General features: G+C 57.4%; 102 protein-coding genes, 3 tRNA genes and 1 pseudogene (2 of these 106 cut by a window edge). 65 read left to right on the plus strand and 41 right to left on the minus strand.

What is annotated here, in order from left to right; translation table 11 throughout:
* Window positions 1-1,075: the 5' portion of a FecR family protein gene (locus tag Q8N00_05915; protein MDP2382322.1), read on the minus strand. The gene continues 140 nt to the left of window position 1, outside the view; 1,075 of the gene's 1,215 nt are visible here — the first part of the coding sequence; the start codon lies at window positions 1,073-1,075; its stop codon lies beyond the left edge, outside the window.
* A gap of 264 nt (window positions 1,076-1,339) precedes the next feature.
* Window positions 1,340-2,932, minus strand: a complete 1,593-nt coding sequence (locus Q8N00_05920) for a tetratricopeptide repeat protein (protein MDP2382323.1) — start codon at window positions 2,930-2,932, stop codon at window positions 1,340-1,342.
* 240 nt (window positions 2,933-3,172) lie between these two features.
* Here Q8N00_05920 and Q8N00_05925 point away from each other — a divergent pair, with 240 nt between their 5' ends.
* From Q8N00_05925 to Q8N00_05935, 3 genes are all read left to right on the plus strand, one after another.
* On the plus strand, window positions 3,173-3,961 hold the full coding sequence (locus tag Q8N00_05925) for a 3',5'-cyclic-nucleotide phosphodiesterase (protein ID MDP2382324.1): 789 nt from the start codon (window positions 3,173-3,175) through the stop codon (window positions 3,959-3,961).
* Window positions 3,962-4,395: 434 nt separating this feature from the next.
* Window positions 4,396-7,077: a glucosidase gene (locus Q8N00_05930; protein MDP2382325.1), complete on the plus strand. Its 2,682-nt coding sequence runs from the start codon at window positions 4,396-4,398 to the stop codon at window positions 7,075-7,077.
* A gap of 101 nt (window positions 7,078-7,178) precedes the next feature.
* The gene (locus tag Q8N00_05935; protein ID MDP2382326.1) at window positions 7,179-9,161 is read left to right on the plus strand and encodes an amylo-alpha-1,6-glucosidase; all 1,983 of its coding nucleotides are present in this window, start codon (window positions 7,179-7,181) and stop codon (window positions 9,159-9,161) included.
* A gap of 235 nt (window positions 9,162-9,396) precedes the next feature.
* Here the strand turns inward: Q8N00_05935 and Q8N00_05940 are convergent, their stop codons facing one another.
* The 3 genes from Q8N00_05940 to Q8N00_05950 form a co-directional block, all read right to left on the minus strand.
* Entirely contained in the window at window positions 9,397-9,606 is a 210-nt protein-coding gene (locus tag Q8N00_05940) for a hypothetical protein (GenBank protein ID MDP2382327.1), read from the minus strand.
* 206 nt (window positions 9,607-9,812) lie between these two features.
* Window positions 9,813-9,992, minus strand: a complete 180-nt coding sequence (locus Q8N00_05945) for a hypothetical protein (protein MDP2382328.1) — start codon at window positions 9,990-9,992, stop codon at window positions 9,813-9,815.
* A 391-nt stretch (window positions 9,993-10,383) separates the two neighbouring features.
* Window positions 10,384-10,731, minus strand: a complete 348-nt coding sequence (locus Q8N00_05950; protein MDP2382329.1) for a hypothetical protein — start codon at window positions 10,729-10,731, stop codon at window positions 10,384-10,386.
* 148 nt (window positions 10,732-10,879) lie between these two features.
* Between Q8N00_05950 and Q8N00_05955 the strand changes: the two genes are divergently transcribed.
* From Q8N00_05955 to Q8N00_05965, 3 genes are all read left to right on the plus strand, one after another.
* The gene (locus Q8N00_05955) at window positions 10,880-11,095 is read left to right on the plus strand and encodes a hypothetical protein (GenBank protein MDP2382330.1); all 216 of its coding nucleotides are present in this window, start codon (window positions 10,880-10,882) and stop codon (window positions 11,093-11,095) included.
* 306 nt (window positions 11,096-11,401) lie between these two features.
* Window positions 11,402-12,094, plus strand: a complete 693-nt coding sequence (locus Q8N00_05960; protein ID MDP2382331.1) for a MarR family transcriptional regulator — start codon at window positions 11,402-11,404, stop codon at window positions 12,092-12,094.
* Window positions 12,095-12,175: 81 nt separating this feature from the next.
* The gene (locus Q8N00_05965; protein ID MDP2382332.1) at window positions 12,176-12,388 is read left to right on the plus strand and encodes a hypothetical protein; all 213 of its coding nucleotides are present in this window, start codon (window positions 12,176-12,178) and stop codon (window positions 12,386-12,388) included.
* A 66-nt stretch (window positions 12,389-12,454) separates the two neighbouring features.
* On the opposite strand, the gene Q8N00_05970 is transcribed toward Q8N00_05965, so the two are convergent.
* Both Q8N00_05970 and Q8N00_05975 read right to left on the minus strand, forming a co-directional pair.
* Window positions 12,455-13,012 carry a hypothetical protein gene (locus tag Q8N00_05970; GenBank protein MDP2382333.1) on the minus strand — a complete coding sequence of 186 codons (558 nt, stop codon included), beginning with the start codon at window positions 13,010-13,012 and terminating at the stop codon, window positions 12,455-12,457.
* Window positions 13,009-13,497, minus strand: a complete 489-nt coding sequence (locus Q8N00_05975; protein ID MDP2382334.1) for a hypothetical protein — start codon at window positions 13,495-13,497, stop codon at window positions 13,009-13,011. Before Q8N00_05975 ends, Q8N00_05970 begins: the two co-directional genes overlap by 4 nt.
* Before the next feature lie 170 nt (window positions 13,498-13,667).
* Between Q8N00_05975 and Q8N00_05980 the strand changes: the two genes are divergently transcribed.
* The 3 genes from Q8N00_05980 (at window position 13,668) to Q8N00_05990 (ending at window position 15,335) form a co-directional block, all read left to right on the plus strand.
* A tRNA-Glu gene (locus tag Q8N00_05980) sits at window positions 13,668-13,745 on the plus strand.
* A gap of 137 nt (window positions 13,746-13,882) precedes the next feature.
* On the plus strand, window positions 13,883-14,740 hold the full coding sequence (locus tag Q8N00_05985; GenBank protein MDP2382335.1) for a formylglycine-generating enzyme family protein: 858 nt from the start codon (window positions 13,883-13,885) through the stop codon (window positions 14,738-14,740).
* A 115-nt stretch (window positions 14,741-14,855) separates the two neighbouring features.
* Window positions 14,856-15,335: a hypothetical protein gene (locus tag Q8N00_05990; protein ID MDP2382336.1), complete on the plus strand. Its 480-nt coding sequence runs from the start codon at window positions 14,856-14,858 to the stop codon at window positions 15,333-15,335.
* A gap of 39 nt (window positions 15,336-15,374) precedes the next feature.
* Here Q8N00_05990 and Q8N00_05995 read toward each other — a convergent pair whose 3' ends face one another.
* From Q8N00_05995 to bioF, 3 genes are all read right to left on the minus strand, one after another.
* A complete protein-coding gene (locus tag Q8N00_05995; protein MDP2382337.1) occupies window positions 15,375-16,550 on the minus strand; it encodes a PilT/PilU family type 4a pilus ATPase in 1,176 nt (391 codons plus the stop codon).
* A gap of 30 nt (window positions 16,551-16,580) precedes the next feature.
* Window positions 16,581-17,639 carry a type IV pilus twitching motility protein PilT gene (locus tag Q8N00_06000; GenBank protein ID MDP2382338.1) on the minus strand — a complete coding sequence of 353 codons (1,059 nt, stop codon included), beginning with the start codon at window positions 17,637-17,639 and terminating at the stop codon, window positions 16,581-16,583.
* 137 nt (window positions 17,640-17,776) lie between these two features.
* Window positions 17,777-18,937 (minus strand): 8-amino-7-oxononanoate synthase, encoded by a 1,161-nt coding sequence (bioF, locus tag Q8N00_06005; protein MDP2382339.1) that lies wholly within the window; start codon window positions 18,935-18,937, stop codon window positions 17,777-17,779.
* Window positions 18,938-19,064: 127 nt separating this feature from the next.
* Between bioF and Q8N00_06010 the strand changes: the two genes are divergently transcribed.
* A complete protein-coding gene (locus Q8N00_06010; protein MDP2382340.1) occupies window positions 19,065-19,871 on the plus strand; it encodes a tetratricopeptide repeat protein in 807 nt (268 codons plus the stop codon).
* 194 nt (window positions 19,872-20,065) lie between these two features.
* Here the strand turns inward: Q8N00_06010 and Q8N00_06015 are convergent, their stop codons facing one another.
* The gene (locus tag Q8N00_06015) at window positions 20,066-21,430 is read right to left on the minus strand and encodes a transglycosylase SLT domain-containing protein (GenBank protein MDP2382341.1); all 1,365 of its coding nucleotides are present in this window, start codon (window positions 21,428-21,430) and stop codon (window positions 20,066-20,068) included.
* 303 nt (window positions 21,431-21,733) lie between these two features.
* Between Q8N00_06015 and Q8N00_06020 the strand changes: the two genes are divergently transcribed.
* The 11 genes from Q8N00_06020 to Q8N00_06070 all read left to right on the plus strand — a co-directional run bounded on the left by Q8N00_06020 (window position 21,734) and on the right by Q8N00_06070 (window position 35,595).
* Window positions 21,734-22,873: an alanine--glyoxylate aminotransferase family protein gene (locus tag Q8N00_06020; GenBank protein MDP2382342.1), complete on the plus strand. Its 1,140-nt coding sequence runs from the start codon at window positions 21,734-21,736 to the stop codon at window positions 22,871-22,873.
* 43 nt (window positions 22,874-22,916) lie between these two features.
* Window positions 22,917-24,500 carry a phosphoglycerate dehydrogenase gene (gene serA / locus Q8N00_06025; protein ID MDP2382343.1) on the plus strand — a complete coding sequence of 528 codons (1,584 nt, stop codon included), beginning with the start codon at window positions 22,917-22,919 and terminating at the stop codon, window positions 24,498-24,500.
* A 27-nt stretch (window positions 24,501-24,527) separates the two neighbouring features.
* Window positions 24,528-25,934, plus strand: a complete 1,407-nt coding sequence (hisZ, locus tag Q8N00_06030) for an ATP phosphoribosyltransferase regulatory subunit (protein ID MDP2382344.1) — start codon at window positions 24,528-24,530, stop codon at window positions 25,932-25,934.
* The gene (gene dnaB, locus Q8N00_06035; protein MDP2382345.1) at window positions 25,931-27,286 is read left to right on the plus strand and encodes a replicative DNA helicase; all 1,356 of its coding nucleotides are present in this window, start codon (window positions 25,931-25,933) and stop codon (window positions 27,284-27,286) included. Before hisZ ends, dnaB begins: the two co-directional genes overlap by 4 nt.
* 136 nt (window positions 27,287-27,422) lie before the next feature.
* Entirely contained in the window at window positions 27,423-29,276 is a 1,854-nt protein-coding gene (locus Q8N00_06040) for a tetratricopeptide repeat protein (protein MDP2382346.1), read from the plus strand.
* Between the two features lie 478 nt (window positions 29,277-29,754).
* Entirely contained in the window at window positions 29,755-30,351 is a 597-nt protein-coding gene (locus Q8N00_06045) for a prepilin-type N-terminal cleavage/methylation domain-containing protein (protein ID MDP2382347.1), read from the plus strand.
* A 91-nt stretch (window positions 30,352-30,442) separates the two neighbouring features.
* Entirely contained in the window at window positions 30,443-31,405 is a 963-nt protein-coding gene (locus tag Q8N00_06050) for a hypothetical protein (protein MDP2382348.1), read from the plus strand.
* Window positions 31,406-31,408: 3 nt separating this feature from the next.
* A complete protein-coding gene (locus Q8N00_06055) occupies window positions 31,409-32,374 on the plus strand; it encodes an ABC transporter ATP-binding protein (protein ID MDP2382349.1) in 966 nt (321 codons plus the stop codon).
* Window positions 32,371-33,132 (plus strand): ABC transporter permease subunit, encoded by a 762-nt coding sequence (locus tag Q8N00_06060; protein MDP2382350.1) that lies wholly within the window; start codon window positions 32,371-32,373, stop codon window positions 33,130-33,132. The genes Q8N00_06055 and Q8N00_06060 overlap by 4 nt, the downstream gene beginning before the upstream one ends.
* A gap of 125 nt (window positions 33,133-33,257) precedes the next feature.
* A complete protein-coding gene (locus tag Q8N00_06065; GenBank protein MDP2382351.1) occupies window positions 33,258-34,376 on the plus strand; it encodes a DegT/DnrJ/EryC1/StrS family aminotransferase in 1,119 nt (372 codons plus the stop codon).
* 217 nt (window positions 34,377-34,593) lie between these two features.
* Window positions 34,594-35,595, plus strand: coding sequence for a serine protease (locus tag Q8N00_06070; GenBank protein MDP2382352.1), 1,002 nt, complete (start codon window positions 34,594-34,596; stop codon window positions 35,593-35,595).
* Between the two features lie 126 nt (window positions 35,596-35,721).
* Here the strand turns inward: Q8N00_06070 and ilvD are convergent, their stop codons facing one another.
* The 6 genes from ilvD to Q8N00_06100 all read right to left on the minus strand — a co-directional run bounded on the left by ilvD (window position 35,722) and on the right by Q8N00_06100 (window position 41,392).
* Window positions 35,722-37,395, minus strand: coding sequence for a dihydroxy-acid dehydratase (ilvD, locus tag Q8N00_06075; GenBank protein ID MDP2382353.1), 1,674 nt, complete (start codon window positions 37,393-37,395; stop codon window positions 35,722-35,724).
* A 7-nt stretch (window positions 37,396-37,402) separates the two neighbouring features.
* Window positions 37,403-37,741: a PepSY domain-containing protein gene (locus Q8N00_06080; protein ID MDP2382354.1), complete on the minus strand. Its 339-nt coding sequence runs from the start codon at window positions 37,739-37,741 to the stop codon at window positions 37,403-37,405.
* Window positions 37,742-37,927: 186 nt separating this feature from the next.
* Entirely contained in the window at window positions 37,928-38,548 is a 621-nt protein-coding gene (locus Q8N00_06085) for a periplasmic heavy metal sensor (protein ID MDP2382355.1), read from the minus strand.
* Window positions 38,549-38,599: 51 nt separating this feature from the next.
* Window positions 38,600-39,235 (minus strand): MarC family protein, encoded by a 636-nt coding sequence (locus Q8N00_06090; protein MDP2382356.1) that lies wholly within the window; start codon window positions 39,233-39,235, stop codon window positions 38,600-38,602.
* Window positions 39,232-40,260 carry a DnaJ C-terminal domain-containing protein gene (locus tag Q8N00_06095; protein MDP2382357.1) on the minus strand — a complete coding sequence of 343 codons (1,029 nt, stop codon included), beginning with the start codon at window positions 40,258-40,260 and terminating at the stop codon, window positions 39,232-39,234. The genes Q8N00_06090 and Q8N00_06095 overlap by 4 nt, the downstream gene beginning before the upstream one ends.
* A 193-nt stretch (window positions 40,261-40,453) precedes the next feature.
* The gene (locus Q8N00_06100; GenBank protein MDP2382358.1) at window positions 40,454-41,392 is read right to left on the minus strand and encodes an ATP-binding protein; all 939 of its coding nucleotides are present in this window, start codon (window positions 41,390-41,392) and stop codon (window positions 40,454-40,456) included.
* Between the two features lie 385 nt (window positions 41,393-41,777).
* Here Q8N00_06100 and Q8N00_06105 point away from each other — a divergent pair, with 385 nt between their 5' ends.
* From Q8N00_06105 to Q8N00_06115, 3 genes are all read left to right on the plus strand, one after another.
* A complete protein-coding gene (locus Q8N00_06105; GenBank protein MDP2382359.1) occupies window positions 41,778-44,432 on the plus strand; it encodes an IPT/TIG domain-containing protein in 2,655 nt (884 codons plus the stop codon).
* The gene (locus tag Q8N00_06110) at window positions 44,429-48,172 is read left to right on the plus strand and encodes an RHS repeat-associated core domain-containing protein (GenBank protein ID MDP2382360.1); all 3,744 of its coding nucleotides are present in this window, start codon (window positions 44,429-44,431) and stop codon (window positions 48,170-48,172) included. Before Q8N00_06105 ends, Q8N00_06110 begins: the two co-directional genes overlap by 4 nt.
* 651 nt (window positions 48,173-48,823) lie before the next feature.
* The gene (locus Q8N00_06115; GenBank protein MDP2382361.1) at window positions 48,824-49,660 is read left to right on the plus strand and encodes a transposase; all 837 of its coding nucleotides are present in this window, start codon (window positions 48,824-48,826) and stop codon (window positions 49,658-49,660) included.
* 76 nt (window positions 49,661-49,736) lie between these two features.
* Here the strand turns inward: Q8N00_06115 and Q8N00_06120 are convergent, their stop codons facing one another.
* The 5 genes from Q8N00_06120 to Q8N00_06140 form a co-directional block, all read right to left on the minus strand.
* Window positions 49,737-50,084, minus strand: coding sequence for a type II toxin-antitoxin system PemK/MazF family toxin (locus Q8N00_06120; protein MDP2382362.1), 348 nt, complete (start codon window positions 50,082-50,084; stop codon window positions 49,737-49,739).
* A complete protein-coding gene (locus tag Q8N00_06125; protein ID MDP2382363.1) occupies window positions 50,062-50,268 on the minus strand; it encodes a toxin-antitoxin system, antitoxin component, Xre family protein in 207 nt (68 codons plus the stop codon). The genes Q8N00_06120 and Q8N00_06125 overlap by 23 nt, the downstream gene beginning before the upstream one ends.
* 257 nt (window positions 50,269-50,525) lie before the next feature.
* Window positions 50,526-50,726 (minus strand): thiamine biosynthesis protein ThiS, encoded by a 201-nt coding sequence (locus Q8N00_06130; protein MDP2382364.1) that lies wholly within the window; start codon window positions 50,724-50,726, stop codon window positions 50,526-50,528.
* A 110-nt stretch (window positions 50,727-50,836) separates the two neighbouring features.
* Entirely contained in the window at window positions 50,837-51,841 is a 1,005-nt protein-coding gene (galT, locus tag Q8N00_06135; GenBank protein MDP2382365.1) for a galactose-1-phosphate uridylyltransferase, read from the minus strand.
* Between the two features lie 97 nt (window positions 51,842-51,938).
* Window positions 51,939-54,140 (minus strand): glycoside hydrolase family 57 protein, encoded by a 2,202-nt coding sequence (locus tag Q8N00_06140; protein ID MDP2382366.1) that lies wholly within the window; start codon window positions 54,138-54,140, stop codon window positions 51,939-51,941.
* Between the two features lie 262 nt (window positions 54,141-54,402).
* Here Q8N00_06140 and Q8N00_06145 point away from each other — a divergent pair, with 262 nt between their 5' ends.
* The 5 genes from Q8N00_06145 to Q8N00_06165 all read left to right on the plus strand — a co-directional run bounded on the left by Q8N00_06145 (window position 54,403) and on the right by Q8N00_06165 (window position 59,011).
* Entirely contained in the window at window positions 54,403-54,804 is a 402-nt protein-coding gene (locus Q8N00_06145) for a VanZ family protein (GenBank protein ID MDP2382367.1), read from the plus strand.
* Between the two features lie 285 nt (window positions 54,805-55,089).
* Window positions 55,090-55,305, plus strand: coding sequence for a hypothetical protein (locus Q8N00_06150; protein MDP2382368.1), 216 nt, complete (start codon window positions 55,090-55,092; stop codon window positions 55,303-55,305).
* Between the two features lie 482 nt (window positions 55,306-55,787).
* Window positions 55,788-56,945, plus strand: a complete 1,158-nt coding sequence (locus Q8N00_06155) for a Fic family protein (protein ID MDP2382369.1) — start codon at window positions 55,788-55,790, stop codon at window positions 56,943-56,945.
* Between the two features lie 122 nt (window positions 56,946-57,067).
* Entirely contained in the window at window positions 57,068-58,171 is a 1,104-nt protein-coding gene (locus Q8N00_06160) for a phosphotransferase (protein ID MDP2382370.1), read from the plus strand.
* 99 nt (window positions 58,172-58,270) lie between these two features.
* Window positions 58,271-59,011 carry an NDP-sugar synthase gene (locus Q8N00_06165; GenBank protein MDP2382371.1) on the plus strand — a complete coding sequence of 247 codons (741 nt, stop codon included), beginning with the start codon at window positions 58,271-58,273 and terminating at the stop codon, window positions 59,009-59,011.
* Between the two features lie 197 nt (window positions 59,012-59,208).
* Here the strand turns inward: Q8N00_06165 and Q8N00_06170 are convergent, their stop codons facing one another.
* From Q8N00_06170 to Q8N00_06180, 3 genes are all read right to left on the minus strand, one after another.
* Window positions 59,209-60,579, minus strand: coding sequence for a sigma-54 dependent transcriptional regulator (locus Q8N00_06170; GenBank protein ID MDP2382372.1), 1,371 nt, complete (start codon window positions 60,577-60,579; stop codon window positions 59,209-59,211).
* Between the two features lie 92 nt (window positions 60,580-60,671).
* Entirely contained in the window at window positions 60,672-61,994 is a 1,323-nt protein-coding gene (locus tag Q8N00_06175) for a DUF1015 domain-containing protein (GenBank protein MDP2382373.1), read from the minus strand.
* A gap of 123 nt (window positions 61,995-62,117) precedes the next feature.
* Window positions 62,118-63,086, minus strand: coding sequence for a polyprenyl synthetase family protein (locus tag Q8N00_06180; GenBank protein ID MDP2382374.1), 969 nt, complete (start codon window positions 63,084-63,086; stop codon window positions 62,118-62,120).
* Between the two features lie 281 nt (window positions 63,087-63,367).
* On the opposite strand from Q8N00_06180, the gene gltB reads away from it, so the two are divergent.
* From gltB to Q8N00_06225, 9 genes and pseudogenes are all read left to right on the plus strand, one after another.
* Window positions 63,368-67,885, plus strand: a complete 4,518-nt coding sequence (gene gltB / locus Q8N00_06185) for a glutamate synthase large subunit (GenBank protein ID MDP2382375.1) — start codon at window positions 63,368-63,370, stop codon at window positions 67,883-67,885.
* Window positions 67,886-67,987: 102 nt separating this feature from the next.
* Window positions 67,988-69,421, plus strand: coding sequence for a glutamate synthase subunit beta (locus tag Q8N00_06190; protein MDP2382376.1), 1,434 nt, complete (start codon window positions 67,988-67,990; stop codon window positions 69,419-69,421).
* 222 nt (window positions 69,422-69,643) lie between these two features.
* Entirely contained in the window at window positions 69,644-70,405 is a 762-nt protein-coding gene (locus Q8N00_06195; GenBank protein MDP2382377.1) for an FRG domain-containing protein, read from the plus strand.
* 314 nt (window positions 70,406-70,719) lie between these two features.
* On the plus strand, window positions 70,720-71,649 hold the full coding sequence (locus Q8N00_06200; protein MDP2382378.1) for a hypothetical protein: 930 nt from the start codon (window positions 70,720-70,722) through the stop codon (window positions 71,647-71,649).
* Window positions 71,650-72,200: 551 nt separating this feature from the next.
* A pseudogene (locus tag Q8N00_06205) lies at window positions 72,201-72,344 on the plus strand (integron integrase).
* Window positions 72,345-72,417: 73 nt separating this feature from the next.
* On the plus strand, window positions 72,418-72,690 hold the full coding sequence (locus Q8N00_06210) for a hypothetical protein (GenBank protein MDP2382379.1): 273 nt from the start codon (window positions 72,418-72,420) through the stop codon (window positions 72,688-72,690).
* A 633-nt stretch (window positions 72,691-73,323) separates the two neighbouring features.
* Window positions 73,324-73,527, plus strand: coding sequence for a type II toxin-antitoxin system VapB family antitoxin (locus Q8N00_06215; protein MDP2382380.1), 204 nt, complete (start codon window positions 73,324-73,326; stop codon window positions 73,525-73,527).
* Window positions 73,524-73,961: a DUF5069 domain-containing protein gene (locus tag Q8N00_06220; GenBank protein MDP2382381.1), complete on the plus strand. Its 438-nt coding sequence runs from the start codon at window positions 73,524-73,526 to the stop codon at window positions 73,959-73,961. The genes Q8N00_06215 and Q8N00_06220 overlap by 4 nt, the downstream gene beginning before the upstream one ends.
* A gap of 472 nt (window positions 73,962-74,433) precedes the next feature.
* Window positions 74,434-74,730, plus strand: a complete 297-nt coding sequence (locus tag Q8N00_06225) for a signal peptidase (GenBank protein ID MDP2382382.1) — start codon at window positions 74,434-74,436, stop codon at window positions 74,728-74,730.
* A gap of 419 nt (window positions 74,731-75,149) precedes the next feature.
* On the opposite strand, the gene Q8N00_06230 is transcribed toward Q8N00_06225, so the two are convergent.
* The 9 genes from Q8N00_06230 to Q8N00_06270 all read right to left on the minus strand — a co-directional run bounded on the left by Q8N00_06230 (window position 75,150) and on the right by Q8N00_06270 (window position 81,799).
* A complete protein-coding gene (locus Q8N00_06230; protein MDP2382383.1) occupies window positions 75,150-75,518 on the minus strand; it encodes a PilZ domain-containing protein in 369 nt (122 codons plus the stop codon).
* A 139-nt stretch (window positions 75,519-75,657) separates the two neighbouring features.
* Window positions 75,658-76,290, minus strand: coding sequence for a hypothetical protein (locus Q8N00_06235; protein ID MDP2382384.1), 633 nt, complete (start codon window positions 76,288-76,290; stop codon window positions 75,658-75,660).
* 128 nt (window positions 76,291-76,418) lie between these two features.
* Window positions 76,419-76,769, minus strand: a complete 351-nt coding sequence (locus Q8N00_06240) for a hypothetical protein (GenBank protein MDP2382385.1) — start codon at window positions 76,767-76,769, stop codon at window positions 76,419-76,421.
* Between the two features lie 243 nt (window positions 76,770-77,012).
* On the minus strand, window positions 77,013-77,390 hold the full coding sequence (locus tag Q8N00_06245; GenBank protein MDP2382386.1) for a hypothetical protein: 378 nt from the start codon (window positions 77,388-77,390) through the stop codon (window positions 77,013-77,015).
* Window positions 77,391-77,503: 113 nt separating this feature from the next.
* Window positions 77,504-77,668 carry a hypothetical protein gene (locus tag Q8N00_06250; GenBank protein ID MDP2382387.1) on the minus strand — a complete coding sequence of 55 codons (165 nt, stop codon included), beginning with the start codon at window positions 77,666-77,668 and terminating at the stop codon, window positions 77,504-77,506.
* A gap of 161 nt (window positions 77,669-77,829) precedes the next feature.
* On the minus strand, window positions 77,830-78,498 hold the full coding sequence (locus Q8N00_06255; GenBank protein ID MDP2382388.1) for a hypothetical protein: 669 nt from the start codon (window positions 78,496-78,498) through the stop codon (window positions 77,830-77,832).
* A gap of 5 nt (window positions 78,499-78,503) precedes the next feature.
* Window positions 78,504-80,066, minus strand: a complete 1,563-nt coding sequence (locus Q8N00_06260; protein MDP2382389.1) for an AAA family ATPase — start codon at window positions 80,064-80,066, stop codon at window positions 78,504-78,506.
* A 63-nt stretch (window positions 80,067-80,129) separates the two neighbouring features.
* A complete protein-coding gene (locus tag Q8N00_06265) occupies window positions 80,130-81,029 on the minus strand; it encodes a formylglycine-generating enzyme family protein (protein MDP2382390.1) in 900 nt (299 codons plus the stop codon).
* Complete coding sequence (locus Q8N00_06270) at window positions 81,029-81,799, minus strand: hypothetical protein (GenBank protein MDP2382391.1); 771 nt, start codon at window positions 81,797-81,799, stop codon at window positions 81,029-81,031. The genes Q8N00_06265 and Q8N00_06270 overlap by 1 nt, the downstream gene beginning before the upstream one ends.
* A gap of 72 nt (window positions 81,800-81,871) precedes the next feature.
* On the opposite strand from Q8N00_06270, the gene Q8N00_06275 reads away from it, so the two are divergent.
* Entirely contained in the window at window positions 81,872-82,546 is a 675-nt protein-coding gene (locus tag Q8N00_06275) for a hypothetical protein (GenBank protein ID MDP2382392.1), read from the plus strand.
* A 25-nt stretch (window positions 82,547-82,571) separates the two neighbouring features.
* Window positions 82,572-83,213 (plus strand): MBL fold metallo-hydrolase, encoded by a 642-nt coding sequence (locus Q8N00_06280; protein MDP2382393.1) that lies wholly within the window; start codon window positions 82,572-82,574, stop codon window positions 83,211-83,213.
* A gap of 188 nt (window positions 83,214-83,401) precedes the next feature.
* On the opposite strand, the gene Q8N00_06285 is transcribed toward Q8N00_06280, so the two are convergent.
* Window positions 83,402-83,698, minus strand: a complete 297-nt coding sequence (locus tag Q8N00_06285; protein MDP2382394.1) for a hypothetical protein — start codon at window positions 83,696-83,698, stop codon at window positions 83,402-83,404.
* Window positions 83,699-83,720: 22 nt separating this feature from the next.
* On the opposite strand from Q8N00_06285, the gene Q8N00_06290 reads away from it, so the two are divergent.
* Window positions 83,721-84,368: a class I SAM-dependent methyltransferase gene (locus Q8N00_06290; protein ID MDP2382395.1), complete on the plus strand. Its 648-nt coding sequence runs from the start codon at window positions 83,721-83,723 to the stop codon at window positions 84,366-84,368.
* A 9-nt stretch (window positions 84,369-84,377) separates the two neighbouring features.
* Here Q8N00_06290 and Q8N00_06295 read toward each other — a convergent pair whose 3' ends face one another.
* The 4 genes from Q8N00_06295 to Q8N00_06310 are packed head-to-tail and all read right to left on the minus strand — an operon-like array spanning window position 84,378 to window position 88,533.
* Entirely contained in the window at window positions 84,378-84,797 is a 420-nt protein-coding gene (locus Q8N00_06295; protein ID MDP2382396.1) for a PEGA domain-containing protein, read from the minus strand.
* A gap of 3 nt (window positions 84,798-84,800) precedes the next feature.
* On the minus strand, window positions 84,801-85,799 hold the full coding sequence (gene trpS, locus Q8N00_06300) for a tryptophan--tRNA ligase (GenBank protein ID MDP2382397.1): 999 nt from the start codon (window positions 85,797-85,799) through the stop codon (window positions 84,801-84,803).
* Window positions 85,796-86,539, minus strand: coding sequence for a site-2 protease family protein (locus tag Q8N00_06305; protein MDP2382398.1), 744 nt, complete (start codon window positions 86,537-86,539; stop codon window positions 85,796-85,798). Before Q8N00_06305 ends, trpS begins: the two co-directional genes overlap by 4 nt.
* Before the next feature lie 14 nt (window positions 86,540-86,553).
* Window positions 86,554-88,533: a penicillin-binding protein activator gene (locus tag Q8N00_06310; GenBank protein MDP2382399.1), complete on the minus strand. Its 1,980-nt coding sequence runs from the start codon at window positions 88,531-88,533 to the stop codon at window positions 86,554-86,556.
* Window positions 88,534-88,642: 109 nt separating this feature from the next.
* On the opposite strand from Q8N00_06310, the gene xerD reads away from it, so the two are divergent.
* From xerD to Q8N00_06395, 17 genes are all read left to right on the plus strand, one after another.
* Window positions 88,643-89,578 carry a site-specific tyrosine recombinase XerD gene (gene xerD / locus Q8N00_06315; protein ID MDP2382400.1) on the plus strand — a complete coding sequence of 312 codons (936 nt, stop codon included), beginning with the start codon at window positions 88,643-88,645 and terminating at the stop codon, window positions 89,576-89,578.
* A gap of 129 nt (window positions 89,579-89,707) precedes the next feature.
* Window positions 89,708-89,783 (plus strand) — tRNA-Val (locus tag Q8N00_06320).
* 120 nt (window positions 89,784-89,903) lie between these two features.
* Window positions 89,904-89,980: transfer RNA gene (locus tag Q8N00_06325), tRNA-Asp, on the plus strand.
* Between the two features lie 76 nt (window positions 89,981-90,056).
* A complete protein-coding gene (locus Q8N00_06330) occupies window positions 90,057-90,761 on the plus strand; it encodes a MotA/TolQ/ExbB proton channel family protein (protein MDP2382401.1) in 705 nt (234 codons plus the stop codon).
* Entirely contained in the window at window positions 90,758-91,210 is a 453-nt protein-coding gene (locus tag Q8N00_06335) for a biopolymer transporter ExbD (protein ID MDP2382402.1), read from the plus strand. The genes Q8N00_06330 and Q8N00_06335 overlap by 4 nt, the downstream gene beginning before the upstream one ends.
* A 28-nt stretch (window positions 91,211-91,238) precedes the next feature.
* Complete coding sequence (locus Q8N00_06340; GenBank protein ID MDP2382403.1) at window positions 91,239-92,237, plus strand: TonB family protein; 999 nt, start codon at window positions 91,239-91,241, stop codon at window positions 92,235-92,237.
* Entirely contained in the window at window positions 92,234-93,574 is a 1,341-nt protein-coding gene (gene tolB, locus Q8N00_06345) for a Tol-Pal system beta propeller repeat protein TolB (protein MDP2382404.1), read from the plus strand. The genes Q8N00_06340 and tolB overlap by 4 nt, the downstream gene beginning before the upstream one ends.
* An 80-nt stretch (window positions 93,575-93,654) precedes the next feature.
* Window positions 93,655-94,338, plus strand: coding sequence for a peptidoglycan-associated lipoprotein Pal (gene pal / locus Q8N00_06350; protein ID MDP2382405.1), 684 nt, complete (start codon window positions 93,655-93,657; stop codon window positions 94,336-94,338).
* An 85-nt stretch (window positions 94,339-94,423) separates the two neighbouring features.
* Window positions 94,424-95,878, plus strand: coding sequence for a tol-pal system protein YbgF (gene ybgF, locus Q8N00_06355; protein ID MDP2382406.1), 1,455 nt, complete (start codon window positions 94,424-94,426; stop codon window positions 95,876-95,878).
* 5 nt (window positions 95,879-95,883) lie between these two features.
* Window positions 95,884-96,660, plus strand: a complete 777-nt coding sequence (gene ybgF / locus Q8N00_06360) for a tol-pal system protein YbgF (protein ID MDP2382407.1) — start codon at window positions 95,884-95,886, stop codon at window positions 96,658-96,660.
* 66 nt (window positions 96,661-96,726) lie between these two features.
* Complete coding sequence (gene mutL / locus Q8N00_06365) at window positions 96,727-98,559, plus strand: DNA mismatch repair endonuclease MutL (protein MDP2382408.1); 1,833 nt, start codon at window positions 96,727-96,729, stop codon at window positions 98,557-98,559.
* Window positions 98,556-99,560 carry a tRNA (adenosine(37)-N6)-dimethylallyltransferase MiaA gene (miaA, locus tag Q8N00_06370; protein MDP2382409.1) on the plus strand — a complete coding sequence of 335 codons (1,005 nt, stop codon included), beginning with the start codon at window positions 98,556-98,558 and terminating at the stop codon, window positions 99,558-99,560. The genes mutL and miaA overlap by 4 nt, the downstream gene beginning before the upstream one ends.
* The gene (gene mtnP, locus Q8N00_06375) at window positions 99,557-100,456 is read left to right on the plus strand and encodes an S-methyl-5'-thioadenosine phosphorylase (GenBank protein ID MDP2382410.1); all 900 of its coding nucleotides are present in this window, start codon (window positions 99,557-99,559) and stop codon (window positions 100,454-100,456) included. Before miaA ends, mtnP begins: the two co-directional genes overlap by 4 nt.
* Window positions 100,457-100,459: 3 nt before the next feature.
* Window positions 100,460-101,374, plus strand: a complete 915-nt coding sequence (locus Q8N00_06380; GenBank protein MDP2382411.1) for a PfkB family carbohydrate kinase — start codon at window positions 100,460-100,462, stop codon at window positions 101,372-101,374.
* A gap of 5 nt (window positions 101,375-101,379) precedes the next feature.
* Window positions 101,380-102,060: a tetratricopeptide repeat protein gene (locus tag Q8N00_06385; GenBank protein MDP2382412.1), complete on the plus strand. Its 681-nt coding sequence runs from the start codon at window positions 101,380-101,382 to the stop codon at window positions 102,058-102,060.
* Between the two features lie 10 nt (window positions 102,061-102,070).
* A complete protein-coding gene (locus Q8N00_06390; GenBank protein MDP2382413.1) occupies window positions 102,071-103,009 on the plus strand; it encodes a DUF4115 domain-containing protein in 939 nt (312 codons plus the stop codon).
* 472 nt (window positions 103,010-103,481) lie between these two features.
* Window positions 103,482-103,928: a c-type cytochrome gene (locus Q8N00_06395; protein ID MDP2382414.1), complete on the plus strand. Its 447-nt coding sequence runs from the start codon at window positions 103,482-103,484 to the stop codon at window positions 103,926-103,928.
* 217 nt (window positions 103,929-104,145) lie between these two features.
* Here the strand turns inward: Q8N00_06395 and Q8N00_06400 are convergent, their stop codons facing one another.
* The gene (locus Q8N00_06400) at window positions 104,146-106,038 is read right to left on the minus strand and encodes a hypothetical protein (GenBank protein ID MDP2382415.1); all 1,893 of its coding nucleotides are present in this window, start codon (window positions 106,036-106,038) and stop codon (window positions 104,146-104,148) included.
* 161 nt (window positions 106,039-106,199) lie between these two features.
* On the opposite strand from Q8N00_06400, the gene Q8N00_06405 reads away from it, so the two are divergent.
* Both Q8N00_06405 and Q8N00_06410 read left to right on the plus strand, forming a co-directional pair.
* Window positions 106,200-107,927: a carbamoyltransferase C-terminal domain-containing protein gene (locus tag Q8N00_06405; GenBank protein ID MDP2382416.1), complete on the plus strand. Its 1,728-nt coding sequence runs from the start codon at window positions 106,200-106,202 to the stop codon at window positions 107,925-107,927.
* On the plus strand, window positions 107,924-109,429 hold the full coding sequence (locus tag Q8N00_06410; GenBank protein ID MDP2382417.1) for a hypothetical protein: 1,506 nt from the start codon (window positions 107,924-107,926) through the stop codon (window positions 109,427-109,429). The genes Q8N00_06405 and Q8N00_06410 overlap by 4 nt, the downstream gene beginning before the upstream one ends.
* A 21-nt stretch (window positions 109,430-109,450) precedes the next feature.
* Here the strand turns inward: Q8N00_06410 and Q8N00_06415 are convergent, their stop codons facing one another.
* Complete coding sequence (locus Q8N00_06415) at window positions 109,451-110,260, minus strand: glycosyltransferase family 2 protein (protein ID MDP2382418.1); 810 nt, start codon at window positions 110,258-110,260, stop codon at window positions 109,451-109,453.
* Between the two features lie 191 nt (window positions 110,261-110,451).
* Here Q8N00_06415 and Q8N00_06420 point away from each other — a divergent pair, with 191 nt between their 5' ends.
* The 5 genes from Q8N00_06420 to Q8N00_06440 all read left to right on the plus strand — a co-directional run.
* Window positions 110,452-111,231, plus strand: coding sequence for a hypothetical protein (locus Q8N00_06420; GenBank protein ID MDP2382419.1), 780 nt, complete (start codon window positions 110,452-110,454; stop codon window positions 111,229-111,231).
* 164 nt (window positions 111,232-111,395) lie between these two features.
* Complete coding sequence (locus tag Q8N00_06425) at window positions 111,396-112,913, plus strand: Do family serine endopeptidase (GenBank protein MDP2382420.1); 1,518 nt, start codon at window positions 111,396-111,398, stop codon at window positions 112,911-112,913.
* A 70-nt stretch (window positions 112,914-112,983) separates the two neighbouring features.
* Complete coding sequence (tatC, locus tag Q8N00_06430; protein MDP2382421.1) at window positions 112,984-113,916, plus strand: twin-arginine translocase subunit TatC; 933 nt, start codon at window positions 112,984-112,986, stop codon at window positions 113,914-113,916.
* Between the two features lie 44 nt (window positions 113,917-113,960).
* Window positions 113,961-114,914, plus strand: coding sequence for an Mrp/NBP35 family ATP-binding protein (locus tag Q8N00_06435; GenBank protein MDP2382422.1), 954 nt, complete (start codon window positions 113,961-113,963; stop codon window positions 114,912-114,914).
* Window positions 114,915-114,927: 13 nt separating this feature from the next.
* Window positions 114,928-115,055: the 5' portion of a molybdopterin molybdotransferase MoeA gene (locus Q8N00_06440; protein MDP2382423.1), read on the plus strand. The gene runs 1,171 nt beyond the window's last position; 128 of the gene's 1,299 nt are visible here — the first part of the coding sequence; the start codon lies at window positions 114,928-114,930; its stop codon lies beyond the right edge, outside the window.

Here is a 115,055-nt window from a genome sequence, read left to right on the forward strand (position 1 = left end):
GAGCCACAACCGGAGCCACGACAGCCGTGACCGGCGCGACAGTCACCGTGGCTGATGCCACAGGAGCGGCAGTCACCGCCGCCGTTGCTCCTGTGCTTCCGCCTACAGTGACGCTCGCGCTGACCTGTCCGGTTCCCTGCCCCGCTGTCGTGCCCCCAGCGTCCCCGTTCAAAGACTCGTTGGAAAGACTGGCCAGGGTTGTCATGGCCTTGACCAAGTGCCCATCTACGTTAAGTGCTTGAAGGGCTTGTGCCGGCAATTCAACGAGGGGGCCTTCGCGCAGGGTTGTGAGCTCGACTGCCATCAATGCTCGGGCCAGTCCCCCGGGAACAGAAGCGAGGATCAGTTCTGCCTTCTCACGTTGGGTCGTGACGGTGCGACCGGCATCATGAGTCAGGAGGGCGCTCGAGGCAGGTCGCTGCGTATGTTTCAGGCTCGATCCGGCCTGGAGATTGTCCATTTGATTATTGAGGGGGTGGGGCGCTGGAACCGAGGGAGCCTTTCCCTCCAAAGCGACGGAAAAGTAGCCTGGATCGACGGCCACGGTTACTCCGCCCGAGGTAAAATCCACACGTCCCGTTTCTCCGATATTAATGATCCCTGACCGCCCGTTCTCTACCCACACGGTGAAATAGGTGCCTCTCGCCGCGGCGACAGCCGAGGGGGTATGGATTTCGAATCTCGACCCGTTGGCCTTGAACACCTTGCTGACGAGGGCCCGCACCTGGCCTTGCAGGAGTTTCACCACGGCCTTCCGGACGTTCTGTTCCGGGTTGTAGATGTATTCATTGATCTCGACCCGGCTACTTTCACCCACCGTGAGCATGCTGTCGTCCTGGAAAAACGCTTTGGTTCTGGACTCTTCCTTGGTCTGGATCACATCCTTAAACAGCACCTGGTCATGAAGTTTGACCGGAAGGGTTTGCCCGTTATGGGGATGCGTCACACCGACCTGCCCTGAGACTGCCATGTAGAACCCGATCCCTTCTGTGCCTAGCTCTGAAGCGAGGGCGGGGGCTGCTCCGAAGATCAGCGTGCCGGCGACGAGGCTTAACGCGAGTCGATGGGTGGTCATAATATCCTCTCTCTCTGGACCGGAAACTTAGGTCATGCGTGACATTTCTTACCCGGTGGAATGGCAGGAACCATACCCAGGCAGGTCTTTTTTGTGCGAGCTGTGACCCCTTGCCAACCTATTGAAATCACTGTGCATCCTGAGCCGTACGCTTTTGGAGCCCCGCGAAGGTATTAGTTCGTTCGTAGCGGTTCCCGTCGAGCGAGGGACATAACTTGTCACCCTCTACAACATTTTGCGTCCTGATTGTCCGGCAGCGAAGGGCTAGAAACGGCTGTTCAGGGTGAGGGAGAACACACTGCGGTTGTAGTTAAATGCCGTGAGGTTGGACTGATCGCGCGTGTAGTTGTATTCCGCGGCGACCGAGAGCCAATCGGTAATCGGCCGGCCGATCGTCGCAGTGAAGAAGAAAATATTATCGCGGCGGGCAGTGGTTCCGCCGGTGGAGAAGGAACTCGGATTATCGTAATTCTGACGGTAGTAGTCGAAGGCGAAGCTTGGTCTCAGTGTCCAGAATTCCGGTATGCCCAAACCCACGGATAGCCGGTGCGCATGGTAGGCCCAATCCGCATTGGTCTGCATGCCCACCGTTGCCGATGCGGGATGTCCGCCTCCGGTGCGATCGTTGTCGAAGGTATAGCCCAACCGGAGATGGCCGGTCCCGTTTGCGAAATAGGCATATTGTGTGACACCTGCCAGCCAGTTTTTCCCGTCCCTGAGGGAATTCCCGGCAAAGCGGTCATCTTGGAAATCCTTGTCTTGATACCTGAGCTGTATCTGGGTAAAAAGGCTATTGCTCTCGGCAATCGTGATAATTGGTTGCAGGGCATGGGCAATCAGAAACGGATCCCCACCGACCCGCACATAGTCGAAGGCATATTGGAACCTCGCCGTCACGATACCGATCTGTCGTTGCACAAACACCGAGGGCGCGTGGTCTTGGATATCGAACGCGTTCAACGTCCGGTGAAGGCTCTGATAAAAGCCGTAGGTGACCCCTGCCGTCCAGAGGGACGTTTGAATCGCCCGATATTCGCCGCGGGCATAGTATGTCGTGCGGAAGTCGTCCTTTCGCGAGATACCGGTCGATCCGCCGGGAGGTTGGATTCCAATGGGAAGCAACACGACATTGGAGTCATATTGGCCACTGATGCTCAGGTTCAGATCCCACTGTTTGGGGCCTTTCGGCACGGCGGTTCGCTGTTGCAGGATCGCGCGAGCCATGCGAGCCAGCTCGGACTCTGGTTCACCTGAGGCCATGGCGGCGTCAAACTCTTTCTGGGCCTGGTCGATTAACCCGCGTTCGTAGTAGGACATGCCTGTGTAGTAGCGGGCCGTGGGTGTGAGGTCGGGGCTGAGCGCCATTGCCCGCGAGAACAACTCAGGAGCCTGTGCGAAGGATTTCAATTCGTGCGACACCACTCCTTGGTAGAAATAGACCAGGGGATTTTGCGGATCGAGTGTCTGGACTTGTTCAAGCGACGCCATCGCTTCCTGGTACTTCCCGAGTTGAGTTTGTGTGATCGCCAGCCCCAGCCAGGCCTGCGCGCGAGTCGGCCGTCGTCTTGTCAGATTACGAAAGAGGGTTTCGGCTTCAGGATATTGTTTCAGCCGTAGGAGCGCCTGGCCCAGGTATTCGGTTGCCTCCGGATCGTCGGGCACGGCCTGCTGGGCCCGTTCAAACAGTTTGGCTGCCTTCTCATAATGTTTCCGTCCGAACTCGACGGTGCCTTTCGCCATGCTGAAATCATAAGTCTCGTTCGGCGCCTGGGCCCAGGCCGCGTAATCGGACGAGACCCAGACCGTGCAGGCCCACAACAGTCTCCACCAAATGTTGTATCCGGATCGTTGCCGCATGCTGTCGGTTTTAGTCGCAGGATATGGATGAATGATATTGATCAGATGCACGTAATAGGCAGGGTAGCAGAGGAAACGTTTGAGTCAACGAATAGCGGTAATTCTCGCAGGATAGAAGCGGGGTTTTGCGAGGCAAGTCAGGGACTTTGTGCTACTGTTTGGCGCGAGAGAATTGGCAGCGCAGGCTTGTCTGCCATACGAGGCGAGGCCGCCGATGTCTCTTTGCCGAAAGGATTCTCTGTGAAAATACGCGTGCTCGGCTGTCATGGCTCCGATCAACTGCTGCACGAAAACGGTCGTACGCTGCAGTGCCAGCCCTGCGCCTTCTTAATCAATGACACCGTGCTGTTGGACGCTGGCACCATTGGGTCACGGCTGACGCTGCCGGAACAATTGAAGATCAGCCACGTTCTGCTATCGCACCTCCACTTCGACCATATCAGGGGGCTCCCGACGCTTGCGGATAATCTCGTCGGGGAACCGGAGGCCTCACTCATTGTGGCCGGTATTCCTGAGGTGCTGGACGGCCTGGGCACCCACATCTTTAACTCTACGGTCTATCCCGATTTCTTCCGGCTTCCCAGCCCCGATCGGCCGGTGTTCGTTCCCCGCCCGTTGAAGTCGGGGGAGGAGTGGAAGGTCTGCGGTCTGAGCATTGTTCCCATCAGGGTGAACCATGTCGTTCCAACCGTGGGATTCCTGATTAGCGATGAGCGCACCACGATTGTCTATAGCGGAGATACCTACCAGACGGAGGATCTGTGGCATGCCGCGTCGTCCAAGTCGAACTTGAGCGCGGCATTTATCGAAGTCTCCTATCCGAATAATCAGGCCGCCCTCGCACAGATGGCCAAACACCTCACGCCCGAACTGATGGGAGGGGAGTTCAGGAAAATCGGCCGTCCCGACGTCCCCGTGTATGCCTACCACATGAAACCGCGATTCAGGAGTACGATCGAAGCGGAGCTGCGCGAGACCCGTATTCCAAATATTACGGTTCTTAACGAAGATCTGGAAATCAGCCTCTAGTGAGACCGGGGAATTCGTGAAGAGACCCACTGCTTAAAGTAATCAGCCTGCCCAATTTATTTCATTCGTTCAGGTAAATGTCCTCGTAGTCTCAGCGCGAACGTCGCTCACGATTTTACTCCATCAGTATTTTCACTGGTCTCCATTCTAAGGCGAGGGTCCTGGGTTCGAGACTCAGCCGGCTCACCCCACAACCCCATAACCCACGTCATCTCTCTTGTTCATTTCATTGCCAAGTCTGTAAGGGCGCACACCTGTCAGGCAGGGGCCCCTGTAGGAGCATGATCCCAACTGGAAAGCCCCTGTTCATCACAAAGGGCTCAATCGGTCTATCGCTTCTGCTTGACTGCGACAGGAGTCCGGTACTAGCTTGCCGTAAGCCTTGCCGCCGCAGGCCGACTCTAGTTGTGTGCCGTTTCTACCGAAGGAGTCCTATGGCCTCTCATTCTCGGACCGCCTCCGCTTCTTCACCACCGATCCTCGCAGAACAGCAGCGCCTCGAAGAGGATGCGAAGCGCCAGCGTCATTGGAAACGGTGGGGCCCCTATGTCAGCGAGCGGGCCTGGGGGACCGTGCGCGAGGACTACAGCCAGAACGGGACCGCCTGGGAGGCGTTTCCCCATGACCATGCCAGGTCCCGCGCCTATCGCTGGAACGAGGACGGCCTCGCCGGCATCTGCGATCGCCACCAGATGATCTGTTTTGCGATTGCCTTATGGAACGGGCGAGACCCGATTCTGAAGGAACGAGTCTTCGGTCTTACCGGCAACGAGGGCAATCACGGCGAGGACGTGAAGGAGTGCTACTTCTATCTGGACTCCACGCCGACCCATTCCTACATGAAATATCTCTATAAGTATCCGCAGGCGGCATTTCCCTATAGCCGGCTGGTCGAAGAGAATCGTTGTCGGGGGCGTCAGGATCCGGAGTTCGAACTCATCGACAGCGGTGTCTTCGACGACAACCGGTACTTCGACGTCTTTGTGGAATATGCCAAGGCGTCGCCGGAAGACTTGTGTATCCGTATCCAAGTTGTGAATCGTGGCCCCGAGCCGGCCGAACTCACGTTGCTGCCGACGATCTGGTTTCGCAACACCTGGTCCTGGGGATCGGACATTCGGCGTCCCCGGCTCAAGCAAGGAGAGCCGACGGACCAGATGAGCGTCATCGAGACGCAGCACGAATATTATGGCTTGCGCCGGTTACTCTGCGAAGGCGAACCCACTTTGCTCTTCACGGAAAATGACACCAACAGCCGCCGGCTCTACGGCGATCAAGAAGGTCCCCGGTACGTGAAGGACAGTTTTCACGATTATGTCGTGCAGGGTGAGAAGGACGCGGTCAATCCTGACCACCTGGGCACTAAAGCCGCGGCCCAATATGTACTCAGGCTTGCCCCCGGCGAGACCAGGACCATTCGTTTGCGATTGACCAACGAAGCACAGAGCCCGGGTGTCGCAACTCCGGACTTCGATGCCGTATTTACGACACGTACCCAGGAGGCGAACGAGTTCTATGACCGTCTTGCCCCGAGCCATCTGTCGGAAGACGCGCGCCTGGTGCAGCGGCAAGCCTTTGCCGGTCTGCTCTGGAGCAAACAATTTTATCACTACGATGTGAACCGATGGCTCAAGGGCGATCAGGTGGGGCAGGCACCCTCGCGTGAACGGCTGCGCGGTCGCAACTCGGACTGGACGCACCTCTATAACGCCGATGTCGTCTCGATGCCTGACAAATGGGAGTACCCCTGGTACGCGGCGTGGGATCTCGCATTTCACTGTATCCCGCTCGCGCTGGTCGACCCGACGTTCGCCAAGGAACAGCTCGTCCTCATGCTGCGCGAATGGTACATGCATCCGAACGGACAGATTCCGGCCTATGAATGGGCGCTCGGCGACGTGAATCCGCCGGTCCATGCCTGGGCGGCCTGGCGCGTTTATAAGATCGATAAGAAACGCACCGGCGTCGGGGATCGTCGCTTCTTGGAGCGCGTCTTTCACAAACTGCTGCTGAACTTTACTTGGTGGGTGAACCGGAAAGATGCCGACGGGAAGAACATCTTCCAAGGCGGCTTTCTCGGCCTCGACAACATCGGGGTGTTCGATCGGAGCGCGCCGCTGCCGACCGGTGGCCACATTGAACAGTCGGACGCCACTAGTTGGATGGGCATGTATTGCCTCAATATGCTGACGATGGCACTGGAGCTGGCGCGAGACAACCAGTCCTACGAAGACGTGGCCAGCAAGTTCTTCGAACATTTCGTCTACATCTGCCGCGCCATGAACAATATCGGCGGCGAGAAGATCGAACTGTGGGATCGTGAGGACGGCTTCTTCTACGACGTGCTGCACCTGCCGAACGGGGAAACCACACATATGAAGGTCCGTTCAATGGTCGGCCTGATCCCTCTGTTCGCGGTCGAGACGCTGGATTCCGAGCTCATCGATAGCCTTCCCCGGTTCAAACATCGCATGCAGTGGTTTATCGAAAACCGGCCGGACTTTGCGCAGCATCTCGAAACGCAGTCCTACGACGGAGGCGTGCGGCGGTTTCTGTCGCTCGTGAGTCGCGATCGGCTGAAATCCGTCTTGGGGTATCTGCTGGACGAAGAGGAGTTCCTTTCCCCTTATGGCATTCGCGCTCTCTCGCGTTATCACAAAGATCATCCCTACGTGGTCTCGGTCATGGGCCATGAACATCGCGTGGACTATGAGCCGGCGGAATCAGGGACAGGCTTGTTCGGGGGCAATTCGAATTGGCGAGGCCCGATCTGGTTCCCGGTTAACTATCTCCTGATCGAGTCGCTGCAAAAGTTTCACTACTATCTCGGCGACCAGTACCAGGTGGAGTATCCGACAGGATCTGGCCGCTATACCACGCTTTGGCAAGTGGCGGCTGAGATCTCACGCCGTTTGACTCATATCTTCCTCCGGAACGCCGAAGGGAAACGTCCCGCGTTCGGCGGTGCAACGCGATTTCAGGACGATCCGCATTGGCGCAACAATGTGTTGTTCTACGAGTACTTCCATGGAGACAACGGGGCAGGCATCGGTGCAAGCCATCAGACGGGATGGACGGGATTGGTGGCAAAGCTGATTCAGCAATCCGGGGAGTGACGAAGCCGTCAGCTATCAGCGATCAGTCGGAGAGGGAAGCGGGATTGTTCTTTCTGAGGCTGTAAACTAACGGCTGATAGCGAACAGCTGGGATTCGCAGTATGAAGGTGAACGCCCAAGATTGCCAAAATCTTGATCGAGCCTTGAGTCTCGAATGGCTCGACACGAACGGACGAGGAGGGTTTGCCTCCGGCACGGTTGCGGGGGCGAATAGGCGGCGCTATCACGCATTGTTGCTTGTGGCCCGCAAGCCGCCGAGCGAACGGTTCGTTCTGGTCAACCATCTTGAAGAATGGGTGGAGGTCAACGGTCGGACGATTCCCCTCTCGACCAATTGTTATCCTGGTGCCATCTATCCTGATGGATACAAATCATGTAGCAGTTTTACCACCGATCCCTGGCCGACCTGGACCTATGACTGTGCCGGGGCTTCAATCCAACGAGAAATTCTCTGCGTTCAGGGGCGTGATCTCGTTATCGTCCGATGGCGTCTCCAGAAAAAATCGAAATTTCCCGTCACGCTCCTCGTACGTCCGATGCTGAGCGGGCGCGACTACCATTCCACGCATCATGAAAACGCAGGACTCGACAGTCGTTTCTTGGAAAGCGACCAGACTGTAACCTGGCATCCCTATCATGATCTGCCGGCGGTGCATGCGTTCCATGCCGGAATGTACCGTCATGATCCTAGGTGGTTTCAACAGGTTCAATTCACCGTCGATCAGCAGCGCGGGCTTGATTACGAAGAAGATTGGTGGTCGCCAGGCGAGTTTGCCGATCAGCTCAAAGCCAGCGAAGACGCGACCCTGGTCTTTACCACCGAGACCGTGAACGCCCTCGATGTCGCCGCCCTGATCGATGTCGAGCGGGAGCGCCGCACCCGTCTTCAAAAATCAGCCTCCAGTCGTGATCCATTGGCACATCAACTGTGGCGCGCTGCGGAACATTATCTGTCACAAAGAGGGAACCAGCAGACGGTCATTGCCGGGTATCCCTGGTTCACTGATTGGGGGAGAGATACGTTTATCTCGTTGCCAGGCCTCTGTCTCGTCACCGGCCGAGCGGATATCGCCTGGCAAGTCATCGAATCTTTTGCTGCGCATGTCTCGGAAGGTATGGTGCCCAATCGGTTCCCGGACGTCGGTGAGCAGCCGGAGTACAACACGATCGATGCTTCGCTGTGGTTTATTCATGCGATCGATCGCTATCTTGCGGCGTCAGGAGAAGAGGCACGAGTTCGTGAGATCGCCTGGCCTGCGGTGAAAGAGATTCTCGACGGCTATCGACGAGGCACGCGCTACGGGATCAGGATGGACGAGGATGGGTTGATTGCAGGCGGAGTTTCCGGTACGCAGTTGACCTGGATGGACGCGAAGGTCGGCGACTGGGTCGTCACGCCGCGCCATGGAAAGCCAGTGGAAATCCAGGCCCTCTGGGTCCGAGCCTTGGCGGTGGGTGATACCCTTGCGCGCCGATTCGATGAAGCGGATTACGCCGATCGGTGCCGGAATGATCGCACTCGTGCGATTGTGTCATTCCGGAATCGATTCTGGTACGAGCAGGGCGGGTACCTCTACGATGTGATCGATGGGCCGGAGGGGAATGATGCGTCGCTTCGGCCCAATCAACTCTATGCCATCTCCCTCGTTGACGACCTGGTCCCGCGCGACTGTGCAGAGCAGATTCTTCGTCTCGTGGAATTGCAACTCCTGACACCGGTGGGGCTCCGTACGCTCTCGCCTGCCGATAGCCGCTATCGCCCCCGCTATGAGGGTGGTGTGCTGGAGCGAGATGGAGCCTATCATCAAGGCACGGTCTGGCCCTTCTTGCTGGGTCCCTTTGTGACTGCCTGGATGAAAATATTCGGCCAAAGCACCGCGGTACGCAACAAAGCTCGTAGTTTTCTCACGGGCCTTGAGGCCCATCTGCAGGAAGCTTGTCTAGGGCAGGTCTCAGAAATCTTCGATGCAGAGGCTCCGTACCATCCCCGAGGCTGTTTCGCCCAAGCCTGGTCGGTGGCAGAACCGCTCCGAGCGCTGATCGAAGATCTTGATGTTCAGACCGATGCTGGAAAATCGCGGTAAAACAAGTGGTTGTGCGGCAGCGTAAGGAAATGGCCTCTCCATCAACTCAGCGGAAGAAGGGGCGATCAGTGCTACGGGGGCGAGGTAGGGATGCGCCGCTCAATCCCTGATTTGTTCTTGTGAGGGGAGGTGCAGTTCGTTTCTCGAGTTCTTCTCTTTTCACCTTGGATTTGCCGTTCTCGCAGGCCGTGACCAGCTCATCCTCTTTGTTAATAGCGGTAATGATTCGCGCGCGCTAATCTGTGCGAGAACGTCGTGAACGGAAGACCAGGATCATGGCAATCAACGCCATGAACGGGCCGAAGACGAACGCTCCGGTCATCGCGGCCTCCACTGAGTTGTCATGGGTGTTGCTGGAAAGAACTTCGATGAGCAGCATCCCGCTAAACAGCCCAACGAGATACCTGCTGATGGCTGCCAACAGAGCGCGTCTAAAGGTTTTCACAGGAGTAGGCTACGGGACAGAGGATGTCGTATCAACGGTGAGGAAGTATGATCGGGCGCTGCGAATCGATCGCGATTGTGGAATGCGAGTTATCGTACCCAGGCCATAGCCAGGTGCGGTCTGAAGCGTATCCATGAACACCGGTTCGATCATTGCCGAAACCAGCAGGTGCGAGAACAACGCTCCGCTGTCTACCGGTCCGAGAATTATGCCGTGGCTTCTTCTACTTCTTTCGCGGCTATGGCGGCAAGGCTATTTCTACGGTTATTGGAGATTGTCCGATCGATGACCGCGCCGCAGTTGATACATTTCCAGGCATAAAATACCAAGAAGAAGTCTGAAAATCGTTCCAACATCATCAGGCCTGTGCACTTTGGACAATCCATTGTCGTCTCTCCTTTGGTTAGATAGGCGAACTTGTACGATGGTAAAGCAATTTGCGATCCAGGTTGGCAAGATCGCAATATCAATAACTTAGCACTGTGGTGACTACTTATACGTACAATCCTGTACGCTCTGCTGCATTTATGCTTTCAATTTTGTGCAGCAGTCGTCTTTTGGTGAGAACGAAGGTGGGATGACGTCGAAAATATGGATATGAATACGTGCAGAAGCAATCTTTACCGTCGCTCGCTCTTCAGTAAGCCACCAAGGAAGTGAGTTGTGAAATGGTTTCCGAGGGAGGATCGCGTACTCGGTGAAGTGGTCTCTGCGCCCAGCGCGCCAGGGCCTCTTTCATAGGAGGCCCTGGCGGCTTGAAGGTGTTCGGTCTCAGTGCTACTGCACTTCGACGGTGATGGTCTGGCTTGCCGAGACGAGTTTGTGATCTTTGTTGGCGCCGGTCACGGTGATCTGGTGTTTTCCTTTGCTCAGACCCTTGAATGATCCGGGAAAACCCTTCTGATATTGAGTGTCCAGGTAAACGTGGGCATGAGCGGCCTCAGAGCCCTTGGTCAACTCGTACTTCAGTTCGAAGCTATCAGAGACCTTATCTCCATCCTTGGGAGAGGTGATAACCAGCTTCGACCCGTCCTCGATCGGGGCATCTGCCGCGAAGACCGGCGCTCCGCTGAGCGCACCCACCAACGCGATGCCCAATCCCATGAATCCAATACGTCCCATCATCTGCATAACTGCCTCCTTGTGTGAACTGAGCTGAATGGCGGCTATACCTTACCACCCACTACGGACGACTTTCTTCTCCGGATGCATTTTTCTTTGTACGCGTGAGTCCCTTTCTTCGACTCCCTCCCAGCATCAAGGAGTTCTGTGAATGTGGGGGAGAGGCAATGTCGATGGTGGTAAGCAATGGATGGTGGTAACGCTTGCGCTGGGCCGTTATGCGCTGGTTTTTCGCGCGACGGATGGAGAGGGAACAGTCCAAACATCGATCGAGCAAGATCCTGCTCCGGACGGTGCGACCGGACTCCATGAGATTTCCGTGACGGTTGCCCGGAAAATATTCACGCGGTTTATTTTTCGGCGATAGGACAGGCAGTGATGTGCCTTGAGCGGGGAGGCTATTTTCTGTCTGCTGTATGATGAAATCCTCCGTCCTTTCTCCTGTTCTGGCTTGATATTCTCGGTTGGCACTCGTTACTGAAAAAGGTCTGCAGATCGGCAGTGCCGTTCAGCTCTATATCCCAGTTTGCTGGTCGAGGAGCATTCGCGGGCGCGCTCGTTTGTTCACTCCCCCGCTCTTGGTGGGGACTGGCCATTTAGAGCGGCGAATCCTTGACGTGGGGATCGCGTGGACACTACACTTTTCGAATGCTGGTATTTAAGGAGGTGCTCCATGGCTGAATTGCGCGTACTCAATAGCGGGAAGAAGTCATCATCATTGCAGGATGCGGTTGCAATGACCTCTCAGTTGGTGGCCGGTCTGGAAAAGATCGGGCTGGCGATGAAAAGCCGGACATGGCGACGTGAAGGTCGAGCAGGTCTCGGTCCATTGCAGCGGCAGGTCCTCACGCTCCTTCGATCTAAGCCTGGTCAACGTGCGACTGTGTCGACTGTCGCGAACGAGCTGGCAGTCAGGCTTCCCACTGCGTCGGAAGTTATTGCGACGCTCGAGCGAAAGCAGTTGGTCCGGCGGCGGCGAGACACGAGCGATGGACGGGTGGTGACGGCGCAATTGACGGCGAAAGGAAACCGGTCCTGCACTCCTTCTCCCGGTATGCCGGATCGGCTGGCGACGGCGACGGACACCCTTTCATCATCGGAGCAAGTGCTCCTCCTCACGTCCTTAGTGAAGGTGATTCGCAGCCTCCAGGAGCAGGGGGAGATTTCTGTCGCGCGGATGTGTATCTCCTGTCAGTATTTTCGCCCCAACCACTATGACAACGCCGATCGGCCGCATCACTGCGACTATTTGAACGCGTCGTTCGGGGATCGTTCGCTTCGTTTGGATTGCCATGAATACGAGGCGGCTCCGGTCGCGCAGGTTGATGCGGCCTGGACCAACTTTTCCCGTTCACGTATCGCCTAGCGTTTGTCTTTCGGCTGTTCGTGCGAAGGTGTTTTGTGTTGGTCAGGGAGTAGGGGAAGGATGCGTGAAGGAAGAACAGCCATGTCTGTGAAGAAAGGCTCGAACGACTCGTCTAAGGATGAATGGCTCGGGGCTGAATCCCATATGCCGAATCTCAATCGTGAGCTTCGTCGGCGTGAGCCAAGGCGAACGGGCGTTCCGCCCTTGTGGATGATCGGTGTCTTCTTCGCTGCTGGTCTCGCGGCAGGAGGTTTGGCGATGCGTCTTATCGACCGAAGGTTTCGACCCTCCTAACGGATTGCTACAACGTCACACGTGCCAGAAGTTCTGGCGCGTGCCTCCTCCTGGTTTCATCTCTCCTCAACGCAGTCCTTTTCGATACAACAGGTAATCAGCTTCGATCTGCGTGAGCAGGTCATCCAACGCGGCTTGGACAGCCTCTGCGATGGGGTCCTGATCCGAAGACGTGATCCACCGAACGCTCGATCCCATCGCTTCTTTTTCCACCAAATAGGATTTGATCGGCGGCTTGTCCGATGGGCCCAGGTCTGATTCCAAGCGGAGACGGTAGCGATAGTTGCCGCGGGATCGCATTGTTAGCCAGGCGTTGACGGTCAGGGTGAGATCGGCAGGTTTGTCGCCTGCCGAGGCAAAGGTCTGACGCGATTGGATGTAGTCGATCGTGGCGGCGCGTAAGTCTTCTGCCGGCCATTCCATCAAGGCGATGCCCGGCATATGGTCGGCTCCTTCCAAGGCGACAAAGGGGACCACGACCGAGAGGGATTGAGGGATGATGGTCGGTGACACAGCTGAGGGCGCAGGGGCCACGTGAATGCGATGGCCACAGCCCCAGCTGAACAGCAGGAGCCCGCTGAGAATATATCCTGTGGATTGGCGCCGGAGACGGTTTCTGTTCACGGGTTCGTCGTGGCGGGCGTGGGTGGATTGAGCATGTCCAAATCTTTCAAAGCGCGCAGGGCCTGTTCACGATAGGGCTGGTCTGTGGGATTCGTATAAGTATCGATCACGCGTCGATAGGTGGCGCGGGCTTGAGGGTACTGGCGCTTAATGGCGAAGTATTGGCCCAATGCGAGCCAGTTTGTAGCCGAGGCTTCATTGGCAGTTTTCATCAACGCAAACTCTCGCTCGACATGCGTCGTGCCTTGTTGAGCGGCCCGTTTCTTGACGGTGTCTCCCATCTGGCTTGCCATGGCTTCAATCTGCTCGTTGGCTCGGATCGCGGATTCTACGCGATTGGTTTTCAGGTTGTCATAAAACGTCTCAGCATGATTCTTGATCAGGTCCGCTCGTTCCTGGTAGGTATCGTGGGCGCAACTCGCAACGAGCAGGCCGCAGGCGACGAGCAGAATTGATGTACAGGGTACGAATCTTGGGCTGGTCATGAGTCATGCTCCTTGGGTCTCTACCGGGTGAAGGGTCAACGCCTTCGGCAGGGTTTATCCTACCGAATTCGGAGCGGAAACGCGACCAGCTCCCTGGCCTTCGGCTGGCTCTAGTGACACATGAGTCTGAAGTATGATAAGAATCCACTTCGTTTTGCGGATCCCGTTTCGTCCCCATCGTCTAGCCTGGCCTAGGACATTGCCCTTTCAAGGCAGTAACACGGGTTCAAATCCCGTTGGGGACACCACTTTTCTCTCCTGCTCTCTCGTTGCCGGCTCGCTGTTTCAACCCTCTCGCTCCGTTGAGTTTGCCTCCTAAGCTGGATACACTGACTGGCAGTGGCTCGGTGACCGCTTCTCGCATGTTGCCGTGATGGAGGTGGCGATGAATGGGCAACAGATGATGGTCTGGGCAGGGCTGAGCCTGCTGGCAGGGGCCCTGTGCTTTGGGGCGGCAGAGCCACAGTCTTCGAAGGGCGGGCAGACTCTTTCGTCCGAGGTCGGTCGAGGAAGGGATGGCGCTCCGATGATGCGTATCCCTGCCGGTCCCTTCACCATGGGGAGCACTGATGGTCTCCCAAACGAGCGGCCTGAACATCGCGTCACGCTGGATGCCTTCTTCATCGATCAGTATGAAGTCACGCTCAGCCTCTATCGAAGGTTTTTAGAATCAGGAAAACACGAGTCTCCTCCAACCTGGGACGATGAGGCGGCGACGACGGTGGGAGATCGGCCCGCGACGGGGATGAAATGGGAGTCAGCTGCGGCCTATTGCCGATGGACAGGGAAACGGCTTCCGACGGAGGCTGAGTGGGAGAAGGCTGCACGTGGGACCGACGGGCGCCGGTACCCCTGGGGAGACATGCAGCCCTTCGTCGATATTGCGAACTATAACCGGGGCATGTGGGTGAATGAAGCCATCACGTTGGTGGCGGTCACCAGCGGTCTTGAGGGCATGAGTGTGCGGCATGGGCTGAAAGAGGGCGGGAAGAGTCCCTTCGGTCTCTTCCATATGGCTGGGAACGCGGCAGAATGGGTGGCGGACTGGTATGAGCGCGATTACTACGAGAAGACTCCTGAGCAAAACCCAGCCGGCCCGGCCACTGGTGAAAAACGAGTGATCCGGGGTGGATCGTGGGTAGACTTGCCGGCTGCCTTACGTGTGACTGCGCGGTTTTCAGCTGAGGCAGACTATGAGGATCGGACGATCGGATTTCGCTGTGCCATGAATGTGGCGAAGTGAGTGCGGTCCGACTGGTATGGCTGGCGAAGTTCGCGATATCTAGGATGCCAGGTCTAATCAGCCACGATGTTTCATGGGATCACAACTCCGCCAGACTGTTTCTATGAACGATTCCATGCCTGAACGATTGCTTACACCTCTTATCATGATTGCGCTGGTGTTGGGGACCCTGTGGGCGCTCCACGCTATCAATTCATCTTCGGTGACGCCGGTGCTTGTCCCCTCGGTGGCGGCCCTTGTGCCGGACATGGTTCCGCTTGTCACGGGGGACGAGCCGATCGCAGAGATTTTCACCAAAGCCGGTTGCGCGGTGTGCCACACCGTCCCAGGTATTTCGGGAGCCGATGGGCGCGAGGGGCCGCCTCTCTTGTTAGGAGCCACTGGGCCTCTTCGGTTGGCCGATCCATCGTACCGGGGTCGTGCGCAGTCAGTGCATCAATATGTGATCGAGTCGGTGATCGAGCCGGGGGTGTTTGTTGTGGCGGGCTATCCAGATCACACCATGCCGACATGGTATGGCGCGAAACTGAGCGCGCTCGCGTTAGAGAAAATTGCGTCGTACCTTGAGTTGCAAGGGATACCCGCCGTACCGTAGCCGCGATGGCTCTTGCCGGATTCGTGCAGGATGGTAGGACTATCGTTTCCGTAGAGGAGTTACATTCCCCAAGGCTCCGCCTTGTATTTTAAACGCATTGTTTGACGTGTCGCTGGATTTTTTGTCGAGAAGTGCGTTCACCGCATCATCCCCTCTCAGACCTTCGATCTTGATCTTGAGCCGGAGATTGTTCGCGCTGTCGGCATTGATCAAGGCCTGTTCGAGCGAGATCCGTTCTTCCTTGTAGAGCTGGAAGAGGACGTGATCGAACGTTTGACAGCCTTCCTCCACGCCCTGCTCCATCGCCTCTTTCAGCGAATCGACTTCGGACTTCTTGATGAGGTCTTTAATGCGAGGCGTATCCAACATGATTTCCAGTGCCGGAGCCCGCTTCCCGTCGATGGACGGCACGAGCCGCTGTGAGATGATGGCGCGGAGATTCAGGGAGAGCTGGAGATAAATCTGTGCATGCCGCTCTACCGGGAAAAAGTTCATGATGCGCTCGATGGCCTGGTTCGCGTTATTCGAGTGGAGTGTGCCGATGCAGAGGTGTCCGGTTTCCGCAAAGGTGATTGCGGCTTCCATCGTTTCCGTGTCCCGGATTTCTCCGATCAGAATCACGTCCGGTGCCTGCCGCAGGGTATTCTTGAGCGCATTTTGAAAGGAAAGCGTGTCGAAGCCCACTTCACGTTGTGTAATGAGCGACCGCTTGTGATTGTGGACGAACTCGATCGGGTCTTCTACTGTGACGATATGGCCGGGATGGACGGTGTTGCGGTGGTCGATCATGGCGGCAAGGGTGGTGGATTTCCCGGAACCGGTCGCTCCGACGACGAGCACCAACCCGCGCTTTGTCATGGCGATGTCTTTGACGATCGGAGGCAGGCCCAACTGCTCGACGGTCTGAATCTCGGCCTTGATATGCCGGAAGACCAAGCCGACGTTCCCTCGTTGCCGGAAAATATTGACGCGGAAACGGCCGAGCTCTTTGTAATAGAGCGCCAGGTTCATTTCCATCTTTTCCTCGAATTCTCCGCGCTGCTGGCCGCGCATCAGCGCCAGTGCGAGGGCTTCGAGTTGTTCGTTGGTAAACGGCGGTGCGTCGGTTTGTTGTGTCGAGCCGTGGACGCGATAGGCCGGAGCTGAATCGACGGTCAGATACAGGTCTGACGCTTCCTGATCCACCATGACTTTCAAGAGACTGCGAACATCCATTGTGACCCCCGGTTCCCTCGGCTAAGTGTCTTAGGCTGCGCCGCCCATCGCGGACGTAAACAGGTTGGGATTCATACTGCGCGATTGGGCCTCACCCTTGGTGACGAGGCCACGGGTCACTAAATCAACCAGTGCCATGTCCATCGTTTGCATGCCGTCTTTCTGGCTGGCCTGCATGATCCCAGGGATCTGGTGCAACTTGCCCTCGCGAATGAGATTTCTGACCGCGGTCGTCGCGACCATAATTTCGAGGGCGGCGACACGGCCGCCAGATTTTTTCTTCAACAGAGTCTGTGTGATGACGGCTTCCAGCGCCTCGGCGATCTGGGTGCGAATCTGAGACTGTTGGTTGGGGGGGAAGGCATCGATGATGCGGTCGATGGTTTTCGGTGCACTGGACGTGTGGAGTGTGCCGAAGACCAGATGTCCCGTTTCTGCAGCAGTCAACGCGAGTTGGATGGTGTCCAGGTCGCGCATTTCACCCACGAGGATGATGTCCGGGTCTTCGCGGAGCGCGGACTTCAACGCATTGGCGAACGACAGGGTATGGACGCCCAGCTCTCGCTGGTTGACCAGGCATTTCTTGGTCTTATGGACGAACTCGATCGGATCCTCAATGGTGATGATGTGGCCTTCGAAGGTGTTGTTCAGGTAATCGACCATGGAGGCGAGCGTCGTCGATTTGCCCGATCCGGTTGGGCCAGTCACAAGGATCAACCCCTTTTCCCGATCGCAGAGCTGCCGCACGATAGGAGGCATGCCGAGTTTTTCCATCGGAATGATCTCGGTGGGGATGTTTCGGAAAACGGCGCCAAGACCACGATTCTGGACGAAAACATTGACGCGGAATCGAGCGATGTCACCCAGTTCAAAGGAAAAGTCGCACTCGCGTTTTTCCTCGAAGTTCTTCCGCTGGGTATCGCTCATCATGTCATAGATCAGTGAATGCGTTTCCTCCGTAGTCAACGGAGGATGATCGAGTTTTTTGAGGTCCCCGTTCATCCGGATCATGGGTGGTTCACCGGCGCTGATGTGACAATCCGATGCGCCCTCCTTTGCTGTGAAGGTCAGGAGTTTCGATATATCCATGAAGAGGACTCCTCGGTAAGAAAGGATAAGAATGGACAGGGCACGGGTTTGTCAGCCTCAGTACCACTTGTGTGCATGATGCCACAGGGTGATGGGAAAGCAAGGAAATAGCCGGAAGTGTCTGCCCGAATTCTCGGTCAGATCAGTCCCGCCGATTGCCCTGCGCGCTGAAAGGCTGCCAGTGCTTGATCGATGTGGCTAGAGTGGTGCTCCGAGGTCACCGTGACGCGGATACGGCTAGTGGCGTCCGGAACGGTGGGAGGTCGAATGGCCGGAGCGTAGAGGCCTTCTGCAAACAGATGCTCGGCAAAGGAGAGAGCGGTTTCAGCGCTGCCGACGAGGATCGGTATGATCGGGCTGACGCTGGGAGAGAGGGTGAATCCCATTTGTGTCAGCCCGGTGAACAGTCGTTCACGGTTCGTCCACAAGCGCGCCCGTCGCTCCGGCTCTCGTTGGATGATCCGTAAGGCTGCCGTGACGGCGGCAGCCGAACTTGGTGGCGGGGCCGTCGTAAAGATGAACGACCGGCTCGTGTTCATCAGATACTGGATTAACGTCGAGGGCCCGGCGATGTATGCGCCACTACTGCCGAAGGCCTTACCTAAGGTCCCCATCTGAAACGGGATCTGTGTATCAAGCCCGAAGTGTTCGACCGACCCTCGCCCATGCGGACCCATCACGCCTGTGCCGTGAGCATCATCGATATAGAGGTCAGCCTCATACTCCTGGGCGAGCCGGTTGAGTTCGGGCAACGGTGCGAGGTCTCCGTCCATACTGAACAGGCCGTCGGTCACAATCAGGGTGCGCCGTGGCTGGCGTCTTGCGGCCAGGAGAGACTGTAGGTGATCGGTATCGTTGTGACGATAGATGCGAAAGTCGGCTGCGCTCAGCCGGCATCCGTCGATCAGGCTGGCATGGCAGAGGCGATCGGCGAGGATCAATCCGCCTCGTCCGATCAATGCAGGGATAGTTCCGATGTTGGCCAGATAGCCAGAGCCATAGGTCAGGGCGGCCTCTGTCCCCTTGAACTGTGCCAATGCGGTGTCCAATTCTTGATGCGGTGGTAATGAGCCTGAGACCAACCGTGCGGCTCCAGATCCGGCACCAAATCGTTGCGTCGCCTCGACGGCGGCCTGAATCACCTCCGGATGCATGGCCAATCCTAAATAATCGTTCGAGGCGAAGAGCAGCATTTGGCGTCCGGCCATTTCAACGACCGGGCCGACGCCGGAATGGAGCGGCGTGAGCCGTCTGGTAAGATGTCGCGCGGCCAACTCGTCGAGCTGTTTATTAAACATAGTGTCTGAGTACCATCTGAAAACTGAGAGAAATCCACTGCCTCATTGACAAGCTTGTGACATCCTTAGTATAAGGCGCGGACAGTATTTGACGAAACGGATCTCGCCCTCTTCAACGAATCTATCCATGAGCTACCGCATTAAGGTCCCGGCAAAAGTTTTTCCGGTCGATGAAGCTCACATGTTGAGCGGGCTTGACCATACGCTGCACCGACTGCAGGACTATCGGCGCCCCTTGCTGGTCGGTTTGGGGGTGTTGGTGCTTGCGGCTGTCGTGGTTGGCGGGGTGTTCTATGTTGACCGCCAGGCCGCGCAGAAGGCTCAAGATCTTGACCGTGAGGCGATGCGCTTCTTGACCGCTCCTTCCGCCAGCGATCCTCAAAAGGCCGATCATGCGCTCAAGGAAGCGATCACGCGGTATCGGCAAGTGGTCGATCAATATCCTCGAACCCCCTCAGCCCCACTGGCGTTGTATCATTTGGGAAATACGTTGGTCCAGACCAATGAATTGAGTGCGGCCATTGAGGCCTACCAGCGCTTCTTGATGTTATACGGTTCGAATCCCTCAATGGTAGGGCTTGTACAGCAACGGTTGGCCTATGTGTATTTGCTCAAGGGAGACCGGGATTTAGCTGCTAAGGCACTGACCGCCATCTTGGAGACCCCCGGCACGCTGAATCGCGATCAGGCTTTGTTTGAGCTGGCGCGGCTGGAAGAGTCTCAGTCGCGGCCAGAAGGGGCGTTAGCCCATTATCAGGAGCTGATCAAGACCTATCCAAGTTCTCCCTTCGCCAGTGAGGCGACGATCAGGACCAAAGTCATGGATGTGAAAAAGTCCCAGGAGTCGACGTCTGCGCCATCGTCGATGGCTCCGGCTGGTGCTGCACCACAGAAGAGTTCTGCTTCTCCTTCTCCTAAGCCTGGCAAGAAGTAATCCTAGCCGACAACGTTCTACGTTGATATCTGCAACTTATCCTGAGCCTGTTGCCGTGTCACAGCTATGGGTGTCGAACTTCTCGTGAACTTACCTGAGATCGTTTTTTGTAATCTGTTAAACCGGCAGGCCGATTGCTGCCTCGGCTGGTGGTTTACTCTGCTCTGTGAGTCAGAGGGTAGGGAAGGCCGGATCTAGCGACTGATGACGAGAAAGTCACCTGGTCGAATGGTCGGGCTGGAAAGATTATTCTTCGTCTTGAGCGTCTTGAGGGGGATGCGAAACCGTTTCGATACTTTTTCCAGCGTGTCTCCCACGCGAACTTTATACCAGCGAGAGGGGCCGGCTGCGGCAAAACGCGCCTTTTCCGGGAGTTGCGGAAACTTATAGGATGGGATGCGATCAAGGAGCTGCTCCACCTTCGCTTTCATTCCCACCGGTACTTTGAGGTGGTAGGTCTCGTTGCCAGGAGGTGTCGCGTCTCGACGCAGCTCAGGATTGAGGAGCCGGAGTTCCTCATATGGAATGCCGGTTACATTGGCGATGGCGCGGAAATGGACGGTTCGAGTGATGATGGCCTCGTCAAACTCATGGGGGGCAGCGGACTCCTGCGTAAAGCCGTATCGATCAGGATTCCGGGCGATGATCGTTGCGGCCATGAACCGCGGCACGTACTCCTTCGTTTCCTTCCGAATCAATCGAGTCTTGGAAATTTCTGAAAAACTTTCGGCCTGGGCTTTGTGGAGGGCTCGCATCACCTTACCTTCTCCGGCATTGTAGGCGGCCATCGCGAGCGGCCAGGCGCCAAAGAGGTCATAGAGATCGCGGAGGTACCGTGCCGCAGCGACCGTTGACTTGATGGGGTCTCGCCGTTCGTCCACATAGTTATCGACGCGGAGCCCATAGGCCTTGGCCGTGCCCTGCATGAACTGCCAGGGGCCTGTGGCTTTGGCTCGGGAGTAGGCGTAGGGGTTGAATCCGCTCTCCACCAGCGAAAGGTAGACCAGATCGCTGGGGAGATGAAACTCCGAGAAGATTTTATCGACGAGTGGCCGATAGCGGCTGAGCCGGAGGAGCCATTGCTCGAAGCGATCATGGATGCCGGTATTGAAGTAGCGAATATGAGCCTGGACGGAGGAGTCCATGACGATCGGCATATCGTAGTCGGCATATTCCGCTGTCGCGCTTCGAGGGGCGTCTTGCGTCGGGGCCAGTTCAGCCGGAGGATTCAAGGCATCTGAAAAACGTGCGGTTGCTGGAGAGTTTCCCGCTGGGTTCAGCTGTAAGAGGTCTTCGGCCCGCGGAACGCTGCTCGTCCGTATGGAGGGAGCGTTGGTGCCTTCCGTTGCCGGGCCTACCGTATCGAGCGGGACGAGATTGCCGTCCGGGTCGTCTGCTGCTGATGCGGTCTCGTCCAGAACTGTGGACAGATCGGCTATAGCGGGTTCGGGAAGCACGGCGCTGTGCCCGTCCATCGGCAGAGAGAGGCTGAACCACATTCCAAGGAAGAGTGCAATAGGGAGGGCGGCATGTCTTAGCCTGAGCGGCGTCGTTGACATGCGTTGGCTATCAGTCTGGTATTTGAAGTTCAACATGTTCTGTAAGGGTAGACTATCGAGCGACCTCGCGCTTGTCAAGGAATTGCAAGAGGATTGGCATTCTGTTCGTGGGGATATGGTGGTCTGCGCGCTCACGTTCGCACGAAATCATGCGTGGGCATCACGTCGGAAACTGGAGGGAAGAACCGTCTGAAAACACGCGTGCCCACGTGGTTCCTTGCCTTGACAGCTTTTGGGAGGCAATGGTATCGTCCCCCCTTCCTGCGTAGGATTTTTCACGTTTTATCCGAGGAGGATCCGTCGATGCTGAAGCGGTATTTGCTAGCCCCAGGTCCCACGCCTGTGCCCCCTGAAGTGTTGTTGGCCATGGCGCGACCCATGTTCCATCACCGTGCTCCCGAGTTCGATAAGGTGTTTGCGGAAGTTCGTGATGGACTGAAGTGGCTGTTTCAAACGAAAAATAACGTGCTGATGCTGGCGGCATCCGGAACCGGAGGCATGGAAGGTTCGGTCTCGAATTTTCTTTCTCCCGGCGACAAGGCACTCACCATTAATGGCGGGAAGTTCGGAGAACGGTGGACGAAGCTCTGTAAGACGTTCGGCGCAGAGGTCACCGAGATTAAGGTGGAGTGGGGACAGGCCGTCGATCCACAGCTGGTAGCAGATGCCCTGAAGAAAGATCCTGGAATTAAAGCGGTCTATGTGCAGGCGAGTGAAACCTCGACCGGCGTGGCGCACGACATTAAGGCGCTGGCGGAAATCGTGAAGCCCTATAGCGAAACGATTCTCGTGGTGGATGCCATTACGGCCCTCGGCGTGTTCGACATCAAGACCGATGAATGGGGGATCGATGTCGTGATCACAGGGTCGCAGAAGGCGCTGATGCTCCCTCCTGGCCTGGCATTCGTGAGCGTGAGTGATAAAGCCTGGCAATTGGCGGACAAAGCGAAGAACACCGCATTCTATTTCAATTTCAAGAAAGAGCATGAGAATCAGCAGAAGAATCAGACGGCCTATACTCCGGCCGTATCTCTGATCGTCGGGTTGCAGGAAGTGTTGAAGATGATGCGAGCGGAAGGGCTCGAGGGCGTGTTCGGGCGTCAAGCCATGCTCGCGAAGGCCATGCGCGAAGGGTTAAAGGGTGCCGGGTTGGCGTTGCTTCCCAAAGATTCGCCCAGCGATGCCCTCACTGCTGTTTTAGCGCCGGAGGGCGTGGATGGTCAGGCGATCTACAAGAACCTGCGCGTGCAATACGGTATTACAGCGGCCGGTGGGCAAGACCATTTGAAGGGGAAGATCTTCCGGCTCTCCCATATGGGCTACATGGACCGTTTCGATGTCATCATGGCGGTGGCGGCTGTCGAGATGGTTCTCAAAGGTCTGGGTCATCCGGTGAAGCTTGGAAGCGGCGTGGCGAAGGCGCAAGAAATTTTGATGGCGTAGCGGGTACGTCTCGGAACTTATATATAGGGCAGGCACAATGGGCATGAAAATTCTCATCAGCGATAGTTTGTCAACGCAGGGCGTAGAGCTCCTTGAAAAGGCTGGATTCACGGTAGTCGTGAAATCCAAGATGTCAAAAGAAGAGCTATTCAAGGAGATCAAGGATGCCGATGGCTTGATCGTGCGGTCCGGGACCAAAGTGACGGCAGAACTGATTGCGGCAGCCGAGAAGTTGAAGATTGTCGGACGTGCCGGGTCGGGGCTGGATAATGTCGATACGCCGGCCGCAACGCGTCGCGGGATCGTGGTGATGAACACGCCAGGCGGCAATACTGTCACGACTGCCGAACATACGATGTCGATGATCTGGGCGATGAGCCGTCGTATCCCCCAAGCTACCGCCTCTATCAAGGCGGGCAAGTGGGAAAAAGATAAATTCATGGGCGTCGAGCTCTATAACAAAGTGCTGGGCATCGTCGGCGTGGGCCAAATCGGCAGCCATCTCACAAAACTGGCGCAGGGGATCGGCATGAGTGTCATTGCCTACGATCCCTATTTAGCTGAAGAGCGCGCGCAGAAGATGGGCGTCACCATGATGCCGCTGGACGAACTCTTCAAACGTGCCGATATTATTTCTGTGCATACGCCGCTGACCCCTGAGACCAAGGGGCTTATCAACGCGCAATCGATCTCGACGATGAAGCCGGGGGTGATGATCGTCAATTGCGCCCGTGGCGGGATTATCCATGAGGGTGATCTGTTTGATGCGTTGAAGGTCAAGCGCGTGGGGGCCGCTGCGTTCGACGTGTTTGAAGAAGAGCCGGTGAAAGCGGACCATCCGTTGTTGACGCTGGATAACTTTATCTGTACTCCGCATATCGGAGCCCAGACAGCCGAAGCGCAAGAGAATGTGGCCGTCGGCATCGCGGAACAAGTCGTCGATTATTTCACCAAAGGCATTGCCCGTGGTGCCGTCAATATTCCGTCCGTCTCACCCGAGTTGCTCCCGAGGCTTCAGCCCTACCTGGCACTAGCGGAACAGCTAGGGAAGTTGCAGACCCAGTTATGCGAAGGCGGCCTTGAACGTGTGACCGTCGAATACAGCGGGGAGGTGGCAGGCCTGTCTGTCGCCGCGCTCACGATCGCCGTGTTGAAGGGGTTGCTGAACCCGATTATGCAAGCGCCCGTGAACTATGTGAATGCGCCGATCGTGGCGAAGGAACGCGGAATTGAAGTGAAGGAAGTGAAGAGCACCGACGCGGGCGATTTCACCAGCCTGATTCGTGTGCGAGTGGAAGCCGGGAAGAAATCGCACCAGGTGGCTGGCACGCTCTATCACAAGAAAGATCCGCGCGTGGTCGAAATCGATCAGTTCAATGTCGAAGTCGTGCCGGAAGGGCACATGTTGCTGATCCTCAATGTCGACCGTCCAGGAGTGATCGGGATGGTGGGCAAGGTCCTCGGCGACAACCAGATCAACATCGTTCGGATGCAATGTGCGCTGGAGAAGAGGGGCGGGACCGCGCTGCTCATCATTGGCTCCGACGCAGTTTTCCCGAACACGGTGCTTGAGACGATCAAATCCAGCAAGGATATTCTCTCAGTCAAAGTCGCGGCTCTATCCTAACCCCGCGCGCTATCCACCAGGTCAGCTATGGTCTCCGTTCCACCGAAGCCGCGCCCCTCTTCGGGACAGGTCTCGTCGTCCCGCGAGCGTTCGCTCGTGCCCGTGGGCATGGCGACGATACTTCCCCATGCGGCGAAGCAGGTTCGCCGTCTCGAAGGACAGCTGCTCGCGCATATTAATCGGTGGGGCTATGACGAGATCATTCTTCCCACATTCGAGTACCTCGATGTCTTGGCTCCGGGGCTTGAGCCGGAACTGATCGATCACTGCTATCAATTCGTCGATCGCACGACAGGGCGCACGCTCCTTCTCCGTCCTGATGCCACGGCGCAGATCGCCAGGACGGTCGCGATGGGGCTCACGGGCGCGACGTTGCCGTTGCGGCTGTCGTACCGGACCTCTGTGTTTCGGTATGAAACAGAGCATGCCGGGCGCGGGCGCGAAATTTTCCAAGTCGGGGCTGAACTCATCGGCCTGGACGATGCCACGAGCGACAGTGAAGTGATCGGGTTGATGATCGAATGTCTCCACACGATCGGTCTACAGTCGTTCAAGGTATCGCTAGGGCATGTCGGATTTATTAAGGGGCTTCTCTCGAGATCCGGGCTGTCAGTGCAGGGGCAGAAGCTGGCTGAGCAGGCGGCTGCGCGAAAGGATTTGCCGAGACTCGAAGAGGTGCTGGCGAGTGAACGCATCTCTAAAACGGCAGCGCGTGCGATTCGGGAAGCGCCTGAGCTGTATGGCCAAGAGGAAGTCTTGGCACGGGGACGGGTTCTCGCTGCCGGCGATCCGGCATTGACCGCTCCACTCGCACGCCTAACGCAGGTGTATCAGCTGCTCTGTGCCGCGGGCCACAAAGATTCACTCCTCCTGGATCTCGGGGAGTTCAGAGGCTTCGACTATTATGACGGTGTCGTCTTCGACGTGTTCGCCGAAGGGATGGGGGCGGAGTTAGGCGGCGGCGGACGATATGACCATTTGATGGGTCGATTTGGCCGGCCATTGCCTTCAACCGGTTTTGGCTTGGACGTCGATCGGCTCTTTCGCACCGTGGCTTTTCCCGAGGAAGGCGCAGGGTCATCGCGAGTCGAGTATCTTGTCGCCGCGCCACCCAAGGCCACGCAACGTTTGATGGAGGTATCCGCACGATTGCGTCAGACAGGTGCACGAGTGGCACAGCAGACGATCAAGGGGAGCGACGCGGCGCTCGTGACTGCCGCAGTGACGGCGGGGCTGGCCCAGCAGGCTTCGGCAGTCGTCATTGTGGATGCCCCAGGCGTAGATCGTGATGATGTGCTGGTGGTCGAGTCCCTTGCCGCGCACCTGCCTGGCCGCCGAACCAGCAATCGCAGCCGTCAGTCGAAGAAAATTGGGCTTGATGATTTAGTGGCCGAGGTTCGTCGCGCTCTTCGGCAGCCCAAGAAACGATCATGAAATCCATGTCAGCCGTCGATCTCTCACAGCCTAAACTTCCTCCTCAGAATGTGGAGGCTGAGCAATCGGTCCTCGGCGCAATTCTTCTCGACAATAGTGCCATGGCCAAGGCAATGGAATTGCTGGTCGAAGAGAACTTCTACCGGACGTCGCATCGGAAGATTTACCGTGCGATGTTGGAATTGTCTGACATCGGAGAAGTGATCGATCAGATTACGTTGACGGAACGGTTGAAAGCGCTGGGGGAAATTGAGGCCGTCGGTGGCGCGGCGTATTTAGCAGAACTCGTGCAGAGCGTGGCCAGTTCGGCCAATGTTCGGTATCACTGCAAGATCGTTCGCGACAAGGCGTTGCTGCGGGAGCTGATCAATACCTCCACCGAAGTCCTCACGCGCGGGTATGAGGGCAGCTCGTCCATCGACGACCTGCTGGACTTCGCGGAGCGGTCGGTCTTCGGCATCGTCCAGGGAAAACTGGATCGGTCGTTCACCCCCATTAATTCCATTATTAAGGAAAGTCTCGACCTCGTCGATAAGCTCTCGAAGCGAAAAGAGCATGTCACGGGCGTTCCTACCGGATTTTACGATCTCGACGACATCACCGCCGGGCTCCAACCGTCAGACCTCGTGGTGATCGCGGGGCGGCCTAGTATGGGAAAGACCAGTTTGGCGTTGGGGATGGCCGTCCATGCTGCCATTCACGCGAATGCGGTGGTGGGAATTTTCAGTCTTGAAATGTCCAAGCCGCAAATCGTGTTGCGCATGTTGAGTTCAGAGGCGCGGGTCGATTCCCATGGACTCAGGACCGGCAAGCTTCAGAAAGAGGATTGGTGGCGTCTTGCAGAGGCGGCTGGTCGACTGGAACAAGCCCAGATCTACATCGACGACACCGGCGGTATTACCGTGCAGCAGATGCGGGGTAAGGCACGTCGGCTCAAGGCTGAACGGGGGCTGGATCTCTTAATCGTCGACTATCTTCAGCTGATGCAGGGGCGGAGCGATTCCGAGTCCCGCCAGCAGGAAATTTCTGACATCTCTCGCTCGCTGAAAGCCTTGGCCAAGGAGCTCAACGTGCCGGTTGTGGCGCTGTCTCAGCTCAGCCGCGCCGTGGAAGCCAGGAAGCCGCCAGTCCCGATGCTGGCTGACCTCCGCGAGAGCGGCGCGATCGAACAGGACGCCGACGTCGTGATGTTCATCTACCGTGAGGAGGTCTATGACCAGAACTCCGAACGGAAGGGCATTGCCGATATTCTCATCAGTAAACATCGGAACGGTCCGATCGGAAAAAAAGAACTCTTCTTCCACGATCGTTTTGCCAAGTTCGAAAGCCTCGATAATCGCGAAGTCGTTTGACCCGGTCCCATCCCACTCGTATAATCTTTCTGACCTACATAGGCAGAGAGGCTGAAGGTAGATAGGCTGAAGGTTTTTAGCCTTCGGTCTTCAGCCTGAGCACCTGAGCCGTTATGCTACATCCAGCAAGGGGATCGTGCAAATTTTCACGATAGGCTTCATCCTGAGTCGAACGGCGAGTAGCCGAGGCCGTTCGTTACTCAGAGGAGTGGCGGGCGCGCTGGTGCCCTTCGCACTCGTGGCCTGCGCCACAGCGCCTCACGCGCCGAAAGAACCGCTCACCACTGCCAACGTGCCCAAGGCCATGTCCTCAATCCATTCTCCCGATGCCGCAGCCTCTTTCCATTTTATGCTCGGATACCAAGCCGAACTTGCGCAAGACATGGATCGTGCCATTCAGGAATATCAGGCCGCGCTGAAGACGGATCCCAGGTCCCAGTCTGTGAACGCAAGGCTGGCCGGTCTCTACTTTTCGTTGGGCGATGTGCCCAATGCCGTTCGTTATGCGGATCAGGCCGCAGAGGGAGCAAGCCAAGACGCTCAATTGCTCACACAGATGGCCGGCATCTTAGCCAGCGCGGGGCAGGGAGAGCGGGCGGTAACCTTGCTGGATCGGGCGATCGAAGTCGACCCGACATCCGGTGACCCCTATTTTACAAAGGGCCTACTGCTCCTGAATCTGAAACGGCAGCCCGAGGCCGAGCAGGCTGTTCGAGCTGGTCTGGCACGGGTTCCCGAATCGGCAGTCGGGTATTATCATCTGGGGCGTATCCTCCTCGATGAGGGAAAAGGGGAAGAGGCGGCGGCAAGTCTGGAGCGGGCGATTACAGTCAATGCCTCATTTGAACCGGCCTATCTTGCTCTCGCGTCGATCTATGAATCACGCCAGGATCAGGAGCGAGCGGTCTCGGTGTTGCGGAAATATCTCCAGACGGTGAATCCGCGAAACCGGGATATCCGGCACCAGTTGGTGCGGCTCTATGTGGCGGCAAAGGACTTCCCGGGCGCCAGGAAAGAGTTGAGCGATTTGCTGACGGAAGATCCGTCGGATCTTGATGCCCAGCTTCGACTGGCGCTTGTGTATGGGGAAGAGAAAGAATATCCCAAGGCCATCGACCAGCTGCTCCAGATTCTCAAGGCGCGCCCGACGGAGCTCAAAATCAGAGATTACCTTGGGTTTCTCTACGAGGAGGCTAAAGATACGAAGAAGGCCATCGAGACCTATACCTTTAATGTTCAACTGGAGCCGTCCTACTTCGAAGGGCATCTGCATCTCGGCGTGTTGTTCTATCGATTGAAGCAATTTCCTGAGGCCATCACGCATTTGACCAAGGCGATTACGATCAATCCGAAGCAGCCAGAATCCCACATTGTGCTGGGATTGACCTATCTGCAGCAGGACCAGTTCGATGATGCCGTCAGGGCTCTAGAAGAAGGCATCAGCCAGAACCCCGCGAGTGCCGACTTGCACTTTAATCTCGGCACGGCCTATGACAAGCTCAATCGCTTCGAGGACGTGGTGCGCGTCATGGAGACCGCGATTAAGCTGGATCCCCATCATGCCGATGCGCTCAACTATCTGGGTTATAGCTATGCAGAGCGAGGGCTCAAGATTGAGCAAGCACTTTCCTTGACCAGGCAGGCCGTCGCGCTGAAACCGAGTAATGGGTACTATGTCGATAGCCTCGCCTGGGCTCTGTTTAAGTCCGGCTTGTTGACCGAGGCATTGACCGAGATGAAACATGCGCTTACGCTCGCTGGGAACGATCCGGTGCTCTACGAGCATCTCGGCGATATCTACGCGAAGCAACAGAACCTCTCAGAGGCCCGCGAGGCCTGGCTCCATGCGCTGGAACTTGATCCCTCCAATACGAAGCTGATGGACCGATTTCGTGACCTCGGGATGGGCGATCCCGCCAAGGAGGAACGTATCCAACAGGCTAAACGGCGTGTATCAGAGAAGATACAGAGTCAGTCACCCAACCCCTAGTCACCTATCGCCTTTCTTATTTTCTTACCGTCTCCGCTACTCTAAACGCCTCCCCATATGACGGTGCGATCCATTTGGACCAGCGATGCCACCGCTAATCAGACTTCTTAGTCTCAGAATTATCAGCTAACTCGTTGGTATCACGGGGCTATGAACTCCAGACTGTTGGAGACTCTATCTGAGCCATCCCGACATCCAAGAAGCTGCAGTGAGCTCCAGGCTCCGTACAATGGACGACAAATATTGGCAGGTCAAAGCAAAAACTGGAGTGAATTTTCCTCCCATGGTCTCTTGTATCGTAGGATGAACATCGCAACCATATGATATTTAATATAACTCAGTATTTATCTCCCTGCGCTCATCTCCGGCATCGAACCTGCTAAAGGGTAAGGCAGCAGACAAAGATGTGAATCCTGGTAAGAGAAAATCAGGGTGTGAAGGGGGAAGGTCAGTGAACCATCAACAAGGAGGCAGTACGATGTTTAAGGCATTGCGTAAACAAGAGGGTTTCACCCTCATCGAGTTGATGATCGTTGTGGCGATCATCGGAATCTTGGCGGCCATCGCCATCCCGAACTTCCTGACCTATCAGTTGAAGTCGCGGCAGTCGGAAGCCAAGGTGAACCTGGGCGCGATTAAGACATCATTGATCGCCTTTCAGGCAGAACGCGGCTGCTATCTCGGCATTCCATCACCAGCACTTGGCGTAATAGCCCCAGCTGCGGGTACCAAGACAGTTGGTGTTGCCTGGCCCTCGGCGATCCTTTATCCAGCCAGTGCGGCTGGTACGGTATTTTGTACTGGTGCTGGTGCGGTATTCGTCGGTACGTTCACCGACATCGGGTTTGTCGCATCGGGTGTTACAAACTTTAGGTATGCAACTGGAGGTTCAGCCCTTGTCGCCCCCATTGCAGCCTGTCCGGCCCCCGCGGCCGTGGCTAGCGGAGTCGCAGTGGGTACTGATATCGGGGTTCTCGCCTCTGCCACATCGAATTTGGATGGGGATGCGAATCTCTCAATCTGGGGGGCGAGTAGTGATCAAGGAGCCCAGGACTGTTCAATCGGATTCTACTAGATCCGTCTGATTCGCTCATTTTCGCCGGCCACTCTTGTGGCCGGCGAAACGCTTATTTCGCTCAAGTCTTTCTTGTATGATTCCTGCACACATGCTCTCCGCCCGCCACGATCAACGGTTCGACTGGTTGACGCCGCTACTCATCGGAGTCAGTGCCTGTCTAGCTCTCGGGGCAGTGGTTCTGCTCCAGCAGAGACTGGACCAGGTGCAAGATCGGACTTCCTCCCAAATCCAAGGTCTCGCGAGTCTTCCCAAGGGCGAGTACCTCAAACCGGCGTTGCTCGGCTATCATCACTTAGGGGCTGATTTTCTCTGGCTTAGCTTGCTGCAGGTTGCCGGGAATAAGCGAAATAGCGCAGACGAGTATGAATGGATGTATCACGCGTTGGACGTGATCACCACCCTCGATCCCCAGTATGCCTACGCCTACTATGTCGGGGGCAATATCCTCGGCGATCTCGCCAACCGCCCTGACTTAGGCAACCGGCTGCTTGGAAAAGGTGCTGACGCGAATCCTGAGGTCTGGTACATCCCCTTTCTAATCGGATACAACCATTATTTTCTGCTCGGCGATCCAGCCAAGGGGGCAGAGTACATTATGCAAGCGGCTAGTTTGCCAGGCCGCCCGGCCTATCTTCCAGGCCTCGCTACTCGCATGGCGGCGGAGGCGGGGAGTCCTGAGACGGCGCTGGCGTTTCTTGAAGCCCGTTTGCTGGAGACGCAGGACCCTCAGACGCGAGAATCCTTGGCGAGCAGGGCGAAAGAAGTTATCATCGAACGGGATCTTCGTATCCTAGAGCATGCTGTGGACATCTATTGGACGAAACATTATTCTTTTCCTGTGAGACTCACGGATCTCGTGACAGCGGGAATCCTTCCGATGCTACCAGCGGAGCCGTTTGGAGGAGACTATCGGGTGGAACCCACGACTGGCGCGATCTCTAGTTCGACTCATCCGGATCGGCTGCGCACGTTTTTTAAGCGTAAAAAACCGCTGGCCTACATTTTCCCCAAGGTAGAGCCTTCCTATAGTTTTCCTAGGACATGGGAGTGAGCCATGACGCCTAGTTCCGATCTTGTCGTACAGACAGAGCAACTGTCGAAGATCTTCCACGTGGGATTTTGGGGGAAGCGCGTTACCGCTGTGGATGGCCTCAGTCTCGAAGTCCGGCGTGGGGAAGTGTTTGGTTTTCTTGGCCCGAATGGCGCGGGGAAAACCACGACCATCAAGATGTTGATGGGGCTCATCTATCCGACGAGCGGGCGCGCGCAGCTGTTCGGGCGGGATCTGGGCGATCCGCAGACCAAGTCCAGGCTGGGCTTTCTTCCCGAGTCGCCATATTTTTACGACTACCTCACGAGCCGTGAGTTTCTTGGGTTCTACGGACATTTGTTCGGGCTGTGGGGCGCTGTTTTGAATAAGCGAATTGACGAACTCCTAGAGTTGGTCGGCATGACGCATGCGCAGAATCTCCAGCTCAGGAAGTTCTCAAAAGGCATGTTGCAGCGGATAGGGATCGCACAAGCCATGATCAACGATCCGGAGTTGGTGGTGCTGGACGAACCCATGTCCGGGCTGGACCCCATCGGGCGGAAAGAAGTCCGCGATCTGATTTTCCGTCTCAAAGAGTCCGGGAAGACGGTCATGTTCAGCTCCCACATCTTGCACGATGCCGAAGTGTTGTGCGATCGGGTCGCGATGATCCTGAAGGGGCGGCTGGTGGCCTGTGGCCGTGTGACCGATTTGTTAGATCAAGGGGCGAACCATCAAGTGGAACTGGTCGTGGATCGTCTGACCCCTGCTGGATTAGATCACCTCCGTCCGCTCGCCGATAAAGTGGTCATGCAGGGGGACCGGATGCTGGTGGTACTGAAGAGCCAGCAACAGGTGGAGGGGGCGCTGGAGATTATACGCGCGGCGAAGGCTTGTCTGGTGTCGCTCAATCCTCAGAAGGGTTCATTGGAGGACCTCTTCATTCGGGAGGTCGAAGAACATCAGAGTCCGTCGGAGCATCGCGCATGAAGATTCTGTCGATCGCGCTGAATACATTCCGGGAAAACCTGCGGGATAAGTTGCTCTATAATCTGTTGGTGTTTGCCCTGCTCATGATCGGTAGCTCGGTGCTCCTGTCACGGCTCACCTTGGGAGAGTTCCACCGGCTCATCCTGGATCTTGGGCTCGGGAGTATTAATTTCTTCGGGGTGTTGATTGCGATATTTGTCGGGATCGGACTGGTGAGCAAGGAGATTGAAAAGAAGACCATCTATACGATTGTGTCCAAGCCAGTGGCGCGTTACCAATTTCTGCTCGGGAAATATCTTGGGCTCACGATCACCCTATTCGTCAACACGGCGATTATGGCGCTGGGACTTTTGGTGGTGCTCTATGCCCAAGAGGTTCCCATCGAGGGGGTGCTCTTCAAGGCACTGGCGCTGATTTTTGTCGAGTTCATGGTGGTCACGGCGGTCGCCCTCCTGTTTTCCACGTTTACGAGCGCGACCCTGAGCGCCATCTTCACGCTGGCGCTGTATGTGATCGGACATCTCACGGCCGACCTGAAAACATTCGGGGCGAAGATGGATGGTCTCAGCCGGGGAATCCTGAACGGGATCTACTATCTCCTCCCAAACCTCGAGCGCTTCAACTTGAAGGGCCATGTCGTGCATCATCTGGAAGTCAGTGGCTCGGATCTGATGCTGATCGTCGCCTATGGAGCGGCATACACGGCGTTGCTCCTCTTCATGGCCAGCCTCATTTTTCAACGACGCGACTTCCGCTAAGCCTGCCAGCCATCGGTTCTGATTCTCCTCTTGCATTATATTAAGGAGCAAGGTATTGAAGGGGAGTGTCGCGACTGCCTTGTTGGTCCTTCGTGCGTTGAAATTCATACGGGAGTGCCGCTTCGATGAATGTGCCATTGCTTGATTTGAAAGCTCAGTTCCAGCCTCTCCGTGCTGAGATCATGGCGGAGCTAGAAACGGTCTGTGACGAGCAGGGATTTATCCTGGGGCCGCGCGTCGTGGCGTTCGAGGAATCCGTTGCCAAGTATATCGGGTCTCGTTACGCGATCGGCTGCGCCTCCGGGAGCGATGCGCTGTTGCTCTCCCTGATGGCTATGGGTGTGAAAGCCGGCGATGAGGTCATCACCGTCCCGTTCACATTTTTTGCCACGGCGGGCGCGATTTCACGATTGGGCGCGAAGCCGGTGTTTGTGGACATTCAGCCGGATACGTTCAACATCGACCCCAAGCTGATCGAGCAAGCGATCACACCTCGCACAAAAGCCATCATGCCCGTGCACCTCTTTGGGCAATGTGCGGACATGGCTGCGATCAACGAGATGGCCAAGCGGAAGAAGATCTACGTCATCGAAGATGCCTGCCAGGCCATCGGCGCCGGTCAGCAGGGGAAGCGTGCCGGGGTTCTCGGCGATACCGGTTGTTTCAGCTTCTTCCCTACAAAAAACTTAGGCGGGTTCGGCGATGGCGGTCTCATTACGACCAACGACAAGACGCTTGCCGATTCCATGTCGATGCTCCGTGTGCATGGGAGTCAGGTCCGTTACCTCCATGAGGCGATCGGCATCAATAGCCGGCTGGACGCACTCCAGGCAGCCGTGCTCCAGATCAAATTGAAGTATCTCGACCAATGGACCGAGGGGCGCCGCCGGAACGCCGAACGGTATCAGCAGTTGTTCGCCAGAACGAAACATACGGATCGAGTGACGCTGCCACCTACGGCGCCAGGAAATTTCCATGTCTATAACCAGTTTACGGTGCGAGTCCAGAAGCGCGACGAGTTGCGCACCTTCTTGAAAGAGAAGGGGGTCGGCACGGAAGTGTACTACCCGCTTCCAATGCACCTCCAACAGTGTTATCGCGATTTAGGTCATCAGAAGGGATCGTTCCCTCTCTCAGAGCAGGCGGCTGAAGAGGTGATGTCGCTTCCAATCTATGCCGAACTGACGGAAGCGCAGCAGGTTTACGTGGTTGAGATGATTGCAGAGTTCTATCGGCGCGCCTAGCAGGATGCTGAAACAGTCCACCAGCGGCGTTCTCGGCTCGCAAGAATCCTCAACGTACCCCTGAGGGTACGCCTCCGGTTCTTGCTCCGCCTGCGGCCTTGCTGGATGGACTTTTTGAGCATCCTGTGAGAACGGAGCGACATGGATAGATTGGATCTCTATCTCGTCTCGACCGTCCCGCCAGTCGCGCTTGACTACCCTGCCAGAGAAGGAGGCCATGATGAGGTCAATGACGTGGGCAGTCCTGTGCGTCGTATCTTTGATCTGGAGCCCGATGGCCATTGCCAAGGATTTATCGCCTCGAGAGATTTATGAGCAGGCGTCGCCGGCCGTGGTGATGGTGATGGGGTATGCGGATGGCGGCAGGAAGGGGAGTGGCGGAACCGGTTCGATCATTCAGGCGGACGGATTGGTCCTGACGAATGCCCATGTGGTGATCGAAGAGCAGACAGGGAAACCGTTCGCCCGCCTATCTGTTTTTCTCAAGCCGGCCAGGGTCACGGGCGATTCCAAGAGCGATCTTTCCCGGATGGTCCGCGCCAAGGTCGTGGCCTATTCGCAACCATTAGACCTGGCCCTGTTGAAGCTCGAAGGTGTGACCGAAGTGCTCCCTGTCGTCGATGTCAGTGAGTCAGGCCAGGCGAGGATCGGGGATCATGTGGTCGCGATTGGCCATCCTGAACAGGGTGGACTGTGGACACTCACCACAGGCGTGATTAGCGCCGAGGTTGATAATTTCAATGGGGTCAGGGGAAAACACGTCTTTCAAACGGAGACAGGGCTGAATCGTGGCAATTCAGGTGGTCCATTGCTCGATGGTGAGGGGCATATGGTCGGGGTGAATACGGCGATTGCTCGTGTTGCCTCTGACGGCCTTCCGATCACGAGTATTAGTTTTTCGCTGAAGTCGAGTGTGGCGACGCAATGGTTGCGGGAACAGGGCGTGGGGGGACGAGCTGGACGAGGGACGCCGCTGCCAAGCGGACAGATGCAGCCTGCGACCGACCAACCATCTGCCCCGTCGGTGCAGCCACAAACCAAACCAGTCCGGCCTCTTCAGCTTGACTTGCCGCTCAAGCAGACCATGAAGCCGGAAGTGATTCAGCCGGCACCGGTTCGTCCCTACAACCTCGATGAGTTGGTTAGCGATCGTGCGAAGGCGGAAGCCGACCTCGACAGCATGATGTCGGAGATGCGTGGACGGATGAAGGGGAGATAAGCGCGAGAGAGATCTGTGCGTAATGAGTACAGTCTGTGCGCCCGGCACGACATGCCGAACGCACAGGCTGTGAACTGATAACCTTGTACTGCTAGCCGAATAATCCAGCCGCGACCTTGTTCATTCCTACGTGGTGATCGCCCCTTCCGACGCAGAGGAGACATGCCGCGCATACTTGCCCATGACGCCTGAGGTGTAGCGTGGCGCTGGCTGTTTGACCTTCTTGAGCCTGGCCTTGATCTCTTTCTGTGAAACCTCCAGGGTCAGCGTTCGTTTGGCAATATCGAAGGCGATCATATCGCCGTTCTTCACGGCGCCGATCGGGCCGCCCTTGATGGCCTCCGGTGCGACATGGCCTGCCATCAGCCCATGTGTGGCGCCGGAGAAGCGGCCATCGGTGAGGAGCGCAACGGAATCGCCCAAACCTGCCCCGACGATGGCCGCGGTCACGCCCAGCATTTCTCTCATGCCTGGGCCACCGGACGGGCCTTCGTAGCGAATCACTACGACATCGCCCGCTTTGATTTTTCGGGATTGCACGGCGGCAAAGGCATCCTCTTCCCGATTGTAGACTTTCGCAGGGCCGCGGAATGTCATGATTGAATGTCCGGCCACCTTCAAAACGCAGCCATCTGGCGCAAGGTTCCCCTTTAAGATGACAAGCCCACCGGTTTTCTTGATGGGATTCGAGAGGGGCCGAAGCACTTGTTGGCCCGGAGTTTCCTTGGCGTCTTTGGCCTCTTCACCAATCGTTCGTCCGGTCACGGTCGGTTGGTTGGCATGCAGGATCCCGGCATCGAGCAGTCGTTTGGCGACCAAGGTGGTCCCTCCAGCTGCATACAGATCCGACGCGGTAAATCGTCCACCAGGCTTCAGGTCGGCGAGCAACGGCACCTTCCGATTGATCTTGTCGAAGTCGTCGATGCTCAACTTGATACCGGCTTCGCGTGCGATGGCGAGTAGATGCAATACGGCATTCGTCGATCCGCCGGTGGTCGCGACCGCGGCAATGGCATTCTCCAGCGATTTCCGCGTGATGATCTGCTTGGGGCGCAGGTCTCGTTTGAGCAGATCCATGACCATCACGCCGCATTCGAAGGCCACGTCGTCTTTCTTTTGATCCATGGCCGGCACGCCATTCCGTCCCATCATCGAGATGCCGAGGAACTCGAAGGCGATCGCCATGGTATTGGCCGTGAACTGGCCTCCACAGGCGCCAGGGCCAGGGCAGGCATGGTCTTCGAGATCTTTGAGCTCGGCATCGCTCATCGTGCCGGCTGCATGTTTCCCGACCGCTTCGAATACGTCTTGAATGGTCACGTCATGACCTTGGAACTGGCCCGGCATGATCGAGCCGCCGTAGAGCATCACCGAGGGCAGGTTTAGGCGAGCGAGCGCCATCACGGTGCCTGGGATGGTCTTGTCGCAGCCGGAGAGTGCCACCACGCCGTCAAAGAGGTGTCCGCGAGCCACGAGTTCGATCGAGTCGGCAATCACTTCCCGGCTGATCAGCGAAGCCTTCATCCCTTCGGTGCCCATCGAAATGCCGTCCGACACGGCGATCGTGTTGTATTCGACGGGGGTGCCGCCTGCGGCTCTGATGCCGGCCTTCACCCGCTCCGACAATCGGCGCAGGTGGAAGTTGCAGGGCATAACCTCGATCCAGGTATTGGCGACGCCGATGATCGGACGAGACAGGTCCTCATCGGTAAATCCCACGGCTTTCATCATGGCGCGGGCCGGTGCCCGATCGGGCCCGGCTAGCAAATTGCGGCTTATCAGTTTCAACTCTTTCGGCATGGCGTAACTACTTTCCTTTCTTGCCTTCTTTTTTCTTCTCGTCCTTCTTCGCTTCCGTATCGATCACGGTGCCGGTGGCGGCGTCGATGTGGACTTCCGTGACATTTCCATCCGCGCCAAGGACCTCAACTTCCCAGATGGTCTTATCATGTTTCTTTTCGAGTTCTGCTTCGACGACCGTTCCCGGCACTTTCTCAGAGGCGGTCTTGATCGCCTGCTCGATGGTCACTTTCGCATCCTTGACGAGGTCCGTGACCTTGGCGTCCTTGCCGTCAGCCCAAGCTGTGGATCCCACCGCGAACAATATCCCCACGACGCCCGCTGAGATAATTCCCAATGTTCTCATGCTGCACCTCCTTGGTGGATCACCCGGTTGCCTGCTCGTCGGCTGTTGAAACAGTCCGCCGGCTTCGTTCTCGCATCGCTCAGAGGCTCAACGTACCGAAGCGTACGCCTCGCCCCTTCGTTCGCTGCGGCCTTGCCGGACGGCCTTTTTGAACAGCCTGCACATGCGTGCCCTTCCTGCTCTGAACTACTGTACTTTCATGCTCGCTGGAGGTGCCGGATGAGCTGCATCGCCGCTCTTGTGCGGGTTGCTTTTCATGGCGCCGCCATGGGGGCTGCCGTAACCCTTGCTGTCCCCCTTATGCTGCTGCATCACCTTGTCATGCTCGGCCTTCTCCTTGGTGCGCTGCTCCGGAGTCAAGAGGGCGAGCACATCCCGTTTGGCCTTGATGGCGGTCATGCGCAAGCCGGCCTGCAGATCACCGCTCTGCTTCAACTTGGCTTCGATCGCTCCCAAATCGGACTTTTCATCCTCGGTCAAGGCCTTTAACTCGCGCTCCGCCACCTGAATATCGGCCTCGCTCTTAATGCGAGTCTTGTCCAGGTTGAGTTGCATGTCCTTGAGTTTTGCCACTTGCTCCGCCGTCAACCCGATTTCCTTTTCGTGCTTGAGCAGATGCCGGATCAGATGGCCGGTGCTGTTGTGCATCATGCCCGCGCCATGTCCCCCCATCGAACCATGTCCGCCTTCGGCATGGCCTTCCTTACCGTAGCCTGGCTCGTTAGCCCAGACCCCGTTCACCCCAACGGTGAGGGCGAAAATGGATGCGAGACCGAATGTTGCGATCGTCCCTGTGCTCCGCGTCATGAAGACCTCCTTAGGTTGAACCGATATGAAAACATGAAAAATGTCTTTTGCCTATTGCCCCAGTAACCCCTGCTCGCTTTTGAGTCCATTGAAGAGGAACTGTACCGCCAGGGCCGCCAGCACCAGCCCCATCAAGCGCGTGATAATTTTCTCAACGATCGGACTCATCCACTTCGCACTGGAGGCTCCGATGGCCAAGGTGATGTAGCTTGCCAGACCGACCAAGACAACGCAAGCCAACAACATGCCCCGTTGAGCCCAGGAGACCGCCTGCGCTTCCAGTAGAATCACGGTCGATATTGCAGCAGGGCCGGCCAACATCGGGACGGCCAGCGGCGTAATGGCAATGTCGTCTTTCGTCGTGCCTTCAGCCGTTTCGGCCGCCGTTTCCTGGACCGGAGACCGCTGTGCACGCAACATATCGAGGGCGACCAATAAGAGTACGAGTGCCCCGGCCACTTGGATGGCTGGGAGCGTGATTCCCAAGAGGGTAAAGAGCTGCTGGCCGATGAGCGCAAATCCCATCAAGATGCCGACGGCCACGAGGCAGGCGGTGCGAGCCATCTGAAGCCGGTGGCCGACCGAATCGCGTGCCGTCATGGCCAAAAATGCCGGGACCGTGGCGATGGGATCGACGATGACAAAGAGAGAGCTGAACGACAAGACTGCGTATTCCGTGAGCGTCATGGGTGCGATCGGCGGCGGGCCTGCGCGAGCAGTTCGGCTCGCGGATCCTGATGCTCGATGGCTCCAAGTTGGCCGTAGAGTGCGCGTTCCTCGTCGGTCATGGAGGGGGGCATCACGATTTGAATGGTCAGGAAGAGATCGCCATGTCCGCCGGCTGCGGCAGGGAGGCCCTTGCCCTTGAGCCTGAGTTTGCTGTCAGCCCGACTGCCAGGCGGAACTTTCATTCGAACTGGTTCCATCAAGGTCGGGGCCATCACTTCAGCGCCCAAGGCCGCTTCCCAGGGGAAGACAGGGAGGGAGACATGAATGTCGCTCCCCTGCCGGCGAAAGACGTTATCCGGAGCGATCGTCACGCGCAGGTACAAATCGCCCGATTTGCCGCCGTTGGCGCCGGCCTGTCCTTTGCCGGCCACGCGAACCCTTGTGCCATCCTGGACCCCGGCGGGGATGCGCACTTCGATGGTATTCGGTTGCAGCGTCGCGCCGTGCCCTTGGCAGGTCGGGCAGGTTCGCCCACGAAGGGCGCCGCTTCCGCGACAGGTGGTACAGGGCACGGGCTCTTGCAGGGTCATACGCTTCGTCACGCCGGTGAACACCTCGGCCAGCGTGAGCTGCACTTCCGTCTCAAGGTCTTCGCCCTGCATGGCAAAACCGCGACCAGTGCCGCCTCGCCCTCGCCCCTTGAACAGATTTTCGAAGATGTCGGAAAAACCTTCTCCGCCGGGCGCCTGGTTCTGGCCGAACCCCTGGGCTCCGGCCTGGCGGCGTGCCTGCTCATAGGCCTCGGCTTGCTCCCAGTTAGCGCCATGCTGATCGTATTTTTTGCGTTTATCCGGATCGCCCAGGACTTCATGCGCCGCGTTCAGTTCTTTGAACTTCTTCTCCATCTCGGACTTCTTTGAACCGCTGTGGAGATCGGGATGGACCTGACGGGCGAGACGGCGATAGGCTTTTTTAATGTCATCTGCTGAGGCAGATTTAGGGAGTCCGAGCACCTGGTAGTAGTCGCGTTCTGTGGTTGCCATAGTTGTCGATCGAGCGTGATGGGTGACGGGTGATGAGTGATAGGCAAGCGAAATGACCGTCTAATGAAGGAAGTCGCTATGCAGGAATGACCAACGCACCAGTCACTGATCACTCATCACTGTTTCTACAGCAGCTTACGGGGTCGATCAGGGCTTTTCAAGTACTGATGAAGGGTGCGGAGAGGTGTGTTTGTCACTGTGGGACGACGGTCTTTGCCCGCGCCATCATCTTGCAGTAGGAGCAGACTTCGGCTGTGGTGGGCTGGCTGCACGAGGTGCAGGGGTGGAGGACGGCCCGGTCCTTTTCCGTCATGGTTGTCGCCGTGGGCTGCTTCTTTTTTTGCTTCTCAAGAAATCCCCAATAGAACGTCTGTTTGGTGCCTGGCGACTCGGTTTCCAAACGGTTCAAGACCTCCTTGTACTGGAGCGTCTTGGAGCCTTTGGCCATGGGGCATTCTTCGACGATGTAGTCGATCCGGTTCAAGACCGCATAGGCGGCCAGTTCCCGTTCAGAGAGCCGGTAGAGGGGTTTCACCTTTTTGGCAAAGCCTGCCACCGAGGCCGGTAACGAGGGACCCTGCTTATCGAGGTATTCTTCCTGCCAATGCAGCACGTTGCCCAGCAGTCTGGCCGCTTCGTCGTCGAGATTATGGCCCGTAGCCATGACATCGTATTCCTGCTCGATCGCCACGCGATTGAACTGGTACCGTTTGATCGTCCCACAGGTCGAACAGGTGGGGCGATGGATGAGCATGGCCAGTTCCTTGATCCCTGCGCCGGCTTCCTGTTCGACGGTGTGGAGATGCAGCTTGGCTCCATGGGAGGCGGCAACCGCCTCGGCGAATTTTGTCACCTTCGCATGCGACTGCTCAGAATAGGCCCCGATGCCGAGATTCACATAGAGCGCATCGGCCCGATAGCCCAGCTTGAGGAGAATGTCCCAGAGCGCCAGGCTGTCCTTCCCGCCTGACACGGCGACGAGAATCCGTTCCTCTTTGCCGAACATCCATTCCGACTTGATCGCCCGCGCCACCTGATCGTGCACGAAGCCATTGAAGCAGCCTTTGCAGAAGGCCGCATTGTGGCGGGGGAGGCCGATGACCGCTTTGGTTTTACATTTTGTGCAATTCATAATTCTGGTGTGAGGAGCGTTGTAGGGTTTGTCTGGTTTATTCGGTCTGCCCAGATTGGGCCAGATCAACGAAACAATCCAGTGAATGAACGGGCGCCATGAGTTGAACGAGTTCGATCATAAGACCTGGGTTGGGAGGAATGCAAATGCCGATTGCGAGTGCCAGCAGGCAGCATTGTATGGGTGGGGTCCGTCGGTCGTGAATGGGGTCATTGTGAAATTTCGTGAAACAGAATCAGCCCTATGCGTACCACGGGGGGGGACGCATAGGGAGACGCTGGTATTTCCGTAATTTTATTCTTGCATGACTAGATAGTTCGGTTTACAAACGTTGGCATTCGCTTCGCGCGAGACAACGGACGACACCCACGAGAGGAGTGTGCGTATGGCCAGCCGAGTCCAAGACCAACCGATCGTGCCGCGGATGGGGCAATGCGTGCGTCGGTGGTTCGCCTCGATCGGCCTCGTGAGCATGGTGCTCATCTGTGGGCTGAGTCCAGCCGGCGACATCAGCTACGTGTACGACAACCTCGGGCGGCTGATGGCGGTCATCGATCCCGCCACAGATACGGCGGTCTATCAGTACGATGCCGTTGGCAACTTGACCGGCATCACGCGGCAAACGTCGGCGACCCTCGCAATCTTCCAATTCACGCCCTCCAGCGGGCCAGTTGGGACCCCTGTAACCATCTATGGTACGGGTTTCAGCGTCACGCCCGCGTCGAATACCGTGAAATTCAACGGCACCACCGCAACGGTGCTCACGGCGTCGGCCACAGTACTCACGACTGCGGTTCCGGCAGGGGCGACCACTGGCACGATCAGCGTCATGGTCGCAGGGACGACGGCCACCAGTGCCGCGGCCTTTACTGTCGGCGCCGGCGGAGCCCCCACATTGTCTAGCTTCAGTCCAACGGTAGCTGGGTATGGCGCGACCGTCACCCTTACCGGGACCAACTATGACACCACGCTGATTAACAACCGCGTGGCATTTACGGCGGCAATCGGTTCCGCCGCGACCGCGACGACGACCACGATCACGGTGCCGGTTCCGGGGAGCGCCCAAACCGGTCCGATTGCGGTGTCCACGACTCAGGGCAAGGCCACGAGCGTCCAGGAGTTCTTTGTGGCGCCTCCCGGGGTCCTGGCGACAGATATCCAATACACCGGCCGCATTACGGTGAACGGGCCGACCGCCACCGCGTCCATCCCCACGGCAAATAAGAATGGCCTGATGGTTTTCGACGGCGCTGCGGGGCAGCGCCTCAGCATCGGACTCAGCAGTGCGACGATCGCGAGTTTCTATGTGTCGGTCTATCGTCCAGACGGCGGGGCGCTGACGATACCGGTCTCCTACAACAGCAGTGGTGGCGGGCTCGACATTCCGGTCTTGCCCATGGCCGGGACCTATACGATTTTCCTGGATCCCTATTCGACCTATACCGGCAACGTGACGGTCACGCTCTCCACTGAGGTGATGGGCAACATCACTCCTGGTGGCGCCGCCGTGCCGGTTTCCATCAGCCGAGTTGGCCAGAATGCGCGGTACTTCTTTACCGGGACGGCTGGTCAAACCGTGAGTCTCAACCTCAGCAGCGTGACGATCACCACGGGCAATGTGTCCCTTATCAAACCGGATGGGAGCCTGCTCACAGGGCCCACCTCCTTTGGGACAGGCGGGGGGGTGATCGACACGCAGGTGCTGCCCACCTCCGGCACCTATGCCATCTTCGTCGATCCGTCGAGCAGCTACACCGGCAACGTGACGCTCACGCTCTACAATACAGCGGATGTCACCGGCACGATCACCATCGACGGTGCCTCGGTCGCATCCACACTCACCGTGCCAGGTCAGCGGGCCCGCTACACGTTTACGGGCACCGCCGGACAGTGGGTGAATCTGGGCTTCTCCAGCGTCAGCATGGCCACATCGACCGTCTCGCTGCTCAAGCCAGATGGCAGCACCTGGACGAGTACCACGATCTATAGTAGCGGCGGCAGCCTCGATCCCACGACCGCTCTCCCGACGACTGGAACCTATACGATTGTGGTCGATCCAACCGGTGCCTATACCGGTAGCATGACGCTGACCTTGTCGTCCGCGTTGACGGGATCGGTCACGCTTGATGGCGCGTCGGTGCCGCTGACTATCGGCCGGGTTGGTCAACAGGCGCGTTATACGTTCAGCGGGACGAGCGGCCAGTGGGTGAGTCTCGGCCTCACCTCCGTGACGATGACCACTGCCAATGTGACGCTCTTGAAGCCGGATGGCACGACACTCGCCTCCACGTCGGTCGGCACGGCTGGTGGTGGCTTGGAACCACCCGGTGCCCTGCCCTCGACCGGGACCTACACCCTCGTCGTCGATCCCTCGGGTGTGTACACGGGGAACATCACGCTCACGTTGATGTCCTATCTCACCGGTGTGCTGAATCTGGATGGAGCTGCCACGTCTGCGACCATCGCGACGGTCGGCCAAAATGCGCTCTATACGTTCAGTGGCACAGCCGGTCAATGGGTCAGTTTCGGATTCACCGGCGTGACCCTCCCCTCTGCCTTCATCTCACTCCTCAAACCGGACGGGACCTACTTGACGGGAGCTTCGATCGGCACCGGCGGCGGCAGCCTCGATCTCTCGACAGCCCTGCCGACGACGGGGATCTATACTCTCACGGTGAATCCCGCCGCGGCCTATACCGGCGTGATGACCATCACGTTGTCGTCGGAGGTGACTGGCACGGCTACCATCAATGCGGCGGCAACACCGGTTACGATTAGCCGCGCTGGTCAGAATGCGCGCTATACGTTCGCGGGTACGGCGAGCCAGCAGGTCACGGTGAGAATTACCGGCAATACTCTGGGAACCGTGACGGTGAATCTCTATACCCCGAGCGGCGGTTATCAAACCGGGACGACCCAAGCGGGAGCCAGCTTCAATCTGCCCACCGTGACTCTTGCCACGACCGGCACCTACACGATCACCCTCAATCCTTTGACGACCACCACCGGCAGTCTCAACCTACAGGTGACCAACCCATGAGATATACATCCATCGTCACATCGCTGACCCGCATTGTTGTGGTGCTCAGTCTGAGTCTTGTACCGACAGTACTCTTAGCACAAACGTTTCTACCGCCCGGTGATGTGAACGGAGTTCCTCTCAAGCCTGGCCAGTTGCTCAGCTCCGGCACTAGTGCGACAACCTATTTCATGGGGCAGGCCGCCATGATCACGCTGAATTCGAACCCGACGTATGATGCCATGACATGGTTCAAGTCATGCTGCCCAGCTGATCCGATTCCTCCAAATTGGATCACAGGATTTGGGGGATATATGGTGCAATGTCAACCGAATGGAGGAGATCGTGGGGGATTCCAGTACCGTGTTCCATTATTAGGTGGGAATGACATTGTCACCGTTGAATGGGGCACATCCTGCTCGGGGGGATGGAACCCTCAGTATGTCACCGGGTTCCATTACGCAGGCCAACCCAACGGGCCCGTGTTTCAGGCTTATCCGCCGGTGAAGTCCAAGAATCCTGGTAATGCGCTGACCTGTTCTATGGCAGGCGATCCCTGCGATACCAAGACCGGGTTGTACTATCAGCAAGATACCGACATCGAAGTCCCCGATGTCATGCCGATCAGGTTCACTCGCACCTATCGCACGGAGGATACGGCCTCTCGCGTCTTCGGAATCGGGGCGAGCCATCCCTACGATCAATACATGCTCCGCGATGATTTGTGCACTGCTACACGAGTGATCTTGCCGGATGGGGCCTACATCCACTTCACCCGCACGAGCGGCACGAACTGTCTCGACTCGGTACTCCAACACAGCACCACCCATACGGCTTTCTATGGCGCGACGCTGGCGTGGGATACCACGTTCATGCGCTATCGGTTGAAGTTCAAAGACGGCACCGAATGGCGCTTCAGCGACTACGGGTCCCTCGTGGCGATGCTGGATCGCAATGGCAATACGATCACGCTTACACGCGCGGCGGGCGGGGGGCTCGCGGGAAATCTCACCAAGATCACCTCTCCGAACGGACGGTACCTCATGTTTACCTACGACGCGAGTAACCGTATTACCCAGGTGACCGACATCCTGGGCCGCACGATCGCCTATACCTATGACGCCAGCGGTCGCCTGTGGAAAGTGACCAATTCGCTCACCGGCGTGGCCGAATACACCTACGATGCTTCACATCGGCTGCTTACCATGAAGGAACCAGGGGGGAACATCCACGTCACGAACACCTACGATGCCAATGGCCGCGTGGCCACGCAGACCCAGGCCGACGGGACCACCTATCAATTTGCCTATGCACTGGATGGAAACGGCAACGTCACGCAGACCGACGTGACCGATCCGCGCGGCTATGTGAAACGGTTTGTCTTCAACAGCTCCGGGCTCACCACCTCTATCACCGATGCCTCTGGCCAGCCCGAAGCCCAGACCACAACCTACGAATGGCAGGCGACGACGAATCTTTTACTCAGCGTGACCGATGGGTTGAACCGCAAGACGGCCTATACCTATGATGCCAAGGGCAATACCCTCACCGTGACCAAACTCGCCACGACGCCGAATGCCGTGACGACGACCATGACCTATGAGCCGGTCTTCAACCAGGTCGCCACTGTCGCCGATCCGCTCAATCACCAGACCACGTTTGCCTACGATGCCAAGGGCAATCTCACCACGATCACCAACGCGTTGAACAAGACCACCACGATCACGGTGAATGCCCAAGGTCAGCCCCTCACCATCACCGATCCTCTCAGTAACGTGACGACGTTTACCTATGAAGTGGGCGATCTGGTCAAAGTCAAAGATCCGTTGAATCGAGAAACCCAACGGATTCTGGATGCGGCGGGGCGCCCCAGGAACCTCACCAATCCGCTCGGGCAGAAGACCCTCTATACACCGGATGCTTTGGATCGCATTACGCAATTGACCGACGCGATCAATGGGAATACGGCTTTTGCCTACGACGCGAACAGCAATCTACTAACTGTCACCGATGCCAAATCCCAGAAGACGATTTACACCTACTCGAATATGAATCGGACAAGTACCCGTAAAGACCCGTTGGTGAATACCGAGACCTATACCTACGACAACAACGGGAATGTTGCCACGGTGACGGATCGGAAGAGCCAGGTCACGACGAACACCTACGATCCCTTGAATCGAAGAACCAAAGTTTTGTTCCAGGATGGGACCTCGACCAATTACACCTACGATGCGGGGAATCGGGTGACGCAGGTGCAAGAAAAAGACGCGAGCAACATTGTGACCGCGACGATCACGCGGACCTATGATGGACTCGATCGGCTGACCCAAGAAGTCACGGCGCAGGGGACGGTGAATTATGTCTACGACAACGCCTCTCGTCGAACATCCATGACCGTAGCGGGCCAAACGGCGGTGACCTATACCTACGACAATGCCAACCGATTGACCCAGGTCCAGCAGGGCACGAGCACCGTGACGATCGGGTACGATGATGCCGATCGCCGAACCAGTCTCACACTCCCTAACACCAACAGCATCACCTATGCCTACAACGCGGCGTCAGAACTCACGAGCCTCACGTACAAGCAAGGGGCGAGCGTTATCGGCGATCTGACGTACACGTACGATTTGGCTGGTAATCGGATCAAGCAGGGCGGAGCCTTTGCGAGAACGACGATCCCTCCCGCTCTGTCCACCGTCAGCTACAACGCGAACAACCAGCAGGCCACGTTCGGGACCAATGCCCTCGGCTACGATTTCAACGGCAACCTGACGAGCGTGGCCGATCCCTCAACCGCTGCCACGTATAGCTGGAATACCCGGAATCAACTGGCAGGCATCACCGCGACCGGCTTCGCCGCCTCCTTTACCTACGATTCCTTTGGCCGACGAACCGGCAAGACCATCCAGGGCGTCACGACCAATTTTGTCTACGACGGGTTGAATCCGGTACAAGAAAAGGCAGGAGCGACGGTCACGGCCAATCTGCTAACAGGACTGGGAATTGATGAGTTCTTTCAACGAACTGACGGGGTTGGAAGCCGCGCCCTGCTCACGGACGCGCTCGGCTCAACCGTTGCATTGGGGGATAGCACCGGCACATTGCAGACGCAGTACACCTATGAACCGTTTGGCTCTGCGACGACAGTTGGACAGACGAATGCGAGCAGTTATAAGTACACCGGACGAGAAGTTGATGGGACAGGGCTCTACTATTATCGAGCCAGGTATTACCACCCAAGGTTGCAGCGGTTCATTGCGGAAGATCCGATTGGGTTTGCTGGCGGGGATATCAACATCTATGGCTATGTGCAAAACGATCCAATGAGTGGCATTGATCCTTTGGGGCTTGAGACAGGAGCAGTCACCATGCAATCGTTGCTATTATCAACCTGCAACTGCCCTAATGTACCCCCTGGTCCATCCGGGGCCTCGTGTCCAGCGAACATCGGACAGGCACAACAGAGCTACAACCCGTTTTGGTTTTACAAGCAAGTCGATGATATTGGGCCGTGGGACTATAAACGACAGGGGATCCAGTACGAGAACTTTGGCAACTTTAATTATGGTGCTTCAGGGAGTGCCTTCGGATTCCCTGATCAGATCTTGTATCGAATGGCGGGGTGGGCACATCAGCGCAAGGGCTCCATGCCAGGATTGGGAGTCTGGTATGGCAGCTATCCGTATGGAGATGACCCGAAAGACCAGCAATGGATTCAGCGAGGGATACAATACTACCGGTGCAAATGTTACTAATACTTATGTCTAGTGTTCACCGCTCTGGTCAAGCGCCAGTACTTTCCTGGCTAGGATTCTTGTCTGTAATTACCATGCTGCTCTTGGGAATTGCTTTGGTTGGATGTCCCGCACGTGAAGGTCGCGAGATTGAACGCCACACATCACTGGATAAGGTCGTAGACGCAGTGGTAGTTGAGCCAAAATCGCATGCGACGGCTCCTATAATGACAGATATATACTTGGTAGCGTCAGGGAAAAATTGGAAGGACGAAATTCCAGTGATCACAGGAGACTATATAGAGGGGCTGCGAGTACAGTGGGAGCGTCCACGTTTTCTGACAATTCATTATAAGAAAGGTCGTATTCGACATTTTACCAATATTTGGTACACGAAAGACGTTCAGAATTTCGAGTACGTGATTGAACTTCGCTTAGTGCCTGAGACAGATTCTACTCTTCCTAACTAGAGTTACACGCTACCAGTAACCTCCTCTCCGCCACTGATGCCAAATTCAACAGACGGTCTACACCTATTCGAATATGAATCGGGCGAGCACGGGCAAAGATCCGCTCCTCAAGACCGAGACCTATACGTACGACAACAATGGGAATGGACTAAAAGGGGTCAGGTCTTGCAATCGAACATGGTGAGGGGGTAGCCTCCGCCACATGGCCCGTCCACTTCGCCTTGAGTTCCCTGGAGCCGTCTACCACCTCACCAGTCGGGGCAATGCCCGGCAGGACATTGTGGCGGATGACCGCGATCGAACCGACTTTCTCTCCCTGCTCGCACATGTGATCGATCGGTACGGCTGGCTCTGTCACGCCTACTGTCTGATGGACAACCACTACCATCTCCTGATTGAAACGCTTCAGCCCAATCTCTCGCTGGGCATGCGGCAGCTCAATGGCCGCTATACCCAGGCCTTCAACCGGCGACATGAACGGGTAGGGCATCTCTTTCAAGGGCGGTTCACCGCGATCTTGGTGGAAAAAGAAGCGCACTTACTGGAGCTCTGTCGCTACGTGGTCCTGAATCCGGTGCGGGCGAAGATGGTCACGCATCCCCGGCAATGGGCGTGGAGCAGTTATCGGGCGACGGTGGGGGAGACGACGGCTCCGGCTTGGCTGACGACCGATTGGGTGCTCAGTCAATTTGGCCAACGGATGGGACCTGCGCGGGAGCATTATCGGACCTTTGTGTCCGAAGGGCGGGGTGGACCGCGACCCTGGGAGCAACTGACGGGGCAGATCTATCTGGGCTCCGAGGCGTTCGTGGCGGAGCACCAGCCCAATCGGGTCATTCGCGATGTCCCCCGCAAGCAGACGCAGGCCCAGCGGCCCACATTGCGCGTCCTCTTTCAGCGAAACGACACGGAGGCGTGGCTCATTTATATGGCCTATCGACAGTATGGCTATCGATTAGCCGAGATTGCCGACCATGTGGGCGTGCATGCTGCCACGATCAGCCGGAGACTCAAGCGAGCGGAGCAGTCAATGTCATGATTGCAAGATCTCTCCCTAGGTATGTACCCATTTGGGGCCCACAGGCTCAGGTCAACGGTGTTCTCTTCACGTATGATTAACCGAGAATTGTGGTGAGGGCGTGCCGGAGGAGGGCTTGTTCGTTGGCAGTCAGCCGTCCGAGTTTCTTGAGTACGAGGGCCGGCTCGATCGTCGTGAGCACCGGTTTGAGGACGGAGGGTTTCAACAGCCCCGCGCCACGCCAGTCGTGAACCAAGACCTCACCCACGGCGTCCGGGGTAAGGGGCTGACTCGTGACGGCCATGATAATCAGATCTGGGCGCTGGCGATGATAGGCCGGGCTACTGATCACGACGGCAGGGCGGCGCTTCGTGGTGGATTGATCGGTGAAGGGGAACGGGACGAGAACGATGTCCCCGAACTCATAGCCGGTCATAGTCGGCATCGTCGGGGTTGTCCCAGACTCGTGTCAATGCGGCAGTGGCTAGTTGCCCAGCAGCCTGTGTCAGCCTGCGTTCGTCGGCCAGGCGATGCGCCAGAAAATCGACGAAGTCTTCGACTTCGGATACGCGTTCTGGCGGGAGGTTGCGCAGCTTTTCAAGAATGGTTTGTTCGTGTACGTTCGTCATGTACCTCACTCCATTTTTCTTAGCCTACACTGGCCATATGGCAGAGAGCAATGATTCTCTATCATGCGGCTCGCTGTGAGGTGGCCCCAGGCCTCCTTGTGCAGACAGCGGGACGGCGACGATCACCAGAGCCTATGACGGACTCGATCGGCTGACCCAAGAAGTCACGGCGCAGGGCATCGATGTAGGGGGCAAGCATACGGCGAATGTATGTCCAGAGACTGCAGAGGCGGAGAGAGGAAGGGTGCGTGAGCCTGTTAGTGACTACCGCCGGAAATAACGGGTCGGATTTCAACCTGATCGGCGTCGTAGAGCATTTCATCTTCAGTGACGAGGTCGTCGCCTTTGATCACGAGATGTGCCTCGACGACGAGGTTCAATTCTTTTAAGAGATCTTTGACCTTCTTGGGGCCTTTGACTTCGACGGTTCTTGCTGGATGGCTGAGTTGGACTTGCATGGGAGCATCATAGGCTGGGCGACGGGCACGAGGCAAGGGGCGAAGGGCACGCTGCGTACGATCAAGGCAAATATCCTTCAGCCCCTAGCCGTTTGCCCCGTGCCGCTCGCCTAAATAGATGCTTCGCGCAGGAATTTCGCCGATTCTTCCGGCGCCACAGGATTGATATAGAACCCCGTGCCCCATTCGAAGCCGGCCACCTGGGTCAGCTTGGGAATGATTTCGATATGCCAATGGTAGTAGTCCCCGGTCTTCTCGTGGAGAGGGGAGCTGTGCAAGATGAAGTTGTAGGAGGGGTTGGCCAGGACCTTGTTCATGCGTCGGAGTGTTTCGGAGAGAATCGGCGCGAGAAACTCAAATTGAGTTTTTTGGCTTTCTTCGAAGTAGCCGGCATGGCGCTTGGGGAGAATCCACATTTCGAAGGGAAAGCGTGGCGCAAAGGGCGTGACGCAGACGAACTCCGGATTCTCCGCCACGATGCGGTCGCCATCCGCGAGATCCTGCCGGAGAATATCGCAATAGATGCAGCGCTCCTTCTGCTCATAATGAATCCGACAGCCCTCGATTTCTTCCCGAACGCTGGTCGGGGTGATCGGCAGGGCGATGAGTTGCGAATGGCTGTGCTCCAAGGTGGCGCCGGCTGAGGCGCCGTGGTTCTTGAAAATCAGGATATAGCGCAATCGCAAGTCTTTTTTTAGATCGATCATGCGATCGCGATAGGCCCACAGGACATCCTCGATCCGCTTCGTCGGCATGTCGGCCAGGCTATCGGTGTGGCTCGGGGTCTCAATGATCACTTCATGGGCGCCGATCCCGTTCATTCGATCGTAGAGGCCAAAGCCCTCGCGGTCGAGGCCGCCTTCGACTTGGAGCGCGGGGAACTTGTTCGGCACGACACGCACGGTCCAGTTCGGGCCGTTGGGCTCCAGTGGTTGCGGGCGATAGGCCATGATTTCTTTCGGCGTCAATCGTTCTTGCCCTGGGCAAAATGGGCAGAGGGACGCCGCCAATGGTCGTGCGGCATGCACGGGAACGAAGTCGTGTGGCCGGGCATTCCGTTCCGTCGAAATAATGACCCACCGACCGACAATCGGATCACGTCGTAAATCAGGCATGTCTTCTCCTCTGAAGATAGGCGAAGGGTACGGGGCGAAGGGCGATAGGCATTAGCATTCTTTTCAGATCTCTCGCCCCTTGCCTCTGGCCGTCGGTTTATACGCGCCACAGATTCGCTTCAAACTCCGGACCTGGGACGAGAAAGGTCGCGGGCTTGTACTGTGGGTAACGTGCCACTTCCAATTGATGTTCCAGGATCAAAATGGTCATACGGAGTTCCTGTCCTGGCGTGAGCTGTAAGTCTTTGAACGGCACAGCCAGCTCGAGAATCTGCTTATGACAGATCGATGCGTAGGAGCCGATCTCCTGCCACGACCCGCCGGCCAGCTTTTGCGAGAGGATAAACTGGTCTGGCCCAGAGGGCGCGAGTGGAGAGGACAACCGATAGAGGTGCTCGGGTGTGTGCAACTGCAGCTCGACCGTGAGTCCGGCCTGCCGAGGCTGCGATTGCTCGTCCGGATCGAGCCGGAGATAGAGGTGGTCTAGGCTCCAGCCGAATTGAATGTCGGTGAGTAGGCCTTCGGCTTTCCACATCGCACCGAGCGGCGGCTGTGTCGTGATCCTCCCTGCTCCGCGCCATTCGAAAAAGTCGGTCACGCGCCCGTCGATGGAGGGGCTCAGCAACGCAAGCGGCGCGGTCACTAGATCTGTTTCCGGCATATCGCGTGGACGACAGATCGGCTGATTCAAGAGGTCAGGCGGCGTTAGTCCTGCGATCGTCCAGACGTTGCGAAGGTGGGTGCGAAAGAGCCGGTCGAACTCCTCGTTGTAGCCGGAATCGAAATCGTCCCCATACCACCAGAACCAATCGCTGCCTTCGGCGGCATAGAGTTCATCCCAGGCGGCCTGCGCCCGATCAGGGGGGAGCGTTGAGGAAATCTCGGCGAGGCGAGATCGCGTGTGGCTCACCAGATCCCATCCCCGATTATCTTCCTGATGGCCGATCCAAATCTTATAGTCCTGATTGATCCAGGAACCAGAATGGAGATGGCTGACTCGTCGAGTAGCCGGTGCGGCATCGAGCGCGGCAGAAATCGTGGCGGTGGTGGTGCGGAGTTCGTGACCATCGAGGGCGCCGGTCGAGCAGGCCTTGTAGAGGAGCGAGAGAAACTGCTCGCCTCCCTCGTGGTAATGCTCCCAGGGGTTTTCCCCGTCGAGCACGATGGCGATGGTGACCTGTTCTTGCGGTGCGTCGGTGATGATCTGACGCAGCCGGCGCAGCACATCTTCGGCGGCCATCTCGGGCGTCGTTTTGTGGTAGACGAAGCCGAAGGCATCGGAAATCTCCCGATCGCGAAACAGCATCGTGACCTCATGCCCCTCCGTTCCGACCCGGTAGGGCTGATAGAGATCCCGGCGGCGTTCCCACGGCTCCTGGGCCGCGTTGAGCGAGCGCGCGAGGATGCCTTCGTCGGTCGCAAGCCAGCGCAGACCGACCTTCGGCAACATGGGAATCAGTTCCGGGCAGACGGAGCCTTCCGACGGCCAGAGGCCTACCGGGGCTCGGCCGAATGTGGCGGTATGAAATTCGACGGCACGTCGTAGCTGCGTCTCCGCATCTTCCGGCGCATGAAATCGTGAGGGGAGTGGAAGGTCCGGCCTGGCGCGTCGGGTAAAGTCGGTATCGATGATGAGCGGCAGGATCGGATGAAAGAATGGCGTCGTCGTGAGCTCGATTTGTTCACGCTCCAGCAGTCGTCGATAGAGCGGCACGATCTCCCGGACTGCGACGAGCTGGAGGGCCAGGACCTCCTGTTTGTCCTCTTCCGTGAAGCCTCGGCCTTTCGCACGTAGAGCGGCCAGGCGCGGATAGCGACTGACGGTGCCGTAGCCGAACCAGGCGAGGTTGTGCCAGGTCTGCAAGTCCAGCAGATCCTGTGTGGAGAACTGTCGCGCCACCCGCTCCAGTTCGCGGCCTGCGACGTCCGTTCCGCGCTTCACGAGCAATTCATGGTAGCGCGGGTAGGGGCGTACCATCGTAGCCCAATTGGCGGAGAAAAAATGGCGGATGAGAAAGGCTTTTTCTTCCGGACGAAGATCCGCCGCCGGGCGTTGGGCATGTTCGAGAAAGAGGTCGCGTACGGCTCCTGATCCGACTTCTTGCAGCTGTAATAGGAGCGAGGGGGTGAAGTTGAACGTGGCCTTGATCGAGGGGAACTTCTCCAGCCCATAGGCCATGTCGTAGTAGGCCTTGGTGGCATGCAGCCGCACCCAGGGCATGCTGGCAGACCCCGCGACCGGGTCTGTGTAATAGGGCTGATGCATGTGCCAGAGAAAACAGATTCGGGCAGTCTTCATGGTCGAATGCTTTAGCAGGAGGCTGAAAACGTCCGCCAGCAGCGTTCTCGGCTCAGCGAAATCCTCAACGTACCCGTAAGGGTACGCCTCCGGTTTCGTTTCGCCTGCGGCCTTGCTGGACGGCCATTTCGAGCCTCCTGCCGGAGCGTATTCCTGTTGTTCTAAACGTGCGACCAGTTAAGTCTGGCGTGTTCTATAGTCTTTCCGCAACCCGTTCGTTATAAGTATCGCATAGGGTCGGAGACGGAGCGAGAGGAAATTCATGTGTGACGTAACTCGGCAAGATACGATGACTCAGGTGCTTTGGTATTGGTTGCCGGTGGCCCTGTATGCCGGATTGATTTTTTTTCTGTCGTCCCAGTCGCATCCGGAAGATACCTTGCCATCGTTCTTGTTCAAAGAGGTCAGTGACAAAGTCTTGCACGCGGTGGAGTATGGCATCTTGGCCGTGCTCTGCTACCGGGCCTTTCGCTGGGCAGCAGGGCCGGCTCTGGCTCGGCAGGCAGTCGTGTTAGCGATCGTGACAGCCTCGGTGTACGGCATCACGGATGAAGTACATCAAGCCTTCGTCCCTCTCCGCGAGTCCAGTTGGCAGGATTGGCTGGCCGATACCATCGGTGCGGTCATCGGGGTGATGAGCTGGCGGTCCATCGGATCGGATTGATGCGGCGGGTGAGAAAGGCTGGACGAGCGAGATCAGCAGGACGGGCCAAATAGAGAAGGCATGGAGGATTTTTCTCTCCGCATGTCCACTCGGACCCTCCTCTCCAGTTCAATCCCCAGCAAAGCAAGGGCATGAGGAGATTTTGACTGTGGCCGTCGAGCGAGGCCCGTCTGAGGGCGCGCGCTCCGGGAGCGCAGGAGCTGCCCCAAGTTGCCATTCATTTCCCAGTCTCTTCTGACGTTGAAGCGGTTGCATCTTTGCAGGAGCTAAATGAGAATGACGGCCATGAGTCAGAAACCGAACCAGTTGGTCGATCTAGCTCAGGCCGACGCGCGGCTCAAACAATGGCGCAGCCGGCACAATACCCCGGAGAAGGTGGCGGCGGCTCACCGGAAAGTCCTGCTGGAGCGGGTGAGCCAGTCCATGGCGTTCGAGAACCAGCTGGTCAGTATTGGGCGTCTCAAGGCCTTAACGTCGACTTCAAAACCCGAAGCGAGCTAGACAAATAATAGGGAGTATTTTCTCGCCGTAGTGTTCACTACTCTTCAATCCTCACCCTTGAGGGCAGGTTAGAGGGTCTTCCACTGTGCGCGTCCTCCAACGAGACCTGAACTCAACTCTTTGTCCTCACCCCATCTAGCGAGGCGGTGAGGTCTCCACTGCGGTCATCGAGCGACCACCGTTTCATCGTGGGGGCTCTGCGAGCATAGAGACCATACCAGTTGCCTCGCCATTCCCTTCTGAGTCCTCTCGCGTTGCGCGAGCATTGAAGATCATCAGGCTCCATCCCCTCCGCGCTCTGCAAGCAAGAGGGGCACCTGGACGCCCCTTCCCCATCTCTTCTTCAGGCAGAGAGTGGAGGCATTCATTGACAGGGGCAAGGTCTAATGATACTTTTCTCGCGAAGAGTATCATTGCGAGCTGAGATGAGAACGGAAGTATCATAATGAATATCGTATGAGTGTCATCGTGGAGCATGGGCAGTGAAAATTGATGATTTTACAGAGAGAAAAGGTGGGCGTCTCATCAAGACGTCGGCAGAGTATTGGGCGTTTGTTCCGCATCCGCTCCCTCCTCAGCTCACGCTGACCTGGGAATTGGTGAACCAGCTCTCCGAGGCTGATCGAGCATTGAGTGAATTAGCGGGGATTGCTCGGACCCTTCCCAATCCTCATCTCCTCATCGGTCCGTTTATCCGGCGTGAAGCGGTGCTTTCAAGCCGCATTGAAGGTACACAGGCGTCGCTGTCCGATTTGCTGTATTTCGAAGCATCGGGGGCGATCGATCCGAAATCCCCTGATGTCCAAGAGGTCTCGAACTATGTCAGGGCGATGGAGTATGGGCTGGCTCGGTTGAAGAAGTTTCCCGTCAGCCTGCGCCTCTTTAGAGAATTACACGAGCACTTGATGGCCGGCGTTCGCGGTGATCGCCTGACCCCAGGGGAATTTCGGCGCTCTCAGAACTGGATCGGTCCAGCAGGCTGTACGTTGATGGATGCGACCTATGTGCCGCCTCCCGTGGATGAGATGCATGATGCGTTGGGGCAACTTGAGCAGTATCTCCATGCGCCATCCGCATTGCCGCTTCTGATTCGGCTGGCGGGAATCCACTATCAGTTTGAGGCCATTCATCCGTTCTTGGATGGCAATGGCAGAATCGGCCGGCTGTTGATGACGCTGCTGTTGTGCAGCGAGGGCGCACTCTCTGAGCCGTTGCTCTATCTCAGCGCCTATTTTGAGCAACGCCGCGAGGACTACTATCGGCTTCTTCTCGGTGTCAGCCAAGCCGGGCGTTGGGATGACTGGATTTCCTTCTTTCTGCAAGGTGTCGCCGAGCAGTCGAAAGATGCGATCGGTCGTTCGGAGCAATTGCTCGCCTTATGGCAAACGTATCGCGCGACGCTCCAATCGGCTCGGTCGTCCGCGCTTCAGCTTCAATTAGTCGATGAACTGTTTTCATATCCCGCTATTACCATCGGCCAGGCGGCGAAGCGCTTGAACGTGACGCAACGCTCGGCTCAGTTGAACGTTGAAAAGCTGGTTCGGAAAGGCATCCTTCGGGAAGAGACCGGCAAGAAGCGGAACCGCGTGTTTATGGCTCCTGAGATCATCAAGATCATCGAAGCGTCACGAGCCGGCTGAGCCACCATCACGAGTGCCGGAGGCCTCTTTGCTGCTCGCATCGTTTCTTCGTCTTCTCTTCCCTCTCCCCTTCTCATCCATTTCGTGACAAGGTTTGGCCGCATCGGTATAATCCGCAACCTATGGCTACCACTGATCCTGCCGCGCCGAAACAACCTCTGACGTTACCGGACCGCACCCTTGTAGCTGCCACGGTCGAGACCCGACTACCCTTTCAGGGGCAATTCAAATCCCTTACGCCATTAGCGGGAGATGCCTCCAACCGCCGGTATTTCCGCATCGAGTTGACCGGGTCCGCTGCTCGTCCTGTCATCCTCATGCAGTTGGCCGAGGCGGAGGCGTTCAAGCAATCGGAAGAAGCGGTCAGCGGGGCGGCACATTCTGTTGCCGAGCTTCCGTTTCTGAACATCCTTTCCCATCTATCCAAAGCCGGTGTCTCCGTTCCACACCTCTATCATTATGATCAGGCGGCGGGGCTACTCTATCTGGAAGATTTCGGGGACCTCACCCTGTCGGACGCCTGTCGTCAGGCGGGTGCGAAGGAAGTGGAAGCGCGTTATACGCAGGCGGTCGATGCCCTCGCACAGATGCAAGCGAAGGCCACGGCACCAGCCGATTTGACCTGTCTCGCGTTCCACCGAAGCTTCGATGTGCCGCTCCTGATGTGGGAGTTCGATCATTTCCTCGAGTACGGCATCGAGGCGCAGCGGGGCACCGCGATCGAGGCCGAGTCTCGACGCACGATTCGCGGCGAGTTCGAGAAGATTGCCGAATCGTTGGCGGGGCAACCGCGCGTCTTTGTTCACCGGGATTATCACTCGCGCAACTTGATGGTCGATGGCACGCGGTTGGGCGTGATCGACTTTCAGGATGCCTTGATGGGGCCGGCAACCTACGATCTCGCTTCGTTGCTGCGCGACGCCTATATCGAACTCGACGAGGCGCTCATCGACCGGTTAATCGATCGTTTCCTCGATCGGATGGCAACAGCCGGGCAGGCTCGGATCAACCGGGAGGCCTTCCGGCGCCTGTTCGATTTTACAAGTATCCAGCGTAACCTCAAAGCAGCCGGGCGCTTCGTCTACATCGATCGCGTCAAAGGCAATCCCAAGTTTCTCGCCGACATTCCTCGAACGCTGGGCTATGTCCGGCGAAATCTCCAGAAGTATCCGGAGTTGTCCGCGCTACGCGCACAGTTAGTCCGATATGTGCCGGAGTTGCAGTGATGAGTGATGCGTAATCTGTGATACGTGATATGCGGAGGGCCACGTGATTCTCGTCGAGTCTGACCCATCACTCATCACGCATCACCGTTCACATTCGTCATGAAAGCCATGATCCTCGCAGCGGGCTTAGGCACGCGTCTGAGGCCGCTCACCAACTCGATTCCAAAGCCGCTCCTCCCCATTGCGGGAACCCCCCTGATCGTCTGGAACCTCTTGCTGCTGAAACGGCATGGGTTTCGCGATGTCGTGATCAATCTGCATCACCTCGGACCGATGATCGAGCAGGCGCTCGGTAACGGTTCCCGGTATGGGCTGCGGATCATTTACTCGCGCGAGCCGGTGATCCTGGGTACGGGGGGCGCGCTGAAGCAGGCAGAGCCGCACTTTTGCGGTGAATCGGTCTTGGTGCTCAACGCCGATACCCTCGTCGAGCTCGACCTGGGGGCGCTCTGTGCGTTTCACCAAGAGCGCAATGCCATGGCCACGTTGGTCTTGCGCGAAGATCCCGCGGCGGAAGAGTGGGGTCTTGTCGAGATGGATCAGGACCACCGGATTGTGCGGATCACGGGACGTGGACGGCCGGATCAGGTGCCGGTCCAGCCTCGTATGTTTGCGGGAATTCATGTGTTCCGTACGCGGCTGCTCCGCGAGGTGCCGAAGGGGGTGGCATCGACCATCATCGACCCCTATGTGGCGTCGATTGAGCGGGGAGATATGGTGTTGGGCTACGATTGTACCGGCTATTGGTCGGATGTCGGGACACCTGAGCGTTATGCTCAGGCTGAACAGGATGCATCGGCGGGTCGTATTACTCTTGCCTCGAGACGGCTACCCATTTAGCAGGAGGCTGCAGCCCGAAGGTCGACACTTCCAGGTCTCGCTCGGCACAACAGGAAAACATTCCAGCAGGATGCTCAAAAGGGCCGTCCAGCAAGGCCGCAGGCGAGTCGAAACCGGAGGCGTACCCTCAGGGGTACGTTGAGGATTTCGATGAGCCGAGAACGAAGCTGGCGGACGTTTTCAGCAGACTGCTGCTGCTATTCCGGCTCTTCTTTTGTCTTCTGCTGTTTGATCAAGCGGGCGAGGTAGGTGCGCTGGAGCTTGAGGCGGTCTGCGGCTTTGGTCTGATTGCCTTCCGCTTCCTTGATGGCTCGCTCGATGATGTGACGGCTATGTTCTTCCATCGACTCATGGTACGGGAGTGAGAGGTAGGGGAGGGACTCGCCCGGCGAGGTGCGGCTCATTCCATCGAATGTGAGCATGTCCGGTTCGATCGTGTCCGACTGGTTCAAGATGACGGCTCGTGCGATCGCGTTGTCCAGCTCGCGAATGTTTCCAGGCCAGCCGTAACGGCCCATAGCGTCCATGGCTGCTGGGCTGAACATCATGCCGAGACGCTTCGCCTCCTTGGCATGTCGGTTCAAGAAGAACTTGGCCAGGGCAGGCAGGTCATCGGCTCGTTCGCGGAGCGGGGGCAGGGTCAGGCTGATGACGTTGAGCCGGAAAAAGAGATCCTCGCGAAACTCACCATTTTTCACCGCCTGGCGGAGGTCCTTGTTCGTGGCGGCGATGATTCGAATATTGACCGACACGAGTTTCGTGCCGCCGACGCGATGAAACTCACGGTCCTGGAGCACGCGCAAGAGTTTGGCTTGCAGCGGGAGCGACATGTCTCCGATCTCGTCCAGGAAGATCGTGCCTCCGTCCGCCATCTCCAGCTTGCCTTTTTGCAGCCGATCCGCGCCGGTAAATGCGCCGCGTTCATGCCCGAAGAGTTCGTTTTCGAGGAGTGTTTCCGTGAGGGCCACACAGTTGATGACCACCAGCGGCATGGCCTGACGCGGACTCCATTGGTGAACGGAGCGGGCAAAGAGTTCCTTGCCGGTGCCGCTTTCCCCCAGCAGTAAGACGCTGGCATCGGAGTTGGCGGCGCGCTGAGCGGACTCCATCACGGCGCGGATCTTCGTGCTCATGCCCACAATCGAGGCGTAACGGCTGTCGACTTCGGATTTGAGACAGGCCACCTGCCGTTTGAGGGTGTTTCGCTCCAGGGCCTTGCTGATCACGATGAGGAGATGGTCTTTGTCCAGTGGCTTGGTCAGAAAATCGTAGGCGCCGGTTTTCATGGCTTCGACGGCGGCGTCGATCGAGGCATGCGCGGTCATGACGATCACCGGAAGATCTTCGGCCGGCCTGACTTTCGGGAGCTGCTTGAGGACCTCCAGGCCGGTCATGCGTGGCATATCCAGATCGAGCAGTATGAGGTGCGGCGCTTCTTGCTCCACCAGCTCGAGCGCTTCGATCCCGTCCCGTGCGATTACGGTTCCATAGTCGGAGGCCTGCAGGCGGTCCTCCAACATAGTGGCGATGTCGGGATCGTCGTCGACGATGAGGATTTTGGCTTTCATCGCGCTCCAGCGTAGGTGAAAGGCATGTGGCAATGGGCGAGTGGCAGAAAGCTTTTATCTTTTCCCTACCCCTGGCCGCTTGCCCCTCGCCTCTAGCCCTCCATCACATTGATGACCAACCCCGTCAGTGGCTTCGGGAAAAAATACGTCGATTTGTGGGGCATACGTTCGCCGGCGGTCGCGACAGCCTGTACCTCGCTGACCTTGGTGGCGTTGAGCAGCAAGGCTCCGGTTCCCGTTCCCTTCGCCACCCAATCCAAGGCTTCATGGTCATCCTTCGTGTAGAGGATGGCCTCTTGCTCTTGTTGTGTCGGACAGAGTGCCGTCACGACGAGTTGTTGGAGCAGGGACACGTCGAGCCTGGTGCGGGGAGAGGCTTGTGCGTTCGGGCGATGTGCGGCTTTCAGCGTCAAGGTGATGTAGCGGCTGTCTCCCTTCAGCGCAAGTCCGAACACCGGCATGGTGCGTCCATTGGTCCGCATCGCCTCGATAAATGCTGCGCGTGTGGCTGTTTGTGTCGCCGCAGTGAACGGAAATTCCTGCAGGTCGAACATGGCGCCTAGCAAGGTCTGCACATGGTCATAGGACGGCAGCGCGGTCGTCGTGACCCGATGGGTCGGGAGTACGGTCAAGCCAGGATCTTCGAGGGAGGTCAACAGCATCAGCACGCCGTCGAACGGCTGGAGGCCTGCCGGTGCCCCGGCCTGTTGCCGGCGGAGCTTCTGATAGTTCAATGCGGTTTCGTAGCGATGGTGGCCGTCTGCAATGAACAGCGGCTTGCTGCGGAGGGTATCGACCGCCTGTGTGAGGACGGTTGGGTCCGTCACCGCCCAGAGTTGCTGACGGAATCCTACATCGTCGCGAAAGTCGATATCAGCCGGCTTCCCTTTGACCGCCGCTTCCAGCAGCCCCAGGACCGTATTTTGAGGATCGGAGTAGAGCGACCAAATGGGGCTGAAGTTGGTCTTGCAGGCTTCGAGGAGATTCAGCCGATCGGTCTTCGCCGCCGAGCGCGTATTCTCGTGCGGGTAGATGTGGCCCGAGTCGAGCGCTTCCAGTTTGATGGTGGCGAGAAATCCCTTCAGGGTCTTCGTCGGCGAACCGGCTGGAGCATAGGGCGGCAGGTATTCGATCGTATGGTAGTAGAGGGTCGGCTGCGCATCGCGTTTGAGCGCCCCGCTCGTGAGCCAGTCGCGAAGCGTCGATGCCGCGCGAGTATATCGATTGTGAGTCGGACCGTCGCCCGGCTGATCGAGGCCGAGTTCCAGACGGATGATGTTCTGCGGATGGCGGTCGTACAGCGCCTGTTGTCCGGCTGCATCGATGATGTCGTACGGTGGCGCGACCACCTGTTTCACATCGCCAACAACCGTTGTATTGTACCTGGTGCCGTGAAACGGGATGATCGTCGACATGGCGAAGTCCTCTACTCCGTAAGTGGTTGAAGCCGTTGCGGCGCAGCGGCCAGAAGATATGGCGCCGTTCACGCTCCGCGGTGCCTCCCAATGCCTCATGGCGTGGGAACGCGGGAGGAACGGCTATCGATCGCGGGTAACCATGTAGTCGGCGGCCACCGAAAGGGCTCGCTTGGCCGTACTGTCTTCGAACTGACTGAGTTCTTGTTGAGCCGAGGCCACGTAGGTTTGTGCGCGATCCATGGCATGGGTAATCGAGCCGAACTCTTCCATGAGGCGAATCAGCCGCCCGAGGTCTCCCTCCGTCAGCGTCCTGGTTTCCATGCGGTCGATGATCATCTGCCGGTCCTGCTCGGAGCAATGATGCAGCAGATGGAGCAGCGGCAACGTGGCCTTGCCCTGGCGGAGGTCCTGTCCCAGCGTTTTGCCCAACCGTTCGCCGTTGGCCGTGTAGTCGAGCGTATCGTCGGCGACTTGAAATGCCATCCCGAGATATTGACCAAACCGGAAGAGCGCATCCTGCTGGGCCTCTGTGGCGTCGGCGAGAATAGCGCCCATGCGGCAGGAGGCGGCAATCAGGCCGGCCGTCTTGTGTTCGACCACTTTGAGATATTCCAATTCCGGCATGGCGGGGTTGCCATTGTAATAGAGCTGCAGCACTTCGCCTTCCGCCATCTTTTTGCAGGCCTCGGCGAGCACTTCGTTGATCCCCTGGCTCCGGAAGTCGACGATCTGGCAGATGGCCTTGGAATAGAGGTAGTCGCCGACGAGGATGCTGATTTGGTTGCCCCAGATTTTCCGGGCGGTTCGCTGGCCCCGGCGGATATCCGCGTCGTCGACCACATCGTCGTGGAGCAGGGTCGCGGTATGAATGAACTCCACCAGACTGCCGAGCTGATGATGGTCGCGGCCGGTATAGCCGCAGAGACGGGCAGAGAGGAGGAGTAAGAGCGGTCTGATTCGTTTTCCGCCGCTGTTGAGGATATGGGCGGCAACGGTATTGACGAGTGCAACACTGGAGTCGAGGTTCGTTCGGACCTGGCGCTCCACACTGTCCAGTTCATCGCGGTACGCCTCCCAGACGTCCGCCATGTTGTTGATACTGGAGGTGATTGGGCCTTGGGGCATGCGGCGGATGGTAGGGCAGAGGGGGAAACAAAGTCAAGCCAATCACCCCTTTGGGGGGCACGTAGAGATGGAGCAACGGCGGGAGGAGGAATCTTGACAGAAGAATCGTCCTTCTATTAAGGTGAGCGCTGTTGAGATGAACGGAATAAGCCTTGTGAGTGACGGGGTTATCCATCCCGATTGCCTCTCTGGTGTAGCCTCCGTCTAAGACTCTAACCGCCTACCTTTTTAACGAGATACGAACGATGAGCATCCCCGGGCTTCCACCGAAGCAAGGCCTCTACGACCCTGAACAGGAGAAGGACTCCTGTGGCGTCGGCTTTGTCGTCAACATCAAGGGCGAAAAATCCCATACGATTGTGCAGCAGGGGCTGCAGATTCTCGTGAACCTCAGCCATCGGGGGGCGCAAGGCTGCGATCCCTGTACGGGGGATGGCGCAGGGATCCTGCTCCAAGTTCCGCACGAATTTCTCCAGCGTGTCACCGGCGATGTGGGGGTCACGTTACCCAATGCCGGGGAATATGGCGTGGGGATGGTGTTTCTTCCGCCTCAGGTCGATGCGCGGCAACAATGTGAAGCGCTCGTCAGTACAATTATCGGCGAGGAGGGAGCCCGGCTCCTCGGGTGGCGCGATGTGCCGGTCAAGAGCGATGCGATCGGCCCCGTGGCCCGCAGCACCGAGCCGTTTATGCGGCAGGTCTTCATTGCCCGCGATGTTCTCAACGAAGGGCAGTTTGAACGGAAGCTCTATGTCATTCGCAAGCGGGTAGAAAAGGCCGTTCGTGAATCGGCGATTCAGGGGCGCGACTACTTCTACATCTCGAGCCTGTCGGCGAACACCATTGTGTACAAGGGCCTGCTGCTTCCCGAGCAGATGTCGGACTATTACCAGGACTTGAAGGATGAGCGCCTGACGAGCGCGCTGGCCCTCGTCCATTCCCGCTTCAGCACGAATACGTTCCCCACCTGGCCCCTGGCCCATCCCTATCGCTATATTTGCCATAACGGCGAGATCAATACGCTCAAGGGCAACGTGAATTGGATGCGCGCTCGGCAAGGCCGGCTCAACTCTGAATTGTTCGGCGAGGATCTGGCCAAGCTCTACCCGATCGTCTCCGAGCAGCAGAGCGACTCCGCTTGTTTGGACAATGCCGTGGAATTCCTGACCATGGGTGGCCGGTCTCTCCCGCACGTGATGATGATGTTGATTCCCGAACCCTGGGTGGCGAATCCGCAAATGGATCTCGACCGGCGCGGATTCTACGAGTATCACGCGGCGATGCAGGAGCCCTGGGACGGTCCGGCGGCAGTCTGTTTCACCGACGGGAAATTCATCGGCGCGACGCTCGATCGCAACGGCCTGCGTCCCTGCCGCTATCAAGTGACGACGGACGGCCTGGTGATCTTGGCGTCGGAAGCCGGTGTATTGCCGATGGATCCTCAGAAGATCCGGCAGAAGGGGCGCCTCATGCCGGGCCGGATGTTCATGGTGGATACGGTGAAGGGGCGCATCATCGATGACGAGGAAGTGAAGGCCGAGATCGTCAGCCGCAAGCCCTACCGGTCCTGGGTCACGCAGTATCGGATTTCGCTCGACGAGTTGCCCGATCCCAGCAATGTGCCGCAGCCGGATCACCCGACGATCCGCCAGCGTCAGCAGGCCTTCGGCTACACGGTCGAAGAGTTGAAGATGGTCATCACCCCCATGGTGGTGGAGGGGCAGGAAGCCACCTCGTCGATGGGCACGGATACGCCGTTGGCGGTGCTCTCCGAGCGGCCGCAATTGCTCTTCAAGTATTTCAAGCAGCTGTTCGCCCAGGTCACGAATCCACCGATCGACCCGATCCGTGAAGAACTGGTCATGTCGCTGACCACCAGCATCGGGCCTAAGCCGAACTTGATGGATGAAAATCCGGAGTCCTGCCGCCGCATCCGGGTCAAACAGCCGATTCTGACCAACGCCGAGCTCCAGAAGATTCGCGAGATCGCCGATCCGCATTTTAAGAGTAAAACGCTGAAGATGCTGTTCAGGGTGGCTGAGGGGCCTGAGGGACTCGGAGCTGCCGTCGACGAGCTCTGCCGACAGGCCTCCCAGGCGATTAAAGAAGGCTACAAATTTCTGATTCTGAGCGATCGCGGGGTCAACGAAGAATGGGCGCCGATTCCGAGCCTCCTGGGCATCGCCTCCGTCCACCATCACCTGGTGCGCGACTGCACGAGGACCGAAGTCGGCCTCATTGTGGAAACCGGCGAGCCCCGCGATGTGCACCATTTCGCCTGTTTGATCGGCTATGGAGCCGGGACGGTGAATCCCTATCTCCTGTTCGAATCGATTGTGGACCTGGAGCGCGATGGCTACTTCCCCGAGGGGTTGGATGCGCAGACCGCGGAAGGCAAGTTCATCAAAGCGATTAATAAAGGTCTGCTCAAGATCTTCTCGAAGATGGGCATCTCGACGGTGCAATCCTACTGCGGCGCGCAGATTTTCGAGGCCATCGGATTGAATCACGACCTCATTGGCCGCTACTTCACCGGTACGCCCTCGCGAGTGGAGGGGATCGGCATCCGCGAGGTCGGCGACGAAACATTGCGGCGGCATCGTTTGGCCTATGAACCGGCGCCGATCCGACAGTTGGATTTCGGCGGGGAAATTCACTATCGCGTCCAGGGTGAGCATCACAACTGGAATCCTGACACGATTTATAAGCTGCAGCATGCGACGAGGAGCAACGATCCGAAGACCTTCGCCGAGTTTTCTCAGCTCGTGAACGATGAGAGCAAGCGGCGTTCGAACTTGCGCGGGCTGCTCGAATTCAAGTTCCTGCCCGAGCCGATTCCGGTCGAGGAAGTGGAATCGGCAAAAGAGATCGTCAAGCGATTCACGACCGGCGCGATGTCCTTCGGCTCGATCAGCAAGGAAGCACACGAGACGCTGGCCATTGCGATGAACCGTCTGGGCGCGAAGAGCAACACCGGCGAAGGCGGCGAAGATCCCGAGCGATTCAAGCCGATGCCCAACGGGGATTCGAAGAACAGCTATATCAAGCAGGTGGCGTCCGCGCGATTCGGCGTGACGAGTCATTATCTGGTCAATGCGAAAGAACTCCAGATCAAGATGGCGCAGGGGGCCAAGCCGGGCGAGGGCGGACAGTTGCCGGGGCACAAAGTCGATGAGAACATTGCGAAGTTCCGTTATGCCACGCCTGGCGTGCAGCTCATTTCGCCGCCGCCGCACCACGACATCTATTCCATCGAGGATCTGGCGCAGCTCATTTTCGATTTGAAGAATTCCAATCCGGACGCAGCGGTGTCCGTGAAGCTTGTGTCGGAAGTGGGCGTCGGGACCATTGCGGCCGGGGTCGCCAAGGCCCATGCGGACAAGGTGCTCATCAGCGGCGATTCCGGCGGCACCGGTGCGTCGCCGCTCTCGTCCATCAAGTATGCGGGAGTGCCGTGGGAACTGGGCCTGGCCGAAACGCATCAGACCCTCGTGCTCAACGATCTCCGTGGCCGCATCCGGGTGGAGACCGACGGGCAAATGAAGACCGGACGGGACGTGGCGATCGCTACCCTGTTGGGCGCCGAGGAGTTCGGGTTTGCCACCGCGCCCTTGATCGTCGAGGGCTGCATCATGATGCGGAAATGCCACCTCAATACCTGTCCCGTCGGCATTGCGACTCAGGATCCGGCCCTGCGAAAGAAGTTTGCCGGGCAGCCTGAACATATCGTCAATTTCTTCTTCTTCATCGCCGAAGAACTGCGACAGATCATGGCCAAGCTGGGCTTCCGGACCATCAACGAGATGGTCGGGCGTGTCGATAAATTGAAGGTCCACAAGGCCGTCGACCATTGGAAGGCCAAGGGGCTCGATCTGACCCCTCTCTTGCAGGCTCCCAATGTGGGGCCGGAGGTTGCACGCTACTGTGTGCAGAAGCAGGATCACGGTCTTGCGGGCGTGCTCGACAACAAACTGATCGAGCTCTGTAAGCCAGCGCTGGAGAAGAAAGAGAAAGTTACACTCGAGCTACCGATTCGTAATGTGAATCGCACGGTCGGAACGATGCTCTCCAGCCGCGTGGCGAAACGATACGGGCTTGAGGGCCTGCCGGAAGATACCATCACGATCAAGTTCACGGGGTCTGCCGGGCAGTCGTTCGGCGCGTTCCTGTCTCGCGGGATCACGCTCATCCTCGAAGGCGAGTCCAACGACTATCTGGGTAAGGGACTCTCCGGCGGAAAGATTATTGTCTTTCCCCCGAAGCAGGCGCTGTATGTGCCGGAGGAAACGATCCTCATCGGCAATACCTCGCTCTACGGCGGGACACAGGGCGAAGCCTATTGTTACGGCATGGCGGGCGAGCGGTTTGCGGTGCGGAACAGCGGCGTCAGGGCGGTGGTCGAAGGGACCGGCGATCACGGCTGCGAGTATATGACCGGCGGGGTGGTCGTGGTCTTGGGCCGGACGGGACGCAACTTTGCGGCCGGCATGTCGGGCGGCGTGGCTTTCGTGCTGAACGAACTCGACAAGTTTCAGTCCCGCTGCAACCTCGGCATGGTGGAATTAGAGAAGGTCACGACGGCGGAAGACAAGAAGACGCTGCATGAGATGATCACGTCGCACTTTATGCATACCGGCAGCCGGAACGCGAAGCGTATTCTGGATAGCTGGGAAGCGATGCTGCCGAAGTTCGAGAAGGTGATGCCGGTCGATTACAAGCGAGTCTTGGAAGAGCGCAAGAAGAAAGCCGCCTCGATCAAGTAAGGGAACGGGGATACAGGGGTAAAGGGATAGCGGAGAGGATCAACTCTCTGCGGTTTGGTCGAAAGCTGAGTGCTGATAACCGAGAGCTGAAAGCGATAAGAAATGGGTGATCCAAAAGGTTTCATGAAATATGCCCGCGAGGGGCCCAAGCGGAAACCGGTCGAGCTGCGCGTGCTCGAGTGGAAGGAAATGTACGAGCCGCTCGCCGAGGAGAAGCTCAAGACGCAAGGCGCGCGTTGCATGGATTGCGGCGTCCCCTTCTGTCAGGGGTCGACCGGCTGTCCAGTCGTGAATCTGATTCCTGAGTGGAACGATCTCGTCTATCGTGGCCGCTGGAAAGACGCGCTCAAGGCGCTCCATACGACGAACAATTTCCCCGAGTTCACCGGCCGCCTCTGCCCGGCGCCCTGTGAAGGGGCCTGCGTGCTCGGCATCAACGAAGATCCGGTCTCGATCAGGATTCTCGAGTGGAACATCATCGACCGTGGCTTCAATGAGGGCTACGTCGAACCGGTTCTTCCCGTGGTGCAGACGGGCAAGACGGTGGCGATTGTCGGGTCAGGTCCGGCTGGTATGGCCGCGGCGCAGCAGCTCGCGCGCGCCGGCCATCGCGTCACACTCTTCGAGAAGTCCGATCGTATCGGCGGCCTGCTGCGCTACGGCATCCCCGATTTTAAAATGGAAAAGTGGGTCATCGACCGTCGGCTGGATCAGATGAAGGCCGAGGGGGTCGAGTTCAAGACCGGCGTGACCATCGGGAAAGATATCACGGGTGAGCAGTTGCGGAAGCAGTTCGACGCCGTCGGCCTCACCATGGGTGCAGAGCAGGCCCGCGAGTTACCGATTCCTGGCCGCGAACTCAAGGGTGTGCATCTCGCGATGGAGTTTTTGACCCAGCAGAACAGACGCACGTCGGGCCTTCCCATTACGGATGAGCCGATCTCGGCGAAGGGCAAGCGCGTCATTATCATTGGCGGCGGCGATACCGGCTCGGACTGTCTCGGGACTGCCCATCGGCAGGGTTGCGCCGAAGCCCATCAGTTTGAAGTGCTGCCGGAGCCTCCTCCAACCCGCGCGGGCTCGACCCCCTGGCCGCTCTGGCCGATGCAGCTTCGCACGTCGCATGCGCATGAAGAGGGCTGCGACCGGCAATGGAGCATCTCGACCACCAAGTTCACCGGCGAAAATGGCCAGGTGACGAAGCTGCACGGTAATCGCGTGAAGTTCGAGAACGGCAAGTTCACGCCGATTCCCGACAGCGACTTCACGATGGATGCGGATTTGATTCTCCTGGCGATGGGCTTCACCGGCCCGGTGAAGAACGGCCTGCTCGACAGCCTGGGCGTGAAGTACGACGCACGCGGTGCAGTGTCGGTGGACGAAGGCTTCATGACCAACCTCGACGGCGTCTTTGCCGGCGGCGATACCAAGCGCGGGGCCTCGCTCATCGTCTGGGCGATAGCCGAAGGGCGCAAGATGGCGGCAGGCATGGACAAGTATCTGCAAGCCGGCAAGTCTGCCAAAACAGGCCGCTGAAACGGCCTTCAACTGCGTTCTCGCTTCTCTTAAACCCTCAACGTACTTAAAACAGTACGCCTCGGGCTTTCGCTCGCTGCGGCCTTGTTGGAAGACCGTTTTGAGCGGCTTAAAATTAATTCAGCCTACGGGTATGAGTTGACAGCCAATTCGAACGCAAAGTAGCCTCCTCGATGTTGCAATATTCATATCCCTCTTAACCTAGGATCAGAAGAATCGGTTATGGCAGAGCAAAACATTATTTCTGATCTAGCTTCACTTGAGAAAGCCATTTTGCTGATGGAGTCAAAGTTCAGCAGTACACCAGATTTCTGGTGGCGAGGTCACTCTTTGCTGGAGTGGGATCTGGTCCCAAGCGTCTATAGGTTGGGACGAGATGTCGACGAGCATAACTACGCATGGACATTTCTCCAGTATGCGCCATCTAGGTATGAACGATGCCCGGCAGAAAAGAATTGGGCTGCATGGCTATTTCTTATGCAGCACTACGGTGTACCGACCAGACTATTGGATTGGACTAAATCTGCCCTGATAGGTCTTTATTTCGCGGTTGCAGACCCTCAACATGATGAAAAGCCAGGAGCTCTATGGGGGTTGCAGCCGAGTCTTTTGAATAAATTCCAAGCTTCTATAGATGGTCTAATTCCGGTTGACGATGATCGCGTTAGGAGACTAGCCGAGGACGCTTTTGCCCACATGATGCCGAAAAAGTCGCAGCAAATAATTGCTGTTCCTACTCAGCAACGCGACGTGAGGCATCTGGTGCAGGAGTCAATGTTTACGTTGCATGGAAGTAGTCAGCCATTAAACAAGTTTGAGATCAGTAAAGAATATCTTGTTTATTGGGAAATCCCGTCCTCTTCAAAGAGTCGATTGAGATACACTTTAGACAGGATGGGGATGAACGGTGCAAACCTGTTCCCTGATCTTGAAAACCTAGCTCGCCACGTTGGCTCCCTGGAATTCCGAAAACCCGATGTTTGAGTGAAGAGGGGACTGTCCTCTAGGTTCTACCTGTAATGGCGTGCTTGGATTGAAGGTTGTTTATCCATAGAGGTATTTATAATGATGACGCAACAAACTTATCCCCGAAGTCCCAAAGCCCTGCTCGGTGGCATTGCCCACTTGGGGCGGTTTATCGACAAGATTCGTCTGCGGCATGCAGGCTAGATTCAGGACTACAACTACATCACTGCGGGTTCGATAAGTATCTGGTCGATTTTCTACAGATCGAAGAAGATAAAAGTTCCAGGAACCATTGACCGGATCGTTGCCCGATTAGACTTCAAGGAAGCGCGATGACCAAGGTGTTCCTCTATTGTGATGAGTCTGGTGCAAAAGGTTACGCCAACCAGGACGAAACCTACCCTGGAGAGGTCGGAGTCTTCGCTGGAATCATGATTCCAGAGGAATGCATTGCCACCGTGAAGAGCACCTTTGACCAGCTTGCAGCACGCTACATGCCGACTTCTGGAAAACTTCATATCGCTGATCTTTTGACTGAACAGCAAGGGCGTATACGAAATGAATTGTTTGCAGAGATAAGACGCACCAAGTTCCCATGCTTCTGGTACGCCATTCACGTTGCGGGATTACATGCACATCACTCGGCTCAGACTGCATTGTTGAAGCGGAGCGCAGAGGAGTTCCATCTTGCGCGCGGAGGAAACGATCCACGGATCAAGCGAGGTAGTTCGCGTGAAGAACCCGCCTCCATGCATGTAGAGCTTTTTTCTGGTCTTTACTCGCATCTCGTCGCGTTCTTGGTGGAGCGTGGTCAGGAAGGCGTAGACGTCGAAATTCAAACAGATCATGTGGATACGCCGATCATGAAACGCTTTAAGGAAGTTGCAAGCGATCTGCTAAATAACGATCCACGGGTGTCGACACCTACAGGCTTTGATACCGTTGAGAAAAAAGTTGTGGGTGGTTCAGTCACGTGTTCGGTTCAATGGCCGCCAGAGCTTGACTTTTCGCCTGTAGTGAAGAGTTTGTCTATCGGGACGGTACCTCAGAGCGATGGCCTAGTGCTTGCCGCGGATGTGTTGGCTAATAGCTTGAACCATCTATTCAAGATTAGAGGCCCAGGCACTTTATACACTCCATTGAACTGCAGAGACGCGGTTGCTAATCATCCGCTCGCAGAGTATCTCAACGCATTCAGGAGTTGGGGCTCTGGTGATCTCATTGGCGACAGAATCTACCAGCATCCGAAAGCTGGTGCTTGAGCTTCTATTTTTGAACCAGTTACCGTTGTACTTCGCTTGTGAATCGGCGATGCTTATGAGCAGAAAAAGGTTCCAGTGAGCAGAAAAAGGTTCCAGGAACCATTGATTTGCCATTTGATCGGTGACCTGCGGCAACGCGGCCTCTGGTAATGAAATAACATCCAACCATCCAATTCTGAGACTGCTTCGAGGCGGACGCTGTAAAGAGGCGTTTGAGTGACAATGAAATCATGAGAGCGAATGCCGCTAACTCCTTCTCGATAGCGTGGTTATTGTTAGCACTCTTGTCGGTAGTGGCTGCTTGTAGTGATTCGATAGCATCCTGGAATCCTGAGGACAAGAGGAATATTCAGCATTTTTTTGCATCTCAGGCGGCCGATTTGGCTGCGGTGCAGTTATCGAACTCGGGTGCATCCTATTCAATCATGTCCGGGATCGTCAAAGAGTGGGGTCGTTGCTTGACTTTGCATCTGGTTGAGCAGGGAAAACAAAGTAATCAGGCTTCTGTATCTCTCGTGGAGAAAGCAAAGGTGTCAGCCTCAGTTGTTTCTGCCGCGCACCTGCTCGAAAGCGGCTCTGACGTTCGACCCTTTCAGGAGTTGTTGGGGCATCGTGATGTCAAGCCGACGATGATCTCCATGCATGTGCTCAACCGAGATCCAGGGGGCGTTCGCAGTCCGCTGGATGGATGGTGAACTCCCTTTCGGAGGTGGTGTTATGCGGACCGGCCTAAACATTGTTAGGCAACTCAATCTTCGAGGAGTAAATATGCGAATTATCATTGCTGCACTTATCTCACTGGCACTGTCTGGGTGCGCAACAAATTCAGGCATCGTTGATCTCGGTGGAGGCAACTACGTCTATGCAAAAGAGGATGCATGGGCTTACAACGGAAACGCAACGAAAGTAGAAATTTTAAAAGAGGCCGCCGCATTCTGTACGAAGCAAGGAATGCAAATGTCAGTACAAAGCTCGGATGCGAAACCTTATATGCCTTACTCTTCGTTCGCCGGTGCTGAAGTTCAATTCAGCTGCAAGTGATTCATTTGCCTAACCCTTCGGGCAACCGAACCTGCCTCCGGCAGGCCGGTTACCGCCAACGCTAAACCCGCAAATGTGTACGTAAGACTGGCGCTCGGCAAAGAATAGGTTCATGCAAAGAAAAGAATTTACGAACCGTTGATTGCTCCGAGCGCTGGCATGCTGTCCGCGACCTCACCGGAAGAACGGGGACCCACCGAGGCGCGGCTAGCGCGCTTGATTCATGGGGGCTCGTTACGAAACTGTGGAGACGCCGAGCGAGACGGGCGCGCGGAGCCCCGAGAGGCCGAGGCGTACTCGAAGCAGTACGTTGAGGTCGGGAGGGGCGAGCCCGCCCGCCAGTATGTATACTATGAGCATACTGGCTTGTCGTAGCGGCGTGTCTGCAGTTGCAGTAGAGCTCTCATGAATCATGCGCGCTGGGAAAGCTGGAACTGACTGAGGTACTGCGGTCATCGACCGCAGCCGAAGGAATTCCAGAAGGCTTCCGCTCTGCCAAGCCCGCGAGGGTCGTTCTGGGAGGTGGGGAGCAGCGGCAGCATGTCAGCGCTCGTCATTTTACGGCAGACCGTTTCTGTACATTTCTTTCGCTGATGTGTATGGTTTGTTGTGTAGCAACAGGCGGAAACTTGTATGCGATCCAGCATCGACATCAATAAGACTCTCTTGCTGAAGGCTCTGAAAGTCACCGGCCTTAGTACCAAAGGGGCAGTTGTTGCAGAAGGTCTTCGTCTGCTTATCAAAGTGAACGGGCAGGGAAGAATTCGTCGGCTTCGAGGGAAGATCGACTTTGTAGGACATGTGTTAAACGCAAGAATGGAGGATCGAGTTCAATGAGTGCTCAAACCTATCCCCGTAGTCCCAAAGCCCTGCTCGGTGGCATTGCCCACTTGGGGCGGTTGATCGATAAGGTTCGTCTGCGGCATGCAGGCAAGATTCAGGACTACAACTACATCACCGCCGGGTTCGATAAGTACCTGGTCGATTTTCTGGCGATCGATCCGAAGGCCTTTGAGCAACAAGTATTGGCCGGTGGGACGGATGAGCAATTGCTCGCCTGGGTTGTGGCGAACGGCAAGCCGCATTCGCACGAGGAGATCGCCCAGTGGTCGCAGGGGCTGCTCTCGTCCGGTCCAAAAGATGACGCCACTCGTGCCAGGCTTCAGGTTCGGCTGGATGATGTTGCCAAGAAGCGTGGCGTCGCAGTCAGCTCGCTCCCTCCTGCCTCAACATGGGTGGATGCAATCGAACTCGACGAAGGGCGATTGTAGGCTGTTGAAAAAGTCCGCCAGCATCGTTCTCGCATCGTTCAGATCCTCAACGGGGACCCGGCCGCCTCACCACTCGGCGGCGCGCACAGACTTGGTGCTCCTTATTCGTCGCACCGTGCGCCCCTGAGGGTACGCCTCCGGTCTTCACTCGCTGCGGCCTTGCTGAACGGCCTTTTTGAACAGCCTAGGTGTAGGCTCTCAAATTCGCAGGCTGATTCATCTAGCGTTGAGGGGGTGAAAGCCTTGCCTTACCGTCATCTCACTCGGCTGTTTTCGTTGAGGCGGGATGGAGGATAATGCAGCCAGACTGCCTCATTTTTTGTGCGGATTTGTTTTGTGACAGGGATGACCTTCTAGTTTATTGAGAAAATCGCACCGATTTGTAGGATAACCGTGGCATCGGCCTTGCTTTAGTTGCGCCAACGGGATGGCTACCATCCCATTATTTGAACTACACCCAGGGAGGATTCGCATGACCAGAACAGTAGCTTCGTTGACGGCTGCCGCCGTGTTGTACGCCTTTACCGGTGCCTTGGCCCAAGCGCCTGAAGCGGTTCCAGCTCCGGCAGCTCCGGCGCCTGCAGTCTCGGCTCCGGCAGCCGCTCCTGCTCCAGCGATGGAAGCGCCCAAGGGCGAGGGAGAGAAAGAGAAGCATGGCAAGAGCAAAAAGCACCGGAAAGATGGCGAGCATAAGAAGGGTGGAAAGCACAAAGAGAAGCACGCCGACAAGGACAAGCACGAAGATGGCGACAAGGGCGAGAAGCACTAAGCGATAGCTTCATTCGGGCAGAATAGGTTGAAAACGAGGCGGTCGGTCCATCAGGGCCGGCCGCCTTCGTATTTTTAGGCAGGTGAGGGAGATTGCGAGGAAACGACTTCGGCCTTCAATTCCGAACATCGAACTTCGGATCACGTCTTTCTCGTGCTTCGCGTTTCACGAGATGCGGGCCTTCCGCCATCGAAAGGGTTTCTATGTCAGAAAAGACTAGCAGGTTGTGGAAGAACGATACATGCAGGCTACTAGGTCAGTGATGTTCACGTCTGAAACAATAGGAGGCAATTGTGCAGGATGCTCAAAAAGTCCGTTCAGCAAGGCCGCAGCAAGTGAAGACCGGAGGCGTACCCTCAGGGGTACGTTGAGGATCTGAACGATACGAGAACGACGCTGACGGATTTTTTCAGCATCCGTTACGAGCTGACGGCGCTCAAGGTCGATATCGCGTAATCGGAATGGGCGGCTATTTCTATTGAGGGAAGGGTTTCAACAAGATCGGTGACTCGTTCACGGTCTCCGTGACTGTACCGGAGAAACTCCACTCCGAAGTGTCCGTCTTTACACCAGCGAACGACCGAGACTTCGACTGCCAGCGGGGATGGTTCCTGAGCCACAGCAATCTGCAATGTGAGATAGGCCCCTGCGTTTAACGCGATGTCGCTGCGCAGCCTGCAACCCGTGGGCGAGAGGTCGAGCAACACCCCTTCTCCTGCGTCGGTATCGCTTTGGATACTGGCGAGGTAACCGACCGGCACTCGAAGGCGACATCGTGGTTTCATCATAAAAGTCTCCGTATTGCGTACTAGAGAGGATATCGGCAGAGGCGAGAAAAACTTGATTTCCGGGCTAGGGAGGGAGGGCGCGACTCAAGTTTTCGGGGCATCTGACGAGGGGCCTGATGGCCCTTAGCTCGTTTCCGGCCTATTTTACTTCCATCCATTCGGTGCTCTGTGAGCGGAATACCAACATGCGAGTCGAGGTCCGGACCATACAGGCGTCGTGTGAGTCTTCCACGGACAACACCTGTTCGTCGGTCGACCAGGGGATGGAGAAGATGCCGCCCGTATAAGCCGAAAAGGCCATGGCGCGTTCGGATGTGATCGCCACAGCGACATGTCCCCGGCCATGCAGCTGTTTCACGGTCTCTCGGACTCCGAGCGGTTCAGCCGTCCAATGTCCTCGCCCCTCCTGGAATCCATAGACCCGCCGGTCGCTCTGCGCGAGAATTAATCGCGGTAAGACGTGATGGCGTCCGACCTGTTCCCCGCTGTCCAGCGGTACGTCTGTCCATCGCCGAAGCGCAGAAGAAAATCCCAATAGCCGGTTGGAGGTCTGGGCGAATGCGGTATGTCCCCGTGCCTCTGTGACGATGACGGTTTCATTCAGCCCGAGCGATTCCTCCATTCCAGTCCCGCTGGACGGCAACGCAATGACTTTGCCTTGCATCACTGCGACCGTGACGTCACCGGCATGACTTTGGGTCACAGCCATGCCGGCAAAGAGGCAGAGGCTGCCGGCCAGGCCACAGAGGAGTCGAAAGGTCAGGAGATTCATCGAGGGCCTCCAGGAAGAGGGCATTTTACGATAACACAAGTGTGAACAGGATAGGCCGAAGGCCCATGGCCTGACGTGCGATGGCGCTGAGGAAGAGAAATATAATGACAGGCGAACGCAGAAGGGATTTACGCGGGGATGTTGGTCAGCAGCTTTTTGACTTCGACGTGGGCGAAGATGACGTCCGGTTCCCGCTGAAGCGCTTCGTAATAACACCGCTCGAATCCGTCTCCTTCCTCCGAAGGACGGATGAGGGCTCGGGCTTCTATGAGAAAGTGCTCGACCTCAACGGGCGACAGCTCTGACTCAATGTCGAGCAGGTCGTCGATGCTCACCACGAGTTGAGAGATGGGGTGCAGCCAGGTAAACCAAGGGTCGTTCAACACCAATTGCAGCAGTTGGCCGCTGGATGCCACGCGGCCATTGATGCGTTCGTAGGTGACTTGTTCTGCCAGAATGAGGGCCTTATGGAGCCCCAAGAGTCCTCCTCGTACATTGAGGAGTTTCGTCCGGAGCGGGCAGGATTGCTGGGTTCTAGTTTTGTGCGATACAGACGCCATGAAATTATTTTAGCAGGTTATTCTAAAAATGGTGGCCGTCGAATATTTTTTTCGAAGGCCGCTCTCCGTCATGATGTGCCTATCGGCATATTCACTTCCACTCTGTAGTGTCATGAACAGATCGTGAGCTGGCGAGAGGCGAGCGGCTTGCGCGGGAGGACGTTAGGCGGCTTTGGGTAAGAGAACGCGCGTGACCTGGAAGTGGGCGAGTACGACATCGGGAGCTCGGTTGAGCGCCTCGTAGTAGGCACGCTCGAATCCGTCTCCCTCAATCGAGGGGCGGGTCAAGGTACGCACCTCGGACACAAGGTGTTGGACATTTTCACTCGTGATGTCGAAGGCGTCATCTTCGAGCAGTTGATCGATCCGGACCAACAGATCCAGGAGGGGGCAGAGCCAGGTAAACCAGGGGTCTTTGAGCACCAACCGAATGAGCTCGTCCGTCGAGTCGACGTGGCCATGGATGCGCTCGTAGGTGAGCCGTTCCGCCACAATCAACGCGCTATAGAGAGACAACAGTTTCTGATGCACCTCTCGCATCGTGTGGCGCAGAGGATCTGGATGGGGAGCCCGACTGGATCGTGATGCCGTTGCCATAGTGTAAGTGTAGCAGGCCCCTTGTGCCGGGAGAGATTCCGGGTGGACCAGGATGGTTATCCCTCGAAGTAGACCACGACGGTGGTTTTCTGGCACGAACAGCAGGCACCTTCTTTCGTCATTGGAACCTTGCCGTCGCTCTCCGCCGCTTTGATCTGCGGGTCCTGTACCCGTCCCACCTTGTTGTAACAGTCGCTGCAATAGGTTGCTGTCTGTCCCATCGTCCCTCCTTGGACTCTGTCGCACAGTGAATTGCGCGGCGTTGAACTGCCCGGAATATGGAGCGAATAGGTGCGATGAAACAGACAACAATAGTTGAAGTATAGCGCCTGTTGCGGATTTGGCTAGGGAGTGAGGGGCGATACGAGCGATGGATTGGCGTTTAGGGGGCTATCCGAGTGGCGAATTGCGAGAACAATTCGCCCGCGAGGTAGTCGGTATCGGTTGGGTCGACGGCATCCTTGCGGCGAAGATAGTCGTTGAGGATTCGGCCATCGGCGGTTTTGTGCACGTGCGGGAGGGCGAGATTCATATGATACCGTTCAACGGCGCCGGCTACGCGGCTGATGAAGACGACGGTGCCGTCCTGGTCCTGCCGTTCGACGATGCCGACGTGCGTCAACGGGTCGTTCACCTTGCCGTCTCTGTTGAAGTCCCAGGTGTTGTCGAAAAATACGAGGTCGCCTGGATGGACCAGGGGGCCCTGGTGGAACGTGCCTTGTTGGCGTATGTGGGCATGGATGATCCGGACCCCGTTGGCGTGACGGGCGCTGGACCCGCCTTGATAGAGATCGATTCCGTGCTTGAGATAAATGGCGCGAGTGACTCCGGCGCAGTCGTAGGCGATGCGGCGGCCATTCACGTCGATGGTGCGGGCGCCGATGAGCTGCGTTGCGGTGCGGACGATGGCCGTTTGCCGGGGCGTCGCGTCCACCGTTCGGCAGCAGTCCTGACCGTCCTGCGCAATTCCTTGCGTGCGATCTCTGGCGACGCCGGCACAGCCGACGAGCGTCACAATCGCGAGAGTCGTGAGGATGAAGAGGAATCGCATAGGTCTCACCGTACGTTGACGAACCGGCCTTGCGCCATTGTTCTGAGCTGGTCGATATCCTCGCGTCGAGTGACGGAGAGTGGCACAGTATGGGTCAGTTCTTCAATCAACAGGTCGGTGGTTAACGGTGTTTTTTGATGGAGGGCGCGGTAGAGAGCCGCGACCACAGCCTGTTCGATTTCCGAGCCGCTGAAGCCATCGCTGGCGCTGACGATTTTCCCCACATCGAATTTCGTGCGATCCTGCTTGCGAAGGCCGAGGTGGATATTCCAGATAGCCTCTCGTTCGCCGTCGTCCGGCAGGTCCACGAAGAAGATCTCATCGAACCGGCCCTTGCGAAGGAGTTCGGGGGGAAGCAATGAAAGATTGTTGGCGGTGGCGACGACGAAGACTTCCTGTTTCTTTTCCTGAAGCCAGGTGAGGAATGCGCCGAACAGCCGGCGGCTCAAGCCTGCATCGGCATCGCCGCTTCCGCCCCCTGAGGCCATCGCCTTTTCGATTTCATCGAGCCAGAGGACGATAGGGGACAGCGACTCAGCCATCTCGATCGCCTTGCGGAAGTTCTTTTCCGACTCACCGACGAATTTATCGAACAACCGGCCCGCGTCCAGCTTCAGGAGCGGAAGTTGCCATTCCCGCGCAATGGCTTTGGCCGCCAGCGATTTGCCGCAGCCCGGCACGCCCACCAGCATGATGCCGCGCGGGGGTGTGAGGTTGAGCGCTTTCGCTTCTGCGGTAAAACCGACTTTCGCGCGTTCCAGCCAGGATTTCAGATTGGCGAACCCGCCCAGTTCGAACCGGTTGTCTTCGAGCGGATAGTATTCAAGCAGGCCGCCGTCTTTAATCGCCTGCACCTTCCGTTTCAGAATCTTTTGCACGTCGCCGGCGGAGAGGGTGCCGTCTTCGATCACGCATTGCGTGATGACCTGCCGCGCCTGATGGAGCGTCAGTCCCTGTAACGCGCGGAGGATGGCGTCACGCTCGTCGGCCGATGGCCCCTGGTCCGCCTGCTTGGATTCACTGATGGCGCTGAGCATGCTTTGCACGACGGTGGTTGACCGGGGGCGACGGGGCGAGGTTCTGGAGTTGAGCGATTGCAGGACGCTCTGGAGCATGGCGAGTAATTCCTGTCGGTCCGGCAGTTGCAAGTCGAGACGGACGGCGATCTTTTCAATATCGAGCGGCAGAGCAATGGGATGGCCCGTCAGCACGCAGGTGGCACGCGACCGGCCGAAGTGATGACTGACTTCCCGTAACTGCCGCGCCACAGCGGCATCCTGTAAGTGCGGAACCAGGTCCTTGAGCCAGAAGACTCCTTCCACGGTCAGTCCATTGAGGTGCTGCAGCAGGGCCAGCGGGGTGGCGGTCATCTTGCTCAGACCGGGACCGTCGTCGGTGCGGGTGAGCCCTCTGGTGACGGACCACTCGAAGAGCGGCATGCGTTCCTGCGCGGCCACGGATTGCAGCAAGGTGAGGACTCGCTCTTCCTCCACCGTCTCGATGACGATCAGGGGGTGGGACGAGCGGATCAGGGTGCGGAGATCGTGGACGCTGGTTGAGAGAGCCATAGGAGAGGAATGCTAGCACGCGGCTCGCGCTGCACCAAGGAAAGGGCGCTTTGCTGCGTTGCGTTATGGCGTCGTGGCGGCCGGCGATTGCGCACAACGGAACCCGATAGTCGGGGAACGTTGATCCATGGGTGCCCCGCTGCGTGTGGCGGTGCGGAGCATGATCGCATTGCTTCTCCATGACCCGCCGCGCAGGCTCTTGTACCGGCCGCTGGTCGGGCCTGGTGGATTACGTTCCGGCATATAGGCGTAGTAATCGAATCCGAACCAGTCCTGCGTCCATTCGGCGACGTTCCCCGCCATATGATGGAGTCCAAAGGGGCTTTTCCCTACTTCGTTCGAATCCACGGCTGCGAGAATAGGGATTTCATGGACGTGGTGCTGGTCGAACATGGCGCGGGTTTGGTCGGGGTCGGCTTGGCCCCAGGGGAAGAGGCCGCCGTCCTGTCCTCGCGCCGCTTTCTCCCATTCCGCCTCCGTCGGGAGCCGTTTGCCCGTTGCGGCGCACAATTCTTTGGCCTCAGTCCAGGTGACATAGAGCGCCGGCCACCGGCTGAGGGTCTCGTCTGTCACGGAGTGAATCGTGATGACGTGCCAGATGAGCTTTTGCAGCTCGTTCGAGGGATGGAGTTTTCGCTGGTGGAGAAACACGAGATATTCGCCGAGGCTCACTTCATCGCGATCGATCGCGTAGGCATCCAGCCAGACTCGATGTTGAGGCAGTTCCGTATCGTCGAACTGCGTCCAATGTCCATAGGGATCGTCGTCGACTCGTTTGCTGCCGAGCAAGAAGTGACCGGCGGGAATGGTGATCACCGGTGACGGCTTGGCCAGAGCCGCGATTCCGGCCAAATGGCGAGCCAGTTCCGGTGACGACTTTGCTCCGGCTCCTTCGGCCTGCTGCTGTCCCGCGATGAGGAGGAGGGCGAATGCAGCTACGAGCCCTGGACGAGAGCAGCGCATCAGGTCTTGTTGGCGGCGGCTAAAGCCTTGTTGATTTCCCCGATGAGGCTCCGCTCGATTTCTGCCGCCTCTTCCGCGCTCACGCTGAGGATGCGTCCACCCTGAGCGAGCTTTTCAAAATCGGCCTTGACGCTGAGTCTGGTGATATTCGAGGGCAAGGTCTGGATCGACACGACATATTGATTCCGGAAGCCCGCGACTTCCAACGAGGCCGGAGGGGAGACTTTCCGCTCCGTGACGTAGACCGCTTTCTGATCGGTCTTGATGCTCACCTTGATGTGGTACCCATGGCGGATGAGGGCCTCTTCCGCCATCTTCGCGACTGCGCTCAAGGGGCGCGGAATGTCGTCAATCTGGGTTCCTTTTTCCTCAACGTGGATATTCTGCGCGATGTGCGCGGCGGCGGTCTTTTGGACATCGGCGCTCAGTTTTTTGGTCTGAGCGACTTGTACCGTCAGATTGTCGGCGGCGACTTTGGCCTCGGCCCTGGCACTCTCAGTCGATTTCTTCGCGTCGCGTAACTCCTGGTTCAGCAGGTCGATCTGTTGCTGCATGACTTTGTTGCCGTCCTGCAGCGAGGTGACCACCGACTCCTGCTTGGCCAGTTGCTTGCGGAGCGACTCATTGTCGGCTTTGAACGGCGAGTCGTCCGGCTTGCACCCACTGGTCACGACACAGAGCGCAATCGTTCCGATCCACACCATCCACTGGTTCAACTTCGGCTTGTTTCGCACAATACGATCCTCCAACGAATGGGTCCGATTATCCACGCTTCACGCTGACTTGTCCACGCCGGAATCCATGAATTGACCCTGTGTCCTGCAGGACGGTATGCTCGATTCATGATGACTCGCCTGGTCCTGCTCGTGATGGTGCTGCTCTGCGCGGATGTGCTGCTCGGTCTGTCGGGAGCGGTCACGGAATCGGATCGCATTCCAGTTGAAGACTACGCGCTCTACGATCAGGTGGTGACGCGCACGTTTCTCACGTCAGCTACGCAGTTGGTCGTGATCGAGCGCCTGACGAGGCTTCGTCTCTCTCCGGATCAGGAGGAGCCGACGACGATCGGCGCCTTTCAGGAGCAGGAGTATTTCGAGGGCGAACTGCCGGCGGATTTGATCCGGGCTTTCATCTCGGTCAATCGGGCATCCAGCCGGCTCGAAGGGCGATTTCACTTTGGGGTCGGCTATCGGTTTGCCACGGGGGATCAGATCGAAGAACCTGAAGTGTCGTTGGCCCGTCCCGTGACAGTGGCCCATGCCAGATCGGTCCAAGCCTTGCCGCGGTTGGAGCGCCTGGCCTTTTCTCGCGTGGCGCGAAACGTCCGCAACGATCAGGCCTTGCAGTATGTCGAAATCCTGCGCCCCGATGGCACCGGAGCGGGATTTCTCGTGTGGTTCCGCCGTCAAGGACAAACCTGGAGGTTGTTCGATACCGCCGTCGCGTGGACCATCCAGATTGAGGAAGAGAACGAGCAAGAGCAAGAGCCGGAAGGCGAACCGAACCTTGCGCCCTGAGGGGCGAGAACGAGAGCATGCGACGATGATTCCGCCGATGATCCGAAAAACATTTTCCGTCCCGCCTCTCGGCTGCAATTGCTCCATCATTGGCGATCCGGTGACGAAACAGGCGATCGTCGTCGATCCCGGCGGCGCGCATGAACGAATCTTGCGCGAGGTGCAGCAGCTCGGTCTAACGGTCACGCATATTCTCCACACCCATGCCCATTTCGACCATTTTCTCGCATCCGGAGAAATGAAGAAGGCGACGGGGGCGGCGATCTGCCTGCATCAGGACGATCTTGAGCTCTGGAAGAATCTTGAAATACAATGTCAGATGTTCGGCGTGGCCTATGTGCCGGTTCCGCTGCCGGATTATTGGATCAAGGATGAAGAGAAGCTGTTGGTCGGCCAGATGTCTGCGGTCGCCATCCATACGCCGGGCCACACGCCCGGCTCCATGAGTTTTCATTTCCCGAACGACAACATGGTTGTCGCCGGCGACACGCTCTTCCGCGGCAGCATCGGGCGGACTGATCTCTGGGGCGGGAATTTCGATGCCATCGAGCAATCGATTCGAGAACGGCTCTATACCCTGGCTGACACCACGAGGGTGGTGACGGGGCATGGACCGGAAACTGAGATCGGAGTGGAAAAAGAGACGAATCAGTTTTTCCGTCTTTAGTAGAACGCTGAAAAGTCCTGCCAGCTTCGTTCTCGGCTCATCGAAATCCTCAACGTGCCACTGAGGGTACGCCTCCGGTTTCGATTCACCTGCGGCCTCGCTGGACAGGATTTTTGAGCGTTCTACGGGAGAGCTTTTCTTCTTGGGCCGCATCTGCGGCTCACCGAAGGCGAGAGACTTGTGAGGAACTATTCTTTTTCCATCCTGATGCGAAGCCGTTCGAGGCGTTTCTGGGTGGATTGTTTGATGAAAGTCATGTTCTCCGCGAGGTGTTGTTGGGCGTTGATTTTGCCTTCCTCGCGCCGCTTCAGTTGGGCCAGTCCAAACTGTGAGATCGAGGGGCCGTCCTCCTGGTTCAACTCTTTCCAGACCGCTGCACATGTGGTCTGCTTGGTCGAGGGATATTTGTCGCAGGGCGGGTCGACAGCCCATGCGCTGCTCCAACTCACTCCCAGGAGCATTACAGCCAACAGCAGTGCAGTCATCGTCTGTGTCCTCGCGATATAAATGGATCTTCGCAGCTCGCCTCACGATAGCACAACGCAACTGGTCTTGCAGACGATCGCCGCCTATGAACGGTCCGCAACGGACTGTCTTGCCCGGTGGAGCAAACGACGGCATCGACAACCGCCGTTACTGGCCGATTGGCTGGCGCATCTGCCTGTCGGTGCGAGATTGCTGGATCTCGGTTGTGGGGGCGGGCAGGATGCAGGCGAGCTTCGGAAGCGTGGGTACCGCGTTGTGGGGTTGGATCGTACCAGGGCGTTGCTCGCAGCGGGACGATGCCGAGATCCTTCGTTGCCGTTGGTCCTGGCCGATCTCCGTCAGCTCCCATTTCAAGCCATGTCGTTCGATGGCCTCTGGGCTGCCGCTTCGCTGATGCACCTTCCGAAACCGGTTGCACGGCTGGTCCTGACCGATCTGTGCAGGCATGTTCGTCCAGGCGGCTTCTTGGCCGCGACGGTGACCTATGGCATGAAGAGCGGCATCGTAACGGATGGATGGGTTCCCGGTCGCTATTTCGCTCGTTGGAAGAAGGACGAACTCGCTCGTGCGATTCGCCGAGCCGGATGGGAAATTCTTGAATTGCGGGTGGTGACGAACTGCGAGCGTAAGGGCCGGTGGCTGAATCTCCTTGCGCAGAGACTAGGCTAGCTCGGTCGGCTATTTCGATGTGGATGGCGCAGATTCTGCACGGCGTTCAAGCGTCAGATAGATCTTGTCGTCGAAGGTATAGTAGCCGCCCTGGTCGATGTCGTTCATGATGCAAATGGGTGAAAAGAAAATAAAGCAGCCGAAGATGTCGCCGAGGACCCACCAGGACCAGGTGCGATCGATTTTGAACGAGGTCGGTTCATAGCCCTCCTTGTTCACCTGCGCGAGGTGGTTGCCTTTGCGGCTGAGCGTGACGGTGCCTGGCGCGGTGAGGTGCAGATAGTCGTCGATAACGACGGTGGTTTCCGGCGGGTTGGTGAAAATGGTGACGGACTGCTTGTCGGAATGCATCCAGGTTCCGCAGCCCGAGAGCCCTCCGATGAGGGCGCAGAGGACGAGCCCACCGTGCCACCGTTTGCCGTGCCGCATCGTTCACCCCATTGAAATGTTCATCGCTTCGTTCACGTCGTGGAGGGTTGCTTTGGCGACTTCGCCGGCCTTGCGGCTGCCCTCGGTCACGATGTCGTTCAGATATGCGGGATCTTTGCTCAGGACCGCCCGCGCGTCCCACATCGGCGTCATCCGTTCCACGACTCGATCGGCCACAAGCTTCTTGCAGTCGATGCAGCCGATGGCAGCGGTCCGGCATTCCGTATTAATCTGCTCCTGAATCATCGGCAATGAAAATATTTTGTGAAAATCGTACACGGGGCAGAGGTCCGGGTTTCCTGGGTCATGGCGCCGGACACGAGCGGGATCGGTGACCATCGTCTTGAGTTTTTGGCGCACGACCGGTTCGGTGTCGGAGAGATTGATCGTGTTGCCGTAGCTCTTGCTCATCTTCCGGCCGTCCGTGCCGAGCACTTTCGGATACTTGGTCAGTTGTTCCATGGGTTCCGGGAACACCGGTTTGTAGAGGCCGTTGAAGCGGCGGGCCAGCTCTCTGGTGAGTTCCAAATGCGGGAGTTGGTCTTTCCCTACCGGTACGAAATCGGGCTTGTAGAGGAGGATATCCGCGGCTTGCAGGACCGGATAGCCGAGAAATCCGTAGGTGGTCATGTCGCGATCTTTAATCTCTTCCTGCTTTTCCTTGTAGGTCGGGTTTCGCTCCAGCCAGGAGACGGGCGTCATCATCGAAAGTAAAAGATGCAGCACTGCATGTTCCGGAATCCTCGATTGCACGAAGACCGTCGCTTTCGCAGGATCGATGCCCGCGGCCAGCCAGTCGATCAATAACTCCCGGACGAATTCACGGATGCGACTGGTGTCGGCATAGTTCGACGAGAGGGCATGCCAGTCTGCGACGAAGAAATAGCATTGGTAGTCGTTCTGAAGGCCTTTCCAGTTCTCCAACGCGCCGAGATAGTTGCCGAGATGGAGCAGCCCGCTCGGCTGCATGCCGCTGAGGACTCGTTTCTTGGGTGACGTCATGGTGTATTTCCTGTGCCGAGACCGACGGCGGTGGAGAGAATCGTGTTGGACAGACTATTGGTCAAGGTGCCGGTGACGGTATGGATCAGGTGGATTTGTGGATCCAAGATGATCAATCCCATCAGGATGAACATGCCATAGGGCTCCGCGCGCATGAGGGCCATCGCTGCCGTGGGCGGGAGCAGACTGGTGAGAATCCTTCCGCCATCCAGGGGCGGCAGCGGCAACAAGTTGAAGAGCATCAAGAGCACGTTAATCAAGACGGAGTAGACTGCCATCACGGCGATAGGCAGTAGCAGTTTGCCGCGCCACGTGTCCGGCGAACTGGCCTCTCCCGACGCGGCCCAGTAGTCTCCGACTGTGGGCTCGATCGACAGGAGGATGGCGAAGAGCAGGGCGCTCACGATGGCCAGCGCGAGATTCATGGCCGGGCCTGCGGCTGCGACGAGTGCCATATCGCGACGTGGTTGATGCATGCAGCGAGGGTCGACGGGGACCGGTTTGGCCCACCCGAGGAAGAAGCCTCCCGGTATGGCCAGGCAGATCAGCGGCAGGATGATAGTGCCGAATGGGTCGATATGTGCCAGCGGATTCATCGTGAGCCGGCCTTGGAGTTTGGCGGTTGAATCCCCGCAGCGATAGGCGACCCAGCCATGGGCATATTCATGCAAGACCATGGCAAGGAGGAGCGGGAGGCCCATGTACGAAAGCGTGTGGAGGATTTGCGGTAAAGAATTCATCGGATAGGGCTTTCTCAGTTTACCTGAAGAAATCGGCCTCGTTTGACTTGCATGAGGAAGAGCGGTCGATTCAAGGTCCCGTCCGGTCCAAACGCGGCTGGACCTGTGAGGGACGCGAGGTCCGGTTGGGTCAACAGTTGATCGCGGACGGCTTCGCCGGAGGTTGCGCCTTTTCGGATGGCGTCGATCACGAGTTTTGCGGCGTCATAGCCCTGTGCGGCGAAGAGGGTCGGGCTGGTTTGAAATCGTTTCTTGTATCGTTCGACAAAATCCTGCACCCCGGCGTTGGGGCTATCCACAAAGAAGCCGTCGACGAACACGGCACCGTCGATCGATGAATCGGCCGTGCGGGCGAAGTCCGGCGAGTTCCATCCATTGGTGCCGAGGAAGGGCACTTTCATGTCGTGGAAGTTGATCTGGGCCGCGATAAGCCCGGCGTCGGCTGCACGGCCAGGAATAAAGACCGCATCGAAGCCTGGCGTGTAGAGAATCCTCCTGTCCATCTTGGTCAGTTTTCCGGTCAGCTTGGTCTGATCCACCGGCACGGACAAACCATACCGTTTGAGATCTTCGGCTTTCATGCGCTTGAGCTGCGCACTCACGTCGGCCTCGCCCTCTTTGTAGGATTCGATGGCGATTACCTCCCCTTCATGCTGGCGTACCTCTTGGGCGAACAGTCTGGCCAATTCGCGGCCGTAGGCCGTATCGGGATGCAGGATGCAGAATCGCCGGAAGCCTTGTTCCCCGATGGCATAGGCCGCGATGCGTTTGGCTTGGAGCTGATACGTGAGCGAGGTGCTGAAGACATAGGAGCCGAGCCGCCTGACGTTGGGGACGGTCGCTGTCGGCGTGATCAGCGGGGTATGGGCTCGTCCGGCCAGTTCAGCCATGACTGGTAAATGTTTGGACAAGAGCGGGCCGATGACGGCGAGGAGGCGATTGTTGCTCAGGAGTCCGGAAAAATCGTCTAGAAATGACGCGCGATCGGATTCAGAATCCTTGACGATGAGACCGATCGAAGGGACGCCGGCCTTGTCTTTATGCGCTTCCATGGCCAGCTGAATGCCGTTGAGAGTTTCGGTGGCAAAGGGAGCGAGTTTTCCCGAGAGCGGCAACACCGAGGCGATGAAGAACTGATGGGCCATGAGTTTGGCTTGGAGCGTCGTGAGCAGCTCTGAGGTGCCGGCCGCCTGCGGGTGTGTCGGGAAGCTGGAAAGAAATTGCTGGATTTGCCGGACGGCCTGGTGTTCTTCGCCTCGGCCGATATAGACCTCGATGAGGCGGAGCGAGGCGAGATCGCCGGGAAAGCTGCGAGGGAAGGTTTCCCGGATTCGTTCGAGAGGCTTGCGGTCCGTTGTTTCGTTGACGAACTCGCGGATACGCGTCCTCGCGTCTTCCGCTTGGTCCTCGGTGCCCAACGCCATTTCATCGAGCCAGGCCTGGATGGCATGGATGGTGTCTTTTTTTTGCGCGTAGAAATCTCCACTCAGGCGCAGGGCTTCGCGTCTGGTGACGTCATCTTTTGAGAGGGTGCGGAGACTGGTCAGAATGGGGAGCGCCAGGTCGAGGTTGCCCATTGCCGCATGGGTGCGGGCCTGCAGGATCTTGCCGCGGTCTGAGACCTCGGACTCAGGAAACTCCGTCTGTAGTTGCTGCAAGTATTTGAGGGCCTCACCATACTGTTGCGACCCATAGAGGGCTGCGCCGAGCAGGAGATAGGTATCGTCGAGCAGGTCGGGTTTCGGAGCGGTCGTCAGGAAACGACGAAGGAGGGTGATGGCTTCCTCCGCCCGTTCTGTATCGATCAGGCGTTTCGCTTGGGTCAGGGTCGGATGGCTCGCTGTGGCCGGTGTTCCCGTTTGGGCATGGACCGCAGGGCTAAATGCGAACCCTATTGGCCAGAGTAGGACGCAGGCAAGGGCGAGCGCCGGACACCGGCATGCCAAGAGGGGCGAGATGCGCTGTGGGGGCGTCGCGATCAACGGGCGGGCCATGGGCTCCTAGAGGGGGTAACGGACTTGTAGCACACAGGTGACTACTATCGGAAACCTTGTGGGGGTGTCAAGGTAAGTCCTCTATGGCTCGTTGTGTTCATGCGCGTGATTGGCTATCATCGAACCGATGATGTTGGCCCCGCTGGTCGAGCGATATTTGCGCCATCTTCGAGTAGAAGGTGGTCTCTCCGTCAACACGATCGAAGCCTACCGACGCGACCTGAGTAAGTTCCATGCGTATGTGCATCGCACCGGCGCCGTAGGGCTACAACCGCTTACGCCGGCGATGTTGACGGGATTTCTTCGTTCGTTACAGGAGGCCCGATTGTCTCGTGCCTCCTCCGTCCGCTGTCTGTCGGCAATCCGCGGATGGTTCCGGTTTCTGGTGCAGGAACGAATGATTGAGGACCGTCCTGCCATCAGTTTGCCCGCGATCACTCGCGGCGTGCGTCTGCCCAAAACTCTGACGCAGCAGGATGTCACCGCGTTATTGGATCTGGCCGCAATCCCTACTCTTGAAGACCGGCGTGATCGTGCGATGGTGGAGTTGCTCTATGCGACAGGGCTGCGCGTATCTGAATTGGTGACGGCTGAAGTCGCACAGGTGAATCTTGATGTCGGCTATCTCCGGGTCACGGGCAAGGGGTCGAAGCAGCGTTTGGTGCCGATGGGAGAAGGGGCCAGGCAATTGCTGCAGGAGTATGTGGGGGCAGCGCGGCCGCAGCTCCTCAAGCAACGGACTTCGCGGTATCTGTTTGTCTCAAGACGTGGGGGGCCGCTGACGCGGCAAGGGTTTTGGAAACTACTACGAGGGCGTGCGCAGCGAGCAGGGATCACCCAGGTGATTTCACCGCACATGTTGCGGCATTCGTTTGCCACGCATCTGCTCGAAGGCGGGGCCGATCTTCGTTCCGTGCAGGTCATGCTCGGCCATGCCAATATCGTGACCACGCAGATTTATACACATGTCGAACGGGGACGTCTGAAGCGGGTGCATGACACCTGTTTTCCTCGGACGAGCCGGAGGCCTGGACAGAAAAGATAACCGAGAGAAGCTTCGATTCATGGTATGGTGTGGAGCTGGTGATGGCTAAAAAATGCAAGAAGAGTGCGAGATTCGGTTGACATGGGGAAGTGGACTTGGTAGCATCCCGCCCAGCTTGTTAAGAAAATCGGGCGGATAGCTCAGTTGGCAGAGCGCCACCTTTACACGGTGGATGTCGCAGGTTCGATCCCTGTTCCGCCTACCAGGGAATTGCTGGGATAAGGGGACAGGATAGATACGATACGAAGCATTAAGAACTTCAGACGGGACCAACCGCTAGATATCGTCTTGTCATTTACATCTTCCGCTATACGTTGAGTTTCGAGGGGCCGTCGTTCAGCTGGTTAGGACGCCAGATTGTCAATCTGGAGGTCGCGGGTTCAAATCCCGTCGGCCCCGCCAATTTTCTCCGGTGAGTGTGTGGACTTCGTAGGCAGGAGGGTGAGTACTTCCTAGAGTCGGGAAAGGTTATCGCCGCATGTTTCAGACAGGTCTATCCGGACTGGTCGGCTCGCTTGGTTCGGTGTCAAAAATCGTTCTCTTGCTCCTGCTCGTATTTTCCGTCATTTCCTGGGCTGTAATTTTCTCTAAATGGCGAGCCTTCCGCATCGCCGATCGAGAGGATCGGCGGTTTCTTGCGCTCTTAGCCAAAACACACGACCTCGATGAGTTGTATCGGCAAGTTCGGCGAATCGAGGGGAGTCCCAGTGCTGCTGTGTTCGAAGGTGTGATGGAGCGTGTGGGACCTGGGCGCGCCGAGGGGCGGAACGGCTCCAGTGCGGGACCGGTGGATCAGCATGTAATCGAGCGGACGGCAGCCCATCTCGGGCAAAGCCAGCTCTCGCGGCTTGAGACCTATCTCCCCTTTCTTGCCACAACGGGAAATATTACGCCATTTGTCGGACTCCTCGGGACCGTGATGGGAATCATCGATGCGTTTCGTGAGATCGGCACGCAAGGAACCGCCAGTATTTCCGCTGTCGCGCCTGGCGTGGCGGAGGCCCTCGTCGCGACGGCAGCGGGTCTGTTCACCGCCATTCCCGCCGTTATCGCCTATAATTACTTTCTTATCCGGATTCGCAATACGGCATTCCGGTTGGATTCGGTAACCCTCGAGCTGTTGGCCTCCCTCGCGACTACTGCATCCAAGTCGAAACCTGCTCCGGTCGGAGCTCAAGGATGACCCTTGAGTCTCGGCACCGCCGGTTTCTGGCCGAAATCAATGTGATCCCTCTCGTCGACGTGGTCCTCGTCCTGCTGGTGATTTTCATGGTCACGGCGCCGATGCTGTATCGAGGGATGGATATCAAGCTGCCGACCTCTGCCACGAATACGATCAAGCCGGAAATGCGTACGGTGCTCACGATCGAAAAAGACCAGCGGCTCTATCTCGACAAAGATCCGGTCGGCGTGGCTCAGCTGGAACAGAAATTGAAGCTGTTGAAGCGGGACCACCCCGATGTGTCGCTCTATCTGAGGGCGGATCGCGATGTGCCCTATGGTATCGTGGTTCAAGTGATGGACGGTGTGAAAAAAGCCGGCATCGAGAAGATCGGGATGGTGACGGAGCCGGCCGGTCCCGAGCATGTGACCGCGCCGCAAGTCCCGCGTCTGCCGCCGCGAAAGAATTGATGCACCGTGCGTAAGGGGGCTGGTTGTTATGACGTCCCAGACGTCGGTCCAGTCGAGTCTGTGGTTCGACCAGGACGAATCCGGTATGAACGCTCGCCTCAAGCGAACGCTGGCGTTGTCGTTCGGCCTGCACGTCGCGCTGTTGCTTGTGATCACCGGGCTTAGACTTCCATCACAAGGTGAGCGCCCGCTGACGTCGGTGGAAGTGTCGCTGGTCAGTCTGCCGGCACCTGTGAGGCCGGCCGAGCCGTCGAAGCCGGTTGAGTCAGTGAAAACTGCAGATCCGAAGCCGGTCCCTGCGCCATTGGTTAAGACGATGACCGCACGAGCTGCCCCTTCCGTTGCGCCTCCTAAGGGCGAGGTAAGGAGGGATTTGCTCCGGGATCTTCAGCTCCCGCCGGATGCACCGAAGTTCGGCGATTTGAGCCCTGCAAAAAAAATAGCAGCTCAATCCCAGCAGGCGGCGAAGGTGAAGGCCTTCGATATTCCACGTGTTCCCGATGTGGCGCCGGACCCGGATGCCAAGCCTTTGCAGCGGTCTTCAGTCAGCGACGATTTGAATCGTGAACTGGAAGAAGAGTTGAAGAAGATTAAGCAGTTTCAGCCTGCCGCGAAGCTGGATATCCTGAAAGAGGTGAAGCCGAGCGAGGCGCAAGTGAAACCGGCTCCTCAGCAAGAGGCAAAAGTTTCGTCGGTGAAGACCCCGGATACGGCGCTGAAGATTTCCGGTACGACCGGGTCGAATCCCTATTGGGCTCGCGTGCAGGCTGTCATCAGCAGTCATTGGGAGCCGCCGCCGATCGATATGGCAGGACAGGCCTATACCATGGTTGTGAAGTTTCGGCTCCAGCGGGATGGGACGATCAAGGACGTGGTTGTGCAACAGTCGTCAGGGAATGCCTACTATGATCTGGCAGGCCAGCGGGCCGTGCTGAAGCCGCGTATGGTGCCGGCTTTTCCTGCCGATATGACAGACAGTTATAAGGATGTCGAGATGGTCTTTCGAGTGGGAGAATCGGCCGGATGACACAAGTGAAATTGATCAGTGCGTTGGTCGGCGGGCTGCTGCTGATTGCCGGTGCGATCGGTATTCTGGAGTCCGGCGCGGCAGATGTCTTCCTGGAGGCCACGCGCCCGGACTTTCAGAAAATATCGCTGGCGGTCGCGGGGATACAAAATGCCGGCGGCCCCGATTGGTTGGGGGGACGGATCGAAGAAGTCCTCAAGAAAGATGTCAAACGCTCCCTGGTCTTTGATTTGTTGGATCTGCCCAGTCTTGGGATTAAGACGTCTGCTATCGGTAACGGGACGGAAGCCGGCTCTAAGGCCGTATTTAAGCAGGCAGCCGAGAAGGGTGTCTCGGTGCTGGTCTGGGGAAAAGCGGGCCTGAAGGAGGCGGACAAAGATGCCGACGTGAACATGGAAGGCTTCGTCTATGACAGCGGCAGCGACGAAGTCGTGGGGGGCAAGCGGTATGCAGGATCCCCCTCGGTGGTGCGGCTGATGGCGCATCGATTTGCCGACGAGCTCGTGTTTCGGTACACGGGCGAGCCTGGTATTGCGCGGACGAAGATTGCCTATGTGGCCGAACATGGGTCTGCCCGAGAGTTGTTCGTGATGGATTATGATGGATATGATACACGCCAGTTGACGGCCGATGGATTCCTGAATCTTATGCCGCGATGGTCTCCGGATCGCCGGTTTCTCGTGTTTACGGCCTATCGCAACCGGAATTCACAGGACATCGATATGATTGAGTTGGCGACGGGTAAGCGATGGACCGTGATTTCCCTGGGGGGGCTGAATATCACTCCGGCGTTGTCTCCTGATGGAAATTTTCTGGCGTTTGCCTCCAGCCACGAAGGCAATTCGGAACTCTATCGGTTGGATACCAGGACGAAAGCGATCCAGCGCCTGACATCAAATCCGTCCGGCGACTTGTCTCCCTCCTGGTCTCCGAACGGGAGAGAGCTGGTGTTTGTGTCGGATCGAGGGGGCGGGCCGCAGTTGTTCCTGATGGGGGCGGACGGTTCGAACGTGCGTCGTCTGACGTTTGAAGGCGACTATAATGCGGCGCCGGTCTGGTCACCGCGCGGCAACTGGATTGCCTATGTCTGCCGGGCTCGTCGGGAGTATAAGCTCTGCCTCATTTCGCCCGACGGACAGAAGCGGATGCAATTGACGACAGGACCGGGCGTCGACGATTCACCCTCCTGGTCTCCGGATGGCCGGCATCTGGTGTTCAGTTCGACGTCCGATGGCAAGAGCCACATTTATATGATCAATGCCGATGGGAAGGATATCGAGCGGCTGACCTTTGAGGGGACGCACAATAGCGCCCCTTCCTGGTCCCCGGCATCGTGAGAGGGCCCGTACGATTTCAGCAAGTGAGTACACGCATATCAACGATTGAGATGACTTATATAGAAAGAGGAGAAGGATTTATGAAGAAGACGTTGTGTGCCTGCGGCGTGACGCTCGTGGCGAGCCTGGCGTTGATGAGTATGTCGGGCTGTTCCAAGAAGTCTGTGCAATCGGGCGGTGATTCCCAGGCCACTCAAGGCATGGCAAAGGGAGGAAGTGCAGGAAGTTCAGATAGCTCGAAGTCCGGGGTGGGCAGTTTCCCGGACACGAGTCTTCAGTCCAGTGGGGGAGGACTTCATGGGATCAACAAGAATCCTTCGGAAGAGCGAATCGGTGGCGGTACGTTGTTGGCAAAAGCCGATCCTTCCGGCAGCGACGGGCGGCAAATGGATGAGATCCGTGCCGAGCAAGCGGCTTCGGCCGCAGCAGGCTTGCGAGATGTATTTTTCGGCTACGATAGCTGGACCATTTCCGAGGATGGGCGCCAAGCGCTGGGCCGCGACGCCGAATGGATGAAAAGCAATGCCAGTGCGCAGGTCAAGGTCGAAGGGCATTGCGACGAGCGCGGGACCTCTGCCTACAATCTCGTCCTCGGGGAAAAACGGGCGAAAGCGGCGCGGAATTATCTGGTCGAACTCGGTGTCGGCGCCAATCGTTTGTCCGTGGTGTCGTATGGGAAAGAGCGGCCTTCTTGCAATGAACGTACGGAGGCCTGTTATCAGCAGAACCGGCGCGGACATCTTGCGTTAAAGGCCGGGAAGTAAGCGGTATGCTCGTTGTTGTGATGGGTAGGGCTCCGTTGTCCGTGAAGCAAGTGCAGGGAATTCCTTTATCATAGTGGGTGAAACGATGTGGAACCATTCGGATACAAGGGGAACCTGGACGACGATCAGTCTCATCTGTGCGCTGCTGTCTGCCGGTTGCGTTGCGCAACAAGCGGATCTCAAGCAGACAGAAAAGAGTCTTCAGCGCAGCATCAAGCAGACGAGCGATGAGTCGGCGCAGACCCGTGCACGACAGAGTCAGGAAATTTCGGTGCTTCGGGAGCAGGAGTTGCCGCAGTTGCGTGGTGAATTGGAGCGGGCATTGCATCAGGCCCAGGAGCTCCAGGGTAAGCAGGAGGACTTGAAGCAACGTTCGGCGATACTTGAACAGCAAACCAAGAAATTGGAACACCTGGCGGGGAAACTGGACACAGAGAACGCCAATCGCTATGCGCAGGTTCGCGAAAGCCTGAATGCACAGGATGTGAAGACCAAAGGGGATCGTGACCAGTTCAGGACCGAGATGAACAGCCGCCTCGACGACGTCAATAAGCAGATGGAGATTCTGCGAAAAGAATTGATCGAGGCGGTGCAGAAGACCAACGGCGCACTCATGAAGAATGTGGATGCCCGTCTTGAGGAGCAGCGCAAGGCTGCGGCGGACAGTCAAAACCGCCAGGACCAATTGGCCGCCAAGTTCGCGCAGTTCAGTCAGTCCTTGACGGGGTTCAGGGATTCGTTGACAGGATTGAGCGAGCGGGTTGGTCAAGAAGAGCAGACGAATAAAGCCTCGACTGCCCATATCAACGAGATGAATAAATCCGTGACCAGTCACTTAGGCGAGGTCAATAAGAGCGTTGCGTCTGTTGCGCAGAAGTTCGCAGCTCGTTTCGATGAGCAGGACCGCCGTCTAGATGCCCTCTCCACAGCCGTCGATCAGGCGGCCCAGAACACACATGTGCGTGGAGGAAACAAGGCTGGTGCTCGTCAGCCAGCGTCGAAGACGTCTCCTCGATCGGCGCCGATGCTGTCGTCCGATACCGCAACAGTTGAGCCGGTTGCGCCGTCGGCGGCACTTCCTGTGCAGACCGAGGCGGCGGCATCAACAAGCGAATCCGAGGAGTCGCCGCGTCCACAAGTTAGCCAGAACGTGGAGCATGCCGACAAGCTTGAGTACGAACGGCTGCTGGCCCTCTTTCGTGATGGGAACCTCGATGGAGCCCGGCAGGGATTTGCCGCATTTTTACGTGACTATCCAAGCTCGGATCTCTCTCCCAACGCGCGGTATTGGCTGGGTGAGTCGCATTACGGCAAGAAGGATTATCGGCAGGCGATCGATTCGTACGATCGTGTCGAGCTGGATTTTCCCCAGAGCGAGAAAGTCCCGGCAGCGATTTTGAAGAAGGGCTATGCGTACTTGGCGATGAAAGATAAGAAGCGCGCCTCTTCGGCCTTCAAACAGGTGGTGACGTTGTATCCACGGAGTCCGGAGGCAGGTAAAGCGTCCGATAAACTATCCCAGTTGAAGGAGTCGCGATAACCGTGATGCGCAAGAACATACAGTGTGTAGGGTTGGTGGTGATGCTGTGGCTCGGTGGCTGTGCGAAACATGCTGACTTTGTCGAGTTACGTGATAATTTGTCGACGGTGTCGAAGTCGCAAGATCAGGATCAAAAACGGTTGGATGCTCTGCAACGACGGTTGGAGTCGCTGGAACGGGTGAAGGATAGCGAATCGGGCAAGTCGAAGGGCGATCCGAAAATCGATGAGTTGTCTGCGCGGGTCCAAAAGTTAGAAAGCCGGATGGCTGCCAAACCAGAGGAGATACCGAGTGCACCGGCTGCGCCCAAGATGGAACCGGCTCCAGGAGAGCCGGTCCGTCCCTCCAAACCGCAGAAGCCCGCGTCGGCATCGGATGTGCCGACGATGATGCCCGGTGTCCCGACGATTACCCCGACGTCGGCGTTCAATCTGGCGTACAACGATTATCTCAATGGGAAATACGATCTTGCCGTGGCGGGCTTTCAGCGATTTGTGAAAGACTTCCCCGGCACGTCGCTGACGCCGAACGGTTATTACTGGCTGGGCGAGTCGTCCTATCAGCAGAAAGACTATGTGCGCGCGATCCAAGCATTCGAGTATCTTACGACAGAGTTTCCGGGCAATGAGAAGGTGCCGGCAGCGCTCTTTAAGTCGGGACTTGCGGCGGGCGAGACCGGAGATCTCGTGAAATCGAAGAAGCATCTCAAACGCGTCATCGAAGAGTTTCCTACGTCGGACGAGGCGAAGTTGGCCAAGAGCAAGCTCGCAGAAATTCGATGACCGGACGGTTCTCAAAACCGTTCGCCGGCGCTCCCTTGTTGCCGGCGTCCCCTGGAGCCTAGCCCCATGCCCGCGGCCAGTTGCACCGCTAAAATCCAGGTTCTTCCAGACGATGTAATCAGCCGCATTGCGGCCGGCGAGGTCGTCGAGCGCCCTGCCGCCGTCGTCAAAGAGCTGCTGGAGAATAGTCTCGATGCCGGCGGCCTGCATATCACGATCGATGTGAAAGATGGCGGACTTGCCCTCATTCGTGTGACGGATGACGGAGAGGGCATCAGCCGTGCGGACCTTCCCCGTGCCTTCGAGCGGCATGCCACCAGCAAGCTCCGGTCAGATCGGGATCTGGCTACGGTGACGACGATGGGCTTTCGCGGCGAGGCCCTTCCGAGCATCGCGTCCGTGTCTCACGTGCTGGTGACGACGTCGACTAGGCAGGATACGGTGGGCGCACAGCTCACCCTGATCGCAGGCGCGGGCAGCGCAATTCTCGACGCGCCTGCCGTACCTGGCACCAGGATCGAAGTTTCCAACCTGTTTTTCAATCAACCGGCGAGAAAGAAGTTCCTCAAGACGACCACAACTGAGTTTTCCCATATCAATCATGTCGTGCAGCTCGCAGGTCTGGCCTGGCCGTCGGTGCACTTTCGTCTCACCCATAACGGCCAAGAGATCCTCAATTACCCCGCGGTGGCGTCGGATCGGGATCGAATCCTCCAAGTCTATCGCCCGGCGTTTCTTGACCGAACCATTGAGGTGAGGGGCCGGGCAGGGGGCCTCGCGATTCGCGGCGTCATGGTCGATCCTGTTCATGCACGGTCCTCGAAGATGCCGCAGGAATTGTTTGTGAACCGGCGTCCGGTCCGTAACGCAACCGTCTTTCATGCGGTCATGGACGGGTATGGATCGTTTCTTCCCAAGGGATCACACCCGACGTTCGTCCTCTTTTTGGATATCGAGCCGGATCGACTGGATGTCAACGTACATCCCACGAAAAAGGAAGTCCGTTTTGCGGACACAGAATCGCTCCATCAGTTGGTGCGCCAGTCCATCCGTCACGCACTCGGGGGGGCCGAACGGACGGCCATAGTGGGTCTCACGCCGACAGGGCAGTCGGAGAAGGCCACGGAGTTCGTTTCCACGGTCGGGCGAGAAACTCCCTCCTTTCAGGGTTCTCATCAGGCGGCATCGCTATCAAGCGCTACGCTGGATTTTAGAACTCCTTCGAATGACGCGGTCCCTCGATCAGGCAGCATTGAGGGCAGTCAGTTGGCGTTCGCCCATGAGTCAGTGGCCGATTATCAGCGGACAGGGAAACCTCATATCGTCCCGTTTGGGCAAATTCGTCAGACCTATCTCGTGGCGCAGGTGGGCGAAGAACTCCAAGTGATCGATCAACATACGGCGCACGAGCGGGTCCTTTTTCAACGGCTGTGGCGGGGCTGGCAAAGCCGGAACATTCCGTCGCAGCCGCTCTTGATTCCGGAGCCGATTGAGCTGTCAGCCATCCAGAGCACGTTGTTACTGAAGCGGGGTGATGACCTGGAGAAGCTCGGCCTCTTGATTGAGCCGTTTGGTGCCACGGCTGTGGCGATTCGCGGCGTGCCGGTTGGCCTTGGCAAGGTGGATGTGCCGGCATTGGTGCAGGATCTGCTCGACGATGTGACCGAATGGGACAAGGCTCCGTCGTTGGACTTGCGAGTACAGCCCGTGCTGGCGTCTCTCGCCTGTCATGGGGCGGTGCGGGCCGGACGAACCATGGCGCTTCCCGAGATTCAACAGTTGATTCAGGATTGGATGGAAGAGGGCTTGATCACGACGTGCCCGCATGGGCGCCGCACCGCGTTTCGCCTTTCGACCGATGAACTCGCCAAGTTGTTCGGTCGGGTCGGATGGACATGATGGCTACTCCGACTCGGGCGATACATCGGCTGTCTGACATACAGGTCTGGTGTAAGCCTGTGGTTGTGATTCTTGGACCGACGGCTGTGGGGAAGAGCCGTGTTGCGGTCGAGGTCGCGAAGGCGTTCGAGACGGAGGTGCTCACGGCAGATTCCCGGCAAGTCTATCGCGGGATGGATATCGGGACGGACAAACCGGCTCAGGAGGAGCGCCAGGAGGTTCCTCACCGTCTGATCGATCTCGTCAATCCCGATGAACCGTTTAATGCAGGACTGTATCGCGGTCAGGCGGTCGATGAGATAGATCGTCTCTATCGGGATCACCGTCTTCCCTTAGTGGTGGGTGGCACAGGGCTCTACGTGCGGACCCTTCTCAAGGGCTTGTGCGATGCTCCACCGGCCGATCCAATGCTGCGGGCGGCCTTGAGGCAGGAGGCAAAGGAGCAGGGGCTCGATCGCCTCTACGCGCGACTCATAGGCGTTGATCCTGTGGCGGCGGCTCGGCTGCATCCACGGGATGAATCGAAAGTCATTCGCGCGTTGGAGGTGTACCAACTGTCTGGACGTCGCATGTCGGAGTTTCAGCAGGAGCATGCATTTGCCGAACGGCCATTTTGTGCGTTGATCATCGGTCTGAATCGCGACCGCGATGTGCTGTATCGGCGCATCGAGGAGCGAATCGATTGGCAACTGGCTCATGGTTTGATAGAAGAGACGACACACCTTCTCTCCCTGGGGTATCAGCGTGAGAGCTCGGCGATGAAGGGCTTGGGGTATCGACAGGTGGCCGAACACTTGGCCGGTGAGTACGATGCGGCGGAGATGGTGCGTCGCTTCAAGCGGGATACGAGACATTTTTCCAAGCGACAAATGACCTGGTTTCGAAAGGAGCCGGGAGTGCAGTGGCTGGCGATCGAGAATTCTGACTCTGTCGCGCACACGGCTGAGTTGGTGATTGGGCAGGTCGAGCGATTTCTTCTGACACTTGAGGGCCAGGCATGAGACGACAGGGACTGGGTACGCGTGCAGACATCGGGATCATTGGGGGGAGCGGGCTCTACGATATCGAAGGGCTTCGGAAGGTGAAGGAGCTCGCAGTGAAAACCCCCTTCGGCGCTCCTTCCGATAAGGTGGTCCTCGGCGAGCTGGACGGAATTCGTATTGCATTTCTCTCACGGCATGGCCGAGGCCATCGGATCAATCCGTCCGAAATTAACTACCGTGCGAATATCTATGCCCTGAAGTCGCTCGGGGTGAGTCGGGTGATTTCTGTGAGTGCCGTTGGGAGCATGAAGGAGTCGATCAAGCCGGGAGACGTGGTGTTGCCCGATCAATTCATCGATTTCACCAAGCGGCGGGTGTCCACCTTCTTCGAGGGAGGGATTGTCGCGCATGTGGCATTCGGCGATCCGGTTTGTGCCTCGCTTGGTGCGGCCTTGCTGGAGGCGACCCGCGCGGTTGGCGCCACGGTGCATCAGGGAGGGGTCTATCTCTGCATCGAAGGGCCGCAATTTTCGACGAAAGGGGAGTCCCGGCTGTATCGTCAATGGGGTGCGAGCGTCATCGGCATGACGAATCTTCCTGAGGCCAAGCTGGCACGCGAGGCAGAGCTCTGTTATGCCACGGTGGCCTTGGCGACCGATTACGATTGTTGGCATGAGACGGAAGAGGCCGTCACTGTCGAAGGCATCCTGGCGACGCTTCGCCAGAATGTCATGCTGGCCAAGCAACTGTTGCGGACGGTGATGCCTGCGGTGGCCGCCGTCACCTCGTGCCGCTGTCAGCGCGCGTTACAGGATGCCATTATTACGGCGCCGGATCGGATGCCGGTCGCGCTCAGGCGGAAGCTGGCGTTGTTGATAGATCGGGCTGTTCCAGTGAAGAAAGGAACTCGGTGAGCTATGGGGAAGTTGCTTGTGGTCGGGTCGGTCGCGCTGGATACGGTGAAGACACCCTTCGGAGAAGTCAGTGAGGTGCTGGGAGGGTCGGCCACCTATTTTTCGACTGCGGCCAGTTACTTTACCAGCGTAGATCTTATCGCTGTTGTGGGGGAAGACTTTCCTCCGCAGCATCTGGCGTTTCTCAAAAGCCGTGGCATCGATGTGACGGGGTTGGAGCAGCGGCCAGGAGAGACCTTTCGCTGGAAAGGAGAATATACACATCAGCTGAACGAAGCGCATACGCTTGATACGAAGCTCAACGTCTTCGAAACGTTTCGTCCCAAGATCCCTGAGGCCTACCGATCCCCGGATCTTTTATTCTTGGGCAATATCGATCCGGAGCTCCAGTTGGATGTCTTGCAGAAGCTTCCGCGCCCGCCCCTCGTCGCGTGCGATACGATGAATTTCTGGATCAACGGCAAGCGAGACGCGTTGTGGCGGGTCTTGGAGAAGGTCGATATCCTCATCATCAACGATGGGGAGGCTCGGGCACTCGGCGAACATACGAATCTTGTGAAGGTTGCACAGAAAATACTGGCCCGCGGGCCCAAGCATCTCATCATCAAGCGTGGAGAATATGGGGTCTTGATGTTCAATCAGAAGCAGATGTTTGGGGCTCCGGCCTTCCCGCTTGAAGATGTGCGTGATCCAACCGGTGCCGGGGATACCTTTGCCGGAGGATTTTTGGGCTACCTGACGGCGACCGGCAATCGTTCAGTCGAGGCATTTAAACAGGCCATTATCTTCGGGAGCGTGATGGCGTCATTTACCGTAGAAGCCTTTAGTCTTGACCGTTTGCGAATCCTGGACTACAAAGAGGTGCAAGACCGTTTTCGAGCCTTTAAGCAGTTGACCCATTTCGAGGACATTTCGTGACGAATATGGTTTCCATCGTTCCCATGGTTCGAGTACGGGTCTGTTCGCTGGTCGCCTTGGGTCTGGTGATCGGATGGCTGCCAGGCTGTGCAATTTCTGACGAGTCGATGCAGAAATCAAAAGGCTATTACCAGGAAGGTATTGCGAGCCTGGAATACGATCAGCAGAAGGCCTATGTCTCGTTTCAAAAGGCGTTGAAGCTCAATCCCGACAATAAGGAAGCACGATATGGGCTCGGCCATATTTTAGCGCTGCAGGGGAAATTGCCTCAAGCGGAAGAAGAGCTCAGGGCTGCGACAGCGCTCGATGAGAATTACTCAGAGGCCTACACGTATCTCGGGCAGGTTCTGCAGAAGCAGGGGCGATGGCGGGACGCGATCGCAGCATTTCATCAGGCGTTAGCCAATCCAGTCTATACGACACCGGATCTGGCCCGATTCCATCTCGGTCGGTCGCTGACTCATGAGGGTGACTATCAAGGCGCGATGGAAGCGTTCGAAGATGCCTTAGTGGTCAGTCCGCCGAATGTTCCCCCCGCCTTGCTAAATTTGGAGCTGGGACGGGCCTATCACAAGCTTGGATTCGAGCGACGTTCAAAAGACGCGCTGATCAAGGTGACGACACTCGATAAGGGCGGCGAGTATGCCGCAGCCGCGAAAGAACTGCTGACACGGCTCAAGCCGTAGAGAGATATCTATGGAATCGATTGGCGAATTTTTCAAACAGGTGCGAGAGACCAAGGGGCTTACGATCGACGAGGTCGCGGCCAAAACGCGAATTCGAACCGATTTTGTGAAGGCGTTGGAAGATGGGAATTTCGCCAAGCTGCCGGATCAGGTGTTTGCGCGAGGATTTGTCCGGTCCTATGCCAGGTCTCTCGGCCTCGATGAGGAGGATGCGATCCACCGATTCGTGCAATCGGCTGGCGCCTTTTACGACAAGCAAATCGAGCGCGAGCGTTTGAAAGTCAGGCAGGCGGAGGAGGAGCGGAAGCGGCAATCGAATCGAAAGGCTGTTGCAGTTGCCATCGGTATCGCGATTTTCACGCTTATTTTTCTGTTGAGCCGTGAGCAGTCGTCGCTCTTGGTTCGTCGGTCGAGCTCAGATCTTCCGGCTTCTTCCTCCAAGCGGACCATCCAACCGTCTCAGGAAACTCAGGCCGTACCGCCGCCAAGCCCGCAGGCAGAAGTGGTGCCTCCATCAGCTCCTAAGCCAAAATCCGTGGAGTCCCCTCTCGTGCCAGCCAAGACAGGTATGGGAAGTACTGTTGGACCAGTAGCTGGAGCCGTGCCCTTGACGTCATCGATGCCCGAGTCGACCACCCCTGTCCCCTCCTCGTTGGGAAGCGATGGGCCATTGGGAGGGATTTCTCTCGAAGGGACCGGGGTCACGGACGGACAGTTGGTGTTAGATCTTGAGGCGACTGAACTCAGTTGGGTCGTGGTCCAAATCGATGGGGGGAGCCCGCAAGAGGCCTTGCTTAGGCCAGGTGAAAAGGGCCGATGGAAGGGGCAGGATCAGTTTATCCTGACGTTGGGTAACGCTGGAGGAGTGAAAGCCGAGCTCAATGGCAAGCCACAAAAGCCATTCGGCCCGAGTGGTAAAGTCGCTCGCGATATCGTGGTCAAGCGCTAACGGTCCTCAAGGTGCTGCCTTTTTTATTGGTTCATCCCATTCATATCTCGGTTCAGTGAGAGACGGACGTAGCTGACGAGAAGCTGCGAGTCTTCGGCATACTCCATCGATTGATGGGGCATCGCAGTAGGGACTGAGGCGCAATGGTGTCACCATTTTTAAGCGTCCAAGATTTTAGGGGTCGCACCTGTCCTAACTAGCTGGAATATCATGCATCATAGAATGTGTGCTCTGGCACGAGCTTTGAGTAGTGTCTGGTAGAACGAACGATCGCCAGTGGAATCAACGTGAGTATGAAGTGAGGCGCGAGGCCGTGAAAAATTCTCGGAGCGGGAAGGGGTCGGTGTCGAGCTGGAATGCTTGACATGGGTGGAAGGCCGTTGTTATATTCCCCGGCGTTTTGTAGACTTTACATGAATCTTTGAGTCAGAGGCCGAGTTCACGTGCGGTTAAACACAAAGGAGGACGTCTGATGGGGTATTTCGCTAAGTTCCTGGGAATCAGCGCAGCGCTGATGATGTTGTCGGTCTCAGTGGTCGGAGCTGAAGAGCGCGAGCCGCTGAAGCCCCGCGTTCCGGCGGATCAGATGAGCGATGCAAAGGCGATGAAGAATCCGGTGGCTGTAACTCCTGAGAGTATCGCCAAAGGAAAGGCGTTGTTTGAGGGCAAGGGCACCTGCTTCAACTGTCATGGCAAAGAAGGAAATGGCCAGGGCCCAGCCGGTGCGATTTTGAACCCGAGCCCCCGCGATTTCACGAATTGCAAGTTCCACAAGAAGCGGAAAGATGGCGAACTCTTCTGGGTGATCAAGAACGGCAGTGCAGGCACGGGGATGGTCTCCCTGATCCCGGCCGCGATCAACGAAGAAGAAGCCTGGACGATCATCAACTATGAGCGGAGCTTCTGCAAGGGCGAGTAATTTCGCTGGAGCGTGAGTAGTGTAGGAGGGTGGAGGAGCGAATCCTCCACCCTCCTTTTTTTTCGCTGATCGCGCCATCCCTATTTCGTCGAGCCTGTGCGGAAGAGCAACGCCGCATCTCACGCGTGGTGGCCATGCATGGGCCGTGAGCATGACGCCCTGAACAGTATGTCGAGTCATGTCTGGGTCTGATGGCTGGTAAGGCGTACGACCGCTTCTAGCGAGCGACCGTTCCCTGGATCGAGGCTGGCTTGGTCAATATCAGGGCAGCAGACGGATCGGTTGAGCGGAGGGGTGGAGCAATCACAGGGCGTTGCTCCTGGCTCATGTGGGTCTTGGAGGCCCACAATACCTTTTGGCTGAGATAGGCCACCGTTTCGCCGAGCGTCACGTCGCCATCCCGATTCGTATCGGCCTCGCCGCGCAGTGCCCGCAGCAGATAGTAGGTGAAGAGCCCATGCCGATGCTCGTCGTCTTCTAACCCACGTCCGATCCCGCTGATTCCAATGACACGGAGCGTTGAGTTTCCAGTGGGGTTCCATTGGGGGAGGACGGGCTTGGTTCGGCTATCCGGTCCCATGCGCGAGACAATCCCATCAAACAGAAACACCGTGTGCTTCGCTTTGAGGCGGGAGAGCGCTGCCTCCAAGTCCTTGAGTGGGTAGGCTCGTGAGGTGCTTGTCGCGGTCCCATCGTATGGCACCAGGAATATGTCTCCCGTCGAAGAGACCGAGGCCAGGCCGGCGAAATAGATAATGACGACCGCATCCTTGCTCATGTGAGGCGGCAACCAATCCAACAGGGCTTCGTCGATATCAGGACGGAGCGCCTTCCAATCTTGTAACAGTCGAACATTGGAGGCCGGTAAGCCGCCGAGGGATTGAAAATAGGTTGAGACCATTTCAGCATCCAAGGAGGCAAACTTGCGAGAGGGGACTTGCTGGTCTCGATAGGACCCGATCCCAATTGAGAGCAAATAGGTATGGGGTTGATGAAATCCGGCGGTCACAGCAGGGATCTGATCCACGTCGTCGGCTTTGATGCCAGTGGGTTGAATCGACAGGGTCAGGGTTTGAGGCGGCGGTTGAGTCTTCTCTCCTGATTCAGACACGGCCACCTGGAGCTCGGCCTTCTGCTGTTGGACGGCTTGCGGCAACGTCGCCACAAATTCGATCGAGCGGGATTGGCCCGGTTGCAGTCGTCCGACCGCCAGCGTGGTGGCCGGAAATTGGGCGAGCAACGAGGCGGTTCCCGTTACAGTCGCCGTGACACCCTGAAGCTCCAGCTCTCCTCCGTTTACGAGATCGATGCGGACTCGAATCCGCTCGCCTCCCTCAAAAACTAAATTACTGTTCTCGTCCAGCACGGTGGCCTTAAACGAAAGTGCCGAAGGAATGCCTTTGGTCGGTAGAGTCGTTGTTGGTGTCGCAGGTCTGGTTGGTGAGGCTGCCATTGTGGCGGGTGCCTGGCCAGCAGCCCCGGTCATTTGGGTCCTGGCTGCTCGAATGAATTGCGTCGCGAGGACGACCCCGGCGTCATGTACGAACTCCCCCATGTTGCCGTAGTCGCAACGGCGCTGGGTTGGTTCCAGAATGAGGCGTTGGTTGTGCGTGATCGAAATGGCTTGTTGTCCCAGCTCTTTTCCCGTGGCATTCTTAAAGGTCAAGAGCGCTTCGAGAACCATGTCGGCTGGCACGCGGTCATAGACATTGTCCGCCCAAAGTTTGAGGCCTGAGCGTTGGAGGGTGACCAGGATTTCGGTGTCGGGTGGAGTTGGCGCGGCCACTCCCCCGGTGACGGTGACGGCCGTAAAGTTTTGGGCCGCAGCATCGATGAGGGTAGATTCCGTTTCCTCTCCCACGTTGAGCTCATGTGGGCTATTGCATCCATCCGTGTACTGCATCTTGAGGTTGGTGAGGGAGGGATCGAAAGTCAGCTTGACGGAGTTTGCCAAACGCGGACCCATGTCCGGCAACGGGGTTCGACGAAACCCCGACGTCAGTTTCTCACATCCCCATAGTCCGCCCACGGTTATCAGGAGACAGAGGAGAATGGCCCATTGTTTCGTGAGCCGTCGAGGTGGAGCCGGTGAGTATTGTGCGATGACCATAGTTGGGGAGTGGTGCCTGTCGTGACCGGTTTGGCTAGAGGAATTCAAGCTCTGCACCGTACCGAAATGTCAGACTGAATGCAACAGGGCGCCGGTGGTCTTGCGAGGCTGTGAACGCTCAGTTATTCTGCCCTCCTGAATAGGGGAAGGGCGATGCATCAATGCTGATACTCGGGCTCTCGAACATGCGGGATGCTGCTGCGGCGCTGGTCGAGAATGGCAGAATCATTGCCGCGGCAGAAGAAGAACGGTTCGTCCGGGTGAAACATGTCACGGCGCTGCCGGTACAGGCCATTCGCTATTGTCTCCGTACGGCTGGTGTGCGGTTGTGTGATGTGGATGCGGTAGCCGTGCCGTGGAAGTATTGGCAAGTCGGTCGGCGTGGAGCGCTGGTTTTTGGGGCGATGATCCGGTCGCCGCAACTCTGTTGGGTGAAGGGCAAGCGGAGCACAGAGCGGCTGACTCAGGAGTGGAAGGAGCTCTTCTTCCTTCGTCGCTATCTTACCCGGCTGATTGACGGAACCGCCTGCCCCGAACCAGTCTTTCTGGACCATCATCTCTGTCATGCTGCCAGCTCAGTTCTTGTCTCCCCGTTTGACCGCGCGGCCGTGCTCATCGTGGATGGGGCGTCGGAAGCCCATACCACCATGCTGGCACGGGCCGACGGCCACGATATTCAAGTGCTACAACGGGTATCGCTTCCCCATTCGGCAGGACAGTTCTATGCGGCCATGACCGCGTATCTAGGCTTTAAACCGGATCATGATGAATATATTGTGATGGGCTTGGCGGCGTACGGCGAGCCACGGTTTGCAGCGGCGCTTCGGGAACAGGTCCTCCGTCTGCTCCCCGATGGCGGGTTTGAGTTGAATACGAAGATCTTCGATTTTCACCTGGCCCGGCAGCGGATGTTTTCTCCCGCCATCCTTCGACTGTTGGGGCCCAATCGACAGCCAGAGGACGAGGTTACGCAGCGGCATCGAGATCTGGCCGCCAGTGCACAGATGGTTCTGGAAGAGACGGTGCTCCATCTCGCCCGTCATCTGCAACGCCTGACCGGTCTCGATCGGCTCTGTCTCGCCGGAGGCGTGGCTTATAATTGTGTCGCCAACAGTCGCCTGTGGCGGGAGGCTGGATTCCGCGAGATCTATATCCCTTCGGCGGCGGGGGATTCCGGGGCTGCCATGGGGGCGGCTCTGTGGCTGACTCACCGGCGCGGAGCGTTGACCGAGCGCATGGTCATGCGATCTGCTTCCTGGGGACCGGAGTTCACCGAGCAGGAGTGCCTGGCTGCGCTCGAACAGGCCGGGTTGTCAGCCGAACGTCTTCCCGACGATCAACTCTGCGAGAAGGTGGCGGGTGAGCTGGAGAATGGCCGGTTGGTCTGTTGGTTCCAAGGTCGGATGGAATGGGGGCCGCGCGGGCTGGGCAATCGCAGTCTGCTGGCCGATCCACGGCGGGAGGATATGCGGGAGTTGATCAATGCCAAGGTGAAACTCCGGGAGCCCTTTCGACCCTTTGCTCCATCGGTCCTTGAGGAGAAGGCCTCGGAGTATTTCGATCTGCCGGCGCCGTCGCCCTTCATGCTGTTGACGGTTCCGGTCCTCCCCTCGGCGAAAGGCCTGATCCCTGCCGTCGTCCATGTCGATGGTTCGGCGCGGGTTCAAACGGTGGATGCGATGTCCAATCCGCGCTATCGGTTGCTCCTGGAAGCGTTTGGTCGTCGGACGGGAATCCCTATACTCCTGAATACCTCGTTCAACGTCAATGAACCCATCGTCTGCACTCCGGAGGAGGCGGTGGATTGCTTCCTCCGCACGGACGTGGAGTGGCTGGTGTTGGGTAATCTGTTGATCGGCCGCCCCACAGCCGTGAAGGGTGACGCGTGAGGGGTAACCGCCTATTTCCGGCCTTCGATGCCTTCCTCCTGCTCATCATTCTGAACTTGACGCTGCAGCCTCTGACAGAGCCTGATTTCGGATGGCATCTGAGGACGGGCCTCGATCTCCTCTGGCAAGGCGGGACCTTGCCGGCTCTCGATCCCTATTCCCACACGATGCCGGACTGGCCCTGGGTTGAACATGCCTGGCTGACCGATTTGATCGTCGGGGCTATCTATCAGATGTTCGGCGCCTTGGGGGTGATTCTCTTCTTTAGCGCGGTGACGTCAGGCGCTTGGCTGATTGCGAGTTGTTCTGCCCCTTGCAATAGAACTGCGCGACTGCTCGCCTGTGCCCTATCTTTGTGGGTGGCCTTGCCGTATCTCGGGGCGAGAACCCAAATGGTCACCTTGCTGGGCCTCGCGGTATTGCTGGTGATTCTTCAGCGAACTCTGAACGGAGAAACCCGTTTGCCATGGCTGATTCCGCCGGTATTTCTGCTCTGGGCCAATCTGCACGGAGGGTTTACGGCCGGGCTGTTTCTGCTGGGGCTGGTGACGGCCTGTTTTGCAATGATCAAAGGAGTTCTTCATTGGGCACCTGGTCTGGCCCTACATCTTGATGAAAGGCCCCTCGCATGGCCCACGATTGGAACGTTGATAGTGGTGGGGGGCGTCGCGGCCTTGGGGACTTTGGTGAACCCCTATGGATGGAGGTTGTACGGAGAGATCATCGATTCCCTGTCGAACCAATTCATGCTCGATAACTTGCAGGAATGGCAGCCACTGTCCTTGAGTACGTTGGCGGGCCGCAGCTACGCGTTATATCTGGCTGGATTGGGGCTGGCGGTGGCGGCCTGGTATCGGCGTATCGAGCCGGTGCGATGGGCCGTCTGGCTGGTGTTTTTGTTTCTCTCATTGCGTCATATGCGAAACATTCCGTTTTTTCTCTTAGTCAGTCTCCCGCTTTGTGCCGAGTTGTTGGCCGAAGGATTTGGCCAGCTGCCAGTCTGGCTCAGTTCGGATTCCGTTCGTGCCAGGCGATGGGTGTTAGCGGGGACGCTGGCAGGAGGGCTATTCATGGTCTGGTTGGGGCCGGACCATCTTCAGCGGGTGGTGCAGTCCGGTCTTGAGCCCGCCGAGTATTTCAAGAGCACGTCCTATCCGATTGAGGCGGTGCAGTGGGTTCGCGAGCATCCGGACCTGGTAGGGCAGCGGCTGTATAACGACTATGCCTACGGAGGGTTTCTGCTCTGGTGGTTACCGGAAGAGAAAATCTTTATCGATGGGCGTATGCCGGCCTGGCGAAGCGGGGATCGCCTGATTTTTCAAGACTACGTGGCCCTGAGCCTGACCGACCCTCCGAGGCTTTCTGTTCTGACTGCCTACTCGGTCGATTGGGCGATCGTGAGGAAAAAGAGTCTGTTGGACGAGGCGCTTGCAGACGAGCCGACATGGCTACGGGAATATCAAGATGGGAAAGTGTCGATTTATGTACAGACCGTCAAGTGATGTGTGGGAGCGCAATCCTTTTTATTGAGGAGGGCGTTCGAGGTGGCCGACTGTTGCTGGATGGAAATTCTGCGCCTGAGAGGAATAGAAACCCTTGGCCCAATTCCGTCTGATCACAGCCAATTCGCGTAGCATGGCGAGGCCATCGCGGAGGACGCGGACTTTCGAGCCTGGCTGATCGGACCAATTCACCGGTATTTCTGCGATACGGTATCCTCGTTGTTGCGCCACGTAGAGCAGTTCGAGATCGAAACCATAACCATCGATCGAGGAGACACTAAAGAGGTCGATGGCCACCGGTCGACGGAATAGCTTGAACCCGCATTGAGTATCGGTGATTCCTCTGAGGCCGCATTGTTGTACGATGAAATTGAACAGGTTGCCAGAAAGGGTTCGAGTGAAGCGGGCCTGGACTGCATAGTCTGGCAAGCGGGACGCCAATGCGCGTGATCCGATAGCCAGGTCGGCACCGCGTGTCAGGGCCTGTTCGAGCCGGGCGAGTTCCTGAATCGGCGTGGCCCCATCGGCATCGGTAAACAGTTGGAGTTGTCCGGTCGCGGCTTGCATCCCCCGTCGTACGGCGGCCCCTTTTCCTTGTCGTTGTGGAGCTTGGATTAACTGAATGTGTGGCAGGGAAGAGGCCGCGGTCTCAACCAGAGTGGCGGTGGTATCGGTGCTACCGTCATCGACCACGAGGACTTCATAGGGCCGTCCTCGGTCTTGCATGTACGAGGTGATGCTTCGAAGATAGGGAAGGATGCGAGCCGCTTCGTTATGGGCTGGAATGATGATCGACCACTCGATGGAGCCGGAGTTGTTTCGCAATGACACAGGAACCAGCCTTGTTGGGATGAGCTGCGGCGTCCCCGGACGAGAGGCAGAGGCGTGAGAAAATACGGTAGCCGAGCCATGGGCAGGATTGCAAGTGGATGGCTCGGGCTTGACAGATCTATTGCGGGGGAGCGAACGTATATATGTCGTGTGAATCGACAGGCGAGCCTCTCACAGCCAGGAGGTGGGCGATGCGCAATTTGTTTGCACAGTTGAGTCTGATCGTGAGTGCCGTATTCGTCGTGTCTTGTGCCTCCGCCATTCCGCCGGCACGGATCGGGGATTATGTGTCGGTAGAGCGCCAGGCCGGCGCCGACGCTCTCGCCAAGATCGATCGGCGGCCGTTGCAAGCGGGGCTGGTCGTCGTGTCGGATACCGCAGATCCTGGTGCGGCGCCGAATCTGCCGGAGGAAGCGCTGACTCGTCTGACTGAGAGCCTCCAGCAAGATCTCGGTCATGCCATTCCTGTGGTCATTAAAGAGATTATCCCCGGTCACCATATCAAGCCGCAATCTCATGGCGATTGGGCCCAGTTCGCAGAGCTGGGCCGGCAACGTGGACTCGACTATCTGGCCGTCGTGGTGGTTTCGAGTACCGAGCAGGAATATCCCGTCACATTGTTCCTTGGATGGACGACCCATGCACAGCCTGGGTTTCGTCGAGATAACTGGTCGTTATTGGAGTTTGTCCTGCTGGACTTGAAGCACAGCCAGACGTTGATACAGGCCGAAGGCCGGGGTTGGGCCACGCTGGACCGTCCGAGCGCACCGGGGATCGACCAATGGTATCCGGCCATCTATCTGCGCCCTCAGGATCAGCGTCGTATCTGGCCCCCGACATACGAGGGCGCTCCCAATACCCTTCGTGTCGTGTCCTTCGAGCAGGCAGCGAAGCGGCTGGTGGTAAGGCTCCAGAACTCGTGGCTTGGGGTATTGGAAGCCGAGTCGGTGGCTCGGAGAGCCAGTTCGTAGAGCTGTTCGATCGTCTTGCGGGTAGTCCTCTTGTCCCCTTTGGGCTCTGTTTCTGGAGAGTCCGAAGGGGACTATTAGTCTTTGAAGCCCTCGGAACGGATAGTGTACAATGCACCGTTCAGTTGATGCGGTCGCGTCGGTTAACCCTCTGGAGGAACGCTGTTATGGTCATGCGGAGTAAGGGAAGGGATGTTCTGGGTCTTGTCGCAGGTCTTGGTTTAATTACAAGCACCTTCGCGTTTACTGTCCTACCGAATGAACCGACAGCCTTTGCCGCCGGGGTTCCAGCCGGGCTGACACAGGGTTTTGCAGAGATCGTCAAGAAGGTGACTCCAGCCGTGGTGAACATTGCGGTGACTGGGGGCGGAGAAGGCAAGGGGCGAGGTCGGAAATCGCCGTTGCCGCCAGGTCCATTTGGCGGACCTCCCGGTGAAGAAGGGCCAGAGGGCGAACTTCCAACTCCTCCGCCGATGCCTCCTGGTGGAGGGCATGGCCGTCCCGATCAAAGCGCAGGATCCGGTGTCATTTTTGACTCGAACGGATTTATCGTCACCAACAATCACGTTGTCGAAGGCGCCACGCAGATTACTGTCACGCTCAGCGATCGACGTGAATTCACCGCCAAGGTGGTGGGGACCGACCCGAAGACGGACTTGGCTGTGGTCAAAATCGATGCGAAGGATCTTCCATCGTTAAAGTGGGCGGACTATGACAAGTTGCAGGTCGGCGATATTGTGTTAGCCGTAGGCAGTCCGTTTGGGCTGAGTTCCACCGTGACCCTGGGTATCATTAGTGCGTTAGGCCGCGGCAATGTCGGTATTGCCGATTACGAAGACTTCATCCAGACCGACGCCGCGATTAATCCTGGCAACTCCGGCGGGGCCTTGGTCAATATGAACGGCGAACTCATGGGGATTAATACGGCTATTTTTTCAAGGACCGGCGGATCGGAGGGGATTGGATTTGCCATTCCCAGCAGTATTGCCCTGGACATCGTCGAGAGCCTGCAGAAGACCGGAAAAGTTGTGCGCGGCTGGATGGGCGTCGCCATTCAAGAAATCACGCCGGCCTTGGCCAAGTCGTTCAAGTTGCCTGAGCAGCGCAAAGGGGTCCTGATCAGCGATGTGAATGAGAACGGCCCGTCCCATACTGCGGGTATGAAACGTGGCGATGTGGTGATCGCGTTCAACGGGAAAGAAGTGCAAAACGTGAGTCAGTTGCGAAACCTCGTCGCCCGGACGATGGTCGGCAAGGATGCGCAGGTCACGGTATTGCGAAATGGCAAGGAGCAGACCATATCCGTGAAGGTGGCGGAGCGGCCGACGGATGAAATGTTGGCGAAGAAGGAGCCCTCGGCTCCCAAGGAGCCGGTCGAGACGGCCAAGCTGCCGGATAATGTCCTGGCCTCTATTCGGGTTCAGGCATTGGATGCCGCTACGATGAGTCAATTGAATATCCCGGCGAAGATGACCGGTGTGGTCGTGACGTCGGTCGACGCTGGCGGCTCTGCGGAAGCGGCGGGTCTGCAGCGCGGCGACGTGATTCAGGAAGTGAACCACGAAGTCGTGAAGACCCTTGATGACTACCAGAAAGCTTCGAGCAAATTGAAGAAAGACGAGTTAGCGGTCCTGTTGTTGAGTCGGCAGGGCAATAGCTTGTTTGTTGCAGTCAATCCCAAGTAACAGGCCTGAGGCTGGCGGTACCCGCTCGATATTTGAGCGGGTACGGCCAGCCATCGGATGAACGGCTCGTATGTCCGACGGTTTGAATTCGCTCAACCAGTGGCTGCAAGACACGATCTTTAAGCCGCTGGAAGATAAGAAGATGCCGGTGATGGAGCACCTTGTGGAGCTCCAGGTCCGGCTGACACGCGCGGTGATCATCACGGCGTTGGTGTTTGTCGGCACATTTTTTTATGCCGATACGTTGGTGCAGTGGCTTCGCATCCCCCTCCAGAACATGTTTGTGCTCGGGTCCCTCTCGTGGGTGCCGACCGATCTGCCGACCGTTCCATTCGTCTTTCTCGCGCCGGCTGAAGCCCTGTGGCAAAACGTGAAGGTGGCCGGGCTCTTTGCGCTTGTTGCGGCGACCCCGTATATTCTCTTGGAAGTGTGGCAATTCGTCGTGCCGGGCCTCCATGCCCAGGAGCGGCGATTTGTTGCGCCATTTGTGCTGCTGAGCGCCCTGGCGTTTTACGTGGGGGTCGGTTTTTCATTTTTCTTCGTCTTGCCGTTCGCACTGAACTTTTTGCTGTCCTATGGCGTCAACGCCGGTTTTATTCCCCAAATTTCTATTGCGCAGTACGTCGGATTTGCCTTGTGGTTCCTGATGGTATTCGGGCTGATTTTCGAGGTGCCGCTCGTCATTACCCTCATGGCAAAACTCGGGTGGGTCGATGCGCCGTTTCTCAAGCGATATCGGAAGTGGGCGTTTCTGGGGTCATTCATTTTCGCTGCCATCCTCACCCCGACACCCGATCCGTTCAATCAATGTCTGATGGCCCTGCCACTGTATGTGTTCTACGAAGTCGGTATTGTGAGCGCGGGATTCTTCAACAAAAAGAAGCCGGAAGAGTCGGCGGTGCCGGTTGTGGTGACTGCAACGGCGGAAAACGCGAAAGCGACTGGACTCTCCAGCGTGGGAGAGGGCGACTATGTCGGTGTGCCGACAGGGCGCCAGCGATAACGGGACACGCAGATCGGGCGTAACGTTTTACAGAAGGAACATACATGGCTCGTGAATTGAACGTCATTCAACCTCCTAGTTCCGGCGACAGCGACGCCTGCATCTATATGTGGGCCTGTGCGATCTGCGACGAAAATGAAACCTGCCAGAAGGACAAGGAAGGGCACAGTCGCTGGCTGGTGGCCAAGCGGATGGAGCGCATCGAATACAAAGTGCTCGTCATGAGCAACAAGGGTGGCGTCGGGAAGAGCACCTGCACGACCAACCTCGCCGTGAGTCTTGCGCTCAAGGGATGGCATGTCGGGATCTGCGATATGGACATCCATGGACCGAACATCCCGAAGATGGTGGGGGCCGAAGGACAGAAGCTCAAGATCAGCAGTTCTGGCGGGATCATTCCCTTTCAGGCCTATAACCTGAAAATCGCTTCGATGTCGTTCTTGCTGCAGAATTCGGACGATCCGATCATCTGGCGCGATGCGTACAAATACGAGTTCATCAACCAGCTCTTAGGCGGCGTCGAGTGGCAGGATCTGAATTTTTTGTTTGTCGACCTGCCCCCAGGGACGGGCAATGAATCGGTGACGACGATCGATTTGCTCGGCAATGTCAGCGGGGCCGTGATCATTACGACACCGCAGGAAGTGGCCTTACTGGACTCCCGCAAGTCGGTGACCTTCTGCAAAGACAGCGAAGTGCCGATCATCGGGATTGTCGAGAACATGAGCGGGTTGGAATGCCCCCATTGTCACAACCACATCGATGTCTTCCGTAAAGGCGGCGGGGAAGCTGCCGCAGCGGATATGGGCGTGCCGTTTCTCGGGCGCATTCCACTCGATCCCGATGTCGTGATCCAATCCGACGCCGGTGAACCGTTTGCGATGTTCAATTCAGACTCCGCGACAGCCGAGTGTTATCACGACATTGCCAACAAGGTCGAAGCGTTCTGCAAGAAGAGCGGGTCGTTGATGAAGATCGCTCCTCGGCAGGCGCATTGATGAAGGAGAGACCGTGAAGGCTACAGACGCGACAGAGGGGCTTACGCAGCTGCAAGAGGCGCAACGGATCGTGCTGGCATCCACGCCGACGCTGGGCCTGGAGAAGATTTCGATCCTGGATGCCCTCGGTCGTGTCCTTGG

The organism is Nitrospirota bacterium, from assembly GCA_030684575.1.
In the GTDB taxonomy this organism is placed as follows: Bacteria; Nitrospirota; Nitrospiria; order Nitrospirales; family Nitrospiraceae; genus Palsa-1315.

What these genes read in the sequence shown, in the direction of transcription:
- Q8N00_05920 (MDP2382323.1), bottom strand. Translation starts at nt 2,932, where the DNA reads ATGCGGCAACGATCCGGATACAACATTTGGTGGAGACTGTTGTGGGCC.
- Q8N00_05930 (MDP2382325.1), top strand. Translation starts at nt 4,396, where the DNA reads ATGGCCTCTCATTCTCGGACCGCCTCCGCTTCTTCACCACCGATCCTC.
- Q8N00_05935 (MDP2382326.1), top strand. Translation starts at nt 7,179, where the DNA reads ATGAAGGTGAACGCCCAAGATTGCCAAAATCTTGATCGAGCCTTGAGT.
- Q8N00_05945 (MDP2382328.1), bottom strand. Translation starts at nt 9,992, where the DNA reads ATGGATTGTCCAAAGTGCACAGGCCTGATGATGTTGGAACGATTTTCA.
- Q8N00_05950 (MDP2382329.1), bottom strand. Translation starts at nt 10,731, where the DNA reads ATGATGGGACGTATTGGATTCATGGGATTGGGCATCGCGTTGGTGGGT.
- Q8N00_05955 (MDP2382330.1), top strand. Translation starts at nt 10,880, where the DNA reads ATGTGGGGGAGAGGCAATGTCGATGGTGGTAAGCAATGGATGGTGGTA.
- Q8N00_05960 (MDP2382331.1), top strand. Translation starts at nt 11,402, where the DNA reads ATGGCTGAATTGCGCGTACTCAATAGCGGGAAGAAGTCATCATCATTG.
- Q8N00_05965 (MDP2382332.1), top strand. Translation starts at nt 12,176, where the DNA reads ATGTCTGTGAAGAAAGGCTCGAACGACTCGTCTAAGGATGAATGGCTC.
- Q8N00_05975 (MDP2382334.1), bottom strand. Translation starts at nt 13,497, where the DNA reads ATGACCAGCCCAAGATTCGTACCCTGTACATCAATTCTGCTCGTCGCC.
- Q8N00_05985 (MDP2382335.1), top strand. Translation starts at nt 13,883, where the DNA reads ATGAATGGGCAACAGATGATGGTCTGGGCAGGGCTGAGCCTGCTGGCA.
- Q8N00_05990 (MDP2382336.1), top strand. Translation starts at nt 14,856, where the DNA reads ATGCCTGAACGATTGCTTACACCTCTTATCATGATTGCGCTGGTGTTG.
- Q8N00_05995 (MDP2382337.1), bottom strand. Translation starts at nt 16,550, where the DNA reads ATGGATGTTCGCAGTCTCTTGAAAGTCATGGTGGATCAGGAAGCGTCA.
- Q8N00_06000 (MDP2382338.1), bottom strand. Translation starts at nt 17,639, where the DNA reads ATGGATATATCGAAACTCCTGACCTTCACAGCAAAGGAGGGCGCATCG.
- bioF (MDP2382339.1), bottom strand. Translation starts at nt 18,937, where the DNA reads ATGTTTAATAAACAGCTCGACGAGTTGGCCGCGCGACATCTTACCAGA.
- Q8N00_06010 (MDP2382340.1), top strand. Translation starts at nt 19,065, where the DNA reads ATGAGCTACCGCATTAAGGTCCCGGCAAAAGTTTTTCCGGTCGATGAA.
- Q8N00_06015 (MDP2382341.1), bottom strand. Translation starts at nt 21,430, where the DNA reads ATGTCAACGACGCCGCTCAGGCTAAGACATGCCGCCCTCCCTATTGCA.
- Q8N00_06020 (MDP2382342.1), top strand. Translation starts at nt 21,734, where the DNA reads ATGCTGAAGCGGTATTTGCTAGCCCCAGGTCCCACGCCTGTGCCCCCT.
- serA (MDP2382343.1), top strand. Translation starts at nt 22,917, where the DNA reads ATGAAAATTCTCATCAGCGATAGTTTGTCAACGCAGGGCGTAGAGCTC.
- hisZ (MDP2382344.1), top strand. Translation starts at nt 24,528, where the DNA reads ATGGTCTCCGTTCCACCGAAGCCGCGCCCCTCTTCGGGACAGGTCTCG.
- dnaB (MDP2382345.1), top strand. Translation starts at nt 25,931, where the DNA reads ATGAAATCCATGTCAGCCGTCGATCTCTCACAGCCTAAACTTCCTCCT.
- Q8N00_06045 (MDP2382347.1), top strand. Translation starts at nt 29,755, where the DNA reads ATGTTTAAGGCATTGCGTAAACAAGAGGGTTTCACCCTCATCGAGTTG.
- Q8N00_06050 (MDP2382348.1), top strand. Translation starts at nt 30,443, where the DNA reads ATGCTCTCCGCCCGCCACGATCAACGGTTCGACTGGTTGACGCCGCTA.
- Q8N00_06055 (MDP2382349.1), top strand. Translation starts at nt 31,409, where the DNA reads ATGACGCCTAGTTCCGATCTTGTCGTACAGACAGAGCAACTGTCGAAG.
- Q8N00_06060 (MDP2382350.1), top strand. Translation starts at nt 32,371, where the DNA reads ATGAAGATTCTGTCGATCGCGCTGAATACATTCCGGGAAAACCTGCGG.
- Q8N00_06065 (MDP2382351.1), top strand. Translation starts at nt 33,258, where the DNA reads ATGAATGTGCCATTGCTTGATTTGAAAGCTCAGTTCCAGCCTCTCCGT.
- Q8N00_06070 (MDP2382352.1), top strand. Translation starts at nt 34,594, where the DNA reads ATGATGAGGTCAATGACGTGGGCAGTCCTGTGCGTCGTATCTTTGATC.
- ilvD (MDP2382353.1), bottom strand. Translation starts at nt 37,395, where the DNA reads ATGCCGAAAGAGTTGAAACTGATAAGCCGCAATTTGCTAGCCGGGCCC.
- Q8N00_06080 (MDP2382354.1), bottom strand. Translation starts at nt 37,741, where the DNA reads ATGAGAACATTGGGAATTATCTCAGCGGGCGTCGTGGGGATATTGTTC.
- Q8N00_06085 (MDP2382355.1), bottom strand. Translation starts at nt 38,548, where the DNA reads ATGACGCGGAGCACAGGGACGATCGCAACATTCGGTCTCGCATCCATT.
- Q8N00_06090 (MDP2382356.1), bottom strand. Translation starts at nt 39,235, where the DNA reads ATGACGCTCACGGAATACGCAGTCTTGTCGTTCAGCTCTCTCTTTGTC.
- Q8N00_06095 (MDP2382357.1), bottom strand. Translation starts at nt 40,260, where the DNA reads ATGGCAACCACAGAACGCGACTACTACCAGGTGCTCGGACTCCCTAAA.
- Q8N00_06100 (MDP2382358.1), bottom strand. Translation starts at nt 41,392, where the DNA reads ATGAATTGCACAAAATGTAAAACCAAAGCGGTCATCGGCCTCCCCCGC.
- Q8N00_06105 (MDP2382359.1), top strand. Translation starts at nt 41,778, where the DNA reads ATGGCCAGCCGAGTCCAAGACCAACCGATCGTGCCGCGGATGGGGCAA.
- Q8N00_06110 (MDP2382360.1), top strand. Translation starts at nt 44,429, where the DNA reads ATGAGATATACATCCATCGTCACATCGCTGACCCGCATTGTTGTGGTG.
- Q8N00_06115 (MDP2382361.1), top strand. Translation starts at nt 48,824, where the DNA reads ATGGCCCGTCCACTTCGCCTTGAGTTCCCTGGAGCCGTCTACCACCTC.
- Q8N00_06120 (MDP2382362.1), bottom strand. Translation starts at nt 50,084, where the DNA reads ATGCCGACTATGACCGGCTATGAGTTCGGGGACATCGTTCTCGTCCCG.
- Q8N00_06125 (MDP2382363.1), bottom strand. Translation starts at nt 50,268, where the DNA reads ATGACGAACGTACACGAACAAACCATTCTTGAAAAGCTGCGCAACCTC.
- Q8N00_06130 (MDP2382364.1), bottom strand. Translation starts at nt 50,726, where the DNA reads ATGCAAGTCCAACTCAGCCATCCAGCAAGAACCGTCGAAGTCAAAGGC.
- galT (MDP2382365.1), bottom strand. Translation starts at nt 51,841, where the DNA reads ATGCCTGATTTACGACGTGATCCGATTGTCGGTCGGTGGGTCATTATT.
- Q8N00_06140 (MDP2382366.1), bottom strand. Translation starts at nt 54,140, where the DNA reads ATGAAGACTGCCCGAATCTGTTTTCTCTGGCACATGCATCAGCCCTAT.
- Q8N00_06145 (MDP2382367.1), top strand. Translation starts at nt 54,403, where the DNA reads ATGTGTGACGTAACTCGGCAAGATACGATGACTCAGGTGCTTTGGTAT.
- Q8N00_06150 (MDP2382368.1), top strand. Translation starts at nt 55,090, where the DNA reads ATGAGTCAGAAACCGAACCAGTTGGTCGATCTAGCTCAGGCCGACGCG.
- Q8N00_06160 (MDP2382370.1), top strand. Translation starts at nt 57,068, where the DNA reads ATGGCTACCACTGATCCTGCCGCGCCGAAACAACCTCTGACGTTACCG.
- Q8N00_06165 (MDP2382371.1), top strand. Translation starts at nt 58,271, where the DNA reads ATGAAAGCCATGATCCTCGCAGCGGGCTTAGGCACGCGTCTGAGGCCG.
- Q8N00_06170 (MDP2382372.1), bottom strand. Translation starts at nt 60,579, where the DNA reads ATGAAAGCCAAAATCCTCATCGTCGACGACGATCCCGACATCGCCACT.
- Q8N00_06175 (MDP2382373.1), bottom strand. Translation starts at nt 61,994, where the DNA reads ATGTCGACGATCATCCCGTTTCACGGCACCAGGTACAATACAACGGTT.
- Q8N00_06180 (MDP2382374.1), bottom strand. Translation starts at nt 63,086, where the DNA reads ATGGCGGACGTCTGGGAGGCGTACCGCGATGAACTGGACAGTGTGGAG.
- gltB (MDP2382375.1), top strand. Translation starts at nt 63,368, where the DNA reads ATGAGCATCCCCGGGCTTCCACCGAAGCAAGGCCTCTACGACCCTGAA.
- Q8N00_06190 (MDP2382376.1), top strand. Translation starts at nt 67,988, where the DNA reads ATGGGTGATCCAAAAGGTTTCATGAAATATGCCCGCGAGGGGCCCAAG.
- Q8N00_06195 (MDP2382377.1), top strand. Translation starts at nt 69,644, where the DNA reads ATGGCAGAGCAAAACATTATTTCTGATCTAGCTTCACTTGAGAAAGCC.
- Q8N00_06200 (MDP2382378.1), top strand. Translation starts at nt 70,720, where the DNA reads ATGACCAAGGTGTTCCTCTATTGTGATGAGTCTGGTGCAAAAGGTTAC.
- Q8N00_06210 (MDP2382379.1), top strand. Translation starts at nt 72,418, where the DNA reads ATGCGAATTATCATTGCTGCACTTATCTCACTGGCACTGTCTGGGTGC.
- Q8N00_06215 (MDP2382380.1), top strand. Translation starts at nt 73,324, where the DNA reads ATGCGATCCAGCATCGACATCAATAAGACTCTCTTGCTGAAGGCTCTG.
- Q8N00_06220 (MDP2382381.1), top strand. Translation starts at nt 73,524, where the DNA reads ATGAGTGCTCAAACCTATCCCCGTAGTCCCAAAGCCCTGCTCGGTGGC.
- Q8N00_06225 (MDP2382382.1), top strand. Translation starts at nt 74,434, where the DNA reads ATGACCAGAACAGTAGCTTCGTTGACGGCTGCCGCCGTGTTGTACGCC.
- Q8N00_06230 (MDP2382383.1), bottom strand. Translation starts at nt 75,518, where the DNA reads ATGATGAAACCACGATGTCGCCTTCGAGTGCCGGTCGGTTACCTCGCC.
- Q8N00_06235 (MDP2382384.1), bottom strand. Translation starts at nt 76,290, where the DNA reads ATGAATCTCCTGACCTTTCGACTCCTCTGTGGCCTGGCCGGCAGCCTC.
- Q8N00_06245 (MDP2382386.1), bottom strand. Translation starts at nt 77,390, where the DNA reads ATGCGAGAGGTGCATCAGAAACTGTTGTCTCTCTATAGCGCGTTGATT.
- Q8N00_06250 (MDP2382387.1), bottom strand. Translation starts at nt 77,668, where the DNA reads ATGGGACAGACAGCAACCTATTGCAGCGACTGTTACAACAAGGTGGGA.
- Q8N00_06255 (MDP2382388.1), bottom strand. Translation starts at nt 78,498, where the DNA reads ATGCGATTCCTCTTCATCCTCACGACTCTCGCGATTGTGACGCTCGTC.
- Q8N00_06260 (MDP2382389.1), bottom strand. Translation starts at nt 80,066, where the DNA reads ATGGCTCTCTCAACCAGCGTCCACGATCTCCGCACCCTGATCCGCTCG.
- Q8N00_06265 (MDP2382390.1), bottom strand. Translation starts at nt 81,029, where the DNA reads ATGCGCTGCTCTCGTCCAGGGCTCGTAGCTGCATTCGCCCTCCTCCTC.
- Q8N00_06275 (MDP2382392.1), top strand. Translation starts at nt 81,872, where the DNA reads ATGATGACTCGCCTGGTCCTGCTCGTGATGGTGCTGCTCTGCGCGGAT.
- Q8N00_06280 (MDP2382393.1), top strand. Translation starts at nt 82,572, where the DNA reads ATGATTCCGCCGATGATCCGAAAAACATTTTCCGTCCCGCCTCTCGGC.
- Q8N00_06285 (MDP2382394.1), bottom strand. Translation starts at nt 83,698, where the DNA reads ATGACTGCACTGCTGTTGGCTGTAATGCTCCTGGGAGTGAGTTGGAGC.
- Q8N00_06290 (MDP2382395.1), top strand. Translation starts at nt 83,721, where the DNA reads ATGGATCTTCGCAGCTCGCCTCACGATAGCACAACGCAACTGGTCTTG.
- Q8N00_06295 (MDP2382396.1), bottom strand. Translation starts at nt 84,797, where the DNA reads ATGCGGCACGGCAAACGGTGGCACGGTGGGCTCGTCCTCTGCGCCCTC.
- trpS (MDP2382397.1), bottom strand. Translation starts at nt 85,799, where the DNA reads ATGACGTCACCCAAGAAACGAGTCCTCAGCGGCATGCAGCCGAGCGGG.
- Q8N00_06305 (MDP2382398.1), bottom strand. Translation starts at nt 86,539, where the DNA reads ATGAATTCTTTACCGCAAATCCTCCACACGCTTTCGTACATGGGCCTC.
- Q8N00_06310 (MDP2382399.1), bottom strand. Translation starts at nt 88,533, where the DNA reads ATGGCCCGCCCGTTGATCGCGACGCCCCCACAGCGCATCTCGCCCCTC.
- Q8N00_06330 (MDP2382401.1), top strand. Translation starts at nt 90,057, where the DNA reads ATGTTTCAGACAGGTCTATCCGGACTGGTCGGCTCGCTTGGTTCGGTG.
- Q8N00_06335 (MDP2382402.1), top strand. Translation starts at nt 90,758, where the DNA reads ATGACCCTTGAGTCTCGGCACCGCCGGTTTCTGGCCGAAATCAATGTG.
- Q8N00_06340 (MDP2382403.1), top strand. Translation starts at nt 91,239, where the DNA reads ATGACGTCCCAGACGTCGGTCCAGTCGAGTCTGTGGTTCGACCAGGAC.
- tolB (MDP2382404.1), top strand. Translation starts at nt 92,234, where the DNA reads ATGACACAAGTGAAATTGATCAGTGCGTTGGTCGGCGGGCTGCTGCTG.
- pal (MDP2382405.1), top strand. Translation starts at nt 93,655, where the DNA reads ATGAAGAAGACGTTGTGTGCCTGCGGCGTGACGCTCGTGGCGAGCCTG.
- ybgF (MDP2382406.1), top strand. Translation starts at nt 94,424, where the DNA reads ATGTGGAACCATTCGGATACAAGGGGAACCTGGACGACGATCAGTCTC.
- ybgF (MDP2382407.1), top strand. Translation starts at nt 95,884, where the DNA reads ATGCGCAAGAACATACAGTGTGTAGGGTTGGTGGTGATGCTGTGGCTC.
- mutL (MDP2382408.1), top strand. Translation starts at nt 96,727, where the DNA reads ATGCCCGCGGCCAGTTGCACCGCTAAAATCCAGGTTCTTCCAGACGAT.
- miaA (MDP2382409.1), top strand. Translation starts at nt 98,556, where the DNA reads ATGATGGCTACTCCGACTCGGGCGATACATCGGCTGTCTGACATACAG.
- mtnP (MDP2382410.1), top strand. Translation starts at nt 99,557, where the DNA reads ATGAGACGACAGGGACTGGGTACGCGTGCAGACATCGGGATCATTGGG.
- Q8N00_06380 (MDP2382411.1), top strand. Translation starts at nt 100,460, where the DNA reads ATGGGGAAGTTGCTTGTGGTCGGGTCGGTCGCGCTGGATACGGTGAAG.
- Q8N00_06385 (MDP2382412.1), top strand. Translation starts at nt 101,380, where the DNA reads ATGGTTTCCATCGTTCCCATGGTTCGAGTACGGGTCTGTTCGCTGGTC.
- Q8N00_06390 (MDP2382413.1), top strand. Translation starts at nt 102,071, where the DNA reads ATGGAATCGATTGGCGAATTTTTCAAACAGGTGCGAGAGACCAAGGGG.
- Q8N00_06395 (MDP2382414.1), top strand. Translation starts at nt 103,482, where the DNA reads ATGGGGTATTTCGCTAAGTTCCTGGGAATCAGCGCAGCGCTGATGATG.
- Q8N00_06400 (MDP2382415.1), bottom strand. Translation starts at nt 106,038, where the DNA reads ATGGTCATCGCACAATACTCACCGGCTCCACCTCGACGGCTCACGAAA.
- Q8N00_06405 (MDP2382416.1), top strand. Translation starts at nt 106,200, where the DNA reads ATGCTGATACTCGGGCTCTCGAACATGCGGGATGCTGCTGCGGCGCTG.
- Q8N00_06420 (MDP2382419.1), top strand. Translation starts at nt 110,452, where the DNA reads ATGCGCAATTTGTTTGCACAGTTGAGTCTGATCGTGAGTGCCGTATTC.
- Q8N00_06425 (MDP2382420.1), top strand. Translation starts at nt 111,396, where the DNA reads ATGGTCATGCGGAGTAAGGGAAGGGATGTTCTGGGTCTTGTCGCAGGT.
- tatC (MDP2382421.1), top strand. Translation starts at nt 112,984, where the DNA reads ATGTCCGACGGTTTGAATTCGCTCAACCAGTGGCTGCAAGACACGATC.
- Q8N00_06435 (MDP2382422.1), top strand. Translation starts at nt 113,961, where the DNA reads ATGGCTCGTGAATTGAACGTCATTCAACCTCCTAGTTCCGGCGACAGC.